142 protein-coding genes, 1 tRNA gene and 3 pseudogenes (2 of these 146 cut by a window edge) are annotated in these 103,277 nt (G+C 69.3%); 37 read left to right on the top strand and 109 right to left on the bottom strand.

Annotated features, from left to right (window positions below; translation table 11 throughout):
* From C4B68_RS34540 to C4B68_RS34525, 3 genes and pseudogenes are all read left to right on the top strand, one after another.
* Positions 1 to 589, top strand: a pseudogene (locus C4B68_RS34540) (RHO alpha subunit C-terminal catalytic domain-containing protein) (its annotated part extends 71 nt beyond the left edge of the window); the annotation flags it as partial.
* Between the two features lie 385 nt (positions 590 to 974).
* The gene (locus tag C4B68_RS34530; protein ID WP_099500443.1) at positions 975 to 2,540 is read left to right on the top strand and encodes an APC family permease; all 1,566 of its coding nucleotides are present in this window, start codon (positions 975 to 977) and stop codon (positions 2,538 to 2,540) included.
* A gap of 16 nt (positions 2,541 to 2,556) precedes the next feature.
* Positions 2,557 to 4,116, top strand: a complete 1,560-nt coding sequence (locus C4B68_RS34525) for a GMC family oxidoreductase (RefSeq protein WP_099500442.1) — start codon at positions 2,557 to 2,559, stop codon at positions 4,114 to 4,116.
* Positions 4,117 to 4,121: 5 nt separating this feature from the next.
* On the opposite strand, the gene C4B68_RS34520 is transcribed toward C4B68_RS34525, so the two are convergent.
* The 4 genes from C4B68_RS34520 to C4B68_RS34505 all read right to left on the bottom strand — a co-directional run bounded on the left by C4B68_RS34520 (position 4,122) and on the right by C4B68_RS34505 (position 11,997).
* Positions 4,122 to 8,918, bottom strand: a complete 4,797-nt coding sequence (locus tag C4B68_RS34520) for a coiled-coil domain-containing protein (protein WP_099500441.1) — start codon at positions 8,916 to 8,918, stop codon at positions 4,122 to 4,124.
* A gap of 40 nt (positions 8,919 to 8,958) precedes the next feature.
* Entirely contained in the window at positions 8,959 to 9,837 is an 879-nt protein-coding gene (locus C4B68_RS34515; RefSeq protein ID WP_099500440.1) for a hypothetical protein, read from the bottom strand.
* Between the two features lie 156 nt (positions 9,838 to 9,993).
* A complete protein-coding gene (locus C4B68_RS34510; RefSeq protein WP_099500439.1) occupies positions 9,994 to 11,520 on the bottom strand; it encodes a hypothetical protein in 1,527 nt (508 codons plus the stop codon).
* Between the two features lie 306 nt (positions 11,521 to 11,826).
* Positions 11,827 to 11,997: a hypothetical protein gene (locus tag C4B68_RS34505; RefSeq protein WP_373682196.1), complete on the bottom strand. Its 171-nt coding sequence runs from the start codon at positions 11,995 to 11,997 to the stop codon at positions 11,827 to 11,829.
* On the opposite strand from C4B68_RS34505, the pseudogene C4B68_RS34500 reads away from it, so the two are divergent.
* Positions 11,980 to 12,111 (top strand): annotated as a pseudogene (locus C4B68_RS34500) (allophanate hydrolase subunit 2 family protein); the annotation flags it as partial. The gene C4B68_RS34505 and the pseudogene C4B68_RS34500 sit on opposite strands and share 18 nt — an antisense overlap.
* A gap of 4 nt (positions 12,112 to 12,115) precedes the next feature.
* Here C4B68_RS34500 and C4B68_RS34495 read toward each other — a convergent pair.
* The 5 genes from C4B68_RS34495 to C4B68_RS34470 all read right to left on the bottom strand — a co-directional run bounded on the left by C4B68_RS34495 (position 12,116) and on the right by C4B68_RS34470 (position 17,482).
* Entirely contained in the window at positions 12,116 to 12,961 is an 846-nt protein-coding gene (locus tag C4B68_RS34495) for an SGNH/GDSL hydrolase family protein (RefSeq protein ID WP_099500438.1), read from the bottom strand.
* Positions 12,958 to 14,109: a glycosyltransferase gene (locus C4B68_RS34490; protein WP_099500437.1), complete on the bottom strand. Its 1,152-nt coding sequence runs from the start codon at positions 14,107 to 14,109 to the stop codon at positions 12,958 to 12,960. Before C4B68_RS34490 ends, C4B68_RS34495 begins: the two co-directional genes overlap by 4 nt.
* Positions 14,106 to 15,230, bottom strand: coding sequence for a glycosyltransferase family 4 protein (locus C4B68_RS34485; protein ID WP_099500436.1), 1,125 nt, complete (start codon positions 15,228 to 15,230; stop codon positions 14,106 to 14,108). Before C4B68_RS34485 ends, C4B68_RS34490 begins: the two co-directional genes overlap by 4 nt.
* A gap of 139 nt (positions 15,231 to 15,369) precedes the next feature.
* Positions 15,370 to 16,788 (bottom strand): hypothetical protein, encoded by a 1,419-nt coding sequence (locus C4B68_RS34480; RefSeq protein ID WP_099500435.1) that lies wholly within the window; start codon positions 16,786 to 16,788, stop codon positions 15,370 to 15,372.
* 301 nt (positions 16,789 to 17,089) lie between these two features.
* Positions 17,090 to 17,482: an ankyrin repeat domain-containing protein gene (locus tag C4B68_RS34470; RefSeq protein WP_099500434.1), complete on the bottom strand. Its 393-nt coding sequence runs from the start codon at positions 17,480 to 17,482 to the stop codon at positions 17,090 to 17,092.
* A 363-nt stretch (positions 17,483 to 17,845) separates the two neighbouring features.
* Here C4B68_RS34470 and C4B68_RS34465 point away from each other — a divergent pair, with 363 nt between their 5' ends.
* Both C4B68_RS34465 and C4B68_RS34460 read left to right on the top strand, forming a co-directional pair.
* Positions 17,846 to 18,040 carry a hypothetical protein gene (locus C4B68_RS34465; protein WP_099500433.1) on the top strand — a complete coding sequence of 65 codons (195 nt, stop codon included), beginning with the start codon at positions 17,846 to 17,848 and terminating at the stop codon, positions 18,038 to 18,040.
* A 38-nt stretch (positions 18,041 to 18,078) separates the two neighbouring features.
* Positions 18,079 to 19,638, top strand: a complete 1,560-nt coding sequence (locus tag C4B68_RS34460; RefSeq protein WP_099500432.1) for an ATP-binding protein — start codon at positions 18,079 to 18,081, stop codon at positions 19,636 to 19,638.
* A 138-nt stretch (positions 19,639 to 19,776) separates the two neighbouring features.
* Here the strand turns inward: C4B68_RS34460 and C4B68_RS34455 are convergent, their stop codons facing one another.
* Complete coding sequence (locus C4B68_RS34455) at positions 19,777 to 21,276, bottom strand: SCO1417 family PLP biosynthesis transcription factor (RefSeq protein ID WP_099500431.1); 1,500 nt, start codon at positions 21,274 to 21,276, stop codon at positions 19,777 to 19,779.
* A gap of 64 nt (positions 21,277 to 21,340) precedes the next feature.
* Here C4B68_RS34455 and yczE point away from each other — a divergent pair, with 64 nt between their 5' ends.
* The 4 genes from yczE to C4B68_RS34435 all read left to right on the top strand — a co-directional run bounded on the left by yczE (position 21,341) and on the right by C4B68_RS34435 (position 24,860).
* Positions 21,341 to 22,075, top strand: coding sequence for a membrane protein YczE (gene yczE, locus C4B68_RS34450; RefSeq protein ID WP_180289198.1), 735 nt, complete (start codon positions 21,341 to 21,343; stop codon positions 22,073 to 22,075).
* Positions 22,072 to 22,839, top strand: coding sequence for a glycerophosphodiester phosphodiesterase family protein (locus C4B68_RS34445; RefSeq protein ID WP_099500429.1), 768 nt, complete (start codon positions 22,072 to 22,074; stop codon positions 22,837 to 22,839). Before yczE ends, C4B68_RS34445 begins: the two co-directional genes overlap by 4 nt.
* Before the next feature lie 42 nt (positions 22,840 to 22,881).
* Positions 22,882 to 24,231 carry an MFS transporter gene (locus tag C4B68_RS34440; protein ID WP_099500428.1) on the top strand — a complete coding sequence of 450 codons (1,350 nt, stop codon included), beginning with the start codon at positions 22,882 to 22,884 and terminating at the stop codon, positions 24,229 to 24,231.
* Between the two features lie 254 nt (positions 24,232 to 24,485).
* On the top strand, positions 24,486 to 24,860 hold the full coding sequence (locus tag C4B68_RS34435) for an RNA polymerase-binding protein RbpA (protein WP_099500427.1): 375 nt from the start codon (positions 24,486 to 24,488) through the stop codon (positions 24,858 to 24,860).
* Positions 24,861 to 24,997: 137 nt separating this feature from the next.
* Here the strand turns inward: C4B68_RS34435 and fxsA are convergent, their stop codons facing one another.
* From fxsA to C4B68_RS34415, 4 genes are all read right to left on the bottom strand, one after another.
* A complete protein-coding gene (gene fxsA, locus C4B68_RS34430; protein WP_099500426.1) occupies positions 24,998 to 25,576 on the bottom strand; it encodes an FxsA family membrane protein in 579 nt (192 codons plus the stop codon).
* Between the two features lie 132 nt (positions 25,577 to 25,708).
* The gene (locus tag C4B68_RS34425; RefSeq protein ID WP_099500425.1) at positions 25,709 to 26,500 is read right to left on the bottom strand and encodes a polyprenol monophosphomannose synthase; all 792 of its coding nucleotides are present in this window, start codon (positions 26,498 to 26,500) and stop codon (positions 25,709 to 25,711) included.
* Between the two features lie 562 nt (positions 26,501 to 27,062).
* Positions 27,063 to 28,688 carry an amidohydrolase gene (locus C4B68_RS34420; RefSeq protein ID WP_099500424.1) on the bottom strand — a complete coding sequence of 542 codons (1,626 nt, stop codon included), beginning with the start codon at positions 28,686 to 28,688 and terminating at the stop codon, positions 27,063 to 27,065.
* A 348-nt stretch (positions 28,689 to 29,036) separates the two neighbouring features.
* A complete protein-coding gene (locus C4B68_RS34415) occupies positions 29,037 to 29,477 on the bottom strand; it encodes an Lrp/AsnC family transcriptional regulator (protein ID WP_099500423.1) in 441 nt (146 codons plus the stop codon).
* Positions 29,478 to 29,742: 265 nt separating this feature from the next.
* On the opposite strand from C4B68_RS34415, the gene C4B68_RS34410 reads away from it, so the two are divergent.
* Positions 29,743 to 30,180, top strand: coding sequence for a hypothetical protein (locus C4B68_RS34410; protein ID WP_099500422.1), 438 nt, complete (start codon positions 29,743 to 29,745; stop codon positions 30,178 to 30,180).
* Between the two features lie 625 nt (positions 30,181 to 30,805).
* On the opposite strand, the gene C4B68_RS34400 is transcribed toward C4B68_RS34410, so the two are convergent.
* On the bottom strand, positions 30,806 to 32,014 hold the full coding sequence (locus C4B68_RS34400; RefSeq protein WP_099500421.1) for an acyl-CoA dehydrogenase family protein: 1,209 nt from the start codon (positions 32,012 to 32,014) through the stop codon (positions 30,806 to 30,808).
* Positions 32,015 to 32,359: 345 nt separating this feature from the next.
* Between C4B68_RS34400 and C4B68_RS34395 the strand changes: the two genes are divergently transcribed.
* On the top strand, positions 32,360 to 33,613 hold the full coding sequence (locus tag C4B68_RS34395) for a glycoside hydrolase family 18 protein (protein ID WP_099500420.1): 1,254 nt from the start codon (positions 32,360 to 32,362) through the stop codon (positions 33,611 to 33,613).
* An 81-nt stretch (positions 33,614 to 33,694) separates the two neighbouring features.
* Here the strand turns inward: C4B68_RS34395 and C4B68_RS34390 are convergent, their stop codons facing one another.
* The 4 genes and pseudogenes from C4B68_RS34390 to C4B68_RS34380 form a co-directional block, all read right to left on the bottom strand.
* Complete coding sequence (locus C4B68_RS34390; protein ID WP_099500419.1) at positions 33,695 to 34,354, bottom strand: TetR/AcrR family transcriptional regulator; 660 nt, start codon at positions 34,352 to 34,354, stop codon at positions 33,695 to 33,697.
* Positions 34,355 to 34,455: 101 nt separating this feature from the next.
* Positions 34,456 to 34,602 (bottom strand): SCO1431 family membrane protein, encoded by a 147-nt coding sequence (locus C4B68_RS34385; protein ID WP_104880028.1) that lies wholly within the window; start codon positions 34,600 to 34,602, stop codon positions 34,456 to 34,458.
* A gap of 181 nt (positions 34,603 to 34,783) precedes the next feature.
* A pseudogene (locus C4B68_RS41485) lies at positions 34,784 to 34,936 on the bottom strand (peptidase C39 family protein); the annotation flags it as partial.
* Positions 34,937 to 35,129: 193 nt separating this feature from the next.
* Entirely contained in the window at positions 35,130 to 35,384 is a 255-nt protein-coding gene (locus C4B68_RS34380; RefSeq protein WP_099500418.1) for a hypothetical protein, read from the bottom strand.
* Positions 35,385 to 35,783: 399 nt separating this feature from the next.
* Here C4B68_RS34380 and C4B68_RS43670 point away from each other — a divergent pair, with 399 nt between their 5' ends.
* Complete coding sequence (locus C4B68_RS43670) at positions 35,784 to 35,930, top strand: helix-turn-helix domain-containing protein (RefSeq protein WP_240634768.1); 147 nt, start codon at positions 35,784 to 35,786, stop codon at positions 35,928 to 35,930.
* A gap of 318 nt (positions 35,931 to 36,248) precedes the next feature.
* Here C4B68_RS43670 and C4B68_RS34370 read toward each other — a convergent pair whose 3' ends face one another.
* Entirely contained in the window at positions 36,249 to 36,467 is a 219-nt protein-coding gene (locus C4B68_RS34370; protein WP_099500473.1) for a hypothetical protein, read from the bottom strand.
* A 161-nt stretch (positions 36,468 to 36,628) separates the two neighbouring features.
* On the opposite strand from C4B68_RS34370, the gene C4B68_RS34365 reads away from it, so the two are divergent.
* Positions 36,629 to 36,877, top strand: a complete 249-nt coding sequence (locus C4B68_RS34365; protein ID WP_099500416.1) for a winged helix-turn-helix domain-containing protein — start codon at positions 36,629 to 36,631, stop codon at positions 36,875 to 36,877.
* 32 nt (positions 36,878 to 36,909) lie between these two features.
* Positions 36,910 to 37,089 carry a hypothetical protein gene (locus tag C4B68_RS34360; protein WP_099500415.1) on the top strand — a complete coding sequence of 60 codons (180 nt, stop codon included), beginning with the start codon at positions 36,910 to 36,912 and terminating at the stop codon, positions 37,087 to 37,089.
* Here C4B68_RS34360 and C4B68_RS34355 read toward each other — a convergent pair.
* Positions 37,086 to 37,511: a DUF6221 family protein gene (locus C4B68_RS34355; RefSeq protein WP_099500414.1), complete on the bottom strand. Its 426-nt coding sequence runs from the start codon at positions 37,509 to 37,511 to the stop codon at positions 37,086 to 37,088. The two genes, C4B68_RS34360 and C4B68_RS34355, sit on opposite strands and share 4 nt — an antisense overlap.
* A gap of 322 nt (positions 37,512 to 37,833) precedes the next feature.
* Between C4B68_RS34355 and C4B68_RS34350 the strand changes: the two genes are divergently transcribed.
* Positions 37,834 to 38,046 (top strand): hypothetical protein, encoded by a 213-nt coding sequence (locus C4B68_RS34350; protein ID WP_099500413.1) that lies wholly within the window; start codon positions 37,834 to 37,836, stop codon positions 38,044 to 38,046.
* Positions 38,047 to 38,431: 385 nt separating this feature from the next.
* Here the strand turns inward: C4B68_RS34350 and C4B68_RS34345 are convergent, their stop codons facing one another.
* Genes C4B68_RS34345 through C4B68_RS34335 form a run of 3 tightly spaced genes read right to left on the bottom strand, consistent with a single transcriptional unit; the run spans position 38,432 to position 40,108 of the window.
* Complete coding sequence (locus tag C4B68_RS34345) at positions 38,432 to 39,448, bottom strand: tyrosine-type recombinase/integrase (RefSeq protein ID WP_099500412.1); 1,017 nt, start codon at positions 39,446 to 39,448, stop codon at positions 38,432 to 38,434.
* On the bottom strand, positions 39,445 to 39,720 hold the full coding sequence (locus C4B68_RS34340) for a hypothetical protein (RefSeq protein WP_099500411.1): 276 nt from the start codon (positions 39,718 to 39,720) through the stop codon (positions 39,445 to 39,447). Before C4B68_RS34340 ends, C4B68_RS34345 begins: the two co-directional genes overlap by 4 nt.
* A 1-nt stretch (position 39,721) precedes the next feature.
* A complete protein-coding gene (locus tag C4B68_RS34335; protein WP_099500410.1) occupies positions 39,722 to 40,108 on the bottom strand; it encodes a hypothetical protein in 387 nt (128 codons plus the stop codon).
* 144 nt (positions 40,109 to 40,252) lie between these two features.
* On the opposite strand from C4B68_RS34335, the gene C4B68_RS34330 reads away from it, so the two are divergent.
* A complete protein-coding gene (locus tag C4B68_RS34330; protein WP_143674292.1) occupies positions 40,253 to 40,522 on the top strand; it encodes a hypothetical protein in 270 nt (89 codons plus the stop codon).
* Positions 40,523 to 40,594: 72 nt separating this feature from the next.
* Here C4B68_RS34330 and C4B68_RS34325 read toward each other — a convergent pair whose 3' ends face one another.
* The 3 genes from C4B68_RS34325 to C4B68_RS42225 form a co-directional block, all read right to left on the bottom strand.
* The gene (locus tag C4B68_RS34325; RefSeq protein ID WP_099500408.1) at positions 40,595 to 42,223 is read right to left on the bottom strand and encodes a TROVE domain-containing protein; all 1,629 of its coding nucleotides are present in this window, start codon (positions 42,221 to 42,223) and stop codon (positions 40,595 to 40,597) included.
* Between the two features lie 105 nt (positions 42,224 to 42,328).
* Positions 42,329 to 42,399, bottom strand: a tRNA-OTHER gene (locus C4B68_RS42230).
* 210 nt (positions 42,400 to 42,609) lie between these two features.
* Positions 42,610 to 42,777 (bottom strand): hypothetical protein, encoded by a 168-nt coding sequence (locus C4B68_RS42225; protein WP_167459220.1) that lies wholly within the window; start codon positions 42,775 to 42,777, stop codon positions 42,610 to 42,612.
* Between the two features lie 102 nt (positions 42,778 to 42,879).
* Between C4B68_RS42225 and C4B68_RS34320 the strand changes: the two genes are divergently transcribed.
* Positions 42,880 to 43,332, top strand: a complete 453-nt coding sequence (locus tag C4B68_RS34320; RefSeq protein WP_099500407.1) for an HNH endonuclease signature motif containing protein — start codon at positions 42,880 to 42,882, stop codon at positions 43,330 to 43,332.
* Positions 43,333 to 44,039: 707 nt separating this feature from the next.
* Here the strand turns inward: C4B68_RS34320 and C4B68_RS34315 are convergent.
* Genes C4B68_RS34315 through C4B68_RS34305 form a run of 3 tightly spaced genes read right to left on the bottom strand, consistent with a single transcriptional unit; the run spans position 44,040 to position 45,143 of the window.
* Entirely contained in the window at positions 44,040 to 44,306 is a 267-nt protein-coding gene (locus C4B68_RS34315; RefSeq protein WP_099500406.1) for an uL29 family ribosomal protein, read from the bottom strand.
* 31 nt (positions 44,307 to 44,337) lie between these two features.
* Positions 44,338 to 44,589: a hypothetical protein gene (locus tag C4B68_RS34310; RefSeq protein WP_099500405.1), complete on the bottom strand. Its 252-nt coding sequence runs from the start codon at positions 44,587 to 44,589 to the stop codon at positions 44,338 to 44,340.
* A gap of 8 nt (positions 44,590 to 44,597) precedes the next feature.
* Entirely contained in the window at positions 44,598 to 45,143 is a 546-nt protein-coding gene (locus tag C4B68_RS34305) for a 3'-5' exoribonuclease domain-containing protein (RefSeq protein WP_099500404.1), read from the bottom strand.
* Between the two features lie 17 nt (positions 45,144 to 45,160).
* Here C4B68_RS34305 and C4B68_RS42555 point away from each other — a divergent pair, with 17 nt between their 5' ends.
* Positions 45,161 to 45,697, top strand: a complete 537-nt coding sequence (locus C4B68_RS42555) for an HNH endonuclease (protein ID WP_206337098.1) — start codon at positions 45,161 to 45,163, stop codon at positions 45,695 to 45,697.
* A gap of 10 nt (positions 45,698 to 45,707) precedes the next feature.
* Here the strand turns inward: C4B68_RS42555 and C4B68_RS43665 are convergent, their stop codons facing one another.
* Positions 45,708 to 46,634: an N-acetylmuramoyl-L-alanine amidase gene (locus C4B68_RS43665; protein ID WP_099500402.1), complete on the bottom strand. Its 927-nt coding sequence runs from the start codon at positions 46,632 to 46,634 to the stop codon at positions 45,708 to 45,710.
* 195 nt (positions 46,635 to 46,829) lie between these two features.
* Here C4B68_RS43665 and C4B68_RS34290 point away from each other — a divergent pair, with 195 nt between their 5' ends.
* The 6 genes from C4B68_RS34290 to C4B68_RS34265 all read left to right on the top strand — a co-directional run bounded on the left by C4B68_RS34290 (position 46,830) and on the right by C4B68_RS34265 (position 50,692).
* Positions 46,830 to 47,285, top strand: coding sequence for a hypothetical protein (locus C4B68_RS34290; protein ID WP_099500401.1), 456 nt, complete (start codon positions 46,830 to 46,832; stop codon positions 47,283 to 47,285).
* Between the two features lie 100 nt (positions 47,286 to 47,385).
* Positions 47,386 to 47,694, top strand: coding sequence for a hypothetical protein (locus tag C4B68_RS34285; RefSeq protein ID WP_099500400.1), 309 nt, complete (start codon positions 47,386 to 47,388; stop codon positions 47,692 to 47,694).
* Entirely contained in the window at positions 47,691 to 48,638 is a 948-nt protein-coding gene (locus C4B68_RS34280) for an NAD-dependent epimerase/dehydratase family protein (RefSeq protein ID WP_099500399.1), read from the top strand. The genes C4B68_RS34285 and C4B68_RS34280 overlap by 4 nt, the downstream gene beginning before the upstream one ends.
* Before the next feature lies 1 nt (position 48,639).
* Entirely contained in the window at positions 48,640 to 49,662 is a 1,023-nt protein-coding gene (locus tag C4B68_RS34275; RefSeq protein ID WP_099500398.1) for a glycosyltransferase family 4 protein, read from the top strand.
* Positions 49,659 to 50,507, top strand: a complete 849-nt coding sequence (locus C4B68_RS34270; protein ID WP_099500397.1) for a hypothetical protein — start codon at positions 49,659 to 49,661, stop codon at positions 50,505 to 50,507. Before C4B68_RS34275 ends, C4B68_RS34270 begins: the two co-directional genes overlap by 4 nt.
* Complete coding sequence (locus C4B68_RS34265) at positions 50,507 to 50,692, top strand: hypothetical protein (protein WP_099500396.1); 186 nt, start codon at positions 50,507 to 50,509, stop codon at positions 50,690 to 50,692. The genes C4B68_RS34270 and C4B68_RS34265 overlap by 1 nt, the downstream gene beginning before the upstream one ends.
* Before the next feature lie 86 nt (positions 50,693 to 50,778).
* On the opposite strand, the gene C4B68_RS34260 is transcribed toward C4B68_RS34265, so the two are convergent.
* From C4B68_RS34260 to C4B68_RS34160, 21 genes are all read right to left on the bottom strand, one after another.
* Positions 50,779 to 50,976, bottom strand: a complete 198-nt coding sequence (locus tag C4B68_RS34260) for a hypothetical protein (protein ID WP_099500395.1) — start codon at positions 50,974 to 50,976, stop codon at positions 50,779 to 50,781.
* 14 nt (positions 50,977 to 50,990) lie between these two features.
* Positions 50,991 to 52,022 carry a hypothetical protein gene (locus C4B68_RS34255; protein WP_099500394.1) on the bottom strand — a complete coding sequence of 344 codons (1,032 nt, stop codon included), beginning with the start codon at positions 52,020 to 52,022 and terminating at the stop codon, positions 50,991 to 50,993.
* Positions 52,015 to 52,596: a hypothetical protein gene (locus C4B68_RS34250; protein WP_099500393.1), complete on the bottom strand. Its 582-nt coding sequence runs from the start codon at positions 52,594 to 52,596 to the stop codon at positions 52,015 to 52,017. The genes C4B68_RS34255 and C4B68_RS34250 overlap by 8 nt, the downstream gene beginning before the upstream one ends.
* Positions 52,597 to 52,604: 8 nt before the next feature.
* Positions 52,605 to 55,472: a fibronectin type III domain-containing protein gene (locus tag C4B68_RS34245; RefSeq protein ID WP_099500392.1), complete on the bottom strand. Its 2,868-nt coding sequence runs from the start codon at positions 55,470 to 55,472 to the stop codon at positions 52,605 to 52,607.
* A 3-nt stretch (positions 55,473 to 55,475) separates the two neighbouring features.
* The gene (locus C4B68_RS34240) at positions 55,476 to 56,681 is read right to left on the bottom strand and encodes a hypothetical protein (protein ID WP_099500391.1); all 1,206 of its coding nucleotides are present in this window, start codon (positions 56,679 to 56,681) and stop codon (positions 55,476 to 55,478) included.
* Positions 56,681 to 61,075, bottom strand: a complete 4,395-nt coding sequence (locus tag C4B68_RS34235; RefSeq protein ID WP_099500390.1) for a coiled-coil domain-containing protein — start codon at positions 61,073 to 61,075, stop codon at positions 56,681 to 56,683. The genes C4B68_RS34240 and C4B68_RS34235 overlap by 1 nt, the downstream gene beginning before the upstream one ends.
* Positions 61,076 to 61,351: 276 nt before the next feature.
* Positions 61,352 to 61,759 carry a hypothetical protein gene (locus tag C4B68_RS34225; RefSeq protein WP_099500388.1) on the bottom strand — a complete coding sequence of 136 codons (408 nt, stop codon included), beginning with the start codon at positions 61,757 to 61,759 and terminating at the stop codon, positions 61,352 to 61,354.
* A gap of 8 nt (positions 61,760 to 61,767) precedes the next feature.
* A complete protein-coding gene (locus C4B68_RS34220; RefSeq protein WP_099500387.1) occupies positions 61,768 to 62,328 on the bottom strand; it encodes a hypothetical protein in 561 nt (186 codons plus the stop codon).
* Between the two features lie 3 nt (positions 62,329 to 62,331).
* Positions 62,332 to 62,496 (bottom strand): hypothetical protein, encoded by a 165-nt coding sequence (locus C4B68_RS42220; RefSeq protein WP_167459219.1) that lies wholly within the window; start codon positions 62,494 to 62,496, stop codon positions 62,332 to 62,334.
* A gap of 7 nt (positions 62,497 to 62,503) precedes the next feature.
* Positions 62,504 to 62,956 (bottom strand): hypothetical protein, encoded by a 453-nt coding sequence (locus tag C4B68_RS34215; protein WP_099500386.1) that lies wholly within the window; start codon positions 62,954 to 62,956, stop codon positions 62,504 to 62,506.
* On the bottom strand, positions 62,956 to 63,330 hold the full coding sequence (locus tag C4B68_RS34210) for an HK97 gp10 family phage protein (protein WP_104880027.1): 375 nt from the start codon (positions 63,328 to 63,330) through the stop codon (positions 62,956 to 62,958). The genes C4B68_RS34215 and C4B68_RS34210 overlap by 1 nt, the downstream gene beginning before the upstream one ends.
* Positions 63,331 to 63,429: 99 nt before the next feature.
* The gene (locus C4B68_RS34205; protein WP_143674290.1) at positions 63,430 to 63,759 is read right to left on the bottom strand and encodes a hypothetical protein; all 330 of its coding nucleotides are present in this window, start codon (positions 63,757 to 63,759) and stop codon (positions 63,430 to 63,432) included.
* Positions 63,760 to 63,761: 2 nt separating this feature from the next.
* Complete coding sequence (locus C4B68_RS34200) at positions 63,762 to 64,205, bottom strand: hypothetical protein (RefSeq protein WP_099500384.1); 444 nt, start codon at positions 64,203 to 64,205, stop codon at positions 63,762 to 63,764.
* A 4-nt stretch (positions 64,206 to 64,209) separates the two neighbouring features.
* Positions 64,210 to 64,593 (bottom strand): hypothetical protein, encoded by a 384-nt coding sequence (locus C4B68_RS34195; protein WP_099500383.1) that lies wholly within the window; start codon positions 64,591 to 64,593, stop codon positions 64,210 to 64,212.
* Positions 64,594 to 64,661: 68 nt separating this feature from the next.
* Complete coding sequence (locus C4B68_RS34190; protein ID WP_099500382.1) at positions 64,662 to 65,567, bottom strand: phage major capsid protein; 906 nt, start codon at positions 65,565 to 65,567, stop codon at positions 64,662 to 64,664.
* Positions 65,568 to 65,702: 135 nt separating this feature from the next.
* Entirely contained in the window at positions 65,703 to 66,512 is an 810-nt protein-coding gene (locus C4B68_RS34185; RefSeq protein ID WP_143674289.1) for a hypothetical protein, read from the bottom strand.
* Between the two features lie 32 nt (positions 66,513 to 66,544).
* Positions 66,545 to 67,582, bottom strand: a complete 1,038-nt coding sequence (locus tag C4B68_RS34180) for a hypothetical protein (RefSeq protein WP_099500380.1) — start codon at positions 67,580 to 67,582, stop codon at positions 66,545 to 66,547.
* A complete protein-coding gene (locus C4B68_RS34175) occupies positions 67,579 to 69,126 on the bottom strand; it encodes a phage portal protein (RefSeq protein ID WP_099500379.1) in 1,548 nt (515 codons plus the stop codon). The genes C4B68_RS34180 and C4B68_RS34175 overlap by 4 nt, the downstream gene beginning before the upstream one ends.
* A gap of 45 nt (positions 69,127 to 69,171) precedes the next feature.
* Positions 69,172 to 70,737 carry a hypothetical protein gene (locus tag C4B68_RS34170; RefSeq protein WP_099500378.1) on the bottom strand — a complete coding sequence of 522 codons (1,566 nt, stop codon included), beginning with the start codon at positions 70,735 to 70,737 and terminating at the stop codon, positions 69,172 to 69,174.
* 1 nt (position 70,738) lies between these two features.
* Positions 70,739 to 70,978: a hypothetical protein gene (locus C4B68_RS34165; RefSeq protein WP_099500377.1), complete on the bottom strand. Its 240-nt coding sequence runs from the start codon at positions 70,976 to 70,978 to the stop codon at positions 70,739 to 70,741.
* Positions 70,975 to 71,574: a hypothetical protein gene (locus C4B68_RS34160; RefSeq protein WP_099500376.1), complete on the bottom strand. Its 600-nt coding sequence runs from the start codon at positions 71,572 to 71,574 to the stop codon at positions 70,975 to 70,977. The genes C4B68_RS34165 and C4B68_RS34160 overlap by 4 nt, the downstream gene beginning before the upstream one ends.
* Before the next feature lie 129 nt (positions 71,575 to 71,703).
* Between C4B68_RS34160 and C4B68_RS34155 the strand changes: the two genes are divergently transcribed.
* Entirely contained in the window at positions 71,704 to 71,898 is a 195-nt protein-coding gene (locus C4B68_RS34155; RefSeq protein ID WP_099500375.1) for a hypothetical protein, read from the top strand.
* Between the two features lie 368 nt (positions 71,899 to 72,266).
* On the opposite strand, the gene C4B68_RS34145 is transcribed toward C4B68_RS34155, so the two are convergent.
* Genes C4B68_RS34145 through C4B68_RS34110 form a run of 10 tightly spaced genes read right to left on the bottom strand, consistent with a single transcriptional unit; the run spans position 72,267 to position 75,028 of the window.
* Positions 72,267 to 72,572 (bottom strand): hypothetical protein, encoded by a 306-nt coding sequence (locus C4B68_RS34145; RefSeq protein ID WP_099500373.1) that lies wholly within the window; start codon positions 72,570 to 72,572, stop codon positions 72,267 to 72,269.
* Positions 72,569 to 72,805: a hypothetical protein gene (locus C4B68_RS34140; protein ID WP_099500372.1), complete on the bottom strand. Its 237-nt coding sequence runs from the start codon at positions 72,803 to 72,805 to the stop codon at positions 72,569 to 72,571. Before C4B68_RS34140 ends, C4B68_RS34145 begins: the two co-directional genes overlap by 4 nt.
* Positions 72,802 to 72,960: a hypothetical protein gene (locus C4B68_RS42215; RefSeq protein ID WP_167459218.1), complete on the bottom strand. Its 159-nt coding sequence runs from the start codon at positions 72,958 to 72,960 to the stop codon at positions 72,802 to 72,804. The genes C4B68_RS34140 and C4B68_RS42215 overlap by 4 nt, the downstream gene beginning before the upstream one ends.
* A 10-nt stretch (positions 72,961 to 72,970) precedes the next feature.
* A complete protein-coding gene (locus C4B68_RS34135; protein WP_099500371.1) occupies positions 72,971 to 73,198 on the bottom strand; it encodes a hypothetical protein in 228 nt (75 codons plus the stop codon).
* Positions 73,195 to 73,500, bottom strand: coding sequence for a hypothetical protein (locus C4B68_RS34130; protein WP_099500370.1), 306 nt, complete (start codon positions 73,498 to 73,500; stop codon positions 73,195 to 73,197). Before C4B68_RS34130 ends, C4B68_RS34135 begins: the two co-directional genes overlap by 4 nt.
* 2 nt (positions 73,501 to 73,502) lie before the next feature.
* Positions 73,503 to 73,826: a hypothetical protein gene (locus tag C4B68_RS34125; RefSeq protein WP_099500369.1), complete on the bottom strand. Its 324-nt coding sequence runs from the start codon at positions 73,824 to 73,826 to the stop codon at positions 73,503 to 73,505.
* Positions 73,826 to 74,206: a hypothetical protein gene (locus C4B68_RS34120; protein WP_099500368.1), complete on the bottom strand. Its 381-nt coding sequence runs from the start codon at positions 74,204 to 74,206 to the stop codon at positions 73,826 to 73,828. Before C4B68_RS34120 ends, C4B68_RS34125 begins: the two co-directional genes overlap by 1 nt.
* Positions 74,207 to 74,248: 42 nt before the next feature.
* Positions 74,249 to 74,404 (bottom strand): hypothetical protein, encoded by a 156-nt coding sequence (locus tag C4B68_RS42210; protein WP_167459217.1) that lies wholly within the window; start codon positions 74,402 to 74,404, stop codon positions 74,249 to 74,251.
* A gap of 15 nt (positions 74,405 to 74,419) precedes the next feature.
* On the bottom strand, positions 74,420 to 74,632 hold the full coding sequence (locus tag C4B68_RS34115) for a hypothetical protein (RefSeq protein ID WP_099500367.1): 213 nt from the start codon (positions 74,630 to 74,632) through the stop codon (positions 74,420 to 74,422).
* An 18-nt stretch (positions 74,633 to 74,650) separates the two neighbouring features.
* Entirely contained in the window at positions 74,651 to 75,028 is a 378-nt protein-coding gene (locus C4B68_RS34110; RefSeq protein ID WP_240634560.1) for a hypothetical protein, read from the bottom strand.
* A 55-nt stretch (positions 75,029 to 75,083) separates the two neighbouring features.
* Between C4B68_RS34110 and C4B68_RS34105 the strand changes: the two genes are divergently transcribed.
* From C4B68_RS34105 to C4B68_RS34090, 4 genes are read left to right on the top strand one after another with little or no spacing between them, the layout of a single operon-like run.
* Positions 75,084 to 75,422 carry a hypothetical protein gene (locus C4B68_RS34105; protein WP_099500365.1) on the top strand — a complete coding sequence of 113 codons (339 nt, stop codon included), beginning with the start codon at positions 75,084 to 75,086 and terminating at the stop codon, positions 75,420 to 75,422.
* A 52-nt stretch (positions 75,423 to 75,474) separates the two neighbouring features.
* Positions 75,475 to 75,693, top strand: coding sequence for a hypothetical protein (locus tag C4B68_RS34100; protein WP_099500364.1), 219 nt, complete (start codon positions 75,475 to 75,477; stop codon positions 75,691 to 75,693).
* Positions 75,690 to 75,998 (top strand): hypothetical protein, encoded by a 309-nt coding sequence (locus tag C4B68_RS34095; protein ID WP_099500363.1) that lies wholly within the window; start codon positions 75,690 to 75,692, stop codon positions 75,996 to 75,998. Before C4B68_RS34100 ends, C4B68_RS34095 begins: the two co-directional genes overlap by 4 nt.
* A complete protein-coding gene (locus C4B68_RS34090) occupies positions 75,995 to 76,276 on the top strand; it encodes a hypothetical protein (protein WP_099500362.1) in 282 nt (93 codons plus the stop codon). Before C4B68_RS34095 ends, C4B68_RS34090 begins: the two co-directional genes overlap by 4 nt.
* Positions 76,277 to 76,333: 57 nt before the next feature.
* Here the strand turns inward: C4B68_RS34090 and C4B68_RS34085 are convergent, their stop codons facing one another.
* The 16 genes from C4B68_RS34085 to C4B68_RS34025 all read right to left on the bottom strand — a co-directional run bounded on the left by C4B68_RS34085 (position 76,334) and on the right by C4B68_RS34025 (position 85,453).
* On the bottom strand, positions 76,334 to 76,636 hold the full coding sequence (locus tag C4B68_RS34085) for a hypothetical protein (RefSeq protein ID WP_099500361.1): 303 nt from the start codon (positions 76,634 to 76,636) through the stop codon (positions 76,334 to 76,336).
* A gap of 121 nt (positions 76,637 to 76,757) precedes the next feature.
* Positions 76,758 to 76,907, bottom strand: coding sequence for a hypothetical protein (locus C4B68_RS42205; protein ID WP_167459216.1), 150 nt, complete (start codon positions 76,905 to 76,907; stop codon positions 76,758 to 76,760).
* 15 nt (positions 76,908 to 76,922) lie between these two features.
* Complete coding sequence (locus C4B68_RS34080; protein ID WP_373682193.1) at positions 76,923 to 77,411, bottom strand: hypothetical protein; 489 nt, start codon at positions 77,409 to 77,411, stop codon at positions 76,923 to 76,925.
* Between the two features lie 13 nt (positions 77,412 to 77,424).
* A complete protein-coding gene (locus tag C4B68_RS34075; RefSeq protein ID WP_099500360.1) occupies positions 77,425 to 78,030 on the bottom strand; it encodes a zinc finger-like domain-containing protein in 606 nt (201 codons plus the stop codon).
* 188 nt (positions 78,031 to 78,218) lie between these two features.
* Positions 78,219 to 80,339 (bottom strand): FtsK/SpoIIIE domain-containing protein, encoded by a 2,121-nt coding sequence (locus tag C4B68_RS34070; RefSeq protein WP_099500359.1) that lies wholly within the window; start codon positions 80,337 to 80,339, stop codon positions 78,219 to 78,221.
* A gap of 9 nt (positions 80,340 to 80,348) precedes the next feature.
* Positions 80,349 to 81,647: an MFS transporter gene (locus C4B68_RS34065; protein ID WP_099500358.1), complete on the bottom strand. Its 1,299-nt coding sequence runs from the start codon at positions 81,645 to 81,647 to the stop codon at positions 80,349 to 80,351.
* Positions 81,648 to 81,697: 50 nt separating this feature from the next.
* Positions 81,698 to 81,889: a DUF4236 domain-containing protein gene (locus C4B68_RS34060; RefSeq protein WP_099500357.1), complete on the bottom strand. Its 192-nt coding sequence runs from the start codon at positions 81,887 to 81,889 to the stop codon at positions 81,698 to 81,700.
* Positions 81,889 to 82,098, bottom strand: a complete 210-nt coding sequence (locus C4B68_RS34055; RefSeq protein ID WP_099500356.1) for a hypothetical protein — start codon at positions 82,096 to 82,098, stop codon at positions 81,889 to 81,891. Before C4B68_RS34055 ends, C4B68_RS34060 begins: the two co-directional genes overlap by 1 nt.
* A gap of 88 nt (positions 82,099 to 82,186) precedes the next feature.
* Positions 82,187 to 82,351, bottom strand: a complete 165-nt coding sequence (locus C4B68_RS42200; protein ID WP_167459215.1) for a hypothetical protein — start codon at positions 82,349 to 82,351, stop codon at positions 82,187 to 82,189.
* Positions 82,352 to 82,462: 111 nt separating this feature from the next.
* Complete coding sequence (locus tag C4B68_RS34050) at positions 82,463 to 82,681, bottom strand: hypothetical protein (protein WP_099500355.1); 219 nt, start codon at positions 82,679 to 82,681, stop codon at positions 82,463 to 82,465.
* A gap of 139 nt (positions 82,682 to 82,820) precedes the next feature.
* Entirely contained in the window at positions 82,821 to 83,063 is a 243-nt protein-coding gene (locus tag C4B68_RS34045; RefSeq protein ID WP_099500354.1) for a hypothetical protein, read from the bottom strand.
* Between the two features lie 107 nt (positions 83,064 to 83,170).
* On the bottom strand, positions 83,171 to 83,329 hold the full coding sequence (locus C4B68_RS42195) for a hypothetical protein (RefSeq protein ID WP_167459214.1): 159 nt from the start codon (positions 83,327 to 83,329) through the stop codon (positions 83,171 to 83,173).
* Entirely contained in the window at positions 83,329 to 83,625 is a 297-nt protein-coding gene (locus C4B68_RS34040) for a hypothetical protein (RefSeq protein WP_143674287.1), read from the bottom strand. Before C4B68_RS34040 ends, C4B68_RS42195 begins: the two co-directional genes overlap by 1 nt.
* Complete coding sequence (locus tag C4B68_RS34035) at positions 83,625 to 84,308, bottom strand: hypothetical protein (RefSeq protein WP_099500352.1); 684 nt, start codon at positions 84,306 to 84,308, stop codon at positions 83,625 to 83,627. The genes C4B68_RS34040 and C4B68_RS34035 overlap by 1 nt, the downstream gene beginning before the upstream one ends.
* A 1-nt stretch (position 84,309) precedes the next feature.
* Positions 84,310 to 84,552 carry a helix-turn-helix domain-containing protein gene (locus C4B68_RS34030; RefSeq protein ID WP_099500351.1) on the bottom strand — a complete coding sequence of 81 codons (243 nt, stop codon included), beginning with the start codon at positions 84,550 to 84,552 and terminating at the stop codon, positions 84,310 to 84,312.
* A 145-nt stretch (positions 84,553 to 84,697) separates the two neighbouring features.
* Positions 84,698 to 85,453: a GntR family transcriptional regulator gene (locus C4B68_RS34025; protein WP_240634559.1), complete on the bottom strand. Its 756-nt coding sequence runs from the start codon at positions 85,451 to 85,453 to the stop codon at positions 84,698 to 84,700.
* 192 nt (positions 85,454 to 85,645) lie between these two features.
* Here C4B68_RS34025 and C4B68_RS34020 point away from each other — a divergent pair, with 192 nt between their 5' ends.
* The 5 genes from C4B68_RS34020 (at position 85,646) to C4B68_RS34000 (ending at position 88,805) form a co-directional block, all read left to right on the top strand.
* Positions 85,646 to 86,272, top strand: a complete 627-nt coding sequence (locus C4B68_RS34020; protein ID WP_167459213.1) for a GntR family transcriptional regulator — start codon at positions 85,646 to 85,648, stop codon at positions 86,270 to 86,272.
* Between the two features lie 99 nt (positions 86,273 to 86,371).
* On the top strand, positions 86,372 to 86,845 hold the full coding sequence (locus tag C4B68_RS34015; RefSeq protein ID WP_373682192.1) for a DUF6907 domain-containing protein: 474 nt from the start codon (positions 86,372 to 86,374) through the stop codon (positions 86,843 to 86,845).
* 65 nt (positions 86,846 to 86,910) lie between these two features.
* Positions 86,911 to 87,300 carry a hypothetical protein gene (locus tag C4B68_RS34010; RefSeq protein ID WP_099500349.1) on the top strand — a complete coding sequence of 130 codons (390 nt, stop codon included), beginning with the start codon at positions 86,911 to 86,913 and terminating at the stop codon, positions 87,298 to 87,300.
* 476 nt (positions 87,301 to 87,776) lie between these two features.
* Positions 87,777 to 88,142 (top strand): helix-turn-helix domain-containing protein, encoded by a 366-nt coding sequence (locus C4B68_RS34005; protein ID WP_099500348.1) that lies wholly within the window; start codon positions 87,777 to 87,779, stop codon positions 88,140 to 88,142.
* Between the two features lie 342 nt (positions 88,143 to 88,484).
* Complete coding sequence (locus C4B68_RS34000) at positions 88,485 to 88,805, top strand: hypothetical protein (protein WP_143674285.1); 321 nt, start codon at positions 88,485 to 88,487, stop codon at positions 88,803 to 88,805.
* A 41-nt stretch (positions 88,806 to 88,846) separates the two neighbouring features.
* Here C4B68_RS34000 and C4B68_RS33995 read toward each other — a convergent pair whose 3' ends face one another.
* The 18 genes from C4B68_RS33995 to C4B68_RS33915 all read right to left on the bottom strand — a co-directional run bounded on the left by C4B68_RS33995 (position 88,847) and on the right by C4B68_RS33915 (position 95,162).
* On the bottom strand, positions 88,847 to 89,056 hold the full coding sequence (locus tag C4B68_RS33995; protein ID WP_099500346.1) for a hypothetical protein: 210 nt from the start codon (positions 89,054 to 89,056) through the stop codon (positions 88,847 to 88,849).
* Positions 89,057 to 89,106: 50 nt separating this feature from the next.
* Complete coding sequence (locus C4B68_RS33990) at positions 89,107 to 89,952, bottom strand: hypothetical protein (protein ID WP_099500345.1); 846 nt, start codon at positions 89,950 to 89,952, stop codon at positions 89,107 to 89,109.
* Positions 89,949 to 90,212, bottom strand: a complete 264-nt coding sequence (locus tag C4B68_RS33985; protein ID WP_099500344.1) for a hypothetical protein — start codon at positions 90,210 to 90,212, stop codon at positions 89,949 to 89,951. Before C4B68_RS33985 ends, C4B68_RS33990 begins: the two co-directional genes overlap by 4 nt.
* Positions 90,209 to 90,535, bottom strand: coding sequence for a hypothetical protein (locus tag C4B68_RS33980; RefSeq protein ID WP_099500343.1), 327 nt, complete (start codon positions 90,533 to 90,535; stop codon positions 90,209 to 90,211). The genes C4B68_RS33985 and C4B68_RS33980 overlap by 4 nt, the downstream gene beginning before the upstream one ends.
* Positions 90,532 to 90,765 carry a helix-turn-helix domain-containing protein gene (locus tag C4B68_RS42190; protein WP_099500342.1) on the bottom strand — a complete coding sequence of 78 codons (234 nt, stop codon included), beginning with the start codon at positions 90,763 to 90,765 and terminating at the stop codon, positions 90,532 to 90,534. Before C4B68_RS42190 ends, C4B68_RS33980 begins: the two co-directional genes overlap by 4 nt.
* Positions 90,762 to 91,133: a helix-turn-helix domain-containing protein gene (locus C4B68_RS33970; protein ID WP_099500341.1), complete on the bottom strand. Its 372-nt coding sequence runs from the start codon at positions 91,131 to 91,133 to the stop codon at positions 90,762 to 90,764. The genes C4B68_RS42190 and C4B68_RS33970 overlap by 4 nt, the downstream gene beginning before the upstream one ends.
* The gene (locus C4B68_RS42185) at positions 91,130 to 91,288 is read right to left on the bottom strand and encodes a hypothetical protein (protein ID WP_167459212.1); all 159 of its coding nucleotides are present in this window, start codon (positions 91,286 to 91,288) and stop codon (positions 91,130 to 91,132) included. Before C4B68_RS42185 ends, C4B68_RS33970 begins: the two co-directional genes overlap by 4 nt.
* Entirely contained in the window at positions 91,285 to 91,851 is a 567-nt protein-coding gene (locus tag C4B68_RS33960; RefSeq protein ID WP_099500339.1) for an NUDIX domain-containing protein, read from the bottom strand. Before C4B68_RS33960 ends, C4B68_RS42185 begins: the two co-directional genes overlap by 4 nt.
* A gap of 63 nt (positions 91,852 to 91,914) precedes the next feature.
* Positions 91,915 to 92,166 (bottom strand): hypothetical protein, encoded by a 252-nt coding sequence (locus C4B68_RS33955; protein ID WP_240634558.1) that lies wholly within the window; start codon positions 92,164 to 92,166, stop codon positions 91,915 to 91,917.
* Between the two features lie 8 nt (positions 92,167 to 92,174).
* A complete protein-coding gene (locus C4B68_RS33950; RefSeq protein WP_099500337.1) occupies positions 92,175 to 92,495 on the bottom strand; it encodes a MazG-like family protein in 321 nt (106 codons plus the stop codon).
* A gap of 73 nt (positions 92,496 to 92,568) precedes the next feature.
* The gene (locus C4B68_RS33945) at positions 92,569 to 92,841 is read right to left on the bottom strand and encodes a hypothetical protein (RefSeq protein WP_099500336.1); all 273 of its coding nucleotides are present in this window, start codon (positions 92,839 to 92,841) and stop codon (positions 92,569 to 92,571) included.
* Positions 92,838 to 93,206: a hypothetical protein gene (locus tag C4B68_RS33940; protein WP_099500335.1), complete on the bottom strand. Its 369-nt coding sequence runs from the start codon at positions 93,204 to 93,206 to the stop codon at positions 92,838 to 92,840. Before C4B68_RS33940 ends, C4B68_RS33945 begins: the two co-directional genes overlap by 4 nt.
* Positions 93,203 to 93,490 carry a hypothetical protein gene (locus tag C4B68_RS33935; RefSeq protein ID WP_099500334.1) on the bottom strand — a complete coding sequence of 96 codons (288 nt, stop codon included), beginning with the start codon at positions 93,488 to 93,490 and terminating at the stop codon, positions 93,203 to 93,205. Before C4B68_RS33935 ends, C4B68_RS33940 begins: the two co-directional genes overlap by 4 nt.
* Positions 93,487 to 93,711 carry a hypothetical protein gene (locus tag C4B68_RS33930; RefSeq protein WP_099500333.1) on the bottom strand — a complete coding sequence of 75 codons (225 nt, stop codon included), beginning with the start codon at positions 93,709 to 93,711 and terminating at the stop codon, positions 93,487 to 93,489. Before C4B68_RS33930 ends, C4B68_RS33935 begins: the two co-directional genes overlap by 4 nt.
* Positions 93,708 to 93,959, bottom strand: a complete 252-nt coding sequence (locus C4B68_RS33925; protein WP_099500332.1) for a hypothetical protein — start codon at positions 93,957 to 93,959, stop codon at positions 93,708 to 93,710. The genes C4B68_RS33930 and C4B68_RS33925 overlap by 4 nt, the downstream gene beginning before the upstream one ends.
* Positions 93,956 to 94,249: a hypothetical protein gene (locus tag C4B68_RS33920; protein ID WP_099500331.1), complete on the bottom strand. Its 294-nt coding sequence runs from the start codon at positions 94,247 to 94,249 to the stop codon at positions 93,956 to 93,958. The genes C4B68_RS33925 and C4B68_RS33920 overlap by 4 nt, the downstream gene beginning before the upstream one ends.
* A complete protein-coding gene (locus C4B68_RS42180) occupies positions 94,246 to 94,389 on the bottom strand; it encodes a hypothetical protein (protein WP_167459211.1) in 144 nt (47 codons plus the stop codon). The genes C4B68_RS33920 and C4B68_RS42180 overlap by 4 nt, the downstream gene beginning before the upstream one ends.
* Positions 94,386 to 95,162, bottom strand: coding sequence for a DNA-methyltransferase (locus tag C4B68_RS33915; RefSeq protein ID WP_099500330.1), 777 nt, complete (start codon positions 95,160 to 95,162; stop codon positions 94,386 to 94,388). Before C4B68_RS33915 ends, C4B68_RS42180 begins: the two co-directional genes overlap by 4 nt.
* A gap of 107 nt (positions 95,163 to 95,269) precedes the next feature.
* Between C4B68_RS33915 and C4B68_RS33910 the strand changes: the two genes are divergently transcribed.
* Entirely contained in the window at positions 95,270 to 95,476 is a 207-nt protein-coding gene (locus C4B68_RS33910) for a hypothetical protein (RefSeq protein ID WP_099500329.1), read from the top strand.
* On the top strand, positions 95,476 to 95,721 hold the full coding sequence (locus C4B68_RS33905) for a hypothetical protein (protein ID WP_099500328.1): 246 nt from the start codon (positions 95,476 to 95,478) through the stop codon (positions 95,719 to 95,721). Before C4B68_RS33910 ends, C4B68_RS33905 begins: the two co-directional genes overlap by 1 nt.
* A 117-nt stretch (positions 95,722 to 95,838) precedes the next feature.
* Here C4B68_RS33905 and C4B68_RS33900 read toward each other — a convergent pair whose 3' ends face one another.
* From C4B68_RS33900 to C4B68_RS33840, 13 genes are all read right to left on the bottom strand, one after another.
* Positions 95,839 to 96,114, bottom strand: coding sequence for a hypothetical protein (locus C4B68_RS33900; protein ID WP_099500327.1), 276 nt, complete (start codon positions 96,112 to 96,114; stop codon positions 95,839 to 95,841).
* A gap of 2 nt (positions 96,115 to 96,116) precedes the next feature.
* Positions 96,117 to 97,295, bottom strand: a complete 1,179-nt coding sequence (locus tag C4B68_RS33895; protein ID WP_099500326.1) for a hypothetical protein — start codon at positions 97,293 to 97,295, stop codon at positions 96,117 to 96,119.
* A gap of 77 nt (positions 97,296 to 97,372) precedes the next feature.
* Positions 97,373 to 97,648, bottom strand: a complete 276-nt coding sequence (locus C4B68_RS33890) for a hypothetical protein (RefSeq protein ID WP_099500325.1) — start codon at positions 97,646 to 97,648, stop codon at positions 97,373 to 97,375.
* The gene (locus C4B68_RS33885; RefSeq protein WP_099500324.1) at positions 97,645 to 98,199 is read right to left on the bottom strand and encodes a hypothetical protein; all 555 of its coding nucleotides are present in this window, start codon (positions 98,197 to 98,199) and stop codon (positions 97,645 to 97,647) included. The genes C4B68_RS33890 and C4B68_RS33885 overlap by 4 nt, the downstream gene beginning before the upstream one ends.
* A 116-nt stretch (positions 98,200 to 98,315) precedes the next feature.
* Complete coding sequence (locus tag C4B68_RS33880; RefSeq protein WP_099500323.1) at positions 98,316 to 99,023, bottom strand: hypothetical protein; 708 nt, start codon at positions 99,021 to 99,023, stop codon at positions 98,316 to 98,318.
* A complete protein-coding gene (locus C4B68_RS33875) occupies positions 99,023 to 99,238 on the bottom strand; it encodes a hypothetical protein (RefSeq protein ID WP_099500322.1) in 216 nt (71 codons plus the stop codon). Before C4B68_RS33875 ends, C4B68_RS33880 begins: the two co-directional genes overlap by 1 nt.
* Positions 99,235 to 99,540: a zinc finger domain-containing protein gene (locus C4B68_RS33870; RefSeq protein ID WP_099500321.1), complete on the bottom strand. Its 306-nt coding sequence runs from the start codon at positions 99,538 to 99,540 to the stop codon at positions 99,235 to 99,237. The genes C4B68_RS33875 and C4B68_RS33870 overlap by 4 nt, the downstream gene beginning before the upstream one ends.
* Positions 99,541 to 99,556: 16 nt before the next feature.
* Positions 99,557 to 100,417, bottom strand: a complete 861-nt coding sequence (locus C4B68_RS33865) for a deazapurine DNA modification protein DpdA family protein (protein WP_099500320.1) — start codon at positions 100,415 to 100,417, stop codon at positions 99,557 to 99,559.
* Positions 100,418 to 100,419: 2 nt separating this feature from the next.
* The gene (locus C4B68_RS33860; protein WP_099500319.1) at positions 100,420 to 100,929 is read right to left on the bottom strand and encodes a VUT family protein; all 510 of its coding nucleotides are present in this window, start codon (positions 100,927 to 100,929) and stop codon (positions 100,420 to 100,422) included.
* Positions 100,926 to 101,270: a hypothetical protein gene (locus C4B68_RS33855; RefSeq protein WP_099500318.1), complete on the bottom strand. Its 345-nt coding sequence runs from the start codon at positions 101,268 to 101,270 to the stop codon at positions 100,926 to 100,928. The genes C4B68_RS33860 and C4B68_RS33855 overlap by 4 nt, the downstream gene beginning before the upstream one ends.
* A complete protein-coding gene (locus C4B68_RS33850) occupies positions 101,267 to 101,896 on the bottom strand; it encodes a zinc finger domain-containing protein (RefSeq protein WP_099500317.1) in 630 nt (209 codons plus the stop codon). The genes C4B68_RS33855 and C4B68_RS33850 overlap by 4 nt, the downstream gene beginning before the upstream one ends.
* Positions 101,893 to 102,774: a helix-turn-helix domain-containing protein gene (locus tag C4B68_RS33845; RefSeq protein WP_099500316.1), complete on the bottom strand. Its 882-nt coding sequence runs from the start codon at positions 102,772 to 102,774 to the stop codon at positions 101,893 to 101,895. The genes C4B68_RS33850 and C4B68_RS33845 overlap by 4 nt, the downstream gene beginning before the upstream one ends.
* Positions 102,775 to 102,807: 33 nt before the next feature.
* A protein-coding gene (locus C4B68_RS33840) for an HNH endonuclease (RefSeq protein WP_099500315.1) crosses the window boundary here: on the bottom strand, positions 102,808 to 103,277 show its end. 811 nt of this gene lie beyond the right edge of the window; the window shows 470 of its 1,281 coding nt (coding positions 812-1,281); its start codon lies off the right edge, out of view; it ends in the stop codon at positions 102,808 to 102,810.

The raw sequence follows: 103,277 nt of genomic DNA, 5'->3' as shown, positions 1-103,277 counted from the left end.
GGCGCTCGGCCGGCGCATCACCTACGACGTGCAGGCGAACTGGAAGCTGATCGTCGAGAACTTCATGGAGTGCTACCACTGCGCGACGATCCACCCCGAACTCACCGACGTGCTACCGGAGTTCGCCGACGGCTTCGCGGCCCAGTACTACGTGGGCCACGGCGCCGAGTTCGGCGAGGAGATCAAGGGATTCACGGTCGACGGCAGCGAGGGCTTCGCCAAGCTCCCCGAGGTCTCCAGCGACCAGGACCGGCGTTACTACGCGATCACTGTGAAACCGACGGTCTTCATCAATCTGGTCCCGGATCATGTCATCCTGCATCGCATGTTGCCCGTGGCCGCGGACCGCACGATCGTCGAATGCGACTGGCTCTACGCGCCGGAGGTCGTCGCCTCGGGTGCCGATGTGTCCAAGTCGGTGGAGCTCTTCCACCGGGTGAACGAACAGGATTTCGCGGCCTGCGAGCGGACCCAGCCGGCGATGACGTCGCGGGCGTACCGGAAGGGCGGTGTGCTGGTTCCGACCGAGCATCACATCGGGATCTTCCACGAGTGGTTGATCACGCGACTGGGAGGCGCCCGTGCCTGACCTGTTCATCGACGGTTCCTGGCGGGGCGCTCTCGACGAGCGCACCCGGGAGATCCGCTGTCCCACCGACGGTTCCCTGGTCGGCGTCGTCGACTCGGGCGCGAGCTCGGGCCCTCGGGCCTGGCGGAGTACCGCGAGGCCAAGCACATCTGGCGGAACACCGACCCGTCCCCACAGGGGTGGTTTGCCGCGAATGAACCCCCTCATTGATCCCGTCACCCGCAGGAGATTGCTCCCGTCACGCGCAGGAGATTGATCCCCTCACCCGCAGGCGATTGCCCCCGTCACCCGCAGGACATTGATCCCCTCACCCGCAGGACAGTGATTCCGGCACCCGCACGAGCCACTCCCTCACCCCTTCCCCAGGCCCACATGGAGTCCGCTCATGACGACCACCGAGCAACCGACCGGCCCGCAGCGCCACGACGACGCCGAGCTCGCCGAGTTCGGCTACAAGCCCGAACTCAGGCGCACCCTCGGCAACTTCCACACGTTCGCGGCCGGTATCAGCTATATCTCCATCCTTACCGGCACGTTCCAGCTCTTCTACTTCGGCTACGGCAGTGGCGGCCCCGCCTACTGGTGGTCCTGGCCGATGGTCTTCGTCGGGCAGTTCATGGTCGCCCTCTGTTTCGCCGAGCTGGCCGCCCGCTATCCGGTCGCGGGCTCCGTCTACAACTGGTCGAAGAAGATAGGCAATCCGCACCTCGGCTGGCTCGCGGGCTGGATGATGCTGATCGCGTCGATCGTGTCGATCGCGGCGGTCGCGCTCGCCTATCAGCTGACGTTGCCTCAGATCTCCGACTTCTTCCAGTTCGTCGGGGACGGCACCGGCAAGTACGACGTCGCCACCAACGCCGTCATCCTGGCGGCGGTGTTGATCCTGTTCACCACCGTCGTGAACGCCTTCGGCGTCAAGCTGATGGCCACCATCAACACGGCGGGTGTCTTCATCGAGCTGATCGCCACCCTCGTCCTCATCGTCCTGTTCGCGGTGCACATCACGCGCGGCCCCCAGGTGGTCATGGACACACAGGGAACCGGCGCGGGGTACCCGACCGGCTACCTCGGTGCCTTCCTGGTGGCCTCACTGGCGTCCGCGTACGTCATGTACGGCTTCGACACGGCCGCCTCGCTCGGCGAGGAGTCTCTGGACCCGTCCCGCAACGCGCCGCGCGCCATCATCCGCGCGATCGTCGCCTCCTTCCTCCTGGGCGGCCTGGTCCTGCTGCTCGCGCTGATGAGCGTCTCCAGCCTGAAGGGCGACAAGCTGTCCACGGAAGGGCTGCAGTACATCGTGCTCGACGTGCTCGGTCCCACGGCCGGCAAGGCGATGCTGTGGTGCGTGCTGATCGCGGTCACGGTCTGCGCCCTGGCCGTGCACACGGCGGCGATCCGGCTGGCCTTCGCGATGGCCCGTGACAACAACCTGCCCGCGTCCTCCCTGATGGCCCGCGTCAGCCCGCGCTTCCAGACCCCGATGCTGCCCGCCGTGATCATCGGCGTCCTCGCCCTGGCGATCCTGGTGGTCAACATCCGCCAGCCGCAGATCTTCACCGTGGTCACCAGCATCGGCATCATCATGATCTACCTCGCCTATCTCGGCGTCACCGCGCCCATGCTGGTGGCCCGGCTGCGCGGTACGTGGCAGCCCGCCGGCGACGGCAAGTTCTCCCTGGGCCGCTGGGGACTGCTGGTCAACATCGTGGCCGTGGTGTGGGGCGCGGCGATGACGATCAACCTGATGTGGCCGCGCGCCTCGGTCTACAACGCGACGGCTCCGTTCCACTGGTACCTCAAGTGGGGCGCGGTCCTGTTCGTCGCGGTCATCGCGGGCGGCGGTTACGCCTACTACTGGTTCGTCCAGCGGCACCGGACCGGCGTGCTCGCCGAGCACCAGCTGCAGCCCACGGCCGCCACGGCTCCCCTCGCCGCCCCGGCGGCCGACTGAAGGAGGTCAACCGCTCATGTCTGTCGATGAGTTCGACCATGTCGTGATCGGCGGCGGCACCGCGGGCAACGTGGTGGCGGCCCGGCTCTCGGAGGATCCCTCGGTCACGGTGTGCGTCCTGGAGGCCGGCCCCAGCGACGTCGGCGACGACAACGTCCTCAGACTGGACCGCTGGATGGGCCTGCTGGAGTCCGGCTACGACTGGGACTACCCGGTCGAGCCGCAGGCTTCCGGCAACAGCTTCATGCGACACGCCCGCGCCAAGGTGCTCGGCGGCTGCTCCTCGCACAACTCCTGTATCGCCTTCTGGGCACCCGCGGAGGACCTGGACGACTGGGCGGCGGCAGGCTGTACGGGATGGAGCGCGGCCGAACTCTTCCCGCTCTACCGGCGGTTGGAGTCGAACGACGCTCCCGGCGACCACCACGGGCGCACCGGTCCGGTGAAGCTGCGCACGCTGAAGGGCGAAGACCCGTGCGGCACCGCCCTGTTGGAGGCGTGCGCGCAGGCCGGCATCCCGACCACGTCCTTCAACACCGGCACGACCGTGGTCCGGGGCGCCAACTGGTTCCAGATCAACTCCGACGAGAACAACATCCGGCAGTCCTCGTCGGTCGCCTACCTCCATCCGGTCATGGGCAAGCGGCCGAACCTGGAGATACGCACCGGGGTGCGGGCGAAGAAGCTGATCCTGGAAGGACGGAGGTGCGTGGGCGCCGAGTACCTGGATCCAGACCTGATCCACACCCGGACGGTGCGCGCCCGCCGCGAGGTGATCGTCTCCTGCGGCTCCATCGACACGCCCAAGCTGCTGATGCTGTCGGGCGTTGGGCCCGCCGGGCATCTGCGCGAGGTGGGTGTCGAGGTGGTGGTGGACTCGGCGGGCGTCGGCGAGAACCTGCAGGACCACCCCGAGGGCGTGATCATGTGGGAGGCCAGGCAGCCCATGACCACCACGTCCAGCCAGTGGTGGGAGGCGGGCATCTTCTACGATACCGAACCAGGCCTGGACCGCCCGGACTTGATGTTCCACTACGGTTCGGTGCCGTTCGACATGAACACGGCCCGGCACGGCTTCCCCACGTCGGAGAACGCCTTCTGCCTCACCCCGAACGTCACGCGCGCGAAGTCACGCGGCACCGTGCGGCTGCGCACCCGCGACTACCGGGACAAGCCGATGGTCGACCCGCGCTACTTCACGCACGAGCACGACGTGCGCGTGATGACGTACGGGCTGAAGCTCGCCCGGAAGATCGCGTCACAGCCCGCGCTGAGCGGCTGGGCGGGCGCGGAGCTGGCCCCCGGCCCGGACGTCCGGACCGACGACGAGCTGCTCGACTACATCCACAAGACCCACAACACCGTCTACCACCCGTCCTGCACCCTGAAGATGGGCGCGGACGACGACGCCTCGGCCCCGCTCGACGCGCGGCTGCGGGTCAAGGGGGTCGAGGGTCTGCGGGTAGCGGACGGGTCGGTGATGCCGGATCTGATCACCGTCAATCCGTGCATCACGACGATGATGATCGGCGAGAAGTGCGCGGACATGCTGAAGGAGGACCGCCAGGACCGCTAGGACCACTAAGCGTGCGCCGGCTGGGCTCCCTGAGGTGAGGGCCGTTTGAACATCCTCGTCGCCGTGATCTCACTGTGCACCGCCTCCCCCTCACCGGCCGGGGCCTGCTGGGGCAGTCCCGGCCGGAGGTGTTCCTCCACGCTGATGTACTTCAGCCCAGCGCGCAGGTCGGCGTCGTTGCGGAGCCGGATGACCAGCGGGAACTCGGCCAGCGCGGTCGTGTCGAACAGGCCGGTGGTGTAGAGGAGCTGGACGCCGAGCGCGTCCGAGACGGCCCTCTGCAGCTCCAGCAGGTATGTGGCGTTGGCGCGCCCGATGGGGTTGTCGAGGAAGAGCGTGCCCGCGTGGCGGTGCTTGTCGCGCCCGCGGTCGTTGCTGCGCAGCGCCGCCATCGTGCAGTACAGCGCGATGGCGGCGGTGAGCAGCTGACCGCCGGAGAAGACGTCGCCCATCTGGCCGACGGGGACGCGCTCGGCGCGCAGCACGGCGTCCGGCTTCAGGATCTCGACGGCGACGCCCTTCGGCTGGAGCGCGGCGCCGACACCCCGGAGCAGCAGCGACATGCCGTCGCGGCGCATGTCCGAGTTCTTCTTGACCGCCGCGCGGGTGGCCTCGTCCACGACCTCGCCGAGCCGCTCGGTGAGTGTCGCCTGGTCGGGCTCCTCGAAGCGGATGCGCAGGAACTCCTGCCCGGACCACTCGCCGAGCCCCTCGGGGAGCCGGGAGAGCCGCTGCGCGGACCGCAGTGTGGCGAGCGCGGCCTCCACGAGCCCGCGCAGCCGGTCCACGATCGAGTCCCGGTTGCGCTCCAGCTGCTCCAGCTCGTCCGTCAGCACCCGCAGTCGGGGCGCGAACGCGTCCGTCCACTTCTGCGCGTGCTCGGGCAGCGCGGACGCGGGCAGCTCACGGATCTGCTGCCGGGCGGGGGTGCGCACCTGCTCGTACCGCGTGGAGTTGGCATGCCGTACGAGGATGTCGCCGGCCTCGCGCACAGCGGCCTCGGTGGCGGAGAGGTCGGCGGCCCAGCCGCGCAGGGAGCGGCGGGCCTCGGCGGCGGAGTGGCGCGACTCTTCGAGGGTGCCGGGGTAGGGCTCGGGCTCCTCCCGCTCGTCGTCCGCGTGCTCCCGCAGGAGGTCTCGGAGCAGGGCGGCCGTCTCGTCGAAGCCGCCGGCCGCGTCCTCGGCGGCGCGGTGGGCGTCGAGCAGTTCGGCGTGGGCCTCGCGCGCCTGGCTCAACGCCTCGGTACGCGAGGCGAGTTCGGCGGTTGCGGTACGCAGCAGGCTCTGCGCGTGCTCGGCGTCGCGGGGGATCAGCTCCTCCGGCAGCTCGGTGTGGGCCTCGCCGTCCTCGGGCGCGTGCCGCTCGGCCTCGCCGCGGAGCCGTCCGAGCTGCTCGCTGGCGGTGGACATCCGGGTCTCCAGGAGCTGCACGAGCTCCTCGGCACGCGCCGCGGCGGCCTGCCGGGAGGGCCCGTCGGAGCCGTCCGGCGACTCCAGGACCTGGGCGGCGCGCGTGCGCACCTTGTTGCTGAGCCGGTTCAGCTCCGCGAGCGCGGCGCTCTCGTCGCTCTCGGCCCGCGCCTGCTCGGCCCGCAGATCGGCGCCGACGCCGACCTTCTCGTACACCTGGGAGGCGGCACGGTAGGCCTCGCGGAGGGCGGGCAGGGACGACTTCGGGGAGTCCGTGTCCTCTTCCGGTACGTCGTCGGGGGCGCCCGCGATCTCGGCGCGCTCGGCACGCAGCGCGCGGGCTGTGCGGCGGGCGTCGTCAGCGGCGCGCTGGGCGGCACGCCGGTCCTCGTCGGCGGCGCGGGCGCGCTCCAGGCAGACCTGGGCGCGGGCCTCCGACTGCGTTGCCTCGTCGGCGAGTTCGCGCAGCTTGACCTGCCAGCCGGCTCGCTCGCGCAGCCGGAAGGCGAGTCCGGCGAGCGCGTCCGCGGCGCGCCGGGCGCGCTGGGCGGCGTCCTGCCGCGCGTCGCGTACGTGGGCGGCCTCGGCCGCCGCCTCGTCGGCCTCCGCCCGGACCGTGCGCGCCTCGGCGAGTTCGGCCTCGGCCTCCTCGGCGAACGCGCGGGCGTCCCGGGCGGCCGCGGCGAGCTCGACGAGCCGCCCCGCGGGGCAGCCGGTGCGCCACGACGCCAGCCGCGCCGCCAGCTCGCGCTCCTTGCCGAGCCGGGCCGCGAGCGTACGGATCTCCTCCTCGCGCTGGGTCGCTCGGGCGCGGAGCGCCTGCCGCTCCTCGTCGGCGGCGTGCTCGTCGTGCATGGCCGGGTTCGGCGGTACGAGAAATACATCGACACTGTTGTCGCCCGCGTCGGGGGCCGGAGTCGGGGCGAGCAGCGCGGCGGCCGTACCGACGGCGACGGCCGACCGCGGCAGCAGGGCCGCGTCGCTCAGCGCCTCGCGGGCCCGCGCGTGCGTGTCCGGGTCGGTGATGATCACACCGTCGACCAGCTCCGGCCGCGCGGCCAGCACGCGCGCGTGGTCGGCGGGGTCGACGGCCTGGGCGAGATAACGCCACCCCGGCAGCGCGGGAATCCCGTGCTCGCCGAGGTACTCGACGGTGGCCAGCACATCCGGCCCGGGCGGCAGCAGCCCGCCGTCACCGAGCGCGCCCAGGATGCGCGCGTCGTCGGCCGCCGCGGTACGCAGCTCGAACAGCTGCCGCTCGGCGGAGGCGACACCGTCGTCGAGGAGCTCACGGAGCTCGTCGGCGTAGTGGTCCAACTGCTCGGGGGTGAGGGGGCCTTCGGCTGCGCCGCGCTGCCCGTACCCGGAGCCGGCGGCGAGGGCTGGTTCACCTGCCGGTCCGGCCGGCTTGGCGTCGGCCGCCCCGCCCTTCCGCGGTGCGCCGGCACGGCCTTGGCCGTCTGTGCCCGCGCCCTCGGGCGAGCCGCTCACCAGACCCGCGGCCTCCGCCCGGGGCATGGGGACCCCGCCGCGCCCCGGGCCCGAGGCGCCCGGCAGGCTCAGCAGCTCCGCCAGCCGCTCCTCCCCCGCCAGTGCCTCCGCCGTACGCCGCTCCCCGTCGTAGGCGCGCTCCGCCGCCGTCGCCGCGTCCGCCGCGCGCGCCGCCGTGAGTTCCGTGCGGGACTCGGCGGACGCGGCCTCGCGGGCGTGCTCCGTGGCGCGTCGCGAGGCCTCGCGTGCGGTGTCCCACGCGGCGACGGCCGTCTTCTCGGCGTCGCTGGCGGCGAGGGCGGCGCGGGCCGGGTCGGCGTCGGGGGCACTGTCGTCGAGCCAGCCCGCGCGAACCGCTTCGGCGGTCTCCTGTTCGACCTCGGTGAGGCGCTGGCGCAGATGCCCGGCCTCGCTGCGGGCGCGCTGCGCGGCGGTGGCCGCGGCGGTCGAGTCCGCGTACGCCGTCTGGCCGGCCTCCTGGAGCCCGGCGGACCGCTCCTCCTCCTCGTTGGCGAGCGCTTCGGCGCCTTCGGCGGCGCGGTGCAGGGCGCGTACGAGGTCGACGGCGGCCTTGGCCCGTGCGGCGAGCGCCGGCGCTGCGTCCCGCTCGGCCTCGCGGATCGCGGCGGCCACGCGCGCGGAGCGGTCGGCGGCGGCGCGGTGCCGCAGCACGGCCTCGGCGGCCTGCCAGGCCGAGTGCAGCGTGCGCGCGTCGGCCAGCTCGCGCTTCTGTGCGGCCGCGGACTTCTCGGCCCCGGAGAGCGCCAACGAGGCGTGCCGGTAGGCGAGTTCGGCGGCGACCCGAGCGCTGCGCTCGCGGGCGCCCTCGGCATGGGTGACGGCGTACGCGGCGGCGGTCACCCGCTGCGCGAGTTCACCGGCGCGTACGCGCTCCTGCACCGCCCGCGCGGACAGCCGCCGCGCCAGCGTTCGCGTACGCCGCTCGGCGCCCGCGTGGATGTCACGCGCGCGTGCCCGCCCCTCGGCGGCGTCGACGATCCGTCCGAGCAGGTCCACGGAACCGGCGGTGAAGTCGCGCTCGGCGATGAGCTCGGCACGCCGGCCCAGCTTGCTGCCGAAGCCGCCGACCAGGTCGGCGAGCCCGTCCGTGTCCCGGGTGTCGGTGACGGCGCGCAGCAGCAGGTCCGTGAAGTCGGAGTCCTTCTTGACCGCGAAGAGACCGGCGGCCTCGCCCTCGTCGGCGTTCATCTCCCGCTGGTAGCGGAAGAGTTCGGGGTCGAGGCCCAGGTCGCCGAGGTGCTCGTTCCAGCGGTCGTGGATCTCCTCCCAGTGCACTTCGAGGTGCGGATAGGCCTTGCCCGCCTCGGTGAGCGCGTCCCGGAAGCCCTTCATGGTGCGCCGCCGCCCCTGTGCGCCCGAGGTGCCCTCGACGGGCGGGCGCACGGCGGTGCCCTCGGCGACGGGCAGGTTGTCCATGCTCAGGCCGGGCCCGGGCCGGAAGGAGTACCAGGCCTCGGCGAACTTCCGTGGGTCGTTGGAGACTTGCCGGCCCCGCCACTCGCTCACCTTGCCGACCACGACACACTCGCCGGTCAGCGTGTGCTGCCACTCCAGGGCGACATGCCCGCAGTCGTCGGCGAGCAGGAACTTGCGCAGCACCCCGGAGCTGGCGCCGCCCAGCGTGTTGCGGTGGCCCGGGAGCATCACCGAGAAGAGCAGCTTGAGCAGCACCGACTTGCCGCCGCCGTTCTCCAGGAAGAGCACGCCCGCGGGCGCGGGCCGGCGCGGCGGCCCGACGGGCTCCTCCTCGAAGAACTCCGCCTGGATGGGCGCGGGGTCGGGCACGGGCTCGCCGACACCCCGCAGGTCAAGCACGGTGTCGGCGTAGCGCGCACCGGCAGGCCCGATGGAGTAGAGGCGGACCCGGGACAGCTCGTACATGGCGGACTCTCGTCGTAAGTCTTCGGAAGGTCAGGGTGGTTCAGGAGTGGAACGGCAGTCCGGCGTCGGCCACCAGTTCCAGATCGTCGGCGTCCTCGGCGGGCAGCAGCGTCGCGGTGCCGTCGGTCACCGGGACGATGCCCAGCTCGAGGAGCTCCGCCATGGCGGCACTGCCCGCCATGTCGCGGACCTGGAGCTGATAGCGGGCCGTCGTCCGGTACGTCCCCCCGGAGTCGTCCCCGGTGCGCTGCAGGAACCCGGAGTCCGTGAGGAACGCGACGGCCTTGCCGACGATGCCGGTGGTCGAACCGGCCAGTCTTCGGGCGTCCTTGGTGGCGCCGGTGGAGCTGCGCCGGGCCCAGATGCGCCAGGCCGCCTCCAGACCGGGGGCGTCCGTGGCCGGGTCGGTGTTCTCGCCCGACTCCTCGGCCCGCGCCTCCAGACGACGACAGGCCTGCCGTACGAACGCGTCGACGCCGTTGACCGAGACGCGCCCGATGTACCCGTCGTCCGCGAGGTCCTCGGGGCGCGGGAACGCCATGGCGGCGACGGCGAGATGGGCGAGCCCGTGCAGGAAGCGGTCCCCCGAGTCGGAGGACGCGCGACGCGCGTAGTCGCCCATGCGAACGGCGAAAACGGAGTCCTCCGCGGCGGTCACGGCCATGCCCGCGCGCGGGGACACCTCCAGGACGACCAGGCCGAGCCCGGTGGCCACGGCGTCGGCGAGGCGCGCGAAGGGCGGGTCCTCGCGGTAGCGCCGCAGCAGCTCCGCGTACTCCTGGTCACGCGCGGGCTGCAGTTTGGGCTGCAGCCCGAAACCAACGAGCCGCGCCGCGTCGGCGGCGTCGGCGGGGGTGACGGTGCTGGTCGCCGGCGCGGCGGGGGCCTCGGCCTCGCTCCACTCGACGTGCTCGGTCACGACGGGAACTCCTTGATCTTGAAAACAGGGCTGAGGGCAACTCCCTCAGGGGCGCGGGCTGTGACATGTGCGGCTCCGCCGCGTGGGCGCGAGCAACCACGGACGGCCCGCAGAGGAATGACGAACCGCCGGTGTCCGGCCCTTTCAGCGGAGCGCTCACGCCGCCTCCGTTCTGTCGGCCGCCATCCCCGCCGCGTCCAGCAGAGCCGTGCCCACGATGAGGTCCGCCCCGCCGAACTCGGGATCGTCCAGCTCGGTCCCGTCGTCCACGGCGAACAACAGCTTCTCCTCGCCCTGGCGGTAGGCGGTGCCGACCGGCGGACTGGCCGCGTGAACGGCCAGCAACGCGACCAGGTACGGCAGTTCGGGATCCCGGCGGCGCGCTTTCGCGAGCAGCCCGGACAGCCGTCGCGGCGCATCGGCCGGCAGGTCGAGCAACTCCATGGCGGAAGCGAGCTGCTCCTCGCTGAACCGGCTGTCGTCCGGGGTGGCGATGAGGTCCGGCTCGGGCATCTCGGCACCGAGATGCTCCCGCTCCAGCGGCGGCGTCAGCAGGATGTCGACGAGGTCCCCCACCCGCACGGCAACCGGCGTACGCAGTCCCGTCCCGCGCGCGAAGAACGCGTCCGTCACGCGCAGCGCCTGCTCCACGGGCAGCGGCAGCACGGGCGCGACGAGATGTCCGTAGAGGTCGATCTCCGAGGTCGTCATGGGCGTGGCGAACGCCTGCCGGTCCTGCTCCGCGCGGAAGAGGGGGCCCGCCTCCAGGAGCCGGGACTGCAGCTGCGTGTGCCGGCGGATGCAGTCCTTGACGATGTCGACGAGCTCGGCCGCGCGCCGCTTCTGCTCGGGGTCCTCGGACTCGTCGCGGGCCCTGCGGATGTTGGTGAGGATCGCGTTCTCGTGGCGGTACCGGTCGGCGACGTGGTCGAGGGCCTCGGCGATCATGTCGGGCACGGCCTGGAGCCAGTCGACGGCCCGCACATTACGCCGGGTCGCGTCGAGCGCCTTGCGGAGGGTCTCCGAGTACTGCACGGTCCGGTAGCGGGCCTGTTCGGCGGCGAGCTGGGCGTCCGCGAGGCGGCCGCGGCTGATCAGCACCTCCAGCTTGACCTCGGCGGCGATCTGCGCGCTGGTGACGTCGGTGTCGAGGGCGCCGACGAGGACGTTGACCGCTTCGTCGGTCGTACGGAGATAGACGCTCCCTCCGTATCCGGGCACTTCCTCGATCAGCTTGAAGTCGTAGTCGCGGCGCACATAGGAGCCGTCGGGCGCGAAGGTGCCGTACACGGCCCGGAAGCCGCGGTCCACGCTGCCGACGTTGATCAGATTCTCCAGGACCCAGCGGGCCACGCGCTCGTGCTCGGCGACGGGCCGCCGCGAGGCCTGGGCGGCGATGCGCGGAATGAGCCTGGCCACTATCTGGTCGTGGTCGGCGCCCGTGTCGAAGTCCATGTTCAGTGTGACGAGGTCGATGGCGGCGAGGGCGACCTCCGCCATCCCGTAGACCGTGTACTCGCCCGCGAGGTTCGCCTTGCGCACGTCGAGGTCGTGCAGCGGCGCGGTGCAGGCGAGCGCGCGCAGCCGCCGCGCCAGGCCCTCGTCGGCGGCCGGGCCCGGAGCGAGGCGCGGCCCCGCGCTGAGCTGGGGCGGAACACTGTCCGTCGATGCAGGCGAAGTCACGGTGCACAGACTAGGTCCTCGGTCTGACAACGGTCGAAACAGCCCAGAAACGACCGGCAGCACGTCGGGCGGCGGTCCGCCGCATCCGTCGTCACGGCGACGGCACCAAGCGGTCGCGACGACCGCGGCTGCGACCGCACCACACCGGTACGCCCAACCGCCCAGCGACCGCACCAAGCCGACGCGACAACCGCCGCAGCGACCGCACCGCGCCGGTCCGCCCAACCGCCCCAGCGACCCACCATGCCGGTGCGCCCAGCCGCCGTCGCAGCCGCCCGGCCCCGGGTCCCCCCGACCGGGCGGCCCTCAGCCGATCCCCTGCGCCCCGTCGGCCACCCGCCGCCCGTACACCTCCACCAGACCCTCGAGCGAGGCGTCGAGATAGACCGCGAGCAGTCGCTCGGCCGCGTCCCGGTCGCCCGCCTGGAGGGTCCCCAGGATCTCGCGGTTGCGGGCGAGGTAGGGCTCGCGGACCATCCGACCACCGGGGGTTACCCGGTGATCGCGGTCGTCCGCGCCGGCGATCTCCCCGCGGCCGCTCAGGCGGTTCCGGGCACGCCGGTCCGCTTCATCCTCATACGCCGCCGCTGAACCGTCATGCCGCGTCCGCCTGTTCGGCCACCGACAGGGCGGCCAGCGCGGACGCGACGGCATGCGCGGCGCTGAGGTCGAGGCGTGCGCTGGTGCCGCCCACCCGGTGACGCACCTCGGCCGCGGCGAGGGTGAGGAGCTGCGGCAGCAGGTCCGTGCACCGCCGGGCCACCCACGCCGTCCCCGCGGTGGCCAGCCACCACAGGCTGGCCGACCGCGTGGGCGGCGGGAACTCGGGCTCGGCCGAGGGTGCGGCCCCGGTGGCGATGCCCTGCTTCGCGAGCAACGCGTGGAAGCGGAGGGCGAGTTGCCGGTGCCCCCGCTCGCCCGGATGCAGCCGGTCCGCGCTCCACATCGCACGGTCCCGCAGCCAGGCGCCCTCCGCCGCGTGCAGGTGCACCGCCCCGTAGCGCTCGGACAGTGCGTGCACGACCGTGTTGACGGCCAGCTGCCGCCGGGCCAGCGGCCGTTCCAGCGCGGCCGGCAGCCCGAGCATCGAACCGGGATCCGGCAGACAGGCGGTCAGCAGTACGGCGCCCTGCGCGCGGAACGCCGCATACACCTCGTCGAGCCGGGCGGCCACGGCATGGATGTCGAAGGTGCGCCGCAGCGTGTCGTTCACGCCGATCACGACGGACACCACGTCCGGCTTCAGGGCCAGCGCCGCCGGTGTCTGCCGCTCCATGACGTCGCGTGTCTGGGCCCCGCTCACCGCGAGGTTGGTGAACTCGACGGACGGCTCGAGCCCATCGGCGAGCAGCGCGGCCCACCCTCGCCAGCCGTCGCCCACGGGGTCGCCCATGCCTTCCGTGAGCGAGTCCCCGAGGGACACGAACCGAACGGGTCTCATCCGACGCCCTCCTGCAGGCGCGGTGCCGGGACCGCCGCGTCGTGCGCGGCGAGAAAGCCCTCTACAGCGGCGTCCCATCCAAAACACTCCGCACGCGCGCGTGCGGCCTCCCTGCGCTCGCCCTCGGAGCGCCCCAGCAGGAGGCGCACCGCGTCCGCGAAGGAGTCCCCGCTGTCGGCCGCGGTGGCCCCCGCGGACCCGACGACCTCCGGCAGGGCGGACATCGCGCTGGCGACCACGGGCGTGCCGCAGGCCATCGCCTCCAGGGCGGCGAGCCCGAACGTCTCGGCGGGCCCAGGAGCCAGGCACACGTCGGCCGAGGCCTGCAGCGCACCGAGTTCGGCACGGTCGGAGACGTGTCCGAGGAAGGTGACGGGCAACCTCCGCTCCTGGGCGCGCTGTTCGAGCCGCGCCTTCAGCGGTCCGTCCCCGGCGACGACGAGCACCGCACGCTGTCCGCGCCGCAGCAGCGCCTCCAGCGCGTCGAGTGCCGTACCCGGCCGCTTCTCGACGGACAGCCGGGAGCACATCACGAGCAACGCCTCGTCCGCGCGCGCGTAGCGGGCGCGCTGTCCGGGGTCCCGCAGCGTGGGGTGCCGTCCCACGAGATCGACGCCCAGGGGGGCGCGTACGACGTTGCGGGCACCGATGCGCACGAACTCGCGCTCGGCGAACTCCGTGGTGCACACGACCCGGGAGTAGGTGTGCGCCGTACGGACGTTGAGGGCGTCCGCGGCCCGGCGGGCCATCCCCTCGGGGAGCCCCCAGGTCCGCAGCACGCCGTCGGCGGTCTCGTGGGAGACCATCACGGCGGGCACCCGGGCCCGGCGTGCCCACACGCCGGTCCAGCGCAGGGTGGTCCGGTCGGAGACTTCGAGGCGGTCGGGGGCGAGCGACTCCAGGAGCCGGGCCACCCGCCGCTTGTCCGTGAGCACGCGGTAGCCACCCGTCCCGGGCAGCAGCGGCCCGGGCAGCGTGATCACCCGCCCCTGCTCGGTCTCGCGGTCGCTCTCTCGCTCACCGGGGATGATGAGCACCGGCTCGTGCCCGGCCGCCTGGTAGCCGGTGCCCAGCTCCCGGAGGGCCGTGCGCAGGCCGCCGGACGCGGGGGCGACGAAGTTGGCGAGCCGAACGATGCGCAAGCTCATGCCGCCACCAGCTTCCGCGCGGCGAGCACATCGGCGTAGTGCCCGATCAGCTGGTCGACCACGGCGGCCCAGGTACGGCCCTCGACCATGGCGCGCGCCGCGGCGCCGTAGGCGGCCCGCTGCGCCGGATCGGAGACCAGAGCCCCCACCGCGTCGCGTACGGCGGCCGCGTCGCCCGGCGGTACCAGAAGCCCCGTACGCCCGTGGGCCACCAGGTCGAGCGGTCCGCCCGCGGCGGGCGCCACGACCGGCACCCCGCTCGCCATGGCCTCCTGCACGGTCTGGCAGAAGGTCTCGAAGGGGCCGGTGTGCGCGAAGACGTCCAGCGAGGCGAAGATCCGGGCGAGTTCGTCGCCGGTGCGACGCCCGAGGAAGACGGCGCCGGGCAGCGCCTCGGTGAGGGTGTGGTGGCTCGGCCCGTCGCCCACGACCACGACGCGCACGCCGTCCAGGCCGCAGACGCCGGAGAGGAGTTCGACGTGCTTCTCGGGAGCGAGCCGGCCGACGTAGCCGACGATCACCTCACCGTTGGGCGCCAGTTCACGGCGCAAGGCCTCGTCCCGGAGGTCGGGGCGGAAGCGGACGGTGTCCACACCGCGCGGCCACAGCTGCACCCGGGGCACACCGTGTGCCTCCAGGTCGTGCAGGGCCGCGCTGGACGGGGCGAGCGTCCGGTCGGCCGCCGCGTGGACGGAGCGGATGCGCCGCCACGCGGTGGCCTCGCCCGCGCTGATGTACGTACGGGCGTAGCCGGCGAGGTCGGTCTGGTAGACGGCTACGGCGGGGATGCCGAGCCGGGCGGCGGCCGCCATGCCGCGGACGCCGAGGACGAAGGGGCTGGCCAGGTGGACGATGTCGGCGCGGTGTTCGGTGATCGCCGCGGCGACGCGTCGGCTGGGGAGGGCGACGCGGACCTGGGGGTAGCCCGGGAGCGGAATGGAGGGGACACGGACGACGGGACACGGCGCCTGGGCGTCGGGCCCGGTCCCGGCCGCGGTGGCCGGGGCGACGACGAGGGGAGCGTGACCGCGATCGACGAGGTGTCGGGCGGTCTGGAGCGCGCAGTGGGCCACGCCGTTCACATCGGGGGGAAAGGATTCGGTCACGATGACGACACGCATAGGGGTGTTCTCGCCGCGCTGGACGTGGCCGCGTCAACGTCGATCTTTCCGAAGGGGGAACGTCCTGTGAGCGTTGGACTGCGCACCCGTCCAGGTCAGCCCGCGTCCACACTCTCCTGACGCACGAGTCACCGAACGTTCATACGGCGGGCATGTCGGGCCCGATCCGGCTGCGTACCGCCGTCTGGACTTCGGCCTCTTCCGCCGGATCCGCCGCGAGCCGGCGCAATTGGTCCACCACACGTGCATCACCGGTCTCGGCGTGCCGTGCGGCGACCTCGCGGGTGGTCTCCTCGCAGTCCCACAGGCATTCGACGGCGAAGCCGGCCGGGAAGGAGGGATCGGTGGCGGCCAGTGCGCGGGCGGCGCGCCCGCGCAGATGGGACGAGGCCGTCTCGCGGTACACATGGCGCAGTACGGGTGCGGCGCAGGCGATGCCGAGCCGCCCGGCGCCGTCGACGAGGGTCCACAGGGTCGGCGCGTCGGGGCCTTCGCCCCGTACCGCTTCCCGCAGCGCCCCGAGGACCAGGTCGCTGTCCTGCGCTCCGCCGCGGCAGGCGAGCATCCGTCCCGCGCCGGCGCCCAGGGCGTCGGGCCGCTGTGCCCAGCCGCGGGCCCGTTCGACGGCCGCGACGCTGCGCATCCGCTCGAAGGCGTCGACGGCGGCCTCGGCGACGGCCGTCGAGCCGTCGGCCACGGCCGACTCGATCAGATCGAGGGCGTCCGGATCATTGCTGTCGGCGAGATAGCGCAGGGCGGTACAGCGCGCTCCGTCGCCGCCGCTCCGCGCGGCCTCGACGATCTCCGGCCGGTCCTCGGGACCGGCGACGGCCGTGAGGCAGCGGGCGGCCGGGACGTGCAGCGCGGCTCCGCGTTCGATGCCCTGTTGGGCCCAGTCGAAGACGGCCCGGACGCTCCACCCCGGGCGGGGGCCCGATGGCCGCATCTGGCGCTGCCAGCGGTCGAAGGAGCCGGCTTCCTGGGCGGCACGCACGCGCGTGCCGATCGATGGGCGCGGATCGTCGGCCCACAGTCGCCAGGGCCGTGGCTCAAAGGCGTCGCGTACGGCGGCGGCGAGCGCCGCCTCGCCCTCCGCGTCGGCCGGGAAACGGGCGAGTACGGGCGCGGCCAGGGCGCGCAGACCCGCGTCGTCGTCGCGCAGGGCCAGCTCGTCGAGGGCCCAGGCCCAGCTGGTGCCGGAGGCGGCGTACCTGCGCAGCAGTTCGAGCGCGTCGCGCCTGCCGTACGAGGCCAGGTGCCCGAGGACGGCGAGGGCCAGCCCCGTGCGTGACTCGCACGTGTCGAGGACGTCCTCGGCGTCGAAGAGGTGCCGCTCGATCTCGTCGAGCTCACCGCTCAGATCGAGGTAGAGACGGGCGTAGTAAAGGGAGCGGTTCTCCACCTGCCAGTCGTGGCGGGGGTCCCGCAGCACACAGTGGTTCAGCGCCGCGAGCGCTTCGGCGCGCGGTGCGGTGAGCGCGTGCAGCGTGCCGTCGCCGCGGCCCCGCTGGAGCAGGCCGAGCAACGTTCCGCTGGGCGCTATGACCGGATCGAACATGGGAAACAGCCTCACATCAAGCGTCGACGCAACCGGGATTCTGCACTTACCTGGCCGCGTGACAACACGTCGGAGCGCCCGCCGTCTCGTGCTTGCTGTAGACCATCTTCCTCTGCCTCTCGTCGGTGGCCCAGGCGGGCCGCATCACGGCCCGCGCGGTGCGGCAACACCTGCCCAGCCATCGCGTCCGTAAATCACCACGTCATGATGACTCGGCAGTTCTTCCTGCCGCGACCGTATTTACGGCGGCCCCGTTCCGCCTCCCCCTTTTCTTGCGTTTCGCCTGGTCAGGGCGTTCGAGTCAGTGTGCCCCGAACAATTCGAGAAGTTCCGTCTTGCCGAACATGCGGGCCGTGTCGATGGCCGAGGGGGTACCGGCGGCGGGATCGGCACCGCCGTCCAGGAGCACCCGGATCACGGCCTCCTCGCCCTTGAAAACGGCCCCCGCGAGCGGTGTCTGGCCACGGTCGTTGACCCGGTCAGCCTCGGCGCCGCGCTCCAGCAGGGCGCGGACCGCGACGGCGTGGCCGTGGTAGGCGGCGAGCATCACGAGGGAGTCGCCGCGGTCGTTGGTGAGGTTGGCCGGAACACCCGCGTCCACATACGCCACGAGCGCCTCGGTCTCACCACGGCGCGCCAGATCGAAGATCTTGGTCGCCAGCTCGACGACCTCGGGGTCGGGGGCTTCACTCATCGGCCGGACCACCCTTCACAACGACGACAACGGGGGACTGCGGGAGCTTATCCACAGCGGACTGCGGGAGCTTACGACAGCGAACGGAGCTGTCACGCCCGGGTCCGTACGACGCGAGCGGTGCGCCCGTACGGGTGAATCGCCAGCGTACTGGCTCCGACGGCACATGACCGGCACCGCCCACGGCAAAGATCACGACGGACCCACCCGGCACAACCAACCCGCTCGGCTCACCCGAGACGGCTCCGCCACTCAGGTGAAATCGGCCGAATCTCACCCAGTTGCACCTTTTATCGTATGGATACATCCTGTGATCCTGGAAGAACTCATGGTGACTGTCCCCCACGAACCAGGAGAGCACAAATGATTCTGTCCTTCTCAGGCGTCGTTCTGCTCGGCGTCGTCGTCTTCATCTTCTTCCGCAAGGACGGGCTCAAGGGCTCGCACGCCTGCACCGCCGTTCTCTTCGGCTTCTATCTCTCGAGCACCGCCATCGCTCCGAGCATCAAGGCCGGCGGAGAGAGCCTGGCGAGCCTCCTAGGCGGGATCAAGTTCTGACGCCCCTCCCCGCACGCACGCACCATCAGGAGACAGCAGTGGCCCGGCACCCCCTCCCCCGCATTCTGAGCAAAGGCAGCGCGCAGATCGCCCGAAGCCGGGAGCTCGCCCGGACGGCAGCCGACAGCGCCACCGACGTCCTGCACCCACTGATCACGATCACCCGTGGACTGCGCCGGCTGGCAGGTGCCGGACGGCGCAAGTGGGCCGCCACCCCGAAGGACCGGCGCGGGCCGCTGCTGTTCCTGGTGGCCTCGGTGATCATGGTCGTGGCACTGGTGCCGTACGGGCCACTGCTCGCCGTCATCACCCTCACAGCGGCGGCGGCCTGGACCGGCCGCGACCGCACCTCACAGGCGCCCACGGGCCCCGACGAGACACAGGCCGGACGCCTCCGGTCGCTGTACGAGGCCCTGGTCCCGTACTTCTCGGCGGCCGAGGACCCCGATCCCCTCTACGCCCACGGCGGCGACTGGCAGAAGGCCTTCTCCGCGTACGAGTTCGACGCCGACGGACGTGTGTCCCGTCTCCTCATCCGCTATCCGGCGTACTTCACGGATGGCGAAGCGCAGTCCCGAGCGCGGATCGAGCAGCTGCTGCACGCCAAGTCGGGGCGCGGCCGGGAGTACTACTTCGAGTGGGACGAGGAGGCCAACGAACTCACCGTCAGGGTCCTCCCGCCCCTCCCCACCGACATCGCCGCCCAGCGCTTCGTCACCGCGCCCGGCGAGACGGTCCTCGGCTTCACCGACCCGGCCGACGTCCAGCGCACGCTCCCCCTCACCTACGGTGAGGAACAGCGCGACGTGCCCCCGGTCGTCTGGCGCACCGGCGTCCGCTCCACGGAGCCGCACCTCCTGGTGGCGGGCGAACCCGGCAGCGGCACCACGACGCTGGTGCGGTCCATCGCCCTGCAGGTCCTGCGGTACGGCGATGTCGTCATCGTCGAGGGCGGCGCCACCGGCGAGTACGGGTGCCTGACCGGGCGGGACGGTGTGCTGGCCGTCGAGTGCGCGCCGGCCGGAGCTCTCGCCAGTCTGGAGTGGGCCGCGCACGAGACCGAACGGCGCTTGATCGCCGCGAACCGTGCGCGTCAGGCGGGCCATCCCACCCCCGAAGACGTCAAGCACCCTCTCTGGCTCCTGCTCGACCGGCCGAGCGCCCTGGTGCACCTGGCCGCCGCCGAGGGCCGCAAGGACCTGCAGGCACTCCTTCAGGTCCCGCTGCGCCACGGGCGTGCGGCGGGCGTCACGGTCGTCGTGGCGGAGCACTTCGACGGCATGGAGTTCCTGAGTGACGCCGTGCGGCAGCACACCCGCGCGCGCGTGGTGCTCGGGCCCGCCTCCTCCGCCCAGCTGGAAGCGGTCCTGGGGGCGCCGCCGCACACCACCCCCACGCGGGATGTCCCTCCCGGCCGCGGGTACGCCCGCCTGGGCACCGGTCCGGTTCTTCGCCTTCAGGTCCCGGCCACGCCCGACCCGTACGACGACGCGACCAGCGAGGCGCATCGCCAGGCGGTCCTGGAGCTTCTGCCGTCGCGCACGACTCCGGCAGACGCGGAGCCGCTGCCCGCGAAGGCGGCGGTGGCGGAGGGCTGAGCACGCGGGGGATGTCGCCCCCTCCGCCCCTGCCCGTCCCGTACTGGGGGCTGCCGCCCCAGGACCCCCGCTCGTCGCGCTTCGCGCTCGTCCTCAAACGCCGGACGGGCTAAACCGCGGAGGGGGGCGAGCCAACCCCTACGCCACAAACGTGCGCGGCGTCTCGCTCCCGCCGTTCACGCCCGTCTCCACCAACCGCGCCGCTGCGGCCAAGCGCACCGCCGCCTCCTCGGCCACCGCACCGCCCACGGTGAACGGCAGCCGCACATAGCCCTCGAAGGCGCCGTCCACGCCGAAGCGAGGACCGGACGGCACCCGCACCCCCACCCGCTCCCCCACCTCGGCGAGCCGGGAGCCGGACAGCCCACCGGTGCGCACCCACAGGGTGAGCCCGCCCTTCGGCACCGAGAACTCCCAGCCGGGCAGCTCCCGCCGCACCGCGGCGACGAGGGCGTCGCGGTTGTCGCGGGCCTGGTCCCGCCGGATGTCCACGGCCTGCTCCCAGCCACCGGTGCTGAGCAGCCAGTTCACGGCGAGCTGCTCCAGCACGGGCGTGCCCAGGTCGGCGTACGCGCGCGCGGCGACCAGGCTGCGGATCACATCCGGCGCGGCCCGCACCCAGCCGATCCGCATCCCCGCCCAGAAGGCCTTGCTCGCGGACCCGACGGTGATGACGGTCGACCCCGCGGCGTCGAAGCTGCACACACGCCGCGGCATGTGCTGCCCCTCCTCCAGGTGCAGCTCGCTCATCGTCTCGTCGACGACCAGCACCGTGCCCGCGGAACGCGCCGCGTCCACGAGCCCGCGCCGCTGCTCCTCATCGGCGAGGGCGCCGGTCGGATTGTGGAAGTCGGCGACGACGTACGCGAGACGCGGCGCCGCCTCCCGCAGGACCTGGCGCCAGCGGTCCATGTCCCACCCGGCGAGGCCCTCGGCCATGGCGACGGGCACCAGCCGGGCCCCGGCCTCGCGCATCAGCTGGAGGATGTTGGCGTAGGAAGGTGACTCCACCGCGATGCGCTCACCACGCCCCGCGAACAGATGGCAGATCGCATCCATCGCGCCCATCGCGCCCGTGGTCACCATGATCTGCTCGGGCATCGTCGGGATGCCGCGCACGGTGTACCGCTCGGCGATCATCGAGCGCAGCGCGGGCAGCCCGGCGGGATAGTCGCCGTGCGTGTGCGCGTACGGCGGCAGTTCCTCCAGGGCGCCCTGAACGGCGCGAGTGAGCCATGGCTCGGGTGCGGGCAGTGCCGCGGTGCCGAGGTCGATCATGGATCCGAGGGCCTCGGGCGGCAGGGGTTCCAGGCCCCGCGCGGGCAGCGGGTTCCCGGCCGGCACGGCGGTCCAACTGCCCGCTCCGCGGCGGGACTCGAGGAACCCCTCGGCCCGGAGTGCCTCGTAGGCCGCGGCGACGGTCGTACGGCTGACGGACAGGGACAGCGCGAGCTCCCGCTCGGCGGGCAGCCGCGCGGCCACCGGCACCCGTCCTTCGAGCACCAGCAGCCGAATGCCGTCGGCGAGCGCGCGATAGGCCGGCGGGCGGCGGGTGCCAGGGCCCGCAGGGCGCTCCTGCTGGGAGGTGAGGAGCCGGGCCAGCTGCGCGGCCCCCACCGCCGAAGTCCAATGCGCCATGATTCCCAGTCCACCTTCCCCGAATTGGCCATGGATGACGTTTCTTCCCAAGCCACAGAGTGTCATGAGTCAGGCCACTACCACCACAGGGGGGCATCTCTTGTCCGCAGGCTCCGAACGTTTCCCGTCCGCACGCTCCGAACCTTCGGCACCGCCCCGGCGGCTTCCCCGCCGCCTCGTCCAGCTGTACGCCGGCCTGGCCCTGTACGGCGTCAGTTCGGCCCTGCTCCTGGAGTCGGGCCTCGGCCTGGAGCCCTGGAACGTGCTGCACGAAGGCCTCGCCGCGCTGACCGGTCTCACGATCGGCGTGGTGTCGATCATCGTGGGTGCGGCGGTACTGCTCCTGTGGATCCCGCTGCGCCAGCGCCCCGGTCTCGGCACCGTCTCCAACGTCTTCGTGATCGGCCTCGCCATGGACGGCACACTCGCGCTGGTGCCGGACGCGCACACCTTGGCCGTACGGATTCCGCTACTCGTGGCGGGCATCCTGCTGAACGGCGCGGCGACGGGCCTCTACATCGCGGCCGGTTTCGGTCCTGGGCCGCGCGACGGCCTGATGACCGGCCTGCACAAGCGTACGGGCCGCTCGATCCGCCTGATGCGGACCGTCGTCGAACTGGCGGTCGTCGCGACCGGCTTCGCGCTCGGCGGCACGGTCGGTATCGGCACGGTGCTGTACGCCGTCGCGATCGGGCCCCTCGCCCAGCTCTTCCTGCGCGTGTTCGCCGTCCGCACGGCACCGGGCCGCAGCACCGTCGTTGCCAGCGGTCAACCAGATCGCGCGATACTGCCCGGGTGAGCACGCGCATACGCCATCCGTACCTCGACCATCCCGGCCCGATCGCCTTCGCGCACCGGGGCGGCTCGGGGGACGGTCTGGAGAACACCCTGGCCCAGTTCCGGCGCGCGGTGGCGGCGGGCTACCGCTACCTCGAGACCGATGTGCACGCGACGGCGGACGGCAAGCTCGTCGCGTTCCACGACGAGACCCTGGACCGGGTCACGGACGGGGCCGGCCGGATCGGGGACCTCCCCTGGGACGACGTGCGCCACGCGCGCGTGGCGGGCAAGGAACCGGTCCCCCTCTTCGAAGAGCTGCTCGAAGCCTTCCCCGAGGCGCGCTGGAACGTCGACGTCAAGGCCGAGCCCGCCCTCCGCCCGCTGCTCGACCTGATCGACCGCACCGACTCCTGGGACCGCGTCTGCGTGGGCTCCTTCTCCGAGGCGCGCGTCTCCCGCGCCCAGCGCCTGGCCGGGCCTCGCCTGGCGACGTCGTACGGCACCCGCGGCGTGCTCGGCCTGCGGCTGCGCTCGTGGGGCATACCGGCCGCCCTGCGCCGCTCGGCCGTCGCCGCCCAGGTTCCCGAGTCCCAGTCGGGAGTGCCGGTGGTCGACCGTCGCTTCCTTCGGGCCGCTCACGCGCGCGGGTTGCAGGTGCACGTGTGGACCGTGAACGAAGCGGAACGCATGCACCGGCTCCTGGACCTGGGAGTCGATGGCATCATGACCGATCACATCGACACACTGCGCAAGGTCCTGGAGGACCGGGGCACCTGGGTCTGAGCCTCCTCGCGCGGTCCGTTCACGGGGAAGCGAGGAGCACGGGTGGGCACTGACACCGTGCGGGCACAGGCGGCCGACGAGGTCGCCGAGCGGCGGCGCGAGCAGCGCGGCTGGTACTTCTACGACTGGGCCTGCTCCGTCTATTCGACGAGCGTGCTGACCGTGTTCCTGGGCCCCTATCTGACGGCGGTCGCCAAGCACGCGGCGGACGCGGACGGCTTCGTTCATCCTCTGGGGATCCCGGTCCGCGCCGGGTCCTTCTTCGCGTACACGGTCTCCGCCTCCGTCATCCTTTCGATCCTCGTGATGCCGATGGCGGGCGCGCTCGACGACCGTACGGGCCGAAAGAAGCCGCTGCTCGCGGCCGCCGCCTATCTGGGCGCCGCGGCCACCACGGGCATGTTCTTCCTGGACGGGGACCGCTATCTGCTGGGCGGCCTGCTGCTGATCGTCGCGAACGCCTCGGTGGCCGTGTCGATGGTCCTCTACAACTCCTATCTGCCGCAGATCGCCCCTCCCGAGGAGCGCGACGCCGTCTCGTCCCGGGGCTGGGCGTTCGGCTACGCGGCAGGCGCACTGGTGCTGGTCGCGAACCTGATCCTGTTCACGGCCCATGACACCTTCGGTGTCTCCGAGTCGACGGCCGTGCGCATCTGTCTGGCCTCGGCGGGCGTCTGGTGGGGCGCCTTCACCCTCGTACCGCTGAAGCGGCTGCGCGACCGCCGTACGAGCCCCGCCGGGACTGCGTCCGTACACGGCTGGCGGCAACTGGCCGCCACCGTACGGAACATGCGGGACAAACCGCTCACTCTCGCCTTCCTGCTCGCGTACCTCGTCTACAACGACGGCATTCAGACGGTCATCTCACAGGCTTCGGTGTACGGGTCGGAGGAACTGGGCCTCGGCCAGTCGACCCTGATCGTGGCCGTGCTGCTGGTCCAGGTGCTCGCGGTCGGCGGCGCGCTCGGCATGGGCCGGCTGGCGCGCGCGTACGGCGCGAAACGGACGATCCTCGGCTCGCTCGTCGCCTGGATCGTGACACTCTGCGCCGGGTACTTCCTGCCCGCCGGAGAGCCCGCCTTCTTCTTCGTCCTCGCCGCCGGCATCGGCCTCGTCCTGGGCGGCAGCCAGGCGCTGTCGCGCTCCCTGTTCTCGCATCTCGTGCCGAGCGGCAAGGAGGCCGAGTACTTCTCCGCGTACGAGATGAGCGACCGGGGCATGAGCTGGCTGGGCCCGCTTCTGTTCGGGCTGACGTACCAGCTGACGGGCAGCTACCGGGACGCGATCATCTCGCTTGTGGCCTTCTTCGTCATCGGATTCGTGCTGCTCGCGCGGGTCCCCGTGCGGCAGGCGGTACGCGACGCGGGCAATCCCGTACCGGACAGGATTTAGCACCCGGGGCCAAAGGCCGGTAGTGTACGCGTTTGGCCTGCCAGGCGTACCGTTACTGCGCGTCAAAGAAGCTGAAACGCTGGGTGACATCTACCACTAGATGTGACAAACCGGGCGCCGGTGGGTACAACAAGGGGCGGCTACGACGGCGACGCATGCCCGGAACGGGAATCTTTACCGCCGACCGGACGTTGACCGGATGACGACGACAGCGACACCTGTCCTGTGGGCGACAAGCCCGGGAGGCACGATTCATGAGTGAGCGAGCTCTTCGCGGCACGCGCCTCGTGGTGACCAGCTACGAGACGGACCGCGGCATCGACCTGGCCCCGCGCCAGGCCGTGGAGTACGCATGCGAGAAGGGGCACCGGTTTGAGATGCCCTTCTCGGTCGAGGCGGAGATCCCGCCGGAATGGGAGTGCAAGGTCTGCGGGGCCCAGGCACTCCTGGTGGACGGCGAAGGCCCTGAGGAAAAGAAGGCCAAGCCCGCGCGTACGCACTGGGACATGCTGATGGAGCGGCGCACCCGAGAGGAGCTCGAAGAGGTCCTCGAGGAGCGCCTGGCCGTTCTGCGCTCCGGTGCGATGAACATCGCGGTTCATCCGCGGGACAGCCGCAAGTCCGCGTAGCCCCTGCGGGGGTTGGGCGGCATACAACGCACGCACGTGACCGCGGGCGCCGTACGTTCTGTGTACGGGGCTCGCGGTTTTGTGCGTTCCCGGCCGACCGGCTGGATGATGCCGGTCCGCGCCTCAAAGGCGAGCCGTCAGCGCGTCAGCGGCGGGTGCGGGCCCGGGTCCGAGGCCGGCCCCTGCGGGCCCCCGTCCCTGATGACCTCGCCCTGGACCACCTTGCCGTCGGGGCGGTGCATGCGGGCCTGCTGGAAGGCGTCGCCGAGCGTGCCGGGGACGGCCGCGCGCATCTTGCGGTCGAGGGTGCGCTCCGCATAGCGGCTGAGGGCCTTCTGGACGGGCGGGATCAGCAGGAGCAGGCCGACGGCGTCGGAGATGAGGCCGGGGAGCATCAGGAGGAGGCCGCCGAGCATCATCAGCCCGTTGCCATTGCCGCCCCCGGTCGTGGGGGCGGCCCCGCTCTGCTGCTGTTGCAGCGTCTCGCTGAGGTTGCGGAAGGCCCGGCGCCCGGCCCGCTTGATGACCACGGCGCCCAGGACGAACCCGGCGACCAGCAGCAGGAAAACCGTGAAGCCGCTCGCCGCGCCCGCGACCACCGTCAGCAGCCAGATCTCCAGCACCAGCCACGCGGCGATGCCGAGCGGCAGGAAGATGCGCAGCCGCGAGCGCCGCGGCCGGGCGGGGTACGTAGGACTCGGAGCGCCAGTCGTCATGTCCCCAGTGTGCCTGGGCGCGGCTCAGTACGGGATAAGGAGATGATCAACAGCGACTGTGGATCGGACGACCGACAGCGACCGTGGATCGAAAAGGCGTGAGAAGGATCGGGAAGGACCGAGACGACGGCGTCAGGAGGGCTTGCGGCCCGTGATCCGTCCGACCCGCTCCCCCACGCCCCACGTGGTGACCCGCCACAGGGCCTCCACGAGGATGTCGCGGCTCATCTTCGAGTCGCCGAGCTCCCGCTCGACGAAGGTGATGGGCACCTCGACGACGTGGAAGCCGGCCTTCACGGCACGGCGGGCCAGGTCGACCTGGAAGCAGTAGCCCTGAGAGGCGACATCGCCGAGGCCGAGGCCTTCGAGGGTCTCGCGGCGGAAGGCGCGGTAGCCGCCGGTGACATCGCGGATCGGTACGTCGAGCAGGACGCGGGAGTACAGGCTGCCGCCGCGGGAGATGAACTCGCGGCTCTTGGGCCAGTTCACGACCCGTCCGCCCGGGACCCAGCGCGAGCCGAGCACGAGGTCGGCGCCCTTGAGGGCGGTCAGCAGGCGGGGCAGTTCCTCGGGCTGGTGCGAGCCGTCGGCGTCCATCTCGATCAGGACGCCGTAGCCGTGCTCCATGCCCCAGCGGAAGCCCGCCAGGTAGGCGGCGCCGAGGCCTTCCTTGCCCTTGCGGTGCAGCACCTGGACGTGGTCGTCATCGGCGGCCAGCTCGTCGGCGAGCTTGCCCGTGCCGTCGGGGCTGTTGTCGTCGGCCACCAGGACGTGCGCCTCGGGCACGGCGGCGCGCACCCGGCCGACGATCTTCTTGATGTTCTCCGCCTCGTTGTAGGTCGGGATGATCACCAAGGCCGTGCCGAGCGGGCCGAACTGCCTCCCCTGGGCTCCTGCCGCGAGGGTCCCGTCGCCGTCGTTCACTGCTGCCCCTTCGTGTCCGTACGCACGGGTCCACCATAGTGCGCGCAACCTGCGCTGTTGCGCCCCCGTGGCGGGCACTGGGGTGTCGAATCGACAAAGCCGGGTACGAGTGAGCGCCCTGGGTGGAACGGAGTGGACCCCCTGGGCGGAACGCGTGTGCTGCGGATCGGGGCCCGGCGCCCTTCGGGCCGACCTGGGACCCGCTGGCTGCGGGTCGACCGAAAGCCGTTGTCTACTGAACGTCCGGGCCCCACCCGGGTCACACCTGCCGACTTGTCGGAACGTTCCCTCGCCTCGTGGCGCGGGCGCTGGGCCTGGCTCCCAGTGGTGGTGCGCCGGTGCGGCACACCACCCCTGACCCAGCGGCGCTTCGAGGCCACGTGGAAGTTCCCCGGTCGGACGTCCGGTGGTGGACCCGGCCGAACCTACCGGCCCGCTGCGGCCAGCTGTCAACAGCCATTCGGCCTGCGGCTTTTCCCTCCATGACCTGGTCAGCGCGGAGGATGCGCAGGTCGCACGACGCGGTGGCGGGCGATGACCGGGGCCGCGCCACCCCCGGACATCACTCGTTGGGCCCTACGAATACCGTCCGCCCGGCCACCACGGTGCGCAGGCAGACGGGCAGGTCGTTGCCGGGGGTCAGATCCGGCAGTCCGGGGGTGCCGGAGCGGGGGTCGGTGGACCAGCGCGCGACCCGGTCGTCGGGGGCCTGCACGACGAGCTCGGCGGTGCGCCACACGGCGTAGTCGGCGGGCGCACCGGGCACGAGGACACCCGCGTCGTCCCGTCCGATCGCCCGCCAGCCGCCGCGCGTATGCGCCGTGAAGGCGGCGCGGACGGACACCCGGTGCTCGGGTGTGCGGTGGAAGGCGGCGGCGCGGACGGTGCCCCAGGGATCGAGGGGTGTCACCGGGCTGTCGGAGCCGAAGGCGAGCGGCACGCCCGTGCGCAGCAGGGCCGCGAAGGGGTTGAGCGTACGGGCCCGTTCGGCACCCAGGCGCTGGGCGTACATGCCGTCCTGGCCGCCCCACAGCGCGTCGAAGGCGGGCTGTACGGAGGCGGTGAGGCCGAGTTCGGCGAAGCCCGCGATGACCTCGGGGGTGAGCATCTCGGCGTGCTCGACGCGGTGCCGGGCGGCACGCACGCGGGCGAGGCCGACCTTCTGGGCGGCGGCGCGCGCCCCCTCGACCACGGAGGTCACCGCGGCGTCCCCGATGGCGTGGAAGCCCGCCTGGAGGCCCGCCTCGGTGCAGGCCACCACATGCGCGGCGACCGCGGCGGCGTCGAGGTACGCCGTGCCGGTGTGCCCGGCGTCCGCGTACGGCTCGTGCAGACAGGCGGTGTGCGAGCCGAGGGAGCCGTCGACGAAGAGGTCACCCGCGGCGCCGATCGCACCCAGCGCCCGGGCCCTCTCCACGCCTTCCTCGGCTCCCTCGGCCCAGTAACCGACGACCCGGGGCCCTGCCCCCTCGGCCGCGAGCCGCAGCAGCCCGGTGAAGTCGTCCTCGGAGGAGATGTCCGGGCCCGCGCACTCGTGCACGGATCCGATGCCGAGCGAGGCGGCGTGCGCGAGCGCTGCGCGCTGGGCCTCGACGCGCTGCTCCCCGGACAGGGCACCGAGAGCGGCGGCGCGGACGGCGTGGTGGGCGTCACGGGTCAGGGGCGCGTCGGGCACATACCCGTCTCGCGCGTTGACGCCCGGGACCAGGTCCAGGAGCGCGGTGCTGACCACGGCGGAGTGCACGTCGATGCGGGAGAGGTAGAGCGGGCGTCCGGCGGTCGCCTCGTCGAGTTCGGCGCGTGTCGGAGGGCGGCCGCCGGGCCAGCGGGCCGCGTCCCAGCCGTGGCCGAGCAGAACCCGGTCGGCGGGGCGGGCGGCGGCGAAGTCGCGTACGAGAGCGAGGGCCGCGTCCAAGGAGCGGGCACCGGACAGGTCGAGACCCGTGAGCGCGAGCCCGGTGGCGGTGGTGTGCACATGCGCGTCGGTGAACGCCGGGGTGACCAGGGCGCCTTCGAGGTCCACCACCTCGTCGACCCCCACCGCGAAGGCGTCGGCCGCGCCTTCGGAGCCGACCCAGGCGACGTGCCCGTGCTCGACGACCATCGCGGTGGCGAAGGGGTCGGCGGGGCTGTGGACTTCTCCACCGCGCAGCAGCACGGTGTCCGACGAGGCGGTGCTCTCACTCATGGGAACAGTCTCGCGCCTGCGAGCACCCTCCCCGCGCGCGGGGCCCGCAAAAAGGGCGAACGCCGCCGGACGGCCAGGGTCTGTCCGGCGGATCAGGTCGCAGAGAAGCAACGGCACCTCATAGGCGCCGGTGAGCGGGGCTTGGTGCGTGCAGCTGCAAGGCGGAGGAGGGCGGCGACGCGATGGGGGTCCCCCCGCGGTGGGGGTACCTCCCGCGCGAGCGAAGCCGAGCGTGGGGGAGCATTCGAGCGTCGGGGAGTCGGCAACCGACGACAACGCCGCAGATGGGCGTGCCAAGCCCCGCATCTGCGGCATGATCCGCCGCACAGGCCCTAGGGGCGAACGCGGTCAGATCCGGGGCGGCCGTGCCTCGTACGGCGTCGACAGCACCACCGTCGTACGGGTCGACACGCCTGCCAGGCCGCGCAGCCGGGCGAGGAGTTCCTCCAGCTCGTGCGGGGTCGAGACACGCACCTTGAGGATGTAGTTCTCGTCGCCCGCGACGCTGTGGCAGGCCTCGATCTCCGGGACGCCGGCGAGGCGTTCCGCGATGTCGTCAGGAGCGCTGGGGTCGAACGGCTTCACCGAGATGAAGGCGGTCAGGGGCAGCCCGACGGCCTCCGGGTCCACCACCGCGGCATAGCCGCGGATGACGCCGCGCTGCTCCAGCCGGCGCACCCGCTGGTGCACGGCCGACGTGGACAGGCCCGTAGCCTTGCCCAGGTCGGTGTAACTCATCCGCCCGTCCGTGACGAGCAGCTGCACAATCTGTCGGTCCAGCTCCTCCATGGCGCAAGAACCTACAGGGCCCTTGATCCCCCGGATACCTCAGCGGCGCTGGTCATACCCGGTTTGTGATGTGGCTGAGAGTGACGTGGGAGCCGCCCGGGGACAAATCCAGCGAGCCGGGCACCTGCGAGCGGCATGTGACGAACGCCACAGCATTGCGGCCGGGTCCGTGATGTTCTCGTGATTACCGCTGAGACCGGACGGGAAGTGCTTGCTGTGGTCGAGGCCGCAGTGCCTTGTCGGCCCACCCGAGGGGGAGAAACCCATGCAGAGTCTGAAGCGCCCTGGTCGTCCCGCATCCAAGCGGCAGCAGCCGGTCCTCGAGCCCGAGCCGGAGGGCGTCGAACCGGACGCCCTGGACGGCGAGGAGTTCGACGCGTACGACACCTTCGAGATGTACCGGGTCAACTGCCCGGACTGCGCGCAGCCCATCGCGCTGCTGGCGGACGAGGAGGTCCTGCCGGAGCACGCGCTGTGCGCCTCTCCGTGGAACCCGTTCGGGCTCACGGTCTGCTCCGGTACGGGCCGCGCCGCGGCCGACGCACGGCCCGCGGACGAGTCCACCGAGCCGCAGGAGCAGGACACGGCCCTCTTGTTGACGCTCCCTCAGGGCCTCGACTGGCGGACGCAGCCGTTCTCGCACGCCGGCGGCCCGGGCTCACGCCCGATGCGGGTCCCCGAGATGCGGCGCCAGGCCGCCTGAGCGGCCGTTACGCCCGGTCTCCCTTCTCGTAGCCGCTGCCCTGCACCATGGCTCGCAGGCCGCCGTGGTGCGGGATCAGTGTGTCCGGGTCCGGAGGTACGGCGTCTGTTCAACCACCCTTGCGTAGTACGTGCGTTGGGGCGTGACGTGGCGCCGCCGCGGGTTCCCGTCGCCGGGTGAAGTACGGTCCAGGAGGGAGCGCCCGGAGTGGGATACCGCACCTCGTCCCGGTCCGGATACCGCACCTCGAGTGAAGCTCCCCCAACGGGCGCACCGCGAACGGACGGTCGATTCCGTGGCGGGTGACCTGCCCACACGCCCAAGCGTTGCCCTGGTATGACCCCTACCTATTCTGCGACCGGGTACCGGCGCCGGATCCTCGTCCACGCTCCGACAGAATCGGTTCAGCAGGCGCCCCCACCGGCCCAGGATCCCCCCATCTACCGTGCGCTCATCCGCACTTGGGCCGATCGCGGACGCACGCTGCCGGGACGCCACGACCCGGAGTGGACCCGACTCGCGGCACCCTCGGCGATGTACGGGTACGGGACGTTCGGCGCGAGCCGGGACCCACGGAGTGAAGGACAGTTCGGGCCGAGCCGGGACCCGCGCAGTGAGGGGCAGTTCAGCGCGAGTCGGGACCCGCGAGGTGACGGGCGATGACCATCCGCTGGATCTGATTGGTGCCCTCGACGATCTGGAGGACCTTGGCCTCGCGCATGTAGCGCTCCACCGGGAAGTCGGCGGTGTAACCGTAGCCGCCCAGGACCTGGACGGCGTCCGTGGTGACCTTCATCGCGGTGTCCGTGCACAGCAGCTTGGCCATGGCCGCCTGCTTGGCGAACGGCCGGCCCGCGTCGCGCAGGCGTGCGGCGGCCAGGTAGAGCGCGCGGCCCGCCTCGATCTGCGTCGCCATGTCCGCGAGCATGAAGCGCAGCCCCTGGAAGTCGGAGATCGGCCGCCCGAACTGCTGTCGCCCGGTGGCGTACGCGACGGCCTCGTCGAGGGCCGCCTGGGCGAGACCGATGGCGCAGGCCGCGATGCCGAGCCGCCCGGAGTCGAGCGCGGACAGGGCGATCGCGAAGCCCTGGCCCTCGTCACCGAGGCGCCGGTCGTCGGAGACGCGCACCCCGTCGAAGTGGACCTGCGCGGTGGGCGAGCCCTTCATGCCCATCTTCTTCTCGGGCAGCGCGGCGCTCAGCCCCTCGGCGTCCCCGGGCACCAGGAAGGCCGTGATGCCCCGCGGTCCCTCGCCGCCGCTGCGCGCGAGCACGGTGTAGAAGTCGGCGATCCCGCCGTGCGTGATCCAGGCCTTGGTGCCCGTGATCACCCAGTCTCCCCCACTCTCGGCATCGCTCGAGCGGGAGGGGCCCCCATCCTCTCGTACGGCCTTGGTCCGCAGCGAGGCGGCGTCCGAGCCGGAGGCAGGCTCGGAGAGACAGTAGGCGCCGAGGAGGCCGCCGCCGAGCATCGCGGGCAGGTGCTCGGCCCGCTGCTCCTTGGTGCCGTAGTTCGCGAGGGCATGACAGGCGAGCGAGTGCACGCTGACGCCGAGACCGACGGTGAGGCGGGCCGCGGCGAGCTCTTCGAGGACCTGGAGGTAGACCTCGTACGGCTGATCGCCCCCGCCGTACTCGGACTCGTAGGGCAGCCCGAGCAGTCCCGACTGGGAGAGCAGGCCGAAGACCTCGCGCGGGAAGTGTCCGGCGTCCTCCTCCTCGGCCGCCTTCGGAGCGATCTCGCGCTGCGCGATCTCGCGGACCAGTGAGATCAGATCCCTGGCCTCGTCCGTGGGCAGTTGACGGTCCACCGGCTGCGGAGCGCTCTCGGGCACGACGCTTTCCTCCCTGTCGGGCACTTCGGCGGACGCGCGCCTGGATGGGGCTGCTTCGCCGGGGTCTCACCTGGCCCAGCCGATGCTCCCGCTCCGGATTGCGGAACCTGCAGATCAGCGGCTGTGGCGCTGTGAGTATGCCCGATCGGAAGCACCGAGTCACCAGTTAACGACCGCTCACTCAAAGCGTAATCCGACTGTGCTCCAAGCGGCCAAACCAGTCCGGGCCAAATTGGTCCGAACCATTGACCTGACTGGTCTAGTCCTCCTACTGTTTCGCCCTCACGCTTCGCCGCGTTCATGCCAATCGCGCGCGTTCCCCTCTCCCCCACGAGGAGACACCCAATGCACACTCCCCACCGCTCCCGGTTACGGGCGCTCCTGTCCGCCGCGTGTTGCGCCGTCCTCGGCGCCGGGCTGCTCGCCGGCGCGGGCACCGCGACCGCCACCACGGACTCCGGCAGCACCACGACCTCCGCCGCCACGGCCGCCGCGGCCGGTTCCAAGGTCGTCGGCTACTTCACCGAATGGGGCGTCTACGGCCGGAACTACCACGTCAAGAACGTCGACACGTCCGGCTCGGCCGCCAAGCTGACCCACATCAACTACGCCTTCGGCAACGTCACCGGCGGCAAGTGCGCCATGGGCGACGCGTACGCGGCGACCGACAAGGCGTACACCGCCGACCAGTCCGTCAACGGCGTCGCCGACACCTGGGACCAGCCTCTGCGCGGCAACTTCAACCAGTTGCGCGAGCTGAAGAAGAAGCACCCGAACCTCAAGGTCCTCTGGTCCTTCGGCGGTTGGACCTGGTCGAGCGGCTTCGGCGAGGCCGCCAGGAACCCGGCCGCCTTCGCCCAGTCCTGCTACGACCTGGTGGAGAACTCCAAGTGGGCGGACGTCTTCGACGGCATCGACATCGACTGGGAGTACCCCAACGCCTGCGGCAACACCTGTGACACCAGCGGCAGGACGGCGTTCACAGGCCTGATGTCGGCGCTGCGTTCGAAGTTCGGCTCCGGCAACCTGGTCACCGCGGCGATCACGGCCGACGCCACCGCCGGCGGCAAGATCGACGCGGCGGACTACGCGGGCGCCGCGCAGTACGTCGACTGGTACAACCCGATGACGTACGACTTCTTCGGCGCCTGGGACGCGGCGGGGCCGACGGCACCGCACTCGCCGCTGAACTCCTACTCCGGTATCCCGAAGGCGGATTACCACACCTCCGCGACCATCGCGAAGCTCAAGGGTCTCGGCATCCCGGCCTCGAAGCTGCTGCTCGGCATCGGCTTCTACGGGCGCGGCTGGACCGGGGTCACGCAGGCGGCGCCGGGTGGCACGGCCACGGGCCCGGCGGCAGGGACGTACGAGCAGGGCATCGACGACTACAAGGTGCTCAAGGCGAAGTGCCCGGCGACCGGCACGGTCGGCGGCACCGCGTACGCCAAGTGCGGTTCCGACTGGTGGAGTTACGACACTCCGTCGACCATCGCCGCCAAGATGAACTACAAGAACGCGCAGGGCCTGGGCGGCACCTTCTTCTGGGAGCTGAGCGGTGACACCACGAACGGCGAGCTGATCCAGTCGATCAACTAGCCGTATTGGTACGCGACTTGGGGCGGGGGTCGGACGACCTCCGCCCCTCGTTCATCCACCCCTCACCCATCCGCCCCTCGTTCATCCGTCGCGGCGCGCGGCCGGCGGGGCCAGGTAAGTGGGGTCGAGTTCCTCGACGGCTCGCATGGCGCCGCCCAGCATCTTCACCAGCAGCTCGCGCATGGTGTCGCGCGACAGTGTCGGGTGGCCGATCCAGTCGAGGGTGGCGCCCTCGACGCTGTAGAGCCAGGCGAGCAGCGCCATGCGGGGCAGCGGCGCGATCTTGCGCCTTCCGTACGCGCCTTCGGCGATGGTCTCGACGATGACCTCGCGCACACCCTCCCGTATGGCCTGTACTTCGGTGTCGAAGCCGACGCCGCCGCTGATGATCGTGCGGTACGCGGCCTGATTGTGCTCGGCGTAGCGCAGATAGCCGTCGATGGTGCGCTGCACCCGCTCCACCGGGGGGAGTTCGAGGCCGCCGGCCGCCCGGGAGACCAGATCCGCGACCGAGTCCTCGACGATGGCGAGGTAATAGCCGCGCTTGGACTTGAAGTAGTAGTAGATCAGCCCCTTGGCGACATGCGCCTGCCGCGCGATGTCGTCCATCGACAGCGCGTCGTACGACGTGTCGGCGAACAGCTTCCGCCCGATGGCGATGAGTTCGGCGCGGCGCGCCAGTGAGCGATCGGTGCCGCGCGCCCGTGGGCGGTCATCGGCGCGCTGTTGACTATTATTCAATTCCGGCCCTGGTCTCCAACTGCCAGCGGGACATCCGCAGTATGGCAGACCGATACCACCTGGTCGTTCGACTCCGATCGATCGCCGGGGCCGGTGTCAGCTCACAGGAGCCCGAGCTGTGTGACGAGCATCGCGAGGACCACCACCAGGGCCCAGCCCAGGACGTGCTCGAGGATCTTGGGGCCGTCGTCCTTGGGGCCACCCGTGCGGGCGCGGAGGCGGGTGGCGGTGGCGGAGGTCGCGGTCATGGCTTCTCGCTGACGTAGTGGTGCGGTGACATCCCCCCGCATCCCGTCGGCTCCCCTCCGACCCGACCACCTTGCCACCGAAGCGGCTTTCATTGGTAGAGACCTTGGTCACAGCGGCCACATCGCCGCGAATCCCGCAGAGCCGAACGCGAAGGGGCGGCCCCCAGGGGCCGCCCCTGACTCACTGGACGCCCACCGCCGCGAGCGCCTTGCGCTGCCGGGCCGACGGCTGCGCCGGGAAGTAGAGGTAGCAGACGCCACCCGTACCGGAGACGACCTGCCCGGAAGCGTTGTACCGCTTCGTGCGGAGCCAGATGTTCTCCGTATGGCTCCGCATTCGGCGTCTTGCCAGGCAGATCAGTCGAGTGGCGCTCGAACGGCCTCTGACCTGCATGACTTTGAAGAACTTAGCCTGACATTGACGGGAGTGAGTGAACGCAATCGCTCATCGTGGATCTCCCCGACTGCCCCCCGCCGCCGAGATTCTCCCCAGGCGCTCCCCGGCGAACCGGCATCCCCGAGGCCGTTCACCTGCGAGTATCCCCGCCCTCGGCCGACCCGAGGTGCCCTGGGGAGTAAGGCTCGCCGTGTCGTTGCGCAGCCTCCTGCCGCTGCTCCTCCATGGCCACCACGCAGTCCTTACAGGCCCGAACATCCTGGATGCCGCCGGCGGCAGGGCGGATCGTTTCGACGTGCGTGGTCGGCACCTCGCGCTTGGAGGGGTGCCGGAAGCAGATCCCTGGCGCCCATTGGTAGAGGTCGAGGATCTGCTGCTGGTTCATGCCGTCTCCTGCTGGCGGTGCGGTTGAGGGTTGTGGGGGTGGTGCGGTTTTTCCCGGCCTGCTCAACCGGAAGCGTGGGACAGGGGTTGTTCACACGATCGGGTGAACACACGTTCGATTCCAGGACATTACCTCTATCCCTGCGGCATATGCCAGAGCCGCAGGGCCGCAAGTGGGGGGTTGCGGCGGTCGCCGGAGTGGGCACCCGCCTGTTCTACGGGGAGGACCAGGCCGTCCGTCGCGCGAATCTCATGATCGAAGAATGCCGCAATTCTGCTGCTGACATATGATCATGGTCGGTAAACGGTTGAGCGCGTGCCAGCCGATCAGCCCGAGTGGGTCCTCGACGCCCGCCAGGCCGTCGGCGACCGCATCCGCGTGCGACGACTGCACCAGAACATGACCCAGGAGAGCCTTGCCCACGCCACCAGCATCGACCGGTCGACGATCCAGCGCATGGAAGCCGGCGCCGAGATGAAACTCAGCCACCTGCTGCTCGTCGCTCATGCTCTGCGAGTGCACGTCACCGACCTCCTACACGGGTAGACCATCACGCGGAAATGTTGACTGCGCGACTGAATGCGAGTCAACAGGATGGCGGACGGCAGGGGAAGAGTGCCTGTTACATATTCCCGTGCGGACCGTACACACCCCGCACGTTTCCGTAACCACTCGTACAACTCTGGCCAGCGATCGACCGATGCGGCCGCGCGTCCGGTCAGCGGCGCGTCGCCTTGTGCGCGTCGACGAGCTGCTGCCCGTCGTTACAAGGCCCACTGGTCAAGCACAACTGGCAGGTCTGCAGGTGCTTGACGAGGGCAGTCCACTCAGGTGTCGGCGGGGCGACGGGCGGGCTCTTCGGCTTCATGAGGCACGCCCCTGCAGCCGGACCGTGTGCTCGCCGAAGAGGGGCGCGTCCTTGGGGCAGGCGAAGATGCTGGAGCCGGCGCCGCTGGCGGTGTGGACTTCGCCGACGAGGACGGGTTCGCGGGTGAGTTCTCCGCAGTGGCAGCAGAGTTGCGGGATCGGGTCCGGCTTGTCGGCGGCCTGTACCGCGGGCTCGGGCTCCGTAGGCTGGTTCATGGCGGCGCTCCGGTCAGTGTCGTCCACGCCCCCGGGCCGCGGAACAGGCGGTCGCGGGGGTCCTTGCATGGCACGGTATCGCGATAGGCGCGATGCGTGCGATACGTGCACGTGGCCCACCGATCTCGCCTAGCCGACCAAGCGGACCTAGCGTCTGGATCATGAGGTGGGAAGCGGATGTGCCGAGGTGGCAGCAGGTGTACGAGCAGCTGCGGGAGCGGATCGTCGACGGCACATACCCGCCTGGGGAACGGCTGCCGTCGGTGGTTGATGTGTGCGCCGAGTTCGACATCTCGCAGGTGACCGCACGCAAGGCGTTGAAGGAGCTGCGGGCGGAGGGGCTGGCGTACATGCAGCCGGGTATCGGCACGTTCGTCACCGAGCTGCCGCAGCCGCCTGCACAGGGCTGACCGCTGTCCGAGCCCGCGGCTACGCTTGATCCATGCCCCCCTCCCCCCTGCCTGACGGCGACGCGTGTTCAGCTGACGAGCTGAATGCGCAGATCCGTGCGCTGTGGGTGGACCCGTCCGTGCGGCTGACGGATGAGCGGCGGCGGGAGTACGAGGCGCTCGTCCTACGGTGGGAGGCAGCGACGCGCAGCGAGGTCGTGAAGGCGGCTTAGTCCTCCAGCCAGGCCGGGTCGAAGTCCGGGTGGTCGGCATACGGCAGAGCCATCAACTTCGCGGCCTCGTAGGCGGCGCAGTCGAGGTGGTGTTCCAGCGGCGTCGTCCAGTTGGTGTCAGGATCCATGGGTTCGTTGCCGGGCTCGTCGCAGTCGCTGGTGCAGAACGGGCCGCCCCGAGCAATCAGCTGCCGCTTGACGTCGACCTCGGCGAGGACACGGGCCGGATCATGGCGGGCGATGTGCTCGGCGACCAGCCAGTTCAGCCCATCGGCTACGGGCCGGGCGCCGGGAAAGGTGTGGACGTTGCACGGCTGTGTCGGGTCGACCGCATTGCCGATGTGCCACGGCCCCTTGGGCGCCTCGCGCGCCAACGCCTCATCCTCGTCCAGCCGTGCGCGCAGGAAGTCGACGAGCTCCACGGGTCCTCCAAGTCGTGCGCCCCGCCCCTGCATCACGGGGCGGGGCGGGCGCGTGCAGCCAGCATGCGCGGATACGTGCGATCAGCTTAACGGCGGGCACCGACAACGAGGCGCCCCTCACCGACGGGGGGCAGCGAGGGGCGGGACCAGTGTCGCAGCCACCAACGGCAACGGCGGGTGAGTTTGGGACCTCACCCGCCGCCAGATACCGATAGCCAAGACCAGCATGACAGACGGCCACCAGGCAGGTCGCCAGCTCCTCAACGCCCGGTGACAGGGACGCCCGCATGCGCGCAGGCGACCGCGGCCGCACCCTGAAGGTATGGCAAGCAACCCGCCTGTCGTCATCTACCCGCCCGGCGAAGACGGCGGACGGCGAGTCCGCGTCGGCGCCGAGTTCGTGGGCATGGCGTACACGATCCTGGACGTGGTCGAGTTCCTGCGCGGGGCCGGCCTGGAGGATGTCGAGCCTGAGGATGTCGCCGACGAGGACTGGGTGGAATGGCGGGCAGTCGGGCCCGGCGCGTGGTTGTGACGCTCGAGCGCCCGGCCGTTGCGTGACGGCCGAGCGCTCGGTGTTGGTGATCGCGCCTTACGGCCATCCCCGCTGAGCACCACAATGCGGGCGCATCAGGTGAGGGGTGGAGGCCGTCACCGCCAGGTGTCACGCGCGTTCGCCGTGGATCATGCCACCCCTCGGCCCGCTCGGCTTGAGCCGACATGTTCTCGGGTGCCCAGGTCTCCCAGAGCAGACGAGCGTGGCCACGACCAGTGTGGCACGAGGGGCTGACCGGCTGGACGGAATTCTCCTACCGTGGCCGCACCTGACGTAGGAGGGGACATGAGCGACACCGCCTGGGGCTAAGCCCGGACAGCACAACGCCCCCGCAGCTGGACGGCTGAGGGGGCGTTGCCGTGTCTCAGAGGATGTCCTCGGATGCAGCGTCGGTCCACTTGTCGGCGTCCCGGATGTAGCCCCAGAAGGCGGGGCTGTTCTCGGCGTGGCCGGACTGGGCGCGGATCTTCTCTTCGCGCTTGCCTGCCCGGCGAGAGGCGGTGATGAATCCAGCGCGCATGCTGTGGCCGGTCAAGCGCACCGCGACGCCAGCGCGTTCGGCATTGCGGGCGATGATCTCGCGGACGGCTTCGGCGGTCAGATGCCGGTCGGCAATGTTGCCCCACACGTCGATGGGGCGGAAGGCGGCACCGGTGGTGATGCCGCTGGTCGCCTTCCAGGTGGACCAGGCGCGGACGGGGCAGGTGTCGGGGTTCTTGTCGTACATGACGACGACTTCGCGGGCGGGCTTGCCTTTGACGCCGGGGACTCGGACCTTGAGGCCTTCGCTGTGGAGGGTGATGCCTTCGGTTCGGAGTGCGGCGACTTCGGCGGAGCGGCCTGCGATGAAGAAGGCCATGAGCCAGAGGGCGCGGTCGCGTAGTCCGGTGAGCCCGTCGGGTACGGCGGCGGCCATCTGCCGGAGCTGCTTCGGGGTCACCGCCTTGGCTGCTCCGCGTCCGCGGGCGATGCGGTCCTCGTCTGCCTTCAGCGGCTTGAGGGCCTGTCGGGCGGCGACGGTCGCCTCCTTCGGTACCTCGACGCCGTGCTCGCGGCGGGCTGTGACGGTGACACCGGTGATCCTGCGGTCGATGCTGTTGGGCGCGGCGAGCTTGATCGTGTCGAGCCAGACCACGAATCCGACGAGGGTGCCTTTGGTGACGTCGGTCAACGCGAGCCGGTGGCTGGTCTGCTCGGCGAGCCAGTCGTGGAACTCCCGCCACAGGTCCCAGTCGTTGGCATAGCTGCGTTTCGTGTTTTCGGGGCGGATGGCGTCGAGGTGTTGTTCGGCTGCCTTCTCCATGGCGGCCAGGACGGCAAGCGCCCTGGGGTCGCGGACCACGGGCGTGGCGTCTGGCTGGCGCGGGGCGAGGTCGGTCACGGCTGGTACTCCTCGACCACGCCGAGGATCGCTGTGAGCTGCTGGCGTTGGGGGCACGGGAACTCGCCGACCCCGCAGGCGCACACGGTTGCCGCACGCCAGAGGTTTTCGCCTGTCTCGGGGTCTTTGCGCATGCCGCTCGTGGCCCACGTCAGCGTGGGCCTGTGCCAGTGGAGGGCGAGCCGGGCGACGTCCTTCAACTGGCCGACGCCGTCAGGGCGCTTCTCTGCCCGCTCGATGACATCCGGCAGCGGGTCGTAGGGCTCGGTCACGTCAGCCCGCCTTCCGTCGGTCTTCGAGGCGCGGTACGCCAAGAGCCTCATGGTCGGCGCGATCCGCTGCGGCAAGGAGTGCCATGGCGAGCAATCGCGCGTCGGAGGCGTAGAGCGGCACGAAGTCCAGACCGGGGTACATCGACTCCGGGGTGGATACATACACCAGCCCGTCGGCCGCGTCCCGTTCGTCGACGGTGCGGATGACCCACACCTTGTCCTTGGTGCCGTGCGGGGGCGTCATCTCGCGCAGATCCCACTCATGTCCGGGCCACTGGTGCTCGGGGCCGTTGATGCGGGTCGGCTTGGGGCGCTCGATGCTGCAAGCCAAGGATGCGAGGCGCTGAAGTTCGCTGCGAATCTCTCCGAGTGTCAGGTCGTCAGCCATACCCGATTGTACCAATTTTTCGCCCTCGATATGGCATGTTATCGCGGGCCGTCGCTGATCAACTGGCAGCGCCCAAGGGAACGTTATGCGCTAGCGATCGCGTGGATCGTCCTGGCTGTCAGACGCGCGGTGCACACTGTCGGCATGGCAAAGGACTACGAGAGCAAGGCCCACGTCGTCATCGACGGCGAGGCGATCCCTGTCTACGCACGCTTCACCACCTTCACGGACGGCCCGCTGAAGGAGTGGCACGGCTCCGTGAGTGCGCCCGAGGCGGGACTCGGCTTCAAGTTGGCGTCAGCCGACCGAGTGCTACTTCGGATGCCAGACGGCAAGGAAGGTGTCATCATCGCCACCCGCGCCGACGGCACGGAGGCCACGACCTTCACCGGCAGCGGCCCCGCGCCGATCTGACCGCTGGAGCACGACGAGGCGCCCCCGCTCCCCCGCCGTTGAGGCGAGAGGAGCGGGGGCGTCGGCGTTCGGTCAGGCCTGCTTCGAGACCCACGGCCAGTCGGCGTCACGGCCGGATTCGAGGAGCGGCACCATCCGGAAGGCATGGTCGGTGAGCCCGCCAAAGGTGTGCCGGCCCGCGGTTCCGGACGGCATAGCGCCGGGCTTGTAGCCCGCCATGTTCCACATGTAGACGGGCACGGTCTTGGGGATGAGGTCGTCGATCTGGGTTTCGCGCATGCCTCCGCGCTGCCAGCCGTTGGAGGGCAGCCAGCCGGGCCGGGTCTGCTCGTCGGTGACGATGACGATCCGGTTGTGGCGGAGAAGGTCGTAGTGCTGCTTGACGGCGGACGGGATGTCGGTGCCGTCGATCTGCCCGAAGCGTTCGATGAGCTTGAGGACGCTGCCGCCCTTGGGGACGTCCAGCTTCTGGCTGGTCCATCCGAACTCGACGAGCGTCGGGTCAGCTGCCCGCAGTGCGAGGGCGGAGCCGAAGGCAGCGGCCTGCTCGGCGAGCGTGATGTCGGAGCTGTTCGGCGTCGAGAAACCGTAGCCCGGGAACATCGACGGCGACCGGTCTACCAGGATCAACGTCCGACCCTTCAGGCGCGGCACGTTGGCGAGCGAGTGGCCGAGTGCCTGCTCGAGCGCGTGGGCCCACCGCAGGGAGGGAGCGTGCTTGTAGGCAGCCCACCAGCGGAAGGGGAACATGCGTGACTTGGCGACCTGATCGGCGTCAGCGAACCGGGCGCAGATCCGCGCGGCGACCTCGTCGGAGACCCCGGCCTCGTCGAAGTTCCGTAGGTTCCGGGCGAGCGCCATCACTCCCATGGACGGGATGAGCGCCTCCCACAGCTTGGCCTTGTCGACCTTGCCGCCCGCCATCGAGAGCGCCATCTCCCACGTCAGGCCAGCGCGCTTCACCTCGTCGGCGTCGAGGAGGATGGCCGGGGCGTGGTCAACGAACTCCGGGAAGGCCATGTTCCGGGCGAGGGTCGGCAGTGTGTCGGGGTCGGGGACGGTGCCGCGCTTGTGCCGACGGTCGAGCGAGTAGGCGAACAGGTCTCCCTGCCACGGCTTGTCGGGGTCGGGCGCCGCGTGGACGAGATTGAGGACGTCGCCGAACCGGTAGCCCTTGGAGTCGGTGTCGTACTTGAGGAGCGACCGCTCGTTGTAGAGCCGCTGTACGGCGTCGGCGATGCCGCGCTTCACCGGCTTCGGCAGCTTGCGGCCGTACTTCGATGTCCAGTAGCCGAGCATCTCCCCCGGCTCGTCGGCGCGCTGGAGAACAGAGTCGATGACCTGGCGGGAGTAGCCGGGTGCCTCGTGGAGGAGCCGTTCGGCGGTGAACTCGGCGGCGCCTACGAGTGCCGCGGTCCGCATGTTGCCTTCGCCGCGGAGCCAGCCGAGCAGGCCGGCCGTCCACTCGGGGTCCTCGATGGCGAGCTGCCGAACAAGCTGCGTGTATCGATCGTCGCGGTCGCCGCCCTTCTCGTAGAAGACGTCCTGGCCAACGAAGTTGGAGACGGCGAGCAGGAAGAGCTCGGAGCGTGCATCGCGGAGGTGCCCGGTGGCGCCTTCGTGGGTGACGGTCCGCTCCCCGGTTGTGGTCACGGGCGAGTGGACGGCGGGACGGGTGCCGCGCTGGTTGAACCTGGCCATGAAAAACCCCTCGCATAGGAGGGGAGGTCCAGCAGTGGGGTGCCCGAGATCAAGGTCGGCTGCGGAGACGAAGCGCTCTAGGCCGCTGAGCTACCTCCGGTCCCCTGGACCGGTGGACGGGATTCGAACCCGCGTCTCTCTCTTAGCAGGAGAAGTATCCGCTGCCTGCGCACCGGGCACCCCCGATGCTGTGCCTCCCGAGATCAAGTCGACCTGCGGCGGAACTTTTCCAAAGAAGTAGCCGCGGGCCTGCGCACCGGGAGGTGCATGAAGTTGTGGACCCACTGTAACCGGCAAACCGTGTTGCTTGTCCAGCAAGTTCAACATCAGGCGCCCCAGGCATGACGAAACGCCCCGCCGCCTGCCAAAGCAGGAGCGGGGCGTCGTTACGCGGGTTCGCCTTCGGCGGGCGGTGGCGGCAGGTCGGGTTCGAGGAACGGGCTGATGCTCGGCGCGGGGACGGATTGCGGGTCGGCGCGGCCGAGTTGGACGAGGCTCGTCATGTCGGCTGCGGTGTCGTCTCGGCGCCGGGCGCGCGGGATCGGCTCAGGCATTCTGCTTCCTATTCCATGAATGCGTTACGCAAGTCACAGATCAATAAGGCGAGTTGATTACCTGACGGGCCTTTAGTGCCGTGCGGGCCAGATAAATGAAGCATGGGAAACCTCACGACTCCCGAAAGGGGACGATTCCTGTCGCGCACGCGGCGCGACAGTGACTGCCTCATATGGACTGGCCGCCTCGACAAAGACGGCTACGGGTTTTTCTACCTTCGCCGCAAGACTCGGCGGGCCCATCGCGTCGCCTGGTACGACATGCACGGGGAGATCCCCGACGGCATGGTCATCAACCACGTCTGCCGCAGCCGGGCCTGCGTCAACGCTCAGCACCTACAGGTGGTCACCGTCAGGGAGAACACCCTCAAGGACTCCGCCACCGTCTCCGCGATTAACGCCCGCAAGACGCACTGCAAGAGGGGTCATCCCTTCGACCGCGTCTACCCGAAATCGGGAGGCCCTGGGAGTCAGCGCTATTGCAGCATCTGCGAAGCCGCGAAGAACAGGCGGCTTCGACAGAAATGGCGGACCGAGGACAAGCTGAAGGTATAGCTACCAACGACGCCTACTGGGCTCCAAAGCCGAATCTCGGTAGCTCAGGGGAAGATTTGGCGCAGGGTCCTGCTCATTCGACTCACAGGCATAGCGCGGGTTGGACTCGTTGAAGTCAGAGACGGGCGAGCAGGTGTACTCAACGCCCCTGTACGTGAACGTCCACCCAATGGGGGGCGATCCAGGACTCCCCGAATCGCCCTTCTCTCCTTGAGGTCCTGCGGGTCCTGGCACGGTCGAGTCGGTGCCGGGAGGACCGGGCGGCCCTGATGGCCCTGGCACGGTCGAGTCGGTGCCATCCTCCCCATCCTCCCCGTTTTCGCCGCTGGATCCTGGTGCCCCTGGGCTGGGAGTGATGGTCGGCGCAGGCTTCCCCGGTTCACCCGGGTCTCCTTTGGGGCCCGGAGGTCCGGGGATTGGCACCGGAACCTCCGCCCGGTCGGGCAGGTTCTCCACAGCCTTCGTCGGGTCCGGGGCGACGGGTGTTCCGCCCTTGGCTTTCACCTGTTCACGCAGCGCCCGCACATCGCCGGCGAGCGTGGACACGGCGGTGCCACGGAGGTCGGCTTCCTTGGTGAGCTCGTCGGCGCGGCGGTCGCCGGCGTCGATGCGCTGCCAGATGAGGATCCCGAACCCGGTCAGGGCGAGTAGTGCGCAGGCGATCCACATGAGGTGGCGGCGGCGGACGAATGCCCGCTCGGCCCGGGTCACGGCGTGCCCCCGAGGGATTGCACCATCAGCCTGAGGCGGGCCGTCTCCGCCTTCTCTGTGGCCAGCTCCAGGCGCAGCGCGGCCAAGTCGGCACGCAACTCCTTGCGTTCCTCCTGGAGCTGGTCCGTGAGGCTGTTGTATCCGCCGATGATTCCGCCCTCCCGCTGAGTCCGCCCGGCGATCCGAGAGCCGTACATGGCTGCCAGCCCGGCCATCAGGGCGCTACCGAGCACCCCTAGGGCCGTGACCGTGGCGGCATCCATGCGCCCTCCCGGTCGCGCAAGGTGGGCAGTCTCAGACGCCCGAGGCGGTCGACGCGGAGTTCTTCTCGCCGAAGGCGCGAGCAGCGATTCCCTTCACCAGGGACACCGTTGCGGCGAGACCGGCGGTGCCGACGCCCTGCCAGAACGACACGTGCAGCATGTCGGCTGGGCCGCCCGCGAGGGCCACCGCGCCGGATGCGCCGAGGAACGTCCAGATGACACGCTCAGCGAGGTCCTTGGCGTAGGTCTGGGCGGTCTTGATGACGGTCGTGGGAGTGCTCATGGCGGGTCTCACTTCTGTGTGCGTTCGGCGAGCCAGCGCCGGACGGTCTGGTTGTGTCTGGCATCGGCGAGCGCGTTGTGCTCGCCCGTTTCTTGCTGGGGAAGGTCGTTCCATGCGAGGCCGAGGCGGGCGCGTTCCTGCTGGATGTCCCGGGTGAACATGGGGACACCTTCGGGGAGGTCGATCATGCGGCCCCAGAGTTGGGCGAGGCAGACGTGGTCGTAGGCCCCGTAGTTGGCCCACAACTCGACGTCCGACCCAGCCGCTCGGATGAAGTTCATGACCTCATCCGCGATGACCTTTCGGGGCTTCACCCTGTGGTCGGCGTAGTGGAAGAGCCAGCGCTTCGGCATGTGGATCCGCTGGTCTCCGTGGCCCTTCGGAAGCCCAGGCACCACGTTCTCCATCAGCCACTTGTGCTTCCGGATCCGCCGCACGGGCATGTCCCGGTTCACCGCGTAGTACTCGCGGCCGTCGTCGCACACCATGCCGATGGAGATCAGCTCGATGGTGCGGCCGTTCTCCAGGAACTCCAAGTCGTAGTACAGGTTCAAGACGGTAGAATCCTTTCATGCTTGAACCAGAGGGCGCCTGCTCGACTGAGGGCTGCGAACGGCCGATCCAGTACAAGGCGCGCAGGCTGTGCCGCCGCTGCTACCAGTACTGGTGGCTTCACAGGCCCGAACGTCCCGCCTGTCGAGTGGACGGCTGCGAACTCAAGGCCCACACGGCTGACCTGTGCAGCGGCCATGCCAACCGCCAACGGCGGTACGGAGACCCGCTGGCCGGGCCGGGGCGCGGTAGCCCCGGCGTCAAACGAGGCCGACGTTCGATGGAGGGCCGATACGTCACCAAGGCTGGCTACATACGGGTGCGGCGTCCCGATGCCGTCGGCGACAACCTCTGGGTTCTGGAGCACCGCCTCGTTATGGAACGCCACTTGGGTCGGCTCCTTCGCCCAGATGAGAACGTGCACCACAAGAACGGCGACAAGCAGGACAACCGGCTGGAGAACCTGGAGTTGTGGGTAAAGTTCCAGCCCAACGGTCAGCGCGTCGAGGACATGTTGGCCTGGGCTCATGAGGTGATCGCCCGGTACGGGTCGTAGTCGATCGCGGTCACGAAGCGTCCGGCACGTCGAGGTGGATGTCGATGGCTTCGATGGCGGCGGTGAGTTCGCGGACGATCGCGGCGGGGTCGAGGTTGCCGATGCCTGCGGCGAGCGTGGCGACCGCCTTCACGAGTTCGTCAATGGTCGCCTTCTGCGCGGCGAGCGTGGCGTTGGCCTTGTCCTGCCGCTTGAGGATCTCGGTGACGGAACTCGACAGCGTCCAGGTGGGGTTGGTGGCGGGGGCGCCGGGGACGGCGATTACGCCGTCATACGTCAGGACAGCCTTGGCGACCTCGTTGGCGGTGGGCATGTCGTCCTCCTCGTCAGGGTTCCAGTCCGCGGTGTGGGCGAGGCGCGCGGCGACGTCGGTGCGGAACTGGTGCATGTCGAACGAGGGGTCGATCTTGCGGCGCGTCCCCTCCTTGTGGCCGATCACCGAGTCCGCGGACCAGCCATGCGCCCGGCAGATCCCCGCCGCCCACCGCACCGCAGCGTCGTACTGTGCCGCCGGATACGGATCATTGCCGTTGCCGAGGTTCTCGATCTCAATGCCGTAGTACTTGTCGTTCGCATCCACGGGCTCCGCAGCGTCCGGACGCGGATGCGTTGACGACTCGGCGACCACGGCGTCGTGGGCGTTCTGCGCGAACGATCCGGCGTGGTTGGCGCGGCCAGCGCTGAGCATCGTCGCCACGCCTGTCTTGTCCAGGTGGGTGTGGCACAGGGGTCCCGGCAGATCAGGGGTGCCGTTGTAGCAGAGAGCCAGCGAGTTCGTGCCTGCCGTGTGGTGGATGACGATGCCGTTGACGGGGCCGAACGGGCGGCCGGTCTCGTCGTCACGGTTGTGTGTGCGCCAGTTCTTGTACTCGCGGGCGTTGACGCCCTCGGTGTGCAGGACGGCCAGCAGTCTGTCGGGGCTCAGTGGTGCGGCCATGCGGGTCTCCTCGATACGACCGATACCTTGGAATCGTAGCTTGAACCTCGCCATTCACCTACGAATCACAGGTATCGTTGCGGTAGGTCCTGGCTCAGAGGATCCGTGGCAGGGGTGTGGCCGTGCGGGTCTGCACCCCTGCCACACCAAAACCCGCGCCCCACCCGCACACCTGACCCGCACAGGAGCACGCCCATGCAGGATCCGCTCACAGTCGCCTTCGAGGTTCCGCGCCCGTGGCCGCGCGTCGATGCCTACGGCACACGCCAGGCCGCCCGGAGTGGCGTCCGCTGGCAACTCCGCCGCCACCGCGACACGGTGCTCGCAGGCCGCGCGATCCGGTGGCCGAGCCTCATCACCGTGTGGCACCGCGATCCGTCCGGGTTCGACGACAAGACCTGCCCCACCCATCCAGGGAACGCGTGGCGGTTCCACGTCCACCACTGGCGGCTCCAGGTGCACCCCCTTCAGCAGCTGCGTCGGCGCCTGTTGACCCGCTGCGAGGTGTGCGGAGGGCGCTCCGCGAAGGGCCACGTGGTGAACCTGCGGCGGAGTTGGACGCCCAAAGCGCCGTGGTGGCGGGGCGAGACGGGCCTCGCGAACATGGCCTGCGCAGGCGTTGAGCTCGCGCGGGACGGGGACGGCTCATGAACGCCGTCTGCGCCGCGCCGGCGTTCCTGTTCGCCTACCTCGCCCTCGCACAGCCCGTCGAGACACGCATCGAGTACGCAACCGTCGCCTGGAGCAGCCGATGAGCCAGCCGAACGACGACACCGGGCGCCGCTGCCCCCGCTGCGACTGCCCCGACAACGCACCGCAATGCGACCACTGCAAGGTCTGCCCCCACGCCTCCGGGCCAAGGCCTGCCACGTCGCCCGAGTTGGCGATCGCCCTGTACGAGGACGACGGCATCCTCACCCTCGGCATCCGCCCCGACGGCAGCATCGTCACCGGCCCCAACTACCAGCCCGATGAAGCCGCCCGCGAGTTCTGGGACGCCGTCACCCGCGCCGCACAAGCGGCCTCACCAATCCCCACCCTCGTCAAGGAGCAGGCATGAAGATCGGCGTCACTGGCGGGCAGGGCTTCATCGGCTCATGGATCCGCACCGAGCTGCTGCGACGCGGGCACCAGGTCGTCGTCTTCGACCGCAACCCACACACCGAGATGGCCACTCGTGAGGAGTTCTTCCTCGGCGACATCCGCGACGAGACAGCCGTCGTCGAACTCGCCGCCCACGTCGAGGGCATCATCCATCTCGCTGCCGTGCTCGGCACGCAGGAAACCATCGGGAACCCGCGGCCGTCGGCGGAGACGAACATCCGGGGCAGCCTCAACGTCTTCGAGGCTGCCAACCAGTACGGGCTCCCAGTCGTCTACGCGGGTGTCGGGAACGCGTTTATGAGAGACCTCGGCACCGGCTCGTACACGATCAGCAAGACCGCAGCCGAGGACTACGCGCGCATGTTCAACGCCTACCGCGACGGCCGCATCACCATCGTCCGCCCGGTCAACGCCTACGGCCCCGGCCAGTCCGTTGCCGCCCCCTACGGCACCGGCAAGGTGCGGAAGATCCTCCCCGCCTTCACGTGCCGCGCCCTCACCGGCGCACCCCTCGAGGTGTACGGCGACGGCACCCAGATCAGCGACTGCGCGTACATCGCCGACGTCGCCCGCACCTTCGCTCAGGCCCTCGAGCACACCGCCGTCCACGGCCCCACTGAGAAGCCCGTCGAGTGCGGCCCGCTCGACTCCGTCACCGTCAACGACATCGCGCGCTTGGTCGCCGAGGAGGCCACCCGTTATACCGGCCGTGAGCCCGTCGCCATCAAGCACCTGCCGATGCGCCCGGGTGAAGTCCCCAACGCGGTCGTCTCCTCCGACACGTCGACGCTGCAGCAGATCGGCATGACCGCCAAGGACTTCGTGCCCCTCGACGAGGGCATCCACCACACCGTCCGCTACTACGCGGAGTCTTGGCTCCCCGGGTATCTGGCGGCCTGACGTGGCGCGTATCCACTTCTGGACGGCGGACGGCTCAGGTTCGGGTTTGTACCGCGGCGTTCTCCCCGCCATGTCCCTCGACTGGATCGGCCACAAGCCGTCCGCCGGACCGCGTCTCCCCGAGGACTGGCGGGAGCCGGGTTTCGACGTGGTGGTGGGCTGTCGGGTGGCGAAGCCGGGCCCGTCGCGGACGTGGCGGGAGATGCGCGAGGCTGGCATCCGCCTGGTGATGGATCTCGACGACGACTACTTCCACCTCGATCCGTCCAACGCTGCGGCCTATCAGCTGTGGTCTGACCCGCGGCTGCGTCAGGGGCTGGTCGACAACATCGCCATCTCCGACACGGTCACCTGCTGCTCGGAGCCGCTCGCCGAAGTGCTGCGCGACTACCACCACGACGTGCGGGTCGTCCCCAACGGGCTGCCCGCCCAATACCTGGGCGCGGTCCGCGACTACAACCCGGAGATCCTGTCCGTCGGCTGGGCCGGCACGTCGTCCACGGTGCACGAACTCCCCGAAGCGGTGCGCGCCTTGAACCGGATCGCGGAGTATCGGCGGCCGGGCGGGGTGGTGGTGCGCCTTGTCGGTATCGACCCGCGGACGGCGGTCGCGTGCGGGTTGAAGGGTGAGCGGCTGGGTGCACTCGGCTGGGTGGAGAACTTCGGCCACTACCTGCAGGCCGTGGCGGCGTTCGACGTCTGGGTGGCGCCGTACAGGGACATCCCGTTCAACCGGGCGAAGTTCGCGACGAAGTTCCTCGAGTCGTCGATGCTCGGCATTCCGCTGATCGCGTCGGACATCGAGCCGTACCGGGCAGTGATCCGGCACGGCGAGAACGGCTTCCTCGTGCGCCACGAGCACGAGTGGGGGCGCTACTTGAAGCAGCTCGTCGACGATCCCGGGCTGCGGCAACAGATGGGCATGGCCGCTCGCGCCGAGGCCTCCGGGTCGATCCTGCAGGCCATCAACGTGCAGTGGGAAGCGGCGCTCTCTGCGCCCGCAGCAGAGAGGGCAGCAGCATGATTGACGGTCACAAGGTGGCTTGCTGGACTCCGTTCGGCCGTGAGTCCACCGTCAGCATCCTGGTCAAGTACATCGAGCGTGACGTGAAGCGCGGCATCGTCGACGAGTACATCCTGTACATGAACACCGACGACAGCCAGGTCAGCGACCGCGCCTACGGATACCAGCTGGCCGAGCAGTACGACTGGATCCGCATCATCGAGCGCCCGATGAAGCATCCCGGCCCGAAGCAGCGCTCGACCGGCTACTTCTACCGGTATGCCACCGACCCTGACACGATCTTCGTGAGGTTTGACGACGACGTGGTGTACGTCCACGACGACTCGATCGAGAACCTCGTCCGCAAGAAGATCGAGATGGAGCCGTCGAAGGCCATCTTCCCGATCATCTGGAACAACGCGCTCGTGTCCTGGTACCTCCAGCAGTGCGGCATCATCCCCCGCGAGTGGGGCGAGGTCTCCCCGTACTGCATGGATCCGGTCGGCTGGGCGAACGGCCCGTTCGCCGTGAAGATGCACGAGAAGCTCATCGGGCACGTCGAGGCCGGCACGGTCGAGGACTGCTTCCTGTACCAGGACTTTCCCATCAAGCTCGGCGAGCAGTTCTCCGTGTCCTGCTTCGCCTCAGCCGGCCGCGATTACGCCTCGCTTCCTCAGCCCGGGGTGCTGGTGCCGGATGAGGAAGAGCATTTCCACACCGTGCACTGGCCGACGGTGAGCGGCCAGCCGAACATCCTCATCGGCAACGCCGTGGTCAGTCACTGGTCGTTTTTCCCGCAGCATCCGTTCCTCAACAACACCGATCTCCTCGACCGGTACCGCGAGCTCGCAGACAAGGTGGCGTGATGGCCCAGCAGATCAGCCCCGAGTGGGCGCTCAAGGCGTTCCGGCAGCGGCACGGCGAGCTCGCCGACGAGAATATCCTCCTCAAGGCCCTCGTCAGCGAGCTGGAGGCGGAGATCGAACGCCTCCACAACGGCGAGCCGGACCCGCATCCGACGATGACGGGGCCGGTCGCCGAGCAGGGCTAGGGGCGGCGCCAGCCGAGGAGGCTACCGATGGCGATGATGCCGACCTCGATCAGCAGGATGACCTGGAACGTGGACATGGCAGTCTCCTATACGTCTTGCTCGGCAATGGATCGCTTGACGGCGCGCGCGGTCGTCAGGCCCGGCAGGCCGAGCAGGTAGTTCGTGACGACGTCGATGAGTGCGGCCTCGTCGACGGTCAGCGTCCCGCCGATAGTCAGGGTTACCGAGGCGTCGTTCTCGCCGTTGGCGCTCGTAGCGGTGATAGCGATGTTGGGGTAGTCCATGTTCTGCCTCTCTTCTATGCGACGCGGGTGAGCTGCATCCACGAGTCGGTGCGGAGGATGGTGGCGGTGGCGTCGATGGCAGCCTGAGCCCATTGCACGGTGAATGCGCCGGCCGAGGATGTGCGGACGATGCCCATCACTTGGACGACCTGGTTGGTGGTGTCTCCGCCGTAGGAGCGGAGTTGGGTGGTGGATACGTCGTTGGCGTTCATGCGGACGGTCCATCCGCCGGTGCCGACGGAGGCGACGACGTCGCGGCCGATGCCGGTGCCCTGCCACGATCCCGCCGCGCCGGACGGGATGGTGAAGCCGACGTTGATATCGCCGGTGGTTCCTGCCTGGTAGACGAGGTAGGCGTAGAGCAGGTAGGTGGCGCTGGCGGTGAGGGAGACCGTCAGGTGCGGGTCGTCGGCCTGGGTGGTGGTGCTGGCGCGTGACGTGTCGCCCGTCTTGCGGGCGAAGAGAGTCTGGCCGATACCGGCCACGGTGATGTTGCCGGAGACGGTGAGGTTGAGGTCGACGGTCAGCGAGTCGTTTGTGCGCAGCACGTTTGCGGTGTCGCGGAACAGGTTGGTGTCTTGGGTGGCGGCGCCGCTGGACCAGTCGAGTCGGCCGTCGGCGCGGATGGTGAGGCGGGATACGGAGTCGGCGGTGACGCGGCTGGCGAGGATGTAGTCGCCTGTGGCGGTGGGCAGGAGGGCGGTGTAGCTGGCACTGGAGCCGCTGGCGCCGATGTTGACTTGCTTGCCGGAGGCGAGCTTGAGGTTGTTGTTGAAGGTGGCGGAGCTGTTGGGGATCTCCACCCAGGACGCGGAGGCTGGCGAGGTGCCGTTGGAGAACAGCGTCCGATAGAAAGTGTCGGTCTCGAAGATCGGCTTTCCGCTGTAGGGAGTCGACGGGCGGGTGCTGGAGGTGGCCGCCTGGAAGCCTGCGGCGGCGTCGACCTTGTCCCAGTTCTGGCCGATGTCCTGCGTGTAGTTGACCAGCTCGGACCCGTCCGACTTGGACTTGTACAGGGCCAACCTGGTGGTGGACGGATCAGGCACTGGTGGCCTCCTTCAGGCGCTGACGGGCTTGCGATTCGATGGCGAGGCTCGGATCGCCCGGGACTGCCTCGCCGCGATAGGAGCGGCGTGCGGCGTCAACATGCGCCGCCTTCTGGCGCAGCCCTTCATCGGTGACGCCATGCCGGGTCCGGATGATGTCGAGCGGGTCCGGCTTGCCCTTCGGTGGGGTGACGCGCACGCGTGTCTTGGCGTCGGCGATGCGGATGCGGTGCGCTGTCCGGGCGTCGTCGATGGTGTCGGCGTTGTGTAGGCGGATCGGCTCGTAATCAACGACCGGGCCCGGCGCACGGACGACCATGCCCTGGCGAAGGGCGGCATCGTCTCGCCTTGTCAGCGGGTCAAGCGGGTTCGTCGCCCACGGTTCGTGCAACACGATATCGAGGGCTTCATCGACGGTGTCGAGCTGGTACTCGGCCATGCGCCACTCGATGATTGACGGCGGGAAGGCGTAGGCGTGGATGGTGCCGTCGGGCTTGCCCATCGCCACCATCCAGATCGGGGTTCCCTGTGTGGTGGCGGTCGCTTCGACGCCTTGCACTTCATATATGTCCATGCTGTTCCTCAGATCCTGAAGCACCAGAAGTAGAGCGACCATCCGCCGTTGGCGGCCGGGGAGATGGTGATGGTGAAGCCCGAGGTATCCGACCCTGTGATCGCGTAGGAGTGCACGACGTCGTCACGGATCGACGTGAGGGGCAGCGGCTGGGTGAGCATTGTCGCCCCGTAGCCGACGGAGAAGCTCGTTGCACCCGACGTCGCCACCACCGACCCGGTGAACAGGCCCTCATTGGAGTCGGCGGAGACGAAGTCTCGCCAGCGGCCGATATGGCGCGTCACACCGGATTGGAACCGCATGAGGTTCGCCGTCGACGCCGTGCCGTCGTTCCAGCCGAAGGTCCCCACGTTGGCGCTGGCGAGAATGGTTCCGCCCTCTACTCCGTCACGGTTGAATCCCGCGAACAGGGCGTCGGGCTGGGCCCATACGTATCCGCCGCGCCGCTGCTGGGTGTCGCTGCGGATGGTCTCCAACTGAGCTGATCCGACGGCGAGGTATGTGCGGGATGCGCACTGGACGCCGTCGTCGTCGTAGGACGAGCTGTTGGCGCCGAGGTTGACGTCTGTGCCGCTGCTGAGGGCGTTGATGAAGCCGTAGTCGCTGCCGCTGCTGGGGTAGAAACGGATTTCGGGGAGGATGGAGCTGGGGTTGATGTCGAGCCTTTGGCCAGTCGTGCCGGATCGTAGGCGGCCGAGGATGGACACATCGCCCGTCGTAGCGTCGGCGAAAAAGGTGCGGGTTCCTGCGGCGTCATAGGCCTCGAACCCCGACGCGCTCATTTCTGTACGTGCTCCGGTGTCGGCGGTCTTGATGCGGGCGCCGACGATCCAGTCCGCAGAGATCTCCCCAGCGGTGACTTTGGAGACGGTCAGGTCGGAGATGTGCGCGTCATCGATGAGCAGCGCGGTCGCAGACGCCGCATCGGACGGACCGCTCTTGTTGCCGGTCTTATCGACCGCGACAACGCGCACGTAGCGGGCCGACGTCTCCTCGACCTGCACGGTGGCCACAGCGGGAATCTGCGCCTGGATCATTCCCGCCGTGGCATTGACCTTCGCCTTCAGGGTGTCGTTGCTGGGGGTGAAGGTCGGCTCGTAGTCAACGTGGATCTCGAGGTGCTGGAGGTCCGACTCGAGGTTGTAGGTGCCGCCGCTCGACACACCGAGCGTGTGCGTGATCTGCAGGGCGATCCGCGACCCAGCCACCGACGGGGCGGCCGGAGTGGACGGTGGGATGTTGTCCTCGGACGCAACGAACGTCGTGATGCCCGACCAGGCTCCCGTATTCCCGGCCTTGTCGACGGCGCGGATCTGTACGTCGTAGCCGACGCCGGGGCTCAGGTCGTTGAGTTGGGCGGTGGATTCGCCCCAGGCAACGTACTGCACCTGCCACTTCTGGTCGGGTGCCGCGAACGGCTGCGCCCAGATCTGCAGGTCCATCCATCGCACTTGGGACACCTGGGACCAGGTGGCCGGGTAGATCATGTCGGTGTCGACGGCGTATCGGATCTCGTAGTGGTCGCCGTCGAGGACGGTCGAGCCGTCGACGTTGAGGGGCGCCGTCCACTGCACGATGACGCGGGCCCTCGTGTATCCCCGGCCGTCCAGGTAGGCGGACCCCGCGAAGGGGGTGACGAGGACGGGTGTGCCGGGGATGCTGGTGTCCTGGCTGGGCCGTGATCCGACGGGTTGGGTGCCGGATCCTTCGAGGGCGCGGGCGAAGCCGCCGACGGTGACGTAGACGGTGTGGGAGCCGTCCCATTCGACGTGGTCCGTCAGGTCGTACCAGACGCCGTTCGCGTCCCGATAGGCGACGGTGTACCCCTCCGTGACAGGCCATTTGGCCTCCGTCACCTGGAGTTTGATCGGGTTGAGGCGCTCCCCGCGGAACGTGATCTCGTTCGCGTTGTCGACGAGTCCGGCGTTGGGGTCCCACACCCACACGTAGTCGCCGACATCGAAGCTGCCCTCGATGTAGTAGTTGTCGGTCTCGACGACGAGTTCGTCCTGCGACGCCGTGTACTGCGACAGCAGCAGGGCGGCCCGGGTGTCGGCGTTGGTGACCGTGGTATCCGACTCGCTCGCCAGCCGGGTCAGCTTGAGCGTCCCACCGTGGATGTCCTTGTACGGGTTGAGGCCGCCCGAGATGTCCGCCGAGCCGGTGGCGATCGACTCCCCCTCCCCCTCGGCGAGCAGGACGACCCGGGTGCTGAAGTCCTCCATGTCGCGGCTGACCCCGAAGGCGCCCGGCACGGACTCGATCCCGGATGTGTCCTTGCCTGAGGTCTTGCGGGAGATCACGCACCGCGGATCGGTTACGAAAAGGTTCGCCTCGGGTCCAGCATCCAGCGTTCCGTTGCCGTTGACGCGCCAGCCGACCTTCTGTCCCGACGAGGCGGTGAACGTCTCGCACACGTAGGTGATCGCCTTGCGGGGCGTCTCGTACTGGTGCCGACCGGAGTAGTTGCCGGGCACCGCGTAGATCGTGCCTGCGGTGACGGCGCCGGACGCGGGCAGCAGCATGTTGATCGTGGTGGCAAAGCTGGCCGAGGCGGGCTGGACGGCGTTCTCGTAGACGTCACCCTTGTCTTCGTCGTCGCCGAGCCACATGGCCATGCCGACGCCGCCGAGCTCGTAGCCCTGCTCGACCTGCTTGGTGCGCCGGTCGTCGCCGCTGTTGCTGCGCTCACGGACGACTCCGACGTAGCGGGCCGCAGTGAGGAGGTTGTCGCCGTATTGGGCTGGGTCGAGGCGGCCGGAGATGAACGCCACGTGCCCGAAGTAGCCGATGGCGTCCCACGTGTCGGGTGGGGTGGTCGGCTTGAGGGTGAGGTCCCAGGAGCCGAGTGCGCCGAGTACGTCATTGACAGCCACCGGTCACCGCCTCACCGCATAGATCGTCTCCGGTAGACAGGCGATGTACATGTTCCGCAGGTCGGTTGCCGCGTCGCCCGATACGGCGCTGCTGCCGCCTGCGGCAACGCCGATCCAGAAGTCGAGGGTGGTTGACGCCGCTTTCTGCACGCCGCCGTTGGTGTGCGCGGCGAAGGTACGCGCGGAGCCGCAGGCGAACTTGTTGCCGTCCGCGTCATTGCTGGTGGCGACGACGTAGCCGGATGCGGCGAATGACGTGTTCGTCTCGAGCGTGGACCGGTAGGCGGCGAGGGTGTTCGATGTGGTGGTTTGCAGGTAGCCCTCGACCGTGCGGGAGCCGCGGCGCAGCGTCAGATCCAGTGTGGCCCGGCCGGGGTTGAGGCCCTTGGACAGCCGGAGGATGACGTGCTCGGGGTCGTTGCGCAGCAGTGTGGCCCCGTCCCACGACGTGATCGACGACGCGGACCCTGCCACGGACACGTTCCACAGCTTGCTGTGCCACGCCCCGCCCGTGTAGGCCTGCACGTCGAACGAGGCAGACGCCGCGATGGCGACATTGACCAGGCCGTTCGTCAGGGCCCATCCGGTCGGCGATAGGGACTGGTCGACGCCGCACAGCTCCGTTCCGTTCGAGGTAAGCCGCACGCGGCCGTTGAGGTAGCTGCTTGGTGCGCAGCCCCAGCGCGGTGACGCCCCGGTGGGGATGCTGCGGTAGACGGTCATGGCGCCGTCGGCGCCGGTGCGGGTCATCATCGTCGGGTTGCTGGTGCCGGTCTGGTAGCCGTAGTGGCCGATCGGCGGGGCATGCCAGCGCTCCCCCGTCAGGGAGAAGTCGTTGACGCGGATGGCGCCGGTGAGCCTGCTCTGCAGGTCGACCTCGGCGTCCGAGCCGAGGCGGGTGAGGCTGAGCTTCCAGTCGCTGGTGACGACTTCGGTGCGGTACTCGGTGTAGTCCGCGCTGACGGAGTCGACGTTGACGTAGCAGTTGCGTTCCGGCTTGTCCGTGAAGGTCAACGGCAGGACGCAGCCGGACTCGAGGGCGGTGATGTTGTCGTGCCGCCACACCAGCTCGGTGCGGGTGAGCGGCGGCGACGACTCCTGCCCCTCGAGGTCGAGGGTGCGCGATGTACCGGCCGACTCGCCTTCCTTGAAGGTCTCGCGCAGCAGCAGCCTGCCGACCTTGAGATCTCCCCAGTCGCCTTGCGGCATCAGCGCCTCCGCTGCTTCTGGTAGTCGAGCAACGCGTCGTTGATATCCCTGGCCATCGCCACGGCGAACGCCTTGCGTTCGGCCGGAGCCGGCAGGGTCATCGTGTTGAACACGGGGTTGAGGTGGACGACGACGCCCGGCCCTGCCGTAGTCGTGGCCGCGCCGGAACCCGCCATGAGGGCGGGGCGCATGCGCAGGGCTGCGGCGTTCCCGGACAGCAGGGTGTTTCCCTTGGCGAGCCGCTTGACCCAGCCCTGCTCGACTCCTTGGAAGGCGAAGTCGCCGATCGGTTCCATCACCTTCGACGGGCTCTGGATCCCAAGGCTTTTCTTGATGGCGGCTTCCATGCTCTTCGCGATGGCCATCATCGTGGCTTCGATCTTGTCCTGCTGGGCGGTGAGCCCCTTCACCAAGCCCTCGCCGGCCCTGATGCCAGCCCCGTACATGGCATCCGCGGTGACTGTGCCCGCCTTGTTGGCCGACGTCTGGAGCTGCTTCTCCAGGGCGTTGATCTGCGCGATCTGCTCCGGGGTGGCGTTGAGGAGGGACTGGGCTGTGGCCATGCCGCCGCCCGTGATCCCTGCCTGTGCTATCTCGCTGATGGACTGGGCGTTGAGGCCCTTTGCTTTCAGCTGCTCAAGCTGCTTGGCGAACTCGGTGGTGCGTCCGGCGTCCGAGGTGAGCTGCTTTATCAGCGTGTCCGGTGACGTCCCGTACTTGCCGATCTTCGTGATGTTGCCGAAGGACACCAGCGAGGAGGCGACGCTGGTCTTGAGCGAGTCGAACTTGCCCTTCAAATCCTCGAGCTTCGACTTCGCCCCTTCGAGCGCCTTGTTGACGCCCTCAAGCTTCTTCTGGTTCGCGATCAGCGCCTTACCCGAGGAGTCCAGTTTCTTCAGCAGCGTCGACTCGGTCTTGCCGTGCGATGCCGCCTTGATCTGCCCGCTCACCTTGTTCAAGTTGGAGACAAGGTCGCTGACGCTGGCTGGCACGCCCAGCGCTTTCTCGAACGGGTCCCGCTGGTAGCCCGCCATCGTGCCGAAGTGGCTGATGCCGAAGTCGGAGGCCAATCCCTTCTTGGCGTCGCTCTCCGCTTTGATCGCGGCCTTCTGCTTCTCGGTGAGCTTGCCGCCCTTCGCGAAGCCGGGCGGGCGGAAGCGGCCGTCGTTCACTGCCGCCATGAACGCGTCGCCGTACTTCGCCACGGCCGCCGCGCGGATCACCCACTCGCCATTCGACAGCATCGCCGGAATGCTGTCCGACGTGCTGGTTCCAGGCCCAGCAATCCGGCCGCCCGGGGTGCCGCCAGCAGCAAACCCGATCGGACCACCTGAAGCGCGTCCGGGAGCCACGACCCCGTACCCCTTGTCGCCCGGCGCAGTCCCCTTCACCCGGTAGATCGACGTGAAGTAGCTGTTGACGTAGGTGTTCGCCGTCTTCCCGTTCAGGTTGGACAGGGCCCTGTTCACCTCGCCGATGCTGCCGATGGCCTGGCCGTTCTTCGTGAACACCTCGGTGCGGCCGTCCGGCAGGGTCCTGGTCTTGTACCCGACCGCTTCCAGCGCCTTGATGGCGGCAGCGTTCAGGGTGTCGACCTTGACTGTCTTCGCCCCCGGCGTCTTCTGGATCGCCGCTCGCACCGCCTCAAGGCCAGCGATAGCCTCCGCCCGCTCCGCCTTGATCATCGTCTTGACCTCGGACGGGATACCAAGGAGCTTGTTGACGTACTCCTCCGCCGCCTTCTTGTTCCCGCCGAAAGCCTCCGTCGCCAGACGCATCATGGTCGAGCGCAGCTTGTCCGACTTGCCGGTCATCGACTCCAGCGATTCGCCCGCGGCAAGGCTCGTCGCGAGCATCTCGTCGTGACCCTTAGCCGCCTGCGACATAGCCAGACCGTTCGCCTGGCCGGCCGCGGTGTCCTCATTCAAGGTCGCGCCATGTTCCTTGAACGATGCGGTGAGGGCATCGATGCCCGCCTCGAACTGGATCCGCGCGTCATGCGCAGACCGGTTCACGTCGTTCAGGGCCAGGAGGCTCGCCCGCAAGCCATCAGCCGAGGCCTTCTGGGCGTCCAGTTTCGTCTTCGTCTCCATGGCCTGCTGCCCGAAGATTCCCATGCCCTGCGCGGCAAGCTTCTGCTCCGCCTTGAGCGCGGCCACCGAGGCACGGTACTCCGGGAAGAGATCATTGATCTCCTTCATGGAGAGGCCCTCGGCCTTCAGGGCGTCGCGCATCATGTTGAAGTCCTGCGCGGCCTGCTTGCCGTAGCCGGACGACACCATGCCGGACATTGCCTCGTCGAGGCTCTTGAAGTCGTCCTTCAGGGCGTTGAGGCTCTCGCCGCCCTTCGACACGTCGTTGATCTTGCTGGCGATCCAGTCGGCTGTGTCGTCGAGGCCAGGGATACGGAACCCGAGCGCCGTGTTGTTCGCCTTGTCTGCCTCGGTGTGCAGCTTCTTGACCTTCTCGACCAAGCCGTCGAGGTCACCGAACGTCTTCTGCAACTCGCCTGTGAACTTCCCCGTCTGCGACAGGTTCTTCAAACTCGTCGCAAGCCGGTCCACATCCGGTGGCGCACCCCGCGCCTTGTCCGCCAACTTGTCGATGCCGATCGCGGCTATCGCCAGCACACCCAGCCCGATGCTGGCCTTCTGCACAGCCGTCATGCTCGCCGCGGTCGCCCGCAGCGTCGGGCCCACGCCAGCGGCGCGCATCACCGCGAAGTAGGCGCCCAGACGCGCCACCGCACCAGACGACGCAGCGGCCGACACCATGCCCACACCAACGCTGACCAGCTTGAGAGCGGCATAGAGCTGCAACATCGTCGACAGGGTGCTCGTCGGAATCGCGGTGACGAGCTTGGCGAACGCACTCACGACACCGAGGACACTGACACCCATGTCGGACGCAGCAACCACCAGGTGTACCGCGGCCTTCGCTAGATTGCCCAGCGCGTCCGCGACCAGCGGCCCGTTCTCGCGGACGTAGTCCATGAACCGGTCCAGGTCCGAGCCGATCGCACCCGTGTCCAACGCCTGCGAGAACTTCACCATGCCCAACGTGGCCCGCGCGAGCGCCCCCCCTGACCACCCCGCCAGCTTGTCCATGAACCGCTCGAAGCCCGCAGTCTGCATACCGCCGGCGAGGACGTTCAGCATGTTCTCAAGCTGCGCCGAGGTGCTCCGGACAACGGGTGTCAGCCGCGGCAGCATCGCCTGGAACAGGCCGAGTGACTTGGTGACGACCGGCATGGTGTCCGCAGACAGGGCGTCGGACCAGTCCTCGTATTCGTCTTTGAGGACGCTCAGGGCTGCTGCGGCCTGCTGTGTGGGAGCGGGCATCTCCGCTAGCGCCAGCTGTGTCTGACGGGCCGCCTTGGCTGCTTCTTCCGAGCCGCGGCCGTGCTCGCGGACCGCGTCCTGGTATTTCTTGGCTGCACCGCTGGCCTTCGTCATCTCCGCGACTTGCTGGCCGATCGCCAGCCCGAACGTGGCGACCCCGGCTGCGGCTGCAACGGTGCCGGCTGCGATGGGGACGGTCGCCGCGGCGACCGGGATGAGTGCGGTGGACAGGCCGCTCGCGGCGAGCATCAGCTTCCGCATACCGCCGGATGCGTCCCCGCTGGAGGATCCGAGGCCGCCGAGGCGGGGACGCAAGGCGCCCATACTGCCGCCGACACGACGCAGCACCCCGTCGAGTTCGTCCATATCGCCGCGCAGTGCCCGACTGCGGGCGGCGAGTGTGTTGAGCCGGCCGTCGGTGCTCTCGGCCCGGTTGGCGATGGTCCGCAGAGCAGTCGAGGCGCGCGCCGTCGTGTCCCGGAGATCGCTCATGGCGGCCGCGGTGGCCGCTGCCCGCCCCCGCAGGGTACGCAGCGCACGCGACGCGCCCTGCGCCGCGTTCTCCAATTCCTGGAGTGCCAGGGCGGCGGCGGCCGAGCGGATGGCGAGGGTAGTCAGGGACTGGCCTGCGTCACGGGCATCGTTACGCAGATCCCGCATGGCCTGCGCTGTAGCAGTGATCTGCGTGGCGTCCCCGTCGAAATTGACCTCGAGGCGGACCGGGCTCTGCGCCTTCAGGTCGGCGATGGCAGCCTTGACGGTAGCCACCCCGGCGCTGGTGTCGTCGTCGAGTTCGGCCTTGACGCGGATATCGCCCGCGACCGCGCGCAATCCGGCCAGGGCCCGTTCGGCGTCCTCGGCTCGCTCTCCCAGCCTCCCCAGGGACTGGCCGGCGAGTGACGCCCGCTTGCCCAGGTCTTTCAGCGAGTTTGCGGCGGCCTGCGCGGCGGGGCTGAGGCCGCCCATGGTTCGGATGAGGTCTTGGATCTCGTCTTTGGCGTCGCGGGTTCTGGCGTCGACTTGGACGTGACCGGACGCGACGAGGAAGGACATCGGGTTACACCTCCGCGCGTTCGATCAGGCCGGGCATCATCAGGTTCATTGCGTCGACGGGCACGTCTGTTTGCCCGTCGTGCGGGGGTGCGGGTTGGTCTTCTTGTTGTTCGGCGGCCAGGCGTGCGGCGAGGACGCTCTGGTAGGCGGGGAGTCGGGTCGCTCGGGCAAGGAATCGCTTGGCTCCGACCACGGTGCGGTCGAGGTCGATGCCGTAGATGGCGAGGAAGTCCGCGTCCAGGTCGTCGTAGTAGTCGACGATCCAAGCGTGGTCTGCTAGTTGCCGGGTGAATCGGGTGAAGCTTTTCCCTGCTCCCCCTGTACGTCGTCGACTTTGGTTCGCTGGAAGAACAGGTCGTTCACCCGGCTGCTGATCCTGTCGAACTGGTCCTGGTTGATGCGGCGCTGCTCCAGCAGGCTGACGATCTTCTTGAACTGGGGCGTGCCGAGGATGAGTTCGGTGAGGTACATGGTTCCGAACCAGGCACCCTCGGTACGCATGTAGTTCATGGCGAGGAACACGAGCCGCTCGTCGATGACCTTGGGGACGGTGATCTTTTCCCCGTCGATCGTGAAGAGGGTGCGGCGTTCTTCGGCCTGCTCCGCCGGTTCGGATGTGGTGATCTCGAAGATCTCCTCGTCCTCGTGCGGGTGGGCGGGACGTGTTGTGGGTGCTTTGGGCATGCGGGTTCCTAGCTGGTGGCGTCGACGAGTTTGAACGGGGCGATGACGGAGCTGACGTAGAAGCCCTGCCACTTGACGGTGAACAGGGTCTGGCCGTCCTTCTTGTAGGTCGATTCGACCTTGTCGTTGGACAGGCAGCGGCGGATGATGAAGCGGCGTCGTAGCTGGTTGGGGGCGTAGCCGTCGAGGATGACGGCCCGGTAGGTGGGCTGTGTCGCGGACGAGGCGTAGATCGGCTCGAAGCTCTTGAAGCCGGCCCCCGAGGCGGCGGTGCCGTCGTTGAGCAGGTACTTGAGGTTCTCGAGGGTGGCCTCGGCGAGGTTCGTTTCGATGGTGAACATGCGCTTGGTGAGGCGGGCGCCGGGCTCGTCGACGATCTGGTCGACCTCCAGCGGCGTGTACGTCTGGTCGACGGTGAGCTTGACGCCGTCCTGCGTGCCACCCAGATCGGTCCAGGAGGACGCGGCGGGGGTCGTGTTGACCGCGGTGTCGAGGGGCTCCGTGGCACCGAACGCCCCGATGTACAGGTCGGCCGGTCCCATGATCAGGTTTGTGGTGGTGACCGCCATGTCCTACTCCTTGCTCTTCGCTGCGGCGGTGGTCTTGGCCGGTGCGGCGGCAGGAGCAGCGGCCGGGGCGTCCTCGATGAGGAGGCCCTGTCGCTTCAGGTCGGTGTACTCCGCGTCGGAGACCTCGACCTCGAGATGGGGCTGGATGGTGGTGCGGACGATCGGCATGGCGCTCCTAGAGGGTGATCCAATGCAAGGCGAGATCGGCCGAATAGCGGGCGCACGAGGCGTCATCGGCCGGGATCCGGCGCGGCTCGGTTATGAAGTGGGCGGTCATGACGCGGGCCTGGGGGTAGCCGGACGGCAGGATGAGAGTTCGCTGCATGCGCGCCGTGTCGTAGGTCGCCGCGACGATCAGCTCCATGAGGCTTGCGGCCTTACCCCACGGCGGCTTGCCCGAGTTCCGGTTGACTGCCCATGCGTCGACCTGCACGACGGGCTCGCGCAGCGCGTAGTGCAGCTGCGGGGTTCCGCCCACAATCATGGGCACCTGCACGAACCCGTTCGCCTCCCACGCGGCCTGGTCCGATGGAAGGGTGGTCGCGACCTGGCCGGCCTCCATGCCAGCAGCGCCCTGCAGCCAGGCCACGGCAACGAGTTCGGAGTTCGCACGCGGGGTGGCGGCCATCAGAGTGCCTCCCGCCTGCGCATGAGTGCGGGCCGGAGGAACGGCTGCACGGGGGTGCCCGGGTGGTTGACGCGAGCAACAGGGTGCCTAGCGCCGGGCCAGTACAGGGCTTTCCTGTTGACGGGGGTGATGACGTGCGGGCCGGACCCGAACTCGACGGTCATCCAGTATTCGACGTCCCGAACTCCAATGCGGGCGGTCAGATCGTTGACCTCACGGTAGATACGCGATCGCATCAGTCCGGTGTCGACGGCGGCCAGCCGCTTGGCGTCCGTCTCGATGCCCAGTGCCACCGATTCGAGGAAGCGGGAGGATGCATGGTCGACCTCTTCCGGCCATGCGGTGTTGACCGTGAGCGTGAACGCAGCGCTCATCTCTCCTGCACCTCCTCTACGGATGGCTGTCGGTGCCTGCCTGGCTGGCCGTTTACGGGCCGCGGGTGCCGGGCGGGGCGGTGTTGCTATGTCGGAGCCTCAGGCGGCTCGTCCTGTGCGTTTCAGGTCCGCGCGCAGGGGCTGCGCGAGGACGGGGTTGGAGTTCTTCGTGACGGAGACGACGATGTAGATCTCCTGCGTCACCTCGTCCTTGATCCGCTTGTTCTCATCGACCGCGGTGTCCGGGGGCAGGCGGCAGATGTGGGTGCGGACGATTCGTTTGATGCCGGAGACCGGCTCGGATGCGGTGCGTGTGGACTCGACTAGCGAGGCCGGGATGCGGGAGGCGAGGACGGTGTTGCCGTCGGTCTCGTCCCCGAACTCGTCCTCGCTGGTGCCGCCGAGAATGCTGACGGTGGTGGTGGCCACGTTCATCCGCGGCCGCCCATCGGCATCCACTGCTGCTGGTCGTCGGATGCGTCAGCGAGTGCGTTGGCGTAGCGGCCTGCACTCTCCAACGGGGTCCGCAGGTGGATGGTGCGTGACCGCATCCAGGAGCAGCGCTGCAGCGCACCCTTCGCCCTCGGGCCCAACGTCATCGCCTTCTCGGCAAGGTTGGCGACGATGCCGTCCTGCTGGACCTGGTTAGCGTCCAGTCGGGTGTTGAGGTCGAACTGCCCCTTCTCCCACGCCGCCTGGTAAGCGACGGCACGGGCGAGCCAGTACAGGTCCCGCAGCCGCATGCGCGGGGTGTCGGTGTAGATCCGGTTGCAGAACACCTCGACGCTGGACTGCGCCCGAGACAGCTCGGCATCGGTCACCGTGACACCGGTGATGTCGATGACCTGCTGCGGCGTGGCCCAAGCGTCGACCATGGCGCTACTCCGTGCCCTCGATGACGTCCCGCGGGGTGGTGGTGTCCTGCGGGGTGTCATCGACAGACGACGGGACCGTCCGCACGCTGTAGGTGAGGGTCACGGAGTACCCGTCGGGGTGATCCTCGGCGCCGTCGAACGAGACGTCGCCACGCGGGTGGAGGCCGCGCTGGATAGCCTCGTTGCAGACGGCCGCCCCGTTCGCCTTGTGCGCCTCGTCCTCGTCGCGGGCAGGCCACGACGTTTTGAGGACGACGAACTCCTTGACGTACCGCAGGCCTTCGGCGCCGTCCGCAGACCGCTCGTCGACCTCAGTCTCCGGCTCGCCTTCCTGCGCCGGGAACTGCTTGGCGCGGACGCTGGCTGCCGTCTTCTTCGCTGCTGCCATGGCTTCCTCCTTCCGGTAGGCCTGCACCGCCCAGCCACAAGGGCGGTGCAGGGGTGGGGAAGTGAGGGTCAGCCGACGAGGATGGACGCGCCGGCCGGGTGGCCGTAGGCCCAGCCGCGGCGGGCACGCATCTTCAGCAGCGACTCGTCGGTGAGGGCGGAGGTGCCGTCGCGTCCGTCGATGAACACGCTCTCGGGGCCGGAGCGGATGCCGAGGAGCATGAGGTCGGTGGAGACGAACGCCATGAGGGGCCGTCCGGTCGGGGCGGCGGTGGCGGTAGCGTGCTGGCGGGCGCCGAGCGACCAGTGGATCGGCACACTGAAGATTGTGTCGGGAGTTCCGGCGAGGCCCTCGATGAAGATCGGGCGCTGCTGGCTGTCCTTGATGCCGCGCATGGACTTCTTGAACGACGGGTGCGCGATGGAGATCATCGTGGCCGGGTCGTAGTAGTCGCCCGCCTCGACGTCGCCGATGGCGGTGGAGTAGTCGTCGTAGGTTGCGCCGGAGGAGGCCGCGGTGGTGATGTTGTCGCCGCCGGTGTAGCCGAGGGTGGCGTCCGTGGTGTTGAGCAGGCTGTACAGCGACTGGAAGGGGACACCGGCGCCGGGGGCCGCGGTGACGCCGAGGCAGGCGTTGTCGAGGATCTTCGCGTAGGAGATACCCCAGTCCTTCATCTTCACGGCGAGCGTGTTGGGGAGGGCATCATTGATGTCCTCCTCGGCGATGCGGACGACCTTGCCGAACTTCTTGGCGGTGAGGACGACGTCGTCGTTGAGGCTGGTGTCCTCGCCGTAGGCGCCGCCCTTGTCGATGACCTCGACGCCCATGCCTGCGGAGCGGGGGGCGTGGCGGGTGTCGGACGTCATGGGGAGGCGGTTGGCGAGGGCCTCGATGACGGACGTCTGGGTGATTCGCTGGATGACCGCGGAGTCGTACTCTTCCGGGATCCAGGCCTCCATGGTGTTGCGAGCCATTGAGCCCTCCTGCGGGCGGCGTGATGGGGGTAGCTGGTGGGCTCTGGCCCCATCACGGGCGCCTTCGCATACAAGGGCGGTGGCCTGATCCGATCACCGAATCAATTCATCGCACGACGAATATACCTTGGAATGTCAAGCGCGGCCCAGGACACGGGCCGCATGCTGTTCCGCCGCCGACTTCGGCTTCTCCGGTGCCGCCGGACGGGGCGCACCCGTCGGCCGCGCCTTCGGCTTCGACCTCGGCGCGGCGAACAACTCCGGGTAGTCGGCACGCAGATCGTCGACCGCAGCCTCCAACCCAGACACGGCCCCGTCCTCATCCACGTCGAGAACGTCGGTGTCGAGGAGCTTCATCAGCCGGCTCAGCCGCGACTCGCCCTTCTCCCTGGCCTCGCGCGAGTTGGGCTCCTTCTCCTCCGACAGGAACGCCAGCGCCCCGGCCTCAACGAGCGCAGAGCGGGCCGCGGTGCGCACGAGCGGGGCACGGAACTTCTTCTCACCCTCCTCGCGGGCCAGGCGCAGCGCCTTCTCGTGCTCGGTCTCGTCGGCGCGGGTCTTCTCTTCCAACTCCTTGTTGCGCAGCCGGTGCCGCTTCGCGTCGTCGTTGGCCTTCTTGAGGGCGGCCTGCGTCCGCTCCCACTCCGTGCGTGATGGGGCGACGTAGTCGTCGTCGCCCGGCTTGGGGGCGGCCTTCTTCGCGGGCGGTTTCGGCTTGGGCTCCTCGTCCGGCTCGGCTCCGGGTTCTGCCTCGGGCTCGTCGCGGTCAGGGTCCTCGGTGCCGGACTCGTCGCCCATGTCGACATCGGTGTCCTGCTCGTCGCCTTCGGCGCCGCCTGCGATGTTGTAGACGGGGCGGCCTGCGACGTAGCCGACGATGGTGCGCGGCGGCAGGCTGATGCCGCGGACGGCACGGGCCACCGTGCGGCGGGGAAAAGTGTTCATGGTGCTCCCATCGCGGGGTTGCGGGTTGCCCATCACGGGCCGGTCGGGAAGGTGCGGTCGGCAAAGCGGCCGGCCCGGACGGCTTGAGCGGCGAACTCCTCGACGCTCTTCGGTAGACCTGCGCCGGTGCGCAGGAGTTCACGGGCCGCCCGGATGCGGGCGGCGCCGGATTCGGTGGGCAGACTCCAGCCGCGGGCGATGGAGCGGCGGGCCTCACGGCGCAGCGAATCCGGGAACGAGATCACGCCGTCCTGTTTCCAGGCGTCCTGCCAGGCAGTGACACGGCATCGGCAGCTCGGATGTTTCGGCGGAGCGGCCAACGCCTCGCCGCGGCCCCGCTGGTTCGGGTCCCAGGACAGGCCGGCTGGGAACTTCGCCTCGGCGGCGACGGTCAGGCCCGCATAGGCAGCACAGTTGACGCAGGCATCGCGTTCGGCGATCCACACCTTCTTCTCGCCCGCATGCTTGATGGCTGTCTCGGCCGCTTCGTTGACGGCCTCGTTCACGGTGGTGGTGATGTGGGTGCGGACGGCCGGGATGGCGCTGCGAGCCACGCCGATGCCGGTCTGTACTTCGCTCCAGCGGCGGGTCCGGTTGGGGCGGAGTGCGGCGAGGGCCCGGTCGCGTCTGTCGGTGACGGCTTGAGTGATGGCGGCGGCTCTGGCGCGCAGCGCCCCGGAGACGCGGCTGGTGACTGGCCGGTTGCGGCGCCCGGTAGCTTCCGAGACGAAGGCGGCGTGCTGCTGTGCGCCCAGCATGACCGCTTCGGCGAGCGCTTCGGTGAGGACCTGCTCGGCGCGCCTCCCGAGCGGCGTGAGGAGGCGTCGGATCGCCGCCCGAATGCTCGCCAGAATCCGCCGCAATGCGCCGGGATCGCTTGCCTCGGCAGCCACGCCACCGAATGCAGTGACCCAGGCAGTGAGAGATCTCTGCGACAGGATCGTGAACCGGTCATCGAGGGTACCTACGGCGCGGACGGCGATGCGGTCTTCGAGAACCCGCACGGCGTCGGTCTGCTCGCCCTGCACCAGCTCGGCCAGTTCGTCGTTGGCTGCACGGCGGGCCATCATGTCCTCGCCTCCACCCCGGCCAGCAGTTCGATGTCCGACAGGGCGCCGTTGAGGAGGGCATGCGCTTGGGCGTTGTCGATGACGCCGAGCGTGGCAGCGGCGCCAAGCTTCTGGGCGGAGTCGGCGACAGTTGCGAGGATGTCGACGCGGCGGGTGAGCTCGGCGTCGTCCACACCCTCCAGCCATTCGTCGACCTGCTCGGCCCGGTAGCCGGCCTCCATCAATGCCTGCTTGCGCGGCACACCGTTGCGGATCTTTTCGCCGACGGTGAGCCAGCCGTCCTTGTCGTCGATGGTGGCGGCGGCCGCCCAGCGCACGTCAACAACCGGGTTCGGAATGCCGAACTGGCGCAGACAGAACACGATCATTTCGCGGTGGGTGGCGCCGATGAACAGCTGCCGGTCACGCACCTTGCGGATGAACGGGGCTTCCTTGGCGCGCACCGACTCGCCGGACGGCTGGTCGCCTTGCGGGTCGAACAGGTGCAGGGGGGTGACGGTGATCTGCGCCATCGCCCGCACGTTGAACATGAGTGGGTTGAGGAAGATCTCCGGCTTGGCCGCGTCGAACTGGCCGACGTTCTTGAAGCCGCGCAGCAGCAGCACTTCGCCGGGCCCGGCTTTGAGGGAGGAGTCGTCGCCGGTGTCGGAGGGGCCGCGGCCGGTGGTGTCCTCGGGGAAGTCGGCGTCGTCCCAGTCGCCGGGCTCCAGGTCGGAGGTGTCGGTGGTGGCGGCTTCGGTGAGGGCGTAGCGCTGCGGGAAGCCCTGGTAGTCGACCGTGCCCATGTGGGTGGCCTGGAGTTTGTTGATGGCGTTCTGTGGGCCGTAGGCACCGTAGTGTTCGGGCTGCCCGTAGGGGTGGTCGTTGCGGTAGTGGAAGACGGGGATCTCGCCGTAGTCGTGGGCGATGTACCACGAGTCGGGGTCGGGTTCGCCTACGGTGCCGTCGCCGTCCGGTTCGGGTTCGGCCAGCCACTCTTCCCAGTCCGTCTGCTGTCCGCCGGTGGTGTCGACCTTCGTCGTCCAGCGTTCGATGCGGTCCGCGTAGTACAGCTCGGCCCGCAGGTAGCGACCGTCAGCCCACTTCTTGATCGCGAACTGTTTGAGGCGCGGGTTCTCCTGCGAGTAGATGACCCGCACCGTCTGCGGCGAGTTGTAGAACATGTCGACCCGCACGACGGTGCCGTTGTCGTCCTCAACGGGCAGGCAGATGAAATAGGCATCACCGAACTCGCACGTGCGGCGGTGCAGGTTGCGGAACTCCAGGTCGAGCTGATTGTCGTCCCACATGCGGGAGATGAGCGCGGTGATCTTCTCGTCACTACTGGAGATCGCGGCGACCTCGAGGCGGTCGACGACCGCGTTGACGGGGGTCTTCGCGAAGTTGAGCTCGAAGTCGATGTTGTGGGCGCGCAGGGCGGCACGGATCTTGCTGCTGGCGAAGATCTCGGGGGCGGTGCCGTCGTAGTACATGGCGGCGGTGTCGTAGTCGGGGCGCGCCTCGGCGAGCTCCTCGATGCCGCACATCAGGTCATCGATACTCACAACCACCACCCTTCATTAGGGTGATGATAACCCTTCACCTTGGAATCAAAGGTAACTCCCGGCGCTTGCCTGCGTAACCTTCCTCGGCTTGTTCGGGATGAAACGCCGGATAGCCGACCCGACACAGTCGACGAGGTCGTCGTGCGGCGCCTTCGGGAAGGCGCACATCTGCTCTTCCAACTCCCGCAGCCTGCGCGCATGGATCACCCGGCCCCGCTGATAGTGATTCAGCACCCCCTCAGCGCGCGTGAACTTGGGCTCCGTCTGACTGACCGTCTTCACCTTCACCGGCATCCCATGGAAGATCGCCTGCCACGTGTCCTGACCCTGATTCACCTCGACCAGGATCAGCCCGATCTGCGGGAACTCATCGAGCAGCGCGAGCACCTTGTCCCGCAGCAGCGGCCCCGGCTGCACCTTCACTGCGGTCGCGACATGCACGGTGCACCGCTGATGCCGGGCCGACCACGACACCACCCCCAAACCCGTGAAGTCGCTGGACCGCTTCGCGGTGACCGCGGGGTCGATCGACAGCATCATGTGCGTAACCGGGTCCACACCTTCGTCGCCCGGGTAGCGGAAGTCGTCCGGCGTCCACAGATCACCGTCCGCGCCGAGCGGATCGTTGGCCATGTTTTTGGCATAGCTCCTGGTCCCCTCTATAGATCGCAGATATTCGATGGGCCACTTCGCCGGCCACACACTGCGCTCCGTGCCGTCGGCGCGCTTCACGATCGGCGGCGTGTAGTGCGCGCGGATCCCCTCGTCGCGAATCCAGTCGGCCGTCTCAACGCCACGAGCATGCTTCACCAACTGGTGAATTACAGATCCAGTCATGGTCACGGTTCCGGAGATCACGACCCGTGCGTAAATGTTCAACGGCAGGATCGCATCGAGGAGCGTGGTGAGCCGCTTTCGGGCAAGATCAGCCGAATAGCTACTTTCATCCGGCTCCACATCGTCCGCCAGTAGGAGGTCTGGACGGCGCTCCCCGATCTTCATACCGAGGTTACTGGAATCGACACCCCGCGCAGCGAACGCGAACCCGGACTCGGCGATGTACATCGCCTGCGTGTCCGCAACGTTCGCCCCGGACGGCCGCTTAGCCGGCGTACATAGGCTGGGGAAGTCGCGGCGCAGCAGCCTATTTCGATCGATTTCAGCCTTGAACGAGGCTAGGTGGGTTTCCGCCTGGCTTGCCGAACTCGCGAAGGCGGCAGCAAATTTGACGTGCCCGTGAGCGGCGGCCCACAGCGGCAGGATCATGAACCACCAAGTCGACTTGCCCATGCTCCTCGGAGCGATATAAGCATCCCGCTGCTGCGCCGGCGCGGTGACCGGACGGATCCAGGCCCGTGCGGCGCGGCACCAGTCGAGGTGCGCATCCCCGAACGTGATCTGCCCTTCGCTGTCGCGGAGATGGTGGCGCAGGTAGGTGGCGGCGAAGAAGACGGGATCCAGGCGTGAGTAAGTGCGGCGCGCTTCCGCGCGCACTTCGTCGTCCTCATGGGTCAGCAGTACCGAGTCGAACTGGGCGAGGTAGGTGGTGAGATCGAACGTCTCGGCGTCCATGCCTTCGAGGTAGCCGCGGGTGCGGGTCGCGGTCGCCACGTCAGTCCTCGCCGACCTCGATGTCGAACTCTTCGACTTCCGTTTCGACGCGCAGCATCAGCATGCCGACGGGCGGCGGGACTTGCCCGGCCTCGGGGCGGATGCGGATGGGGGCGACGATGTCGTAGCCCTGGAGGGTGAGCCGGTCGCGGAGGTGTTGGGTGAGGGCGGCTCGGTAGCCGCCGTCGTGCATCAGCCAGGACGGGACGAGGGATTCGATGAAGTAGGTGCTGCGGGTCACGAGTTACCGCCGTCGATGATGCGCTGCTCTTCGATCTGCACCTTGGCTTTGGCTTCGCGGAGCATCTCCTGCAGTTCGATGTCCTGCTGGGTGACTTCGGTGACTTGGGCGTCGACTTTGGTGGGGGCGTCGAGCCCGAGGAGTTTGCGCTGGGATTCGTTGTTCTTTCGCCGCGCGTCTTCGATCTTGATGAGGCGGTCGATGGCGGCGAGAACGGGGCCGTCGTCCTGGAGGGGTTCGCCGTCGATGCTGATGACGCGGCCGTTGTTGACGGTGATGTGGTGCCGGTCGAGTACCTGTTTGGCTCGGGCCTCAAGCTCGCTGAGGCGGACGAGTTCGGCTTCGAGGCGGGCGAGGTGGAGGGTCCGGTAGGCGTCGATCTTCGGGTCGACGCGGCGTGCCAACTCCTCGCGCAGGAGGTCGCGGGCGGTGGTCCAGGGGATGCGGACACCATTGGTGGGCCCGTTGGGTGCGGCGGTGATCGCTTCGATGGCGCGGAAGGAGTGCCCGTCAAGCTTGAGTTGGAAGACGATGGCCGCCTTCTCGGCGTGCTCGGCCGGGTTTTTCCTCTTGTATGGGTTGGGTCCGCCAGCCATACCCCAGCTCCTCGCTGCCGTTGAATCGCCAGAATTACATCACCTTCACCTTTGAATCGTAGGACACGGGCGCGCATTGGTCGCTAACTCCCCTACCGCAACCGCTGACGCGGGCGCACCATGGAAGGCATGGCAGCGAAGAAGAAGACCCCGAAGCTCGGCTCGGGCAAGCGGTTCAAAGCCGTCGCCGCCTCGGCCCGCAGATCAGGCGCCAGAGATCCCAACGCCGTCGCAGCAGCTGCTGGACGCAAGAAGTACGGGGCCAAGCGCATGGCGAAGATGGCCGCGGCCGGGCGCCGCCGCGCGGCACGCAAGGGGCGCTGATGGTCAGCGACCGCGACGGCAGATGACGTAACGAACTCATCAACACCCATTCCGGACACGCTCGGCACACGTCACACTCGCCGCCATGAGTGACGCACCCGCACATAAGCCCGGAGCCGTGGACGCTGGCGTATTCGTCGCGGCTTTCGTCTTGCTTCTCGTCAGCATTGCGCAGGGCTGGACCGTCCTTGCGGCCCTGTCTGGGGTGGTCTTGATCGGGGTGATGGTGACGACTGCCGCACGGCGCCAGTTTGGTGGCGGGCGGCGGCCAAGCGAGTCCAGTCGGCCGTGGCGGCGCGACCCCAGCTAGCGCCGCACGCACGCCGCAGGCCCGCCCCGGGCTGGCGGCGGGCCCTGCACGGTGCGGCTCATCGGCGGGCTGCGGTGGTAACCCATCGCTTCCATGCGGCGAGTCCGCGGGCAGCGGCTTGCTGACGGGTGGGTTCTGGGTCGCGGTTGCCGGAGGGACCCATCGCGGCCAGGAAGTACTTCCACCCGTTGCGGCCCGTGCGGGACGTGCCGCCGTAGGAGGGTGCGACGACGACCAGGACTGTGCCGTCGGCGGCCACGACATGCCAGTTGCGGGTGTCCCGCCAGTCGGGGGCTTTGACCAACTCGGCGCCCTCGATAATCTCTTGGGCGCGGCGGGCGGACATGAGGCGGCGGTCGGTCATGCTGCGGCCTTCGATGAAGCTGCCCGTTGGGCGGCGAGCTGTGCTCGCAGTTCGAGCGAAGGAAGCAGGGCCGCCGAGCCGCACCGAAAAGACGTGCACTGGTACCAGGTACCGCACCAGCGCTGTTCGGGCGTCTCAGGCTGGCGCTGCTCCATCGGGCCGTGCTGGCCGCACTCGGGCGTGGCCTGCGGGTCGTGTTCGTCGGCGTCGGTGCCGAACGGCCAGGTGGTCATGGTTTCCTTTCTGCTCGCCGGGCGAGCATGCGGCCTTTGATTTGCTGCTGGGTGGGCTGCTGCCAGGTGTGGGGGCCGTTGGCGCCGTACTGGATGGCGTGGGGCCGCTGGTCGATGCCGCACCAGCGGCAGCCCATCGGGTTGGTGCCGGTCATGCGGTGTCGGTCATGCGGTGTCGGCTTCGACGGCCCGCACGCAGCCGGGGCATTCGCGGATGGCGCCGTTCGGGTAGCCGCGGGCGAGGTAGCCCTGCTTTCCGCAGGCGGCTTCGAGGAGGTCCCACCAGCGTTCGTCGTCGGGCCGGCGGGTGCGGTGATAAGTGCGGCCGTTGACGAACCGGACCTGCCGGATCGGGAACTCCTCAGCCAGCGACGGGGTGGGCAGGGCGGTCATCGGCGCGTCTTGGGCTGGTTGACTCGGACGATCTCGACGAGCCACTCGGGCCAGTTCCGTTGCGGACCCGTGTAGGACTGATCCATTACGTGGTCGGTCCCTTCGCCGCCCTCGCTCACCCACAAGCCGAAGAGCCGCACCGTGGCGTCGGGGGTTGTCGCCTCGTCGCCGTCGTACCAGTAGGTGACCCGGACCTCGGTCGGGCGAAGTACGCCGGGCCCGTGGCGATTCTCGACATCGGGTGCACCCTGCAGGCGCAGGGAGATGAGGTGCTGCCGCACCTTCGTGGTGATGCTGGCCATGTTCAGTCCTCGTCTCGTTCGAAGTGGTGGCGGTCGTAGCGGGCGGCTTCGTGCGGGCTTTCCTCCCAGGCGGGGAGCTTCGGCGGGAGTGCCCGGTAGCGGACCGGCCGCCCGTTCTCGATGGCTTTCAGCGTGTGGAACACGTCGGAGTGGATTCGGTCCAAGCGGGCGCGGACGCCTTCCCAGCCGTCGATCCAGCTGGCCGCGCACGGCACGGTGAAGAAACTGCCGCTGTCCCGGGCCAACAGTTCGGCAGCCCGAGCCCGGTCGAGTTCGCCTGCGGCGACGGCACGGCCGTAGAACTCGATGTCGTCGATGAGAGGCATCAGTTGCCGTCCGGGTCCACGAGCATGAGGCCGAGGGCTTCGCGGTGCTCGTCGTCGAGGACGAGGGCGGCGGGCCGTCCGTCCTCGGTAAGGCAGCCGACGATCGTGTCGTCATCGGTCTCGCCGGGGTGCATGACGATCCGGTCCCAGTGGACGGTGAGGGGAATCGTGTCGTCGGCAGGGGGTGCCGCTTCGGCCTGGTGGGCGGAGATGAGGCGTTCGGCTCGGGGGATGTCCCAGCCGGGGAGTCCAGCGAGGAGCGCCACGATCGCTTCGCTTGCGGTCCGCCGGGCCTCGCACAGGGTGCACTTGAGGGAGTCGGCCTGCCACGTGTGCCCGAAGGGGTGCTGCGGGCAGATCCAGTTCGCGGTATCGGTCATGGGGTGCTCTTTCGGTTCGGGTCTGGCGGTTGCTGGTGGCGGTCAGGTGCGGCGGGTGTCGCGCTTCCAGGCGTTGCGCTCACTGCGCTTCATCCGGCGGCGGGCGGTCTTCCGCTGCTGGCCGGGCGGCTGGCCGCAGCAGTGGCAGTCGCGTCCACCAGGCCCGTCGGGGCACTGGCGGCCGATCATGCGGGGCATGGGTTCTCCGTTCGATCAGGCGGCGGGGGTGATGGAGCGGGCGCGGACGCAGCACACGACGGTCTTCCCAGCCGCGTCGGCGAGCCGGAACCGCGGAGTGCCGAGGATCGGGTCGTCGCAGCGGAGGCAGCAGCACGGGTGGGCCTGGTAGGTGCCGTGCAGGGTGGTGATGCTGCCGTGGTAGCGGACGGGCGTGCCGGGTACGTGGCGGATCATCGGGTTGAGCATGGGGTTCCTTTCCCGGCGTCAGGCGGCGAGAGCAAGGCGGGCGGCGACGATCTTGAACTCGGCCCGCCTGGGTCGGTAGATGACGGCGATGGCGGCGACCTCGGCCGGGGTGTAGCGGGTGCACTGGCGAGCCAGACCTTTGCGGTAGGCGGTGCCGACGACGCCGGTCACGCCGGCCTTGGCGGCGTTCTTTCGCAGGCTACTGGCGACGGTGCGCGCCTCCTTGGGGGCCAGGCCGGCGGCCAGACAGTGACTCGCGAGCGTGGCCACGCCCTTGCGGGCGATGCGGGCGGCGGCGCGGGTCGCGACGCTGCGGGCCTTCAGCGTGGCGCGGCGGCTGCGGTTCGAGGCGATCAACGGGTCCCCCTGCGGTTCCTGCTGCGACTTACTGCCCACTTTGTTGGCACTTCGATGATGACACGACCACCACCGAGAGTGCAACATAGTTGGCATGACGAATCGCGAAGACAGCGCCAACCGAGTTGGCAGCAACCTGCCTACCGACTTGGCACCCACGCGTGAGACCATCTGGGACATGACGCCCCGCCCCGACCCGCACACCGAAGCCGCCTGGCTACGCAAACTCGACCGAGCAACCGCCACCCACGAGAAGGCCAGGACAAGCCTCGAAGAACTGATCGCCGACGCGCGGTCAGCCGGTGTACCCCTCATGACGATCGCCAAGCACACGCCCTACAGCAGGGAATGGGCGCGGAAGATCGCCGACCGCGTCGACGCTGAACGGGCTTCTGGAGCAACCGAGACGCAGCCGGCCGCCGAGACCGAGTAGCGCTTCCCGCAAACCGCCCCGCCTCCCCCACCACCCCGGGCACACTGCCGATATGGCGATCCGAGTCGGTGTGCAGGCGGACAGTCAGGACGAGTGCGCGGAAGGGCTCGCCCTGCTGGTGGATGCCGGGTTCGTGCCGGTGATGCTGCCGAAGCTCCTCACCGACAACCGGTGGATGGCGCGCGCCGTCCCCGCCCGCACGACGAAGGCCCCGGCCGTGGATGATGGCCGCTCGAAGCGCCCGGCGAGCAGCGAGGAGAAGACCGCATGAGCGATGCCCTCGACATGAGCCGCCCGTCCTGGAAGCTGTACAACAAGCTCCTTGTCCTCGGCGTCTCGGTAGACGAGGCGAGTGACCTGATGAACGGGTACGCCCGCGAGCTCGCCGAGCAGCAGCGGCGCTGCCCCGTCTGCAACGTCGAGTTCGAGCGTTTCCGATACTGGCTGGAAGACCCGGAGGCCAGCGTGTTCGAGAGGGTGGTAGTCACGCGCTACCTTCCCTGCGGCCACGAGGTCAAGTCGGCGCCCCACGCCAGCGCGGGCCCGGTGCGCCCGGGCGAGGAGCCGACCACATGAGCGAGCCCAGCGACCTTCTGCCGCTCTACCTCGACAACGACCACACGCGCGTCCGATTCATCGGCGTCCCCGGCGACGGCCGGACCATGGCATGGTCCACCGGTGAGCCGCCCCTCGGCATCGTGCTCCCCGTCGACACGGGGCCGCCCACGATCGCCGACCTCACCACCCCGCTCCGGCCGCTCCCCAAAGCGCTCTACCGGCCGCGCCTCGACGGTCTCGGTCAGCCCAGCCGCGACGACGACGGCACCCTCGTGTACGAGTACGACGGCCAGTAGCCCGCCGCATGACGAAGGCCCCGCCCGAACTCCGGAGCGGGGCCTGGCTACGCCTGGTCAGCCGATGCTGCCGTTGATCGACCCGTCGTCGTAGTAGTCGAGCATGTCCTGGTCCGACTTCGGCATGTCGTCGAACGCGTGCTTCAAAGCCCAGCCCACCAGGAGAGCGTCGTAGTCATCCTGCTTCACGCCCTCGCAGGCACTGGGTCGATGAGTCTTGGTCGACGACGAGTCCAAAGCCTTCTTGCAGGCCGCAACGGTGTCGTCATACGACTTGGCGTTCAGCCACACGACGGCCCCGGCGATGACGAGTGCGGCGACGGCAGCGGACAGGATGATCAGGACAGTGCGGCGGCTCATGGTTCCCCCCGGAACTCTCGGTGTGGCCGGGATCGTAGCCCCCACCGCTGACAATGCGGGCGGGAACGACGAAGGCCCCTGCTACTCCCAAGTCAGCAGGGACCCTCGCGTCTGCGGTGCGCTACAGCGCGGAGTCGAAGGTGATGGGCTTGACAGGACGCCTGCCGGGGATGTCGCCGACGCGTCCCGCGGCGCGGGCTGTGGCCTGGCTGTTCGGGTTGATGGCCTTCAGGGGCGTGTGCTTGCGGGCGGGCTTCGGGGTGTTGGTCATGGGGTGAGTGTCCTCTCACTGCTGGTTGTTGGTTTTCGCCCACACGCCGCGGGTCGAGGTGTGGGTGTGGCGCTGGTCCTGGTAGACGGTGCCGTTGTAGTGGTGGTGGTGCTCGTCGGGCTGGGATTCCTTGGCTCGCTTGACGAGCCGGCTGAGGGCGAGGACGAGCCCGGCGGGGGCACCGAAGATGATGGCGCACACGGTGGGGTCGGCATGTCCGGACGCCAGCATCACGAGCGAGGCGGCACCGCCGACGAGGACGGTCGCGACTCCCCCGGACAGCATCATCGTGCTGGCGTCGACGGCGCCCTGGCTCATTGGCGGCCGTCCGGGTTGGGGTACGGGCGGGGCGGTGCCGTGGTGCGGAACCGGTGTGTCGTCGCGGAAGCTGGTTGGGGTGCGCATGGCGTCCTCGATCGCGGCGAGGAGCTGCTGCGCTTGGTCGTTGAGGTGGGCCTGCCCGGCCGCGGGGGCGGTGGGCTTCGGCTCGGGCAGGGTGGGCATGGTGGTGGGTCTCCTAGTCGATTTCGCCGGTGCCGGAGCACACGGAGCAGCGGACGCGGGTGGTTTTGTGCAGGCGGTATTCGATGTTGTGGCCGCCCTTCCCGCCGCAGGCAGCGCACGGGTTGATGGGCTCGGGCTTGTAGTCGGGGTCGGGGCTGTGGCCGCCGGCCTGGAGGACCCAAGCGGCACCGATGGCTGCGGCTTGCGCGGCGGCGACCGCGTTGGAGACGGGCCGCTTGACGGCACGGAAGGCTGCGCGCTTCCGACGACGCACAGCGGGCTTGATGATCCGCTTCCAGGCGGCGCCGCCTGCCGTCTTCAGGTCGTCGGCGGTGAGTTCGGGGTGGAGGATCCCTGCGAGGACGGCGCCGCCGATGACGATCGCGAAGGCGTCGTCGTCCTCGGCGCGCTCGCGGCCGGTGCTCGCAGCCTTGATTTCCTTCAGCGTGCCGAGGGTGATGAGGGGCTCTTCCCACCTGTGGCCGTTCCAGCAGTTGCCCCAGACGGGGAACGCGTCGATGAAGCCGCTGCCGTCGAGAGTGAAGGCCTGCGAGGCACAGTCAGGGCACAGGTAGGGGTGCCCGTCGACCGTCATCTGCTGGATCTTCAGGGTGAGCATCGGGCCAGTCCTTCCTGAGTCTTTTGGGGGTGGCGGACCCCTGGCGGAGTCTGGATACCTGCAGGTGGGACCCCTGACAGACCCCTGACTGCGTGTGGCTCGCCGAACTGTTCGAGACCGCGGCTGTCAGGGGTGTGTCAGGGCAGCGACCTGGGGATATCCACTCGCCGCCAGGGGTCTGCCAGGGGTTACTTGCGGCTTTTGCGGGCCTTCGTGACGTCGTCGAGGAGGTAGCCCTGCGAGCGCTTCCCGTCGTCCACCGGCACGCGCTTGACCCGCAGTTCGGCGCCCGTCGCAGCGATCAAGTCCCTGACGAGCTTCCCGACCCGGGCAGTCCAGCCCTCGTCCGTTTCGCCGTCACGGCGCGCATACTCCGGCGACATGTCGACGAGGCTGGTGAACACTTCCAGGTTCGTGACGTTGCCGCGCCCCGTGGACAGGGCCAGATCCTCCAGCCAGGTAAGGAAGTCGAAGTGGACGATGCGCCCCTTGCCTCCCTCGCCGCCGGCCGCGGAGGACACGCCGGTCACCTGCTGCAGGTGCTCCTCGATCGGGTCGCGCCACTGGCCTGGCAGGCGGCTGGCGGCCTTGCGGATCTCGTAACCCTCAGCCGCGACCCGCTTCTTGTCATCGGGCGTGACCAGGTAGGAGCGGCCTTCGATGACGCCGGTCTCGGGGGTGGCCAGCCAGAATCGCCCCGGCTGGTCGATCGGGATCTTGGATGCGTCATATCCCTGCCCGGTCATGCCGTCGCCGAGGATGGTGTTGGACGCGGTGCCGGACTCGGTGTTCATCGCGGCGCGGCCGATGTGGTTCTGGCGGAGTCGGCCGCGGATGACGCTGACCTCGGGAACCTGGGTGACGCTGATGAGAAGGACTCCGAGCGCAGCGCCGACGGCGGCGATCTGCGACAGGTTCTCTGTGATCTCCTCGTCGTAGGGGCTAGTGCCCTTGGGTGTGTAGGTGGCGAGTTCGTCGCAGATGAAGACTTCCCGGCCGCCGAGGAGTTCCATGACCTCGTCGTAGTTGTCGTCGTCGATCTTCTCGTAGCCGTGCTCGTCAAGGAGGTCGGAGCGGCGGTCGAGTTCGGCGACGATCGCGCGGGTGATGATGGCGAGCCGCTCGGGGTTGCGCTTCACGAACGTGGCCAGGGTCGGCGCGTAGGGGTTGTGCTCTGCCGTCCCCTTGCCGTCGAAGATCCGGACGTTGACCCACGGGTCCTTCATGACGCCGATCAGGATGTTCGCCAGGAACATGCCCTTGCCGCGGCGGGTGGCGCCCGCAACGAGGATGCTGGTGTCGCGGATCCGCAGGATGATCGGGTTGCCGCGCTTTCCGAACGAGGCTGGGATGCCGTCGCGGAAGGTGTTGAGCTGCCCCTTGTGGTCGAGGAGCGGGGAGCGGCGGACGACGGCGAACGGGTCGCCGTTGGATACCCACACCGTGAGGCGGGACTCGCTGCTGCCGGGACTGCGGTCGACGTCGAGGTCGATCCAGTCCAGGTGCACGGCGAGAGCGGACGCGATCTTCTTCTGCGTCTCCTTACCGAGCGCCGCAGAGGCGGGGATGCCGGAGGGTAGGTCGACCGCGTAAGCGATGCCGGGCCCATCGGTGTGGGGCAGGCCCACGCCACGGATCTCCGTCGCCCGCTTCTCAGGTACGACGCCGGCCTCGACGAGGACGCGCCGCATGGTCTCCTCCCCGAGGTGCGAGGTACGGGTCGGCGCCTGGATCGGGGCGACGGTCGGCGCGTCGGGTCGGCCGAAGTAGACGCCGGTGAAGATGACCGCGAGGGCGAGCAGCACCTGCATCCACCAGCTGCCCTGCGTGAAGGCGGCCATGGACCCGCCGACGATGATCAGGCCGCTGATGCCGGTGCGGATCCAGTGCCGCTTCTTGTGCGCCTTGAACTCGGCTCGGCGGACCTCCAGGAGGGCGCGGGCCTTCGACTCGTCCGCGGCGCGCGCGGCACCGCGAGGCTGCTCCTTCGCCTGGCGCAGCATCAGCTTGGCGGTGGCGATCTGCTGCCGGTAGTCGTCGTGCCGGGCCTCCCACCAGCGCAGGCACAGGCGCCGGTAGCCGCGCAGCGACCAGCCGAGGTAGTACGGCGAGTGGGTGGCGTGGAAGACAACCGCGTCGACGGTATTGTCCTTCGCGTACATAGCCCACTGCCGCAGCTGTATGCCGGACATCATCCACGCAGGGCGCGGGCGCTTCTCCACAACCCACGACGCGGCGGGGTCGACCTTCTCCGGGGTGTCGGTGACGAGGGCCAGCGGCGTGCGCTCGTCGCTCAGCGGGGTAGCCATGGCGGGGTCTCAGTCCTTCTTCTCGGTGGTCTGCTCGATGCGCGCCTGCTTCTTCGCGAGCGGGCTGTAGGGCTGGGTGTCGCCGGGCCGGCGAACGGGCGGCGTGCCGCCGTTGTTACGGCGTCCGTCGGGGGCGTTCGGGTCGCGCTTCGTGCGGGAACCCATTTGGGAACTGATCAGCGACTGAGGTCCCAAAACGGGCGCGTCGGTGACGGTCCGCATGTGGGCCTGCGCGGCGCGCGACTGCGCTTCGATTTCGGGGCGGATACCGACCGTCTTGCAGCCGGTAACGAGGAACCAGGCCTCGGCCCAGATCTGCTCGGTGACGTACTGCGAACCGCGGGCGGAACGGAGCGCGTCGGCGACCTCCCACACGTCGGGGTGCTTCGCCTGGCGGTCGGCATCCTTGCGCGCCTGCTCCTCCGCCGCGGCCTTCTCGCGGGCCGCCTTCTCCTCCGCGGCCTGTTTCTCCGCGGCCTGCTTCTCGGCCCGTGCGCTCTCGCGCGCCTTCTTCTCCGCGGCGGCCTTCTTCTCCGCCGCGCGGCGCTCACGGAAGGACGGGATCCCGTCGGCTTTCTGGGCGATGCCATGCTCGTAGGCCATCAGGACGATCGGCCCACCGAGGGAGGCGATGGCGCCGATCAGGCCGGCGTTGAAGCCGATCCGCTCGTCGGACAGGCCGCCGTACATGTTGATCCCGGCGGCGATCGCCGCGCCGAGCATGATGCCGACCCGGTAGGGGGCGACATCCCGCCGGTGAGCAACCGCCCACGCGGCGCCGAACGCAAGAACGAGGGCGAGGCCTTCGAGGAGGGCGGGGGCGGCGACGAGGAACGGCCGCTTCGGGTCCCAGAAGTGCATGAACTGCACCGGGGCGGCGATGATCAGGCCGACCGCGTAGATGCCGCGGGCACCCCACTTCCACCAGCGCTCGGAGCGCTGCTGCTCCGCATCCCGCTTCGCCTCCGCGGCCTCCTTCTCGGAGGCAGCCTGCTGCGCCTTGTCCTCCTCGGCCTTCGACTTCGCGGCATCGGCGGCCTTCTTCGCGATGTACGCCTGGTGGTCGGCCTGCTCCTTCTGCAAGCGCATGCGGGCCCGCTCGTTGGCGATGCGGTCCTTCTCCGCCTGCTCGGCGGCCAGGGTTCGCGCGGCGTCAGCCTCACCCTCGGCCTTGACGCGCAGCGCTTCGGCTTCGGCGTCGGCTCGGGTACGGATCGCCTCCGCCTCGGCCAGCGCGCACGGGTCGAACCGCGGCTCGGGCGAGGCCACGGACGTGCCGTTGACCTTCTTCTCGACGGAGGTGGTCACGGTGGATCAGTCCCTTCAGGATTCCGTGGGCGTAGTGGGGTGGGTGGCGGTCAGCGACGGCGGTGGGTGGAGCGGTAGCCGAACCCGCCCGGCAAGTTCTGCGAGACGGTGTCCTGGCCCGTCGAACTCCGCGTATAGCGGGGGCCCTTGCCTCCGCCCAACGTGATCGACCAGGAGCGCCGGTTGATGTTCAACCGGACGCCGGGCAGGATCCGGAAGCTCTTGCGGAACGTGACCGGCATCAGTGCCTCCCGGCGTGCACGTGGGCCGGACGACGGAGGGCCGACACGATCAGGGCGACGACCGCGACGAGCAGCAGCACGGCCGGCTTCGCCAGCACGGTGAACGCGCCCGTCGCAGCCAGCTCGACCGGGATCGCAGCCGCAGGCCACAGACCCACGACCAGCAGATAGGCCGCGAGCAGCGACCAGAGGATGGGGTGACGACGCATGACAGCCTCTCTTCGAACGATGGGATGGGGTGGTGCTGCGCCAGTTCTCCTTGGCGCCTCGGCTGGCCGAGGCACCGCGGACAGCCGGTCAGCTGCGCTTGGTCTGCTCGCCAAACAGGCAGGACTTCGGGTTCGTGGTGTGGCTCTTGTGGACGCGCGTACCGCTGTCCTTCAGGCGCACCGCCGGGTCGTCCTTCGTGGTCTCGTTGCCGCACGCCTGGCAGGGCTTGCCGGTCTCGTTCTTGCCGAACATGCGGTTCTCCTCGGGTTGGGTTGGAAGTCGCTGGTTCCCCGTCCGGGCCCGTGCGAGACGGGCGGATCGGGCAGCCGGTCAGCGGCGGCGCTGCAGGTCGGCTGTAAAGGTTCAGAGCTGGTCGGCCTCAAGGGCGAAAAACAGGAGGCCGAAGTCCGGCCCGTACTTCTCCGTGAGGTTGGCGAGGACGGCCCGGTACGTAGAGGTGTGCGTGTGGACACCCGGGATCGCGTCGACCGGACCGTCGTTGGTCTCGATCCGCCCACGCTCGGTCTGCACGGTGGCAATCCAGTGGTAGGTGACGGGCGCGGTCGTGGTGGCCTCGCTCATGATCTGGTCCTCTCGGTTGGGTGATCGGCGGGTAATGCGCGCCCCGGGCCGGATTCGATCCGGCGCCCTCACGGCTGGATGCCGGGGCTGTGGCCGTGGCGCGGCCGGGGGATGTACCGCGCCACGGCGGACCAGGCGGTCAGGCGGCGGCCGGGTAGTCGAAGCCGTCGAGCTCGTCCACCAGGGCGGGGTCGATGGCGTAGGCGTGATCACGGATCAGCTGCATAAGATCCGAACGCCCATCAGCGCGAGCGGTCGCGAAGTCAGCGAACAAGTCAGCGACCGCATCAGCCTTGACGTCGGCGACAGTCACACCGGCGCGCCGCTTACGGCCCAGCTCGGAGGCGGCCAGGTCGGCATCGGACAGAACAAGCGGAGACATGATTCATCGGCCCTTCCGGGACACAGGAACAGTGGGGTGGTGCGGGGAACTGGGAGCCGCGGGCGGCGGAGGCCGTGGGGGACGTCATCCCCGCCGCCCGCAGCGGCCTAGGAGTCGCCCTCGCGGACGACGAGGAACTGGTCGGAGTCGAGGTCCATGACGACGGTCGACGGAGTTCCCTGCTCAGACAGCCGGGCCGCAGACTCCTCCGCCGGCCAGCTGCCACGCGGATTGCTCGCCGGGAAACGGTCGAGGATCTCGGCCATCAAAACCACCGCCGCTTCGGCTTCGGCGCAGGCGCCTCGGCCGCGTCCGCGGCAGCCCGCAGATCCCGCGCCTTCGCTCGAAGCTGATCGACCCGAGCCCCGTCACGGTCACTGTGCGGGCCGAACTCGGGCAGGACCCTCCCGCGCTGGCCCTCCCTGCGACGAGGGGCAGTCAGACGGCCCGCCTCATCCAGCGCAGCCTGCGCCTCCTGCCGCAACGCATGCGCCCGCGTCGGCACCTGCCCGGCCGCGTACTGCTGCTCCGGCGTCTGCATGTCCTTGAACCTGCGGGCCATCACGCCGCCCCAATCAGGTCGAGGCGGCCAGCGCGCTCCAGCTGGCAGCGGCACATCGCCATCTCGTCCTGCACGGGCAGGCAGCCATCGAAGTCGCCATCCGCGGCGAGCGCCCGGCAGTGGGCGGCAGCGGCGCGATAGCGGGCCACGGCCACGACGGGAACGTCGGTGCGGTAGCCGTGCTCCGGATCGTCCTCGATGTCGGTGACGACCTCGACGGGCCCGACGCCCGGAACGACAACGGTCAGGGTGATCTCGGTGGCCATCCAGGTGGAGCTGCCGTCCGAGGTGCTGCGCTCGACCTCGCGGGTGGTGACCGTGCCACCGACCCGCTCGAAGATCTCGTTCAGCTCGACCTGCGACCACACCGTCAGGCGCGTGGCGATCTCGCCGAGGTGCCGGTTGGGCTTCCAGCCGGCCCGGTAGCCGAGCGCGACACGAACCTTCTCAACCACCGCCGGGTCCGGCGCGACACCCAGGCACTCGCCGGCGTGAGCCTTCGCGTCATCACGGCAGAACGGAAGCGACGCGTAAGCGCGGCCACCGTCATGCCCCGCCGAACAGGTCCAGCGGTACGGGGCGCTGCTGCGGTCCACCGCGGACACCTCAACCACGGCACCGGCCGAGGTGGAGAACGACATCAGCAGGGCAGCGGGGCGGGGAGTCGGGGTTGCGGTACTCATCTCACGCCACCTCCGAGGTGGACTGGACGTGGGTGGTGCGGACGGCCGCGCTGTCGAGGAAGGCGGCGAGCGCCGTCTCGGAGACCCGGAAGCGGGGCCGGCCGTCTCCCTTGGCGATGTCGATCGCCTCGATGCGGCCGGACTTGATCAGTTCACGCACGTGCTGCGGAGTGCCGCCTATGCGGATGGCGACCTCTCCAGTGGTGAGGAAGCCGCCCGTGGGGGCGACGGAGACAGGCGTCACTAGGTGCTCCCCTGCGGTCGACTGGGGTGGACGACTCCATGGAAGCACACCGCTACAGAGCAATCAATAGAGCTATAGAGCAATGAGCGAAATCAAGGCATGCAAAAAGCCCCCACCCGTCAAGGGCAGGGGCTCAACTCGCAGGTCAGGCGGGGAAGTCGTAGACCAGCAGGTAGCGCGAGGCGTCCAGAATCATTCGATTGACCTCAACGACGCGCCCGTCGGCACGCTGCGCGGAGCGACACATCTCCACCACCGGAGTCGCCGCCGCGAGCGCCAGATCCTCCGCCTCAGCAGCGGACGGCATGCGACAGCGCAGCTCCTCGCGGAACTTCACCGGCCCATGACCCGCCTCACGGAGCCGCGCATACGTTCCGCCCGGCCCTGAGTCGACCTGCGTGATCCGCGTGCCACGCGCGAGATCCTCCGGGATGTACGACGTCGACCGCATCACCGCAACGCCGTCCACGAGGTACTTGCGATTGCGCCGATAGACGAGCCGACCTTCTTCGACGTCGAGCAGGTGCGCCACGTCGGCCGGGGCCGGGATGTGCTCGATCTGGACGTCTACGGCCTCAAGGTCGCGATCGTCGATGTCAACGTCCCAGATGGACCGCCCTTCACCCCACTGTGAAGTGCGCAGCCGCTTCAGGGCGTTGCGGACGATCGGCCGCCAGGTGCGCACGTACACACCGGCACCGACCCGGGCTTCGGTGTAGCCCTCGTCGCGCAGGACTGCCAGAGCGCGGCGGGCGGTGCCGACTGCCACCCCTTCGATCTCGGCGATCTTCCGCTCGGGGGGCAGCATGCTGCCGGGCGGGTAGGTTCCGTCGCCGATCTGCCCGCGCAGCTTGTCGGCGATCTCCTGGTACTTAGGCGGTTCGCCGGACTGGCGTGGCACGCGTTCTCCTTCGGGACGGATTCATATACAGCAACGCTACCCGCTACACGTATCTGCTGGTCAATGACCCTTCCGTAGGCGTTCGCGCACAGGGGGTGGATAGAATTGCTCTATAGCGCTACGGTTCTGCGTAGTCGAGCTGTGACAGTGCGCACATTCTGGCTAGAAATATGTCTGCCTCGAAGGGATCCCATGCCCGAAACCCCGGAGCGCACCGCGCTCTACCGGATGTTCGACGAGAGCGACGGCCTGCTCTATGTCGGCATCACCCGAGACCCCGAGACGCGCTGGTCAATGCACGCTTACACGGCGGCCCGCACTTGGTGGCCCCTCGTGGCCCGCAAGACCGTCGACTGGCTGCCGAGCCGGGATGACGCCCTCAAGGCCGAACTCGCGGCCATCCAGACCGAGGCCCCGAAGCACAACGTCGCAGGCGTTCCCTCCCCGCTCGCCCTCACCGCCGGCGCGCTCCAGAAGGTCGACAAGCGCGACCGCACCGCCCGATACGCCCAAGTCGCCGACGAGCTACGCGGGGCCATCGAGCGCAGCGAACTCACAGCTGGCGACCGACTCCCCTCCTTCGCCGAACTGCACCAGTTCTTCGGCGTCACCGTCACCACCGCACAGCGCGCCCTTCGCATCCTCAAGGACGAAGGTCTGATCGAAGGCCGCAAAGGTGAAGGGGTGTTCGTCCGCGCAGCAGGCGACCGCACCGTCCGAGTTCCGGTCGGCCAGCCAGGCGAGGCGGCACGCCTACTCCGCGAGTCGATGAGCGAAGAGGATCTGGCGACGCTCGCGAAGCTGCTCGCCACCCCGTAACACGCGAACGGCCGAGCGGTTGCACCCGCCCGGCCAGTTCATCCAGCGGATGCCACTCCGCTGTCACAACCTATCCCGCTTCCAGAAGGAAGGTCTCCGATGACTTTAGCAACCCCTGAGTCTGCCGTCGCCTCCGTGCCTGCCCCGTCTGCGCCGGCTCCTCGCACGTGGTCGTTCGTCGACCGCCACACCGGCCGGCCCGTGACGTACTCGTGCATGGAGGGCTGCACGATGAACCACGACCGCGAGGTCGGCGCCACGGTGTTCCCTGAGGATGTGTGGTGTTGGTTCTGGTCGGATCCGTTGACGCTGCCGGTGAATGAGCACGGCACGCCGGAGGAGTTCAAGGTTCTCGACACGGTGGTCAAGGTCGAGCCATGGTCCCCGAAGATCGCCGAACGCATCCCCTTCGCCGTCATCGAGCTCGTCGACGACATGTTCATCGACGGCCTGGACCCGGACGGTTTGGCCACCGTGATCCGCACGCTGTCTGACCGGCTGGAGCAGATGCGGGAGACGCACGCGCGTCTGGTCGCGGTCCGTTCCGAGTACATGGGACGGATGCGGTCCTAACCCTGTTTGGGGCTCGGCCGGCTACTAGGCTGGCCGAGCCCCGCCACGAAAGGAATTGATCACATATGCGTCCTTTGGAATATCGAGATTTCCTGGTCGACGTCCTCAAGAACACCCCTGGCGTGCAGCGTGTGGAGGTGCTGGAAGACGGCCCGTATCCGTTCGCTCTGGCCGTGTCGGTGGGCGGCCGCGAGTTGCACTGGCAGGTGATCGGGCAGCTCGCCGAGGGCGCCAAGCACGACTCGCCGACCGCAGCTGTGCAGGGCGGCCCGCCTGCGTTCGTTGAGGCGCCTGTTGGTGGCGCGCCGGATGCGTGGCTGGCTGGGGTGATCGGTGCGGCTGAGCCGGTGGACACGGAGAGCATCGAGGTGTGGTCGGTTCGCGAGGGCAAGAACGATCCCGGGCTGACCGTGTTCTTTCACAACGGTGAGCGGGCTTTCGTTCGCCTGGTCTGAGAATTCCCCGCGGCTCGCATGGCTGGTACGCGGCGGAATGCACCACGCAACAGCACCATCCCGTCGAGTAAGGGAGTACTGCATTGTGTGATCACGCGAACGGTCAGCGTTTCGATCCTGGCCAATGCGGGGCGTGTTGTCCCGTGTGCGGGGCGTATGGGAGTGCGAAGCCGGGTGAGCCTACGGCACCGCATCAGCAGGTCGGGCAGCGCGAGATGTGCCCAGGTAGCGGGCAGCCCGCTCAGTAATTGATGGTCAATCCCGGCGCGGATTAGGCCACTTGAGGCGCAGGCGCCACGTAGAATTGCAGCAAAAAGAAGCGGCCGGACGGGGCTCATTCCGTCCGGCCGCTTTCGCTTTGAGCGGGGCACCACCCCCGCTTCCTCCAAACCAGCTGTCCGACCACGTCCAGGAAGTCGAGCAACACCTATGACAATACCGATCCGTGCCGTCCCCTGCCAGACGGGGGTGGCCCGTTGAGGACGCACCGCTCGCGCCCGAAGTCCGGCTGGACTCCCGTCAGCAACAGGGACGTTGCCCAGAACTACACGCTGAGCCTCAAGGCCAAGGGCATGCTCCTGACGCTGCTCTCCCACCCGGACGGCGGCGGCATGACCATCGAGCGCCTCGCCTACCTCCATAAGGCGGCCGGCGGCAAGGGCGAGGGTGAGCACGCCATCCGCGAGGGGCTGAAGGAGCTCCGGGCCGCTGGACTGGTGGCGCAGACGAAGGAGCGGAAGGACGGACGATGGCGGACGACGACTGCCGTGAGTGACACGCCGGAGGGGTTGTTGTCGCTGCTCAAGCAGCTTGCCCCGGGGTCTGATTTTCAGGGGGCCTGAATTTCAGGATGCCGGAAGAACAGGAGTCCTGAAATTGCCACCTCTTTCTAAAGACGGTCACTGAAAGATGGCTGGCTAGAAGATCTACATCCCTCGAAGAGGGCGAGCCTCCTGGCTTGCTCGCCGCTGCTCGCGCGCGAGGCTGCGCAGGTCGATCAAACGAAGGCGTGCAAGCTGGCCAGCGACTACCGACCGTGACTGCAACGGGCGCTCCATCGTGACTGCTGGGGCCCTTGCTGCTGCCCGCCTGTGGCCCCGCTCACAGACTCGCCGGTACTCCTTGCCTCCCGCCGCCCGGCTGCGCAATCTGCGGTCAGTGCCAGGCGGATATCGGGGGTTGGGATGCAGTGTCCGAGTTCGAAGTGCGGGTCGACGAACGTGGAGAACCTCGCCCACTACTGGAAGTCGCTGCCCGCGGAGTCGCCGTTGCGGCTGCGGTATGCGCCGCCGGATGAGGTCGATGCCCGGTATTGGGTCGCCCTGCTGGCGGTGGCGGCCGGGATTGCGTTCATGACGTCGGGCGGCATCCTGCTCGGCCTGCTGGTCGCGGTGGGCGGGCTGGTGTACGGGGCGGTGATGCACGCTGGGGTGGAGCGGTATCAGGCGGCGCTGGCGGACTGGCAGCGCGCACAGATCTGCCTGGCCTGCACGGGTCGGTTCTAGGCGGCGCAACGCCCCCAGCCAGACAGCTGCTGGGGGCGTTGTCAAGACCGCGGGGGCTCCTCGTCGGCCGCAGCGTCGGTAAGCAGCTGATCAACCAGTGCGTGGGCTCGCACGGGGTCTGGTGCGAGGTCAGCGAGTTGCCGCATTCCGTCCTCGTTGACAGCCAGCTGGCTGGCCCCGGACGGGTCGGTGACGATCTCGGTTTTGATGTTGTGTGCGGCGCAGAAAGCCTTGATGTCGGCGTCGTTCATGCGGCATTCCTGCCCCGTCGGCCGTCGGCTAGCCGCCCCGATCGGGTGGTTCAGGTGGGCGTCTGGTTGGCGGCCTCGGTGACGGTGGGCCCGTCGTCGTGGGCGGGCTTGAGGACGCTGCGCCACTGTTCAACCCGTGTGCAGGGGATGCCGTCGGTGCGGACGCACGAGTCGCCGGGGTGTTCGGGGATGCGGAATTCGTCGAGGACCTCGGCGAGGGTGGCGGCGAGCCGGTCGCGGTGCTGCTCAGCTTCCTCGGCGCGGTGGGCGTAGGAGCCGGCGCCCTCGGCCGCGAGGTATGCGAGCCGCGCGTCGTGGCCCTCATGCAGGGTGACTGCCCAGGCTTCCGCGATCCGAATACCCGCGGCGATGCCCTCGTTGGCCCAGCGGGCTTCGTCGATGGTGCAGCGGGGCGCGTTGCGGAGAGCGCGGGCGCGCTCTTCCTGGAGGCGGGCGAGGAGTTGGCGGTAGGGGTCGCGGCCGCCTGCGCCCGCCTGGGCCCCGTTCCCGCCGTCCGCCGCCTCGGCGCCCACATCCGGCCGCTCCGGGCCGCTGTGGGGCGCGTGGGGGCCGTCCTGCGGGTAGTCGCAGATGTCGGCGAACGCGGCAGTGCACGTGATGACGTGGCCGGTGGTCGCCTCATAGTCGTCGATGGCACGAGACGCCTCGGGCTCCTCCCGCGGCTTGTCGTAGGCGCTGAGCGTCTCCCGTGCCGCCTTCCCGTCGCGCCCTTCCTCCCAGCCCCACCGGTACAACGCGGTGGCCTGCTCGCCGAGGTCAGCCCAGTCGGGGGTGCGGCAGAAGATGCAAGCGCGGACGGTGATCGGTCGGCCGCCGAGGATGCGGGTCTCGTAGTGGTGCTCGCAGATGTCGTCTGCGGCCATCGGCTCGGTCACGGGGTCTCCTTGGTGGGCGTGGCCTTGTCGATCCGGTCGAGGGTCTCGGGGAGTCGTTCGTCGAAGTCGGCGATCACGCAGCCGGTGCCGCCGATCAGCTTGCGGGCCATGAAGTTCTTCGCGAATCGCCAGCGGATGGCGCCTACGCGGTTGCCCCTCGCGGCGGTCTCGCGTTCGGCGTTGGCGAGCCAGTCCACGTGCCGCTGGATCTTGGCGCGCGCCCAGGCGAGGGCTTCGGGGTCGCGGTCGAAGTCGGTCATCCCTGCTCCCCCGGCTGGCCAGCAGCGGCGTGGGCAACGGCGGGCGCGCTACTGCCGGGATAGCCGCAGCGTTTCTCCTCGAAGTCCCAGGTCGAGCCGGGCATGGCGCAATCGACGCCGACGGGATGCCGGTCGACGTAGGCGAACTGCTTGGCGTAGATCATGTGTTCGTCGCAGGCCAGGCCGTTCTCGAGGTCGGCGTCCCAGGCGATGTGCCAGGTGGCGGGCTGCATGCAGGTGTTGGCGTCGGTGTCGCCGGGTGAGTAGCCGCAGGGCTGGCGGCTGGTGTCCATGATCCGGCCGATGGGTGGAGTGATGTTCACTGCTGCTCCTTGGGTTTAATCACGTAGTTGAGCCCGTCGTCGAGGTCGAGCCAGACGAGCAGGGAGACGAGGGCGTCGGCGTCGGGCCGGTGGCCGTCGGCGAGGCGGGAGAACGTGGACGGGGACACGTCGACCAGTGCGGCCAAGTCCCGCCAGGTGAGGCCCTGTTGCCGCCGCCTCACGTCGAGGTGGCGGTACAGCTCGGGGACGTCGAGGAGGTAGGTGCTCACGCTGCCGCCTCCCCTTGCGGCGCTGTACGCCTCCCTGCGGCCCCGGGAGCGCCTCGGACGTCCCGAGCGCCGCCGGACGCCTCCGGGGCGCCCTGAGGTCGCCCTGTGCCCGCTCGTTGGGTCTCGGCGCCTCGTGGGCTCGATGCGGCTGCGATCCGGGCGAGTTCAGCAAGGCTGATGTCGCCCCGGTGGATGGCGATCGCTACTGCGTTCGCCCGGTCCCGGGCCCCCAACTGCTGGTAGATCGCCGTGAGATGGGTCTGAACGGTCGTCGGGTGGACGTCGAGGATCCGGGCGATCATCACGTTCGTGTTGCCGAACGCGGCCAGGGTGAGGACCTGGCGCTGGCGAAAAGTCAGAGCGGTCACAGATACTCCTCAGTCGCGATCTCCACCGTCTCGATCCCGGCGATCTCCCCGTCGCTGATCTGTCCGACAAGGTCGGGGTACGGGACGGGTGTGGCGGCCAGCCATGACAGGACGCCGTCGCTGCACGGCTCCAGGCGCATGTGCACGTCGGTCACGACCGGGCCTCCCCGGTCCACGACACCGGACCGCGGACAGCATTGGCGGCCAACTTCCGGACCGCCAACGCCAGATCATCGAAGAAGCCCTTGACGAAAACACGCCCCGCCTTGGCATCCCCCACGAGTTGGGTGAGCGGCTCGTAGCCGAGATGCTCGGCCCCCGCCTCGCCAGCCAGGTCGCCTGCCGCTGCCCTGGTCACCCCGGCATACAGGTGCCGGTAGCGGCCGTAGTCGTTGACCCCAGCGCACACCGGCAGCAGCACATCCAGTGCCACGCCGGCCTCCTCGCGGGCCTCCCTCCGGGCCGCAACGTCAGCGGGTTCGCCGGACTGGATGGCGCCGCATACGTGGTCGACGGCGCCGGGTGCGGCATCAGAGGCGGAACTCCGTTGATGGACGAGCAGGTCGCCGGTGATGCTGGACATGACGACCACGAGGGCGATCGGCAGGTACAGGCCCGGATGGTCATCGGCGGTATCGCGGGGGATCCGCTGGAGTGTCGGGCGGCCTTCGCGGTCCACAAGATCCACAAGCTCGCAGGGGTCGGCGGTATCGGTCATCGGTGGTTCCTCACGTTCGGTGCGGGGTGCCGCCCCCGCGGCACAGGGGCGGCAGGGGCGGGGTCAGGCTCGGGTGATGTGCAGTCGGCGTCGTCCGCCGCCGGGCATCTGGTCGGGGATCACGCAGTAGCCAGCGGCCTGGAGTTCGAGCCGGTACCGCTCGAGGCCGTCCTCCTCGCCGTGACCGTCGTGGAAGACGTTCACGCGCCGCCGCCCGTCCTGGGCGGCACGCCAGCCGGGGATCCAGTCGCCGTCGGCGAACTCGGATTGCGGGTAGGCCTCGAGGACGCGGGCCACCTCACGAGTGTTGATCATGCGGGGCATCAGGCGTCCACCCCCGAGCGGGCGGCGATCTTCGCCAGCTTCACGTTCAGGTGCCCCGCCGGATCATCGATCACCGAGGCGAGAGCGACGGCCGCGGTGACGATCACGTCGCACAGCTCATCGGCAACGTCCGCCCGATCATGCGTGACGCCCTTGCGCGGGTTCTGGCCGGTCACGCCGATCCAGGCCTGGCCAGCCTCGCCAACCTCCTCGGTCAGCTTCAGGATGCGCAGGGTGATCTCCTGCTGGCTGCGCCCGTTCTCCGAGTCGAGCCAGGCGACGAGGCCGCGGATCGTGGCCCACTGGTCGGTGCTGAGCATGAGACTCCTCCAGGGTTCGTGGTGGTGTGGGGTTGCGGCCCGCCCCCGTCGGTGAAGGCGGGCCGTCCAGCGGTCAGGCGGCGGGCTGCCAGCTCGGGCAGTTGGTGTGAAGTCCGGCGGCGAGGTCGCGCTCCTGTGTGCAGCTCTCGGGCCAGCCGGGGTGCTCCGGGTACGGGCCGTCCTCCGGCGGCTCGAAGTGGCGGCAGGTCTTGCAGCTGCGGGCGGCCGGGTTGCGCCAGCAGCGGCCGATGTGCGCGACCATCGCCGGACGCTTCGCCCGGGTGATCCGGCAGAACGGGCACTGATGCCGGGTCACGACCACGGGGATCGGGAGGTCGACGGTCATCGGCGCTCCCCGACTCGCGCGACCGGCCAGTGCCAGCCCATCCGCGCCCGATGCCACTTCCCGCCGTGCCCGGGCGGCAGGTTGCAGGGGCGCGGCCGGTACTGCGAGGGTACGAGGTTCGACGGGCCGCCGATCGACCCGCACTCGGGCTCGCCGGAGTTGGCGAAGTCCTTGAAGTGGTCGAGGTGCAGGAGGGTGCTGGCGTCGTCGCGGTAGCAGATGTGGATCACGCAACTCCCGCAGAACTCGCACTCAGCGCACTGGTCGAGGTCCCACGGATCGACCTGCAAGCCGAAGTGGGCGAGGTAGCGCTCGTTGGCGCACGGGGTGCCGTAGCGGTGAAAGGTCTCCTGGTCGTCGGTCACCGCTGCTCCCCCGCCTCGCCGGAGGGCCGCTCCTCGAAGGTGCACAGGTTGTGCCCGGCTTCTTTCTGGCACTGAAGGCCGTAGCCGTCGAACTCGGAGGCCGGACACTGCTGCCAACCGTCGGGCTGCTGCGCCTCGACTGCGGGAAGCTGACCCGCGGCGGCGAGTTCGGCCTCGTCCTGCTGTGCGGTGCCGCCGGCCACGACGACCCGGATACGGGCGGTGGCGTGGCCCCAGCACCAGCCGATGGCCAGGGCGAGGAGCGCGGTGAGGAGGTGGGTCACGGCTGGCCTCCGTTGATGGCGCGGGCGACAGCGAGGGCGGGCGTGACCTCGGAGCATGAGCCGTAGTCGCAGCACAGGTACTCGGCCCGGCAGTGGTCGGCTGTCTTGTCGAGCCAGTCGGCAACCGGGTCTGCGAGTCCGGCAAGTCGTCCGGTGATGTCGGGGGCGACGTCACGAAGGGTTTGGGCTGCGGTTCGCAGCTCCCGCTCGTCGCGGGTCATCGCTGTGTCTCCGGGTCGATGAAGTCGGCGGCGCTGGACACGCCCCGGCAGAAGTCGCAGGCGGGATCGCAGTGCGCCTTCACCGGTGCGTCACCAATGCCGAAGTTGTGCCGCTGCTGCTCGGCCAACTCGTGGGCGTAGGCGTCGACGAGAGGCTCGGCGTTCTGGCAGGAGTCGGCGCCGCAGAAGCATGTGCGGGCGCGCATGGCGTCGAGGAGACGCTGGCGGGCCGTGGGCTGGTCTGTCATCGCTGCTCACCGCCGTTGATCGCGCGGGCCACGGCGAGGGCGCCAAGCCGGAACGGGCTGTTGGTCTGGTGATCGGCTGGCCACTTGTCCGCGTACTCGGCTGCCACGTCGAGCCAGGCGGCGAGGGCGAGGCCGACGCCGGGGTGCATGGCGGACCGATCGGGGATCGCCTTGCCGAAGAGATCGCGGGTGCCTTCCGAGAGCGCGGCTGTGAGGCCGCGTTCGACCTTCACTGCTCGCGCCCTCAGGGCGGCGGCTGCGGCCCGGAGTTCGTCGGCGGGTGTGGTCATCGGGTGCTCCGTCGGTGGTGTGTGCGGATGGTGTGGGTGAGGGCGCGCCCGCCCCGCCGGATGGCGGAGAGGGCGCTGTAGGCGAAGGGCCAGACGATGACGGTGATGGCGGCGACCCAGCCCCAGTCGACGGCAATCACGACGCCTCCATCTGCCGGGCGAGCCGCTCGGCCGCCTGTACTCGCTGGACGGCGAGTTCGGCGTACTGGCGGTCGACTTCGACGAGGAAGCAGCGACGGCCTTCGAGGACGGCGGCAACGCCGGTGCTGCCCGATCCGGCGCATGGGTCGACGACGAGGTCGCCGCGCATGGTGGACGATTCGATCAGTTGTGCGAGCAGGGGCCAGGGTTTTTCGGTCGGATGCCGGGTGACGGCCGTGGCGTTCTTGCGAGGCACGCGGATGACGGATCCCTGCCTCATGCGGGCGGTCAGCCCACCCTGGCGGGCCTTCCCCCCGTGCTTCGGGTTCACGTTGGACACACCGAAGGTGATCACTTCGTGTCCGGGCCCCCAGGGCATGCTCAGGTTGCCCATGCCGATCGCCCTCTTGTCCCAGATGATCTCGGCGGTGGGTCCGAGACCGAGGGGTTCGGTCAACTCGTCCGAGGAGTATCCGAACACGTAGACGTGCCGGGAGTTACGCAGGCGGCGCGCCCAGAGCCTGAGTACGCCGGGCCAGTCGGTGGCCCCGTCGTCGCCCTCGATCTTGGCGAAGTTTTTGCCCCGGCTGGACTGCCAGCCCACGCCGTAGGGCGGGTCGGTGCACAGCAGGTCGTAGTCCAGGGGGACTTGGGCTATGACGTCGGGGTCGCGGCAGTCTCCCCAGATGATGGTGGCGCGGTCGGACTGGTGGAGTATCTGGCCGCCGGGGGGCGGGGTGAGGGTGATGTCGAGGGTGTCGGGGCTGGTCATGGGTCTCCTAAAACTTTCACTGCATGGCGGGGTTGTTGTTTTGGCGTGAGAGGCGTACCGTCTTACTTGCACCGCAAGACGCGGTGAACGTTCTAGGGAGGAACCCCATGACCCAGCACCTCGCCTACCGCACCGGCCAGCGCGTCAACGGCGTCACGCCCACCGGCCGCATCATCCGCACCGGCGAGTTCTACGACCGCCAGCTCCGCACCAGCCAGACCACCGAGAACGGCGGCGAGTACGAGGCGCTGGTCATCTGGGACGGCGACACCGAGCCCTCCCTGGTGTCCTTCGAACGCCTGACGGCCGCCTGATGGCCGACCTGCTGGACCTACAGGCCATCGCCACCCACCTCGGCCTGTCCTACGAGACGGTGCGCAGCTACCACACCAAGGCCGAAGCGAACCGGCGCGCCGGCCGCCCCAAAGTCGGCGACTTCCCGCCGCCAGACAACATGTTCGGCCGCTCCCCGGTATGGCAGGACACGACGATCGACCAATGGGCAGCCCACCGCCCCGGCCGCGGAGCCGGAGGCGGACGCCCCCGCAAACAGCCCTGAGCGCCGCTCCCAGCGCCTCGCACCGCACACCGAGGATCGCGGCGACGGTGGCGAAGAAGATGATCCAGCCGAGCAAGGCCCAGCCGATGGCGATGGCGGCGTCTATGGCCTCAGCGATCACGGGGTGGGCTCCTCGGCGGCGAGCTCGCGGCAGTGCGTGCAGGAGTCGGGCCCGACGGGGACGGCGTGGACGCAGCACTCGACGCCGTCGTCGCGCTCGTAGTGCACGGGCGGGGTGAAGGCCTCCTTGCCGGGTCGCGACACGGCGGCGGGCCCGGGGCAGGTGACGGGCGCCTCGCTGCTGATCCGATCGTCTTCGGCAAGCTCGAAGGGAGTGCGGGCGCAGCAGGGGGTGAGGCCCGAGCCGTCGGGCGGGCAGGCGTGGACGGCCATGGTCAGGCCTCCTTGCCGGGCTGGGACACGGCGGCGGGCTCTGCGGCGAGGCGGTCACGGTTGTTGTGCGGCGGCACGCGCATCTGGGACCACCAGTGGCCCTCTTCGTCTCGGTGCTTCCAGTCGTCGTGCGGGCCGTCCGGCAGGGTGCAAGTCATGCCCGGGATCTGATCGCCGCACTCGACGGATCCGTTGTCGGCCTGCGTCACGGTCACCTTGCGGAGCAGGTAGCGGGCCGCGTTGCGGTACTCGTCGCGGCCAAGGCCGGGCGTCTGGCTGATCCGGTCCCAACTGGGTCCGTCGGTCAGGGCGGTGTCGGCGTCGCACAGGAGGCGGGCGAGGGTTTCGACGCGGACGGGCGCCTGCGTCTCGGGCTGCTGCGCCTCGCAGTCGCCCCAGGCGTGGCAGCAGACGCAGTGCGCGCAGCCGGACTCCGACTCCTGCTGCTGCGCCTCGTCGCCGGGCAGCTCGTTGGTCGTCGACTCGGCTTCCTTGGCCATGCAGCTCAGGAGTTGAGCGGCGTCGATCGTTCCGCCGTCCCAGGCGTCGCGCTGACTGTCGTACTCGAAGTCGGCGCGCAGCTCGTGGTAGTCGAGAGCCATCACGGCGGCCGATGCTTCGTGGAGTACCGCCGCGCGGTCGACGGGCTTCCGCTGCTCGGTCGGCGGCGCCGCAACGGTCCCGGGGTCCGGCCGGTAGTCGTGGGTCTGCTCGCCGTCCGGGCACAGGGAGCATTCGCCCGGACTGACGGGGTCCTCGCCCGTGCTGTGCACAGCGGACGGGTGTCCGCATTCGTCGCAGTCGAGGGGGTGCGCCTCCTCGTTCACGGTGTGGTCCGGCAGACGCAGCCCGATCTGCTCGTCGTCGGCCATGCGGCGCAGCTCGCTCACCGCGCGGTTGACGCCCTCAGCTGCTTTCTGGCCCATGTCGTCGTAGACGGCGGGGAAGAGGGCGGTGTACAGGCGCTGCGCGGCCTCCCGCAGGATCGCCACCCGGTCGGCGGGCGCAGACGGCACAGCGGCAGGCGCGGTAGGCAGCGCGCGGTCCAGGTGCTCGGCGAGCAGGGCCCGGATCTGTGCGTGCTGAAGCCCGCCGCCGGTCCTATGGGTGCGCTGGAAGGCGTCGATGGCGTCGTAGATCGCGGTGACCCGGTCGGGCTGCGGGTTGGTGGTCTCGGTCATGTGCTGCTCCTTGATCGGTGCGGGATGATGGGTGCCGCGGTCGGGCCCGGTAACGGCGGGGCCGACCGTCCTGCGTGTCACGGGGTGGGGCGGATCGGGATCACGTCGGCCAGCCGCTCGGCGGTCTGACCCGCAGCCGCAAGACACGCGGCGACGACGACGATCACCGGGGTGCCGCGGTCAAACTCGGCAATCCAGTCGCCGGACCAGAGCGTCGAGGTGGCGTCACCGCCGACGGACCAGAAGGCGCCGCCGTTGCGCAGGGTCGGCAGGAAGTGGTGATCGTCGACGGTCCAGCCCGCAGCCAGAAGTGCGGTCGCCGCGTCGGAGTTGGCCTCGAAGAGATCGCTCATCGCTGCGCTCCCTCGGCCAGTACGTCGGCGACGGTCCGGCCCCGGTACGTGAGCCGCGGCGCCAACTCGCGGGCGAGGCGCAGCGCCGTGTCGTGGTCGAAGCGGTGCGCATCAGCCCACTCCACCTCGGCCGAGTCGTCGTCCTCGTCGAAGCCGGGCTCGTAGGACCATGCGCCGTCCACGCCGTAATGGCGGAGGCCGTGCCTGACGACGAACTTGTCGCCGCCCGCGTGCTGCACCTGAACGGTGAACGTCCACCGGTCGTCGTGACCCGCGGGCAGGCAGGAGACGACGTAGCCGGTCGGCTGCACGGTCGGGCCGGGGTCGGCGGTGAGGAACTCCCGCACCGCCCGGTCGCCGCGGCCGGACGCCGCGTCCCGCTTCGCGAGCTGGCCGATCAGGTAGCGGCACTGAAACTGCAGGCGGCGAACCTCGTCGACGAGCCGTGTGACGACGGCCGGATCAACCTGGATCCCGTCGTGTTCGGCGGTGATCGCGAGTTCGGCGTAGCTGTCGAGCTGCTGCTCAGTGAGCGGCGTGCGGTCGGTCATGTCGGTTCTCCTGTCGGTCAGTTCACGGATTCGTGCAGGTCACAGTGGTCGGGCGGGGGCAGGCGGGCGGTCACGGATCAGGCCGGGCGGCTGCGGGCGGAGGACAACGGGCGACATCAGGCGGCACCTCGTTCGCGCCGGTGACGTTCGACACGGGCCGGCAAGCTGATCCCCAACACCGCGTACTCCTCGGCCAGGTAGTCGTCGAACTCTGGGCCGTGGGCCGCGATCAGCCGCTGGACTGCGATCTCCCCTGCCGCTGCCCGGAGTTCCTTCACGGTGGCCCCGGCCGCGGCTGCTATCTCGGCATCCCGGCGGCGATGTTCCTGGTTGACGATCGCCTGCGCGTGGTCGGCGGCACGGAGCCGCTTGCACTCGTTGAGCCGCACGATCAGCGAGTCCCGGTAGCCGGTGGCCCGCTTCGCCCAGTCGTGGCTTGCGAGCGACTTGTCGCCGCGGCGGTCTTTCAGCTGCTCTTCCACGTCGGCGATCAGCTGGCCGAGCTGCTTCTTCCAGCGGACCTGGTTGCGGTGGTGGCGGAGTGCGGCCCGCTGCCCGGGGTCGCCTTGCCCGTCGGCGTCGCGGACGACGACCTCGCGGAAGTCGATGTCGGGCAGGACATTCAGGAACTCGATGTCGTGGCGGGTGGCGGCGGAGACGTCGACGGGGCGCTCGGGCAGGTTCTTGGTGAGGTGCCACCAGGTGCAGGCGCATTCGTAGGGCCTCAGCGGCGCCTCGATGCGCAGGGCGACACGGCGGGCCGCAGTCTCGGCAGCCTCACGGGTCGCGTACCGGGACTTCGTCGGGTTCGGGCAGGCGGTCATCAGGCGGCCTCGCCTTCAATGACCCGCAGGCGCGGCTTGCCGGTGCCGCGGCCTTCGAGCCGGTCCAGCTCGGCCACGAGGGCGGCGACGTGTGCGGCCTGCTCGTCGGGCGTCCACAGGGAGACCCGCTCGGCCGGACGGGGGCGGACGGGCTCGGCGTGGCCGAACGTGCCGGTCGGCAGGGCCTCCGCCATCAGGCGCTCGTAAGGGCTCATGCGGCGGTGGCCTCGGCTTCCTGCTGGCGGCGGTGGTGGACGGTGGCCCGTGCGCGGCCTTCGTCGTGGCAGGGCACGGTCGGCTCGACCTGGCATTCGGGGCAGCAGGCGGTGGTCTGCGCCCAGGCGGAGACGCGCTGCGGGTGCGGCTGCGGCAACTGGCGGCCGGTCGTGCGGAGGTGGCACGGGCGGTGGGCGTGGGCGCCGCAGTGCGGGCAGTCGACGGCGCGGGCCGGGTGCTGCGTGGCGCGCATCTGGTGGCGCAGGGACTCGGGCATCGGGGCACCGGTGTGGATCGTCATCGGGTCTCCTTCGAGGTCAGGCAGCGAACAGGTGGTGCTGTCGCCAGGTGGGTGGGGCGTTGACGATGCGCTGGTGCCAGCGCAGGGCGTAGGTGGCGCAGTTCGCGCAGTTCTTCGCGCGGTGGGTGCATTCCGGGAGGCGGGGATTGCGGCGGCCTCCGACCGACCAGGCCATGGAGTCGGCGGATACGAGCTGGTCGCCGTAATCAGCGAGCCCATCGGTCTTCACGCCGAAGCCATGCAGGCGCAGGCCGCGGCCATGGAAGGTGTCGACGATGCGGGCGATCTCTTCGGTGGCCTGCCGTCGGCACACGGACCCAAGGCCGACAACCGGGGCAGCGGCGAGGTCGACGCCCGCGTCGGCGTACATCTGTGCGCACCGCTCGTAGTCCTCGAGCGCCCAGCCTTGTAGGACCGGTATCCACGGCAGGTCGGGGGCAATGCGCTGGAGTTCGAGGTAGTTCTGGACGGTGAACTCTTGGTGCATACGCACCGCGGCCTCGAGGTCGTCGGGCTTGCCGGGGTTGATGCCGCGGGCTTCCTGGGTTCCGGCGAACCGCTGCCCGTTGTGAACACCGCCGAAGATCACCCAGGGTTCGCACATCCAGTCCTGCGGCGCGGCCCACAGCAGACGGCCCAGCTGCTCGCGGTAGCGCCGAACCTCGGCGGCGTACTCCTCGGGCGAGGTGCGCCAGCCGCCGTGGTCCTTCAGCTCGGTGAACCCGCCACTGTCGAGCGCCCAGTCCCGGCGGGCGGCCGGGAAGGCGCTGACGCGCTTGGCAAGCCGGTTGCGGGAGATGAACAGCGTCACGCCGTCAAGGCGCACGTCGTCGTCCCAAAGCCAGTTCGCCATGTGGGTTCCGAGCATGAATTTCATGACTAGGCGGCCACCTCGACGCGGCGCGGCCGGACCGCGGCGATCACGGCTATCGCTGCGGCGGTCATGTACGCCTTGGCGAGGATCTGGCCGGGCAGGAACTCGAGCGAGCCGAACGCCAGCCAGAGGAAGATCACGCTGTCGGCGAGGAGACCGACTGCGTTCGAGACGCCCATCGCAACGAGCAGGCCCCGCTCCCGGAGCGGTTCGTAGACGGCGAAGTCCATGGTCTCGGCGACCACGAACGCGGCAGCCGAAGCAACGGCCAGCGCGGGCGTGGCGAGGAAGTACGAGACGACGGCGCCGACGGCGATGGCGGCAAGGACCGCGGCCCTGCCAACTGCCTCCCGGGCCAGGTCACGCAGCACCAGCGCCAGGCCGACCATGTAGACCCCGGCCGGGGCGGTGTACCCGAAGCCGACGGGCACGGGCCCGACATGCTGCACAAGCAGGTTCGCGGCGGGAATGGTCGCGATGTACGCGGCAACAGTGACGGGGCCACGGACGTTCATCGGTTCTCCTCGGTGTTGGGCGGCGGGCAGTTGCCGCAGTCGCAGGGCTGGTCGGGGTGGTGCTCGGTGTTGCGGTAGTGGCGGACGGCCGCATCCCAGACGTGGGCGGGGATCTTCCGCTCGGGTGGCGGGCCGGGCGGGCTGGTACCGACAGGCCAGGCGCCGGGCTTGTGGCCGGGAGGGCGCGGCGGGGCGGGCTTCACGGTCGGCTCGCGGCGGGCCTGGCCGATCTGGATCTGCGCCCGCATCAAGGCCTTGAGCTCGCTGCGGCCTTCGCGGCGAACCGCCTTCACGTCGTCAACCTGGATGCCGTCGTCGTCCGGGATCTGCTCGGCAGTCACGAGGCGACCTCCTCGTCGGAGCCGTCGGCTTCAAGGCGGGCGAGGTGCCGGGCGGATGCCGCGCGGCGACGCTCCATCTCGGCCTGGTCGCCGGCAGGATCCGTGCGTCCAGCCCGGGCAGCGTGAGGCGCTCGCTCGTGACCACCCGGGGTGCGGCAAGGCCGGCCTATCGCCGCCGAGCAGTTCGGGCATTCGATTCCGAGCGGTCCCGGGCGCTTCACCTCGGCGATCTCCGCCGGTACTTCGCGACCAACGCCGGCCAGGAGCTCCGCCATCTTCCGCGGCTTCAGCTCGAAGCCATCCGCGGCCCGTGTCCTCTGAGCTCGCAGCGCAGCGAGGTACGCACGGACGTCGTCCGGGTCAGCGTCCGGAATCTCGGCCGGAAGACCGGGCCCCTGGAAGCTGTCGGCACGGTCGCCTCGCTGCCGCTTGATCTCGCCGATGATCTCGGCGGGGCTGACGAACGGCTGACGGCGGGCAACGGCAGCGGCGGCTGCGCGAGCGTCGGCGAGAGCGAAGTCGCCGAGGACGTCGTGCCAGGCGTCCGGGGTGTACTCGTCGAACTTCTGACCGGGGCAGAGAGCCCGCACATAGCGGGCGAGCACAACGGTTTCGTCGGGGGTCATGAAGATTCCTGCTCCATTCGGGCTTTGGCGCGCGCCATGGCGCGGTCGAAGAGGTCGTTGGTCTCTTGCTGCTGGCGGGTGGCGGCCGGCGAGGTGCGGAGCGCGACGACGTTGCTGCCGTCGGAGGCGCCTTCGAGGTCGACGGGTGTGCGTATGGCGTGCCAGCCGTCGTAGAACCAGCGGGAGCTGAAGGGCGGCGGGTTGGCGCCCTGTTCGGCCTTGAGGGCTTGCTCGACCATCAGCGGGATGCCGAGGCGCTTGACGTCGTTGAGGACCCGGATCATGTCGTCGCCGAGGAACTTCCAGGGCAGGTTGATCCCGGCGCCGCTCATGGCGTCCTGGAGGCGGGTGATTTCCTCGGGAAGCGGGGCTTCTTCCACACCTCGGGCCGTAGGGCGTCGATCTTGTCGAGCTGGCCGGTTGTTGTGGTGGTTCCCTGACGGTTCCCTTGACGGTTCTACTGGTGGTTCGGGTGCACTCTGGACGCTGTTTCGCGTCGCAGAGTGCGCTGTTTCGCGCACATCTGACGCTGTTTCCTGCTCAAAGTGCGCTGTTTCTGAGTCCAATACCGCGTCAGATGTGCGCTGTTCCTCGGGAGTAACCGCGTCAGATGTGCACGGTTTCGGGATGATCCGGTAGCGGTTCGAGCGGTGCCTGCCGCCACCGTTCTCAACCGTCAACTCGCCGTCGTCAACGAGCGCAGCAATCCCCTTCTGGACCGCGCGGCGAGACAACTTGGTCCGATCCATAAGGTCTTCGATGGAAGGCCAAGCAAGCCCCTTGTCATCCGCCCGGTCGGCCAGCGCGAGCATGACCAGCCGAGCCCCGTTACGGGACTCAGACCGGGCCCACACCCAGTTGGTGACCTTGATGCTCACGGGATCTCTTTCCGATCGCAGGGATGGCGGACGTCAGGCGGCAGGCGCGAGCGGGCGAGCCGCGGCCTCGAATACAGACAGGTGTCGGGTCAGGCACGTGGAGATGTCCGGGTCGAGATAGGCGCCAGCTGCGGCAGCCGCCGGGTAGATGTCGTCGATCCAGATCTCGCCGTCGGCCCCGATCCGCCGCATGCTGGCGAAGAAGGCGGAGACCTCAGCCTTCGAGGGCCAGTGGCCGGCCGTGGAGTGATACGCCTGGACCCACGCCTCTACGGACTTCGAGATGACCTCGTGCTGGCCGCTGATCTTGAGCTCCGCCTCGGAGAGACCGAAGTAGATCCGTACCGAACGGCGGGACCCGGCATAGATCGCAGCCCGCGTGACCCGCGCGACGTTCACCTGACCGTTGAGGAGACGGTCGATCTGCGTGCGCGCCTGCTCAGTTGGCTCGTCGTCAGGCCACTCCCCTGCGGCGGACAGCCATGCGAAGGTCCATTCCTGCA

Origin of the sequence: Streptomyces dengpaensis, assembly GCF_002946835.1 — a bacterium.
Taxonomy (GTDB): domain Bacteria; phylum Actinomycetota; class Actinomycetes; order Streptomycetales; family Streptomycetaceae; genus Streptomyces; species Streptomyces dengpaensis.
Note: the sequence above shows the minus strand (reverse complement) of the source record. Positions and strands in the feature narration are given on the sequence as shown.

Bases quoted from the DNA above. Each gene is read 5' to 3' on its own strand.
- C4B68_RS34325 (WP_099500408.1), bottom strand. From the start codon at position 42,223: ATGGCCAGGTTCAACCAGCGCGGCACCCGTCCCGCCGTCCACTCGCCC.
- C4B68_RS34395 (WP_099500420.1), top strand. From the start codon at position 32,360: ATGCACACTCCCCACCGCTCCCGGTTACGGGCGCTCCTGTCCGCCGCG.
- C4B68_RS34285 (WP_099500400.1), top strand. From the start codon at position 47,386: ATGAGCCAGCCGAACGACGACACCGGGCGCCGCTGCCCCCGCTGCGAC.
- C4B68_RS34140 (WP_099500372.1), bottom strand. From the start codon at position 72,805: ATGACCACCTGGCCGTTCGGCACCGACGCCGACGAACACGACCCGCAG.
- C4B68_RS33885 (WP_099500324.1), bottom strand. From the start codon at position 98,199: ATGACCGACCGCACGCCGCTCACTGAGCAGCAGCTCGACAGCTACGCC.
- C4B68_RS34125 (WP_099500369.1), bottom strand. From the start codon at position 73,826: ATGCCTCTCATCGACGACATCGAGTTCTACGGCCGTGCCGTCGCCGCA.
- C4B68_RS34260 (WP_099500395.1), bottom strand. From the start codon at position 50,976: ATGGACTACCCCAACATCGCTATCACCGCTACGAGCGCCAACGGCGAG.
- C4B68_RS34505 (WP_373682196.1), bottom strand. From the start codon at position 11,997: ATGGTCCGCGAGCCCTACCTCGCCCGCAACCGCGAGATCCTGGGGACC.
- C4B68_RS33850 (WP_099500317.1), bottom strand. From the start codon at position 101,896: ATGACCCCCGACGAAACCGTTGTGCTCGCCCGCTATGTGCGGGCTCTC.
- C4B68_RS34235 (WP_099500390.1), bottom strand. From the start codon at position 61,075: ATGTCCTTCCTCGTCGCGTCCGGTCACGTCCAAGTCGACGCCAGAACC.
- C4B68_RS34180 (WP_099500380.1), bottom strand. From the start codon at position 67,582: ATGATGGCCCGCCGTGCAGCCAACGACGAACTGGCCGAGCTGGTGCAG.
- C4B68_RS33860 (WP_099500319.1), bottom strand. From the start codon at position 100,929: ATGAACGTCCGTGGCCCCGTCACTGTTGCCGCGTACATCGCGACCATT.
- C4B68_RS34090 (WP_099500362.1), top strand. From the start codon at position 75,995: ATGAGCGAGCCCAGCGACCTTCTGCCGCTCTACCTCGACAACGACCAC.
- C4B68_RS33900 (WP_099500327.1), bottom strand. From the start codon at position 96,114: ATGGCCGTCCACGCCTGCCCGCCCGACGGCTCGGGCCTCACCCCCTGC.
- C4B68_RS34215 (WP_099500386.1), bottom strand. From the start codon at position 62,956: ATGGCCGCCACCCCGCGTGCGAACTCCGAACTCGTTGCCGTGGCCTGG.
- C4B68_RS33920 (WP_099500331.1), bottom strand. From the start codon at position 94,249: ATGACCACACCCGCCGACGAACTCCGGGCCGCAGCCGCCGCCCTGAGG.
- C4B68_RS34040 (WP_143674287.1), bottom strand. From the start codon at position 83,625: ATGGCCCGCAGGTTCAAGGACATGCAGACGCCGGAGCAGCAGTACGCG.
- C4B68_RS42220 (WP_167459219.1), bottom strand. From the start codon at position 62,496: ATGCCGATCGTCCGCACCACCATCCAGCCCCATCTCGAGGTCGAGGTC.
- C4B68_RS34335 (WP_099500410.1), bottom strand. From the start codon at position 40,108: ATGGCTGACGACCTGACACTCGGAGAGATTCGCAGCGAACTTCAGCGC.
- C4B68_RS42210 (WP_167459217.1), bottom strand. From the start codon at position 74,404: ATGCCCCGCATGATCGGCCGCCAGTGCCCCGACGGGCCTGGTGGACGC.
- C4B68_RS34415 (WP_099500423.1), bottom strand. From the start codon at position 29,477: ATGGAGGAGCTGGACCGACAGATTGTGCAGCTGCTCGTCACGGACGGG.
- C4B68_RS34000 (WP_143674285.1), top strand. From the start codon at position 88,485: ATGCAGTGTCCGAGTTCGAAGTGCGGGTCGACGAACGTGGAGAACCTC.
- C4B68_RS34455 (WP_099500431.1), bottom strand. From the start codon at position 21,276: ATGGCGCATTGGACTTCGGCGGTGGGGGCCGCGCAGCTGGCCCGGCTC.
- C4B68_RS34020 (WP_167459213.1), top strand. From the start codon at position 85,646: ATGCCCGAAACCCCGGAGCGCACCGCGCTCTACCGGATGTTCGACGAG.
- C4B68_RS33985 (WP_099500344.1), bottom strand. From the start codon at position 90,212: ATGACCGACTTCGACCGCGACCCCGAAGCCCTCGCCTGGGCGCGCGCC.
- C4B68_RS43665 (WP_099500402.1), bottom strand. From the start codon at position 46,634: ATGGCCGCACCACTGAGCCCCGACAGACTGCTGGCCGTCCTGCACACC.
- C4B68_RS34290 (WP_099500401.1), top strand. From the start codon at position 46,830: ATGCAGGATCCGCTCACAGTCGCCTTCGAGGTTCCGCGCCCGTGGCCG.
- C4B68_RS34035 (WP_099500352.1), bottom strand. From the start codon at position 84,308: ATGAGTACCGCAACCCCGACTCCCCGCCCCGCTGCCCTGCTGATGTCG.
- C4B68_RS34495 (WP_099500438.1), bottom strand. From the start codon at position 12,961: ATGAGACCCGTTCGGTTCGTGTCCCTCGGGGACTCGCTCACGGAAGGC.
- C4B68_RS34115 (WP_099500367.1), bottom strand. From the start codon at position 74,632: ATGCTCAACCCGATGATCCGCCACGTACCCGGCACGCCCGTCCGCTAC.
- C4B68_RS34250 (WP_099500393.1), bottom strand. From the start codon at position 52,596: ATGGACATATATGAAGTGCAAGGCGTCGAAGCGACCGCCACCACACAG.
- C4B68_RS34310 (WP_099500405.1), bottom strand. From the start codon at position 44,589: ATGAGCACTCCCACGACCGTCATCAAGACCGCCCAGACCTACGCCAAG.
- C4B68_RS33875 (WP_099500322.1), bottom strand. From the start codon at position 99,238: ATGAGCCCTTACGAGCGCCTGATGGCGGAGGCCCTGCCGACCGGCACG.
- C4B68_RS42200 (WP_167459215.1), bottom strand. From the start codon at position 82,351: ATGTTCGGCAAGAACGAGACCGGCAAGCCCTGCCAGGCGTGCGGCAAC.
- C4B68_RS34530 (WP_099500443.1), top strand. From the start codon at position 975: ATGACGACCACCGAGCAACCGACCGGCCCGCAGCGCCACGACGACGCC.
- C4B68_RS34265 (WP_099500396.1), top strand. From the start codon at position 50,507: ATGGCCCAGCAGATCAGCCCCGAGTGGGCGCTCAAGGCGTTCCGGCAG.
- C4B68_RS42555 (WP_206337098.1), top strand. From the start codon at position 45,161: ATGCTTGAACCAGAGGGCGCCTGCTCGACTGAGGGCTGCGAACGGCCG.
- C4B68_RS34465 (WP_099500433.1), top strand. From the start codon at position 17,846: ATGATTCTGTCCTTCTCAGGCGTCGTTCTGCTCGGCGTCGTCGTCTTC.
- C4B68_RS33955 (WP_240634558.1), bottom strand. From the start codon at position 92,166: ATGATCAACACTCGTGAGGTGGCCCGCGTCCTCGAGGCCTACCCGCAA.
- C4B68_RS34470 (WP_099500434.1), bottom strand. From the start codon at position 17,482: ATGAGTGAAGCCCCCGACCCCGAGGTCGTCGAGCTGGCGACCAAGATC.
- C4B68_RS42205 (WP_167459216.1), bottom strand. From the start codon at position 76,907: ATGACCAACACCCCGAAGCCCGCCCGCAAGCACACGCCCCTGAAGGCC.
- C4B68_RS34155 (WP_099500375.1), top strand. From the start codon at position 71,704: ATGGCAGCGAAGAAGAAGACCCCGAAGCTCGGCTCGGGCAAGCGGTTC.
- C4B68_RS34145 (WP_099500373.1), bottom strand. From the start codon at position 72,572: ATGACCGACCGCCGCCTCATGTCCGCCCGCCGCGCCCAAGAGATTATC.
- C4B68_RS34225 (WP_099500388.1), bottom strand. From the start codon at position 61,759: ATGCCCAAAGCACCCACAACACGTCCCGCCCACCCGCACGAGGACGAG.
- C4B68_RS34085 (WP_099500361.1), bottom strand. From the start codon at position 76,636: ATGAGCCGCCGCACTGTCCTGATCATCCTGTCCGCTGCCGTCGCCGCA.
- C4B68_RS34525 (WP_099500442.1), top strand. From the start codon at position 2,557: ATGTCTGTCGATGAGTTCGACCATGTCGTGATCGGCGGCGGCACCGCG.
- C4B68_RS34210 (WP_104880027.1), bottom strand. From the start codon at position 63,330: ATGAGCGCTGCGTTCACGCTCACGGTCAACACCGCATGGCCGGAAGAG.
- C4B68_RS34370 (WP_099500473.1), bottom strand. From the start codon at position 36,467: ATGAACCAGCCTACGGAGCCCGAGCCCGCGGTACAGGCCGCCGACAAG.
- C4B68_RS33905 (WP_099500328.1), top strand. From the start codon at position 95,476: ATGGCCGACCTGCTGGACCTACAGGCCATCGCCACCCACCTCGGCCTG.
- C4B68_RS34480 (WP_099500435.1), bottom strand. From the start codon at position 16,788: ATGTTCGATCCGGTCATAGCGCCCAGCGGAACGTTGCTCGGCCTGCTC.
- C4B68_RS34160 (WP_099500376.1), bottom strand. From the start codon at position 71,574: ATGGCTGGCGGACCCAACCCATACAAGAGGAAAAACCCGGCCGAGCAC.
- C4B68_RS34330 (WP_143674292.1), top strand. From the start codon at position 40,253: ATGGCAAAGGACTACGAGAGCAAGGCCCACGTCGTCATCGACGGCGAG.
- C4B68_RS34190 (WP_099500382.1), bottom strand. From the start codon at position 65,567: ATGGCTCGCAACACCATGGAGGCCTGGATCCCGGAAGAGTACGACTCC.
- C4B68_RS33950 (WP_099500337.1), bottom strand. From the start codon at position 92,495: ATGCTCAGCACCGACCAGTGGGCCACGATCCGCGGCCTCGTCGCCTGG.
- C4B68_RS34120 (WP_099500368.1), bottom strand. From the start codon at position 74,206: ATGACCGATACCGCGAACTGGATCTGCCCGCAGCACCCCTTCGGGCAC.
- C4B68_RS34055 (WP_099500356.1), bottom strand. From the start codon at position 82,098: ATGCGTCGTCACCCCATCCTCTGGTCGCTGCTCGCGGCCTATCTGCTG.
- C4B68_RS33890 (WP_099500325.1), bottom strand. From the start codon at position 97,648: ATGAGCGATCTCTTCGAGGCCAACTCCGACGCGGCGACCGCACTTCTG.
- C4B68_RS34200 (WP_099500384.1), bottom strand. From the start codon at position 64,205: ATGGTCGACGCTTGGGCCACGCCGCAGCAGGTCATCGACATCACCGGT.
- C4B68_RS34070 (WP_099500359.1), bottom strand. From the start codon at position 80,339: ATGGCTACCCCGCTGAGCGACGAGCGCACGCCGCTGGCCCTCGTCACC.
- C4B68_RS33945 (WP_099500336.1), bottom strand. From the start codon at position 92,841: ATGACCGTCGACCTCCCGATCCCCGTGGTCGTGACCCGGCATCAGTGC.
- C4B68_RS34380 (WP_099500418.1), bottom strand. From the start codon at position 35,384: ATGAACCAGCAGCAGATCCTCGACCTCTACCAATGGGCGCCAGGGATC.
- C4B68_RS34105 (WP_099500365.1), top strand. From the start codon at position 75,084: ATGACGAATCGCGAAGACAGCGCCAACCGAGTTGGCAGCAACCTGCCT.
- C4B68_RS34350 (WP_099500413.1), top strand. From the start codon at position 37,834: ATGGCAAGCAACCCGCCTGTCGTCATCTACCCGCCCGGCGAAGACGGC.
- C4B68_RS34220 (WP_099500387.1), bottom strand. From the start codon at position 62,328: ATGGCGGTCACCACCACAAACCTGATCATGGGACCGGCCGACCTGTAC.
- C4B68_RS33995 (WP_099500346.1), bottom strand. From the start codon at position 89,056: ATGAACGACGCCGACATCAAGGCTTTCTGCGCCGCACACAACATCAAA.
- C4B68_RS34485 (WP_099500436.1), bottom strand. From the start codon at position 15,230: ATGCGTGTCGTCATCGTGACCGAATCCTTTCCCCCCGATGTGAACGGC.
- C4B68_RS34240 (WP_099500391.1), bottom strand. From the start codon at position 56,681: ATGCCGCAAGGCGACTGGGGAGATCTCAAGGTCGGCAGGCTGCTGCTG.
- C4B68_RS34270 (WP_099500397.1), top strand. From the start codon at position 49,659: ATGATTGACGGTCACAAGGTGGCTTGCTGGACTCCGTTCGGCCGTGAG.
- C4B68_RS34435 (WP_099500427.1), top strand. From the start codon at position 24,486: ATGAGTGAGCGAGCTCTTCGCGGCACGCGCCTCGTGGTGACCAGCTAC.
- C4B68_RS42195 (WP_167459214.1), bottom strand. From the start codon at position 83,329: ATGGCCGAGATCCTCGACCGTTTCCCGGCGAGCAATCCGCGTGGCAGC.
- C4B68_RS33895 (WP_099500326.1), bottom strand. From the start codon at position 97,295: ATGACCGAGACCACCAACCCGCAGCCCGACCGGGTCACCGCGATCTAC.
- C4B68_RS33925 (WP_099500332.1), bottom strand. From the start codon at position 93,959: ATGACAGACCAGCCCACGGCCCGCCAGCGTCTCCTCGACGCCATGCGC.
- C4B68_RS34015 (WP_373682192.1), top strand. From the start codon at position 86,372: ATGACTTTAGCAACCCCTGAGTCTGCCGTCGCCTCCGTGCCTGCCCCG.
- C4B68_RS34130 (WP_099500370.1), bottom strand. From the start codon at position 73,500: ATGGCCAGCATCACCACGAAGGTGCGGCAGCACCTCATCTCCCTGCGC.
- C4B68_RS33930 (WP_099500333.1), bottom strand. From the start codon at position 93,711: ATGACCCGCGACGAGCGGGAGCTGCGAACCGCAGCCCAAACCCTTCGT.
- C4B68_RS34185 (WP_143674289.1), bottom strand. From the start codon at position 66,512: ATGAACACTTTTCCCCGCCGCACGGTGGCCCGTGCCGTCCGCGGCATC.
- C4B68_RS34045 (WP_099500354.1), bottom strand. From the start codon at position 83,063: ATGTCTCCGCTTGTTCTGTCCGATGCCGACCTGGCCGCCTCCGAGCTG.
- C4B68_RS33880 (WP_099500323.1), bottom strand. From the start codon at position 99,023: ATGACCGCCTGCCCGAACCCGACGAAGTCCCGGTACGCGACCCGTGAG.
- C4B68_RS34195 (WP_099500383.1), bottom strand. From the start codon at position 64,593: ATGGCAGCAGCGAAGAAGACGGCAGCCAGCGTCCGCGCCAAGCAGTTC.
- C4B68_RS34095 (WP_099500363.1), top strand. From the start codon at position 75,690: ATGAGCGATGCCCTCGACATGAGCCGCCCGTCCTGGAAGCTGTACAAC.
- C4B68_RS34365 (WP_099500416.1), top strand. From the start codon at position 36,629: ATGAGGTGGGAAGCGGATGTGCCGAGGTGGCAGCAGGTGTACGAGCAG.
- C4B68_RS34490 (WP_099500437.1), bottom strand. From the start codon at position 14,109: ATGAGCTTGCGCATCGTTCGGCTCGCCAACTTCGTCGCCCCCGCGTCC.
- C4B68_RS34420 (WP_099500424.1), bottom strand. From the start codon at position 28,688: ATGAGTGAGAGCACCGCCTCGTCGGACACCGTGCTGCTGCGCGGTGGA.
- C4B68_RS34410 (WP_099500422.1), top strand. From the start codon at position 29,743: ATGCAGAGTCTGAAGCGCCCTGGTCGTCCCGCATCCAAGCGGCAGCAG.
- C4B68_RS34320 (WP_099500407.1), top strand. From the start codon at position 42,880: ATGGGAAACCTCACGACTCCCGAAAGGGGACGATTCCTGTCGCGCACG.
- C4B68_RS33915 (WP_099500330.1), bottom strand. From the start codon at position 95,162: ATGACCAGCCCCGACACCCTCGACATCACCCTCACCCCGCCCCCCGGC.
- C4B68_RS34080 (WP_373682193.1), bottom strand. From the start codon at position 77,411: ATGCCCACCCTGCCCGAGCCGAAGCCCACCGCCCCCGCGGCCGGGCAG.
- C4B68_RS34100 (WP_099500364.1), top strand. From the start codon at position 75,475: ATGGCGATCCGAGTCGGTGTGCAGGCGGACAGTCAGGACGAGTGCGCG.
- C4B68_RS42225 (WP_167459220.1), bottom strand. From the start codon at position 42,777: ATGCCTGAGCCGATCCCGCGCGCCCGGCGCCGAGACGACACCGCAGCC.
- C4B68_RS34315 (WP_099500406.1), bottom strand. From the start codon at position 44,306: ATGGATGCCGCCACGGTCACGGCCCTAGGGGTGCTCGGTAGCGCCCTG.
- C4B68_RS34135 (WP_099500371.1), bottom strand. From the start codon at position 73,198: ATGACCGCCCTGCCCACCCCGTCGCTGGCTGAGGAGTTCCCGATCCGG.
- C4B68_RS34520 (WP_099500441.1), bottom strand. From the start codon at position 8,918: ATGTACGAGCTGTCCCGGGTCCGCCTCTACTCCATCGGGCCTGCCGGT.
- yczE (WP_180289198.1), top strand. From the start codon at position 21,341: ATGAGTCAGGCCACTACCACCACAGGGGGGCATCTCTTGTCCGCAGGC.
- C4B68_RS42215 (WP_167459218.1), bottom strand. From the start codon at position 72,960: ATGACCGGCACCAACCCGATGGGCTGCCGCTGGTGCGGCATCGACCAG.
- C4B68_RS43670 (WP_240634768.1), top strand. From the start codon at position 35,784: ATGACCCAGGAGAGCCTTGCCCACGCCACCAGCATCGACCGGTCGACG.
- C4B68_RS34280 (WP_099500399.1), top strand. From the start codon at position 47,691: ATGAAGATCGGCGTCACTGGCGGGCAGGGCTTCATCGGCTCATGGATC.
- fxsA (WP_099500426.1), bottom strand. From the start codon at position 25,576: ATGACGACTGGCGCTCCGAGTCCTACGTACCCCGCCCGGCCGCGGCGC.
- C4B68_RS34010 (WP_099500349.1), top strand. From the start codon at position 86,911: ATGCGTCCTTTGGAATATCGAGATTTCCTGGTCGACGTCCTCAAGAAC.
- C4B68_RS33910 (WP_099500329.1), top strand. From the start codon at position 95,270: ATGACCCAGCACCTCGCCTACCGCACCGGCCAGCGCGTCAACGGCGTC.
- C4B68_RS33865 (WP_099500320.1), bottom strand. From the start codon at position 100,417: ATGAAATTCATGCTCGGAACCCACATGGCGAACTGGCTTTGGGACGAC.
- C4B68_RS34075 (WP_099500360.1), bottom strand. From the start codon at position 78,030: ATGCTCACCCTGAAGATCCAGCAGATGACGGTCGACGGGCACCCCTAC.
- C4B68_RS33960 (WP_099500339.1), bottom strand. From the start codon at position 91,851: ATGACCGATACCGCCGACCCCTGCGAGCTTGTGGATCTTGTGGACCGC.
- C4B68_RS33870 (WP_099500321.1), bottom strand. From the start codon at position 99,540: ATGACGATCCACACCGGTGCCCCGATGCCCGAGTCCCTGCGCCACCAG.
- C4B68_RS34060 (WP_099500357.1), bottom strand. From the start codon at position 81,889: ATGCCGGTCACGTTCCGCAAGAGCTTCCGGATCCTGCCCGGCGTCCGG.
- C4B68_RS34385 (WP_104880028.1), bottom strand. From the start codon at position 34,602: ATGACCGCGACCTCCGCCACCGCCACCCGCCTCCGCGCCCGCACGGGT.
- C4B68_RS34050 (WP_099500355.1), bottom strand. From the start codon at position 82,681: ATGAGCGAGGCCACCACGACCGCGCCCGTCACCTACCACTGGATTGCC.
- C4B68_RS34360 (WP_099500415.1), top strand. From the start codon at position 36,910: ATGCCCCCCTCCCCCCTGCCTGACGGCGACGCGTGTTCAGCTGACGAG.